The following is a 111,672-nucleotide window of genomic DNA, read 5'->3' as shown; positions in this document are numbered from 1 at the left end:
CTGCCGCTCGCCGACTTCTTCGCACATGGCGGACGGCGTCCCCATCCCGCACCGGAGCCTCCGCTCCCCGCCTGGCACACGGCGCTGCGGGAGCGGGCACCACGCTGAGGTTTCGCAGGTCACGGCGGAGGTACTCGCGTGACGCCCGGACCACGAAAGGAGTATGTCGTGACCGACCACCGCCTCGAAGGACCCGGCGAGAACGGTGAGCCCGTCCCGCGGGACATGCCGGACCAGCAGGCCGACACCGGCGAGGACCCGTGGGAGGTCGCCTCGCGCTTCACGGGCACCGGCGAGGACGAGAAGAACGGCAAGGACGGCGCCGACGAGCCCGCCGACGACGTCCCCGGCACGGACGAGGCGGGGACGGGCCGGCAGGGGGAGGCGCCGCAACGGGGGACGGTGCACCCCGAGCACCCGGTGCCGGACGAGCCCGCCGACTGAGCCGCCCCGGAGCGCCCTCGGACGCCGATGGCCGCAGCCGACCGTGGGGGCCGGCCGCGGCCATCGGCCATGTGCGGGGTGCGGGAGAAGGCGGGGCGTGGGAGACGGCGTGGCCCCAGGTCAGCCCACCTTGTGTCCCCGCATCGGTTCCGTCGGCGCGCCCGCACCCTGCTGGAGGCCCTGCAGAAACTGCTCCAGCACCTCCGGCGCCGTGTGCTCCGGCCGCCAGCCGAGCTCCCTGCGCGCCCGTGCGCAGTCCATCAGGGGCAGCCGCAGCACCGCGTCGAACAGATGCGGCGAGGCGGGCAGCAGACGCAGGCCCCAGGCGGCGGCGAGCGCCGAACGGGCCGCCGTGCGCGGCAGCCGCACCGGGCGGGCACCGAACATCCTGCCCAGGAGCTCCGCGTCGACCGTCGGCTCGGCCGCCAGGTTGAACGCGCCCCGGACCTCGGAGTGCACCGCCAGCCGGTACGCGAGCGCCGCGTCGTCCGTGTGCAGCGCCTGCACCCGCAGCCCCGCGATGTCGGGCAGGAACGGCAGCAGCTCCGGACGCGCGGACTGGCCCGGCAGGAAACGCCCGCCGAAGATCCGGCGCTGCTCACTCGCGGACTCCCGCTGGAAGAGGAAGGCGGGCCGCATCCGCACCACCCGCGTCCCGGGATGATCACGCTCGAACGTGTCCAGCGCCCGCTCCAGATAGGCCTTCTCCCGGCAGTACGCGGCGTCCGGCCAGCCGTGCGTCGGCCACGACTCGTCCACCGTCCGGTCCTTGGGACCCGGCGAGTACGCGCCGACCGACGAGGCGTGCACCAGCGCCGGCACCCCCGCGGCGGCCACCGCCTCGAACACCCGCATACTGCCGAGCACATTGGTGCGCCAGGTCTTCGCGGGATCGTGCGTCGGCTGGAACGCCCAGGCCAGATGGACGACCGCGTCGGCACCCGTGAACCGCTCCACCAGGTCGGACTCCGCGAAGGCCAGATCGACCGCGGACCAGTCCGTCTTCGGCGGCGACCACTCGGGGATCCGCCGGGCCAGGCCCAGCACGGAGGCGACGTCCGGATCCTCGGAGAGCAGGCGCACCACGCTGGTCCCCACATTGCCGGTGGCGCCCGTGACGACGATCCTCTTGCCCGTTCTGCTGCTCACCGTCCGCTCCTCTCGGCCGCGTGGTTCCGCCAGCGGTCACCGAGTACCCGGGGCACACGGATGTCACCGCCCCCGGTCGTCCGGGACGGTCTCGGCGGGAATCGTCTCGGCCCACAGGTTCTCCGCCTGGAGCAGCAGCGTGCCCAGGACCGCCGTGTGCGCGGCCCCCTCCCCGGCGTGCCGGCGCAGCTTCTCCTGCAGCTCCTGGTGCAGCTCCCGCATCGCCTCCTCGGTCTCCTCGTCCGGACGGGGCCGCACACTGCCGTCGAGCAGACTGTCCGCCTCGGTGTGGCAGGCCTCCCCGATCAGATCCAGCAGACGCGCGTACGCCTGGAGGGCCGGGCCCTCGGGCGGGGCGGGCGTCCGGCTGTCGTCCACCGACACCGCCAGGGCCCGGGTCAGCGCGGTGACGTGCCCGGTGACGCGGCCGAACCGCTCGTCCTCGTCCACCGGCGGCAGCGCGCCCCCGTGCGGCACGCGGTGCAGGCGCCGCAACGGGCCGTAGGTCAGGCGCAGACTCTCCTGGCTCCACCGGCGTGCCGAGCGCAGCGCCTCCAGGCGGTTGTCCAGCCGGGACGACGCGCTGAGCCAGCCGGCCGCGGTCCCCGCGTCCCACTCGCCCTCGCGCAGATCGGCGGCGACGGTGCGCAGGACGTCGCCCGCCTCCCGGGCGAGGCCCGCCAGGTTCTCCCGTACGTCCCGCAGATGGACCGGCGGCAGGACGAGCGCGTTGACCGCGAGGCCGATGACGGCGCCCAGCGCCGCCTGCCCCACCCGGTGCCCGACGCCGGACATGCTCACGGAGCCCGCGGTGAGGGTGAACAGGGCGGTGGTCGCCGCGTAGATGCCCTGGTCGCCGAAGCGGGACCAGTTCGCGAGCAGCATCAGCACCGGGACGGACAGGGCCAGCGCGCCCGTCGTGTCACCGGTGAGCGCCAGTGCGGCCGAGGCCAGCACGGTGCCGACGCAGATCGCCCCGAACTGCCGCGCGCCCTGCACCAGCGAGCTGTAGACGGTCGCCTGCACCAGCACCAGGGCCACCCAGGGCGCCATCAGCGCCAGCGGGTCTCCCATCCATACGCCGCCCACCAGCCACGCCAGCACCGCGGCCGCGGCGGCCTTCAGCGACTGGACGACCAGATCGCGTTCCCGCCCGGGCCCCTTCCAGGCCGCGCGCAGGGCGTCCCAGGCGGCCCGGCTCTCCCGCCCCACCGCGTCCAGGGGCCGCGCACCGCGGACCCCCTGCTCCAGCGCGCGGATCTCTCCCTGGCCCTCATCGGCCGGGGTGCCCGCGTCCTTCCCCCGGCGGAAGGGCAGAGACACCCCGGCCCGCCGCACCGCACTCCTCACGCGCGTCATGCGCTGCGGGTATCCGCGTGAGCGGCGGTCTCACGTCGCCTCATGCCGGCCTCATGCCAGGGGACTGTCGCGGAGGGCGGACAGCAGATGCGCCGGGTCGGCGTAGACCGCGGCGGCGCCGGACTCCTCCAGGTCGGCGCGCGGGATGCCGCCGCACAGCAGGCCCACACAGCGCACCCCGGCGCGGCTGCCCGCGAGCATGTCCCACACCGTGTCGCCGACGAAGACCGCCCGCTCGGCATGCACCCCGGCCAGCTCCAGCGCGTGCTCGACCGGCTCGGGGGACGGCTTGCCCTCGTCGACGTCGTCGGCGCTCGCCGTGGCGGTGATGGCGTCGTCCGCGTCGACGGCCCGGCGCAGCGCGCTCAGTTCGGCGCCGCCCGCCGAGGTGGCCAGCACCACCGCCCAGCCCTCCCGGTGCAGCCGGCGCAGCAGCGGCCCGGCCCCCGGCAGCGCGGGCAGCCGGTCGACGTACTGCCCGTAGAGCGCCTTGTGGGCCGCGCTGATGCCGGCGTCTTGGCCCTGGTCGCGGCTGTCGCCCAGCAGGTGGGCGACGAGGTCGGTGGAGGGCAGGCCCACGGCCCGGTGAACGGCGTGCATGGGCACCTGGTGGCCCGCCTGCCGCAACGCCTCCCACCACGCCACGACGTGCAGATGGTTGGTGTCGACCAGCGTGCCGTCGACATCGAACACGGCCGCCCGTTCGGCGCTGTCCATGGGTGCGGTCCCTTCCTCTCCGGCCGGCCCGGGTACCACCTCAGCCGCCCGCCACTCCGGACGGCACCCGCCGCTCACGGGTCCAGGCCAGCAACTCAGGAAGGGACCACGTCGTCACCACACGCTCCGGCGGCACCCCGCACTCCTCCGCCCGCGCGCACCCGTTGATCTGCCAGTCCAGCTGCCCCGGCGCGTGCGCGTCGGTGTCGACGGAGAACAGCACCCCCGCGTCCACGGCCCGGCGCAGCAGCCGCCGCGGCGGGTCGAGCCGCTCCGGCCTGCTGTTGATCTCCAGGGCCGTCCCGGTCTCCGCGCACGCCGTGAACACCTCGTCCGCGTCGAACTCCGACTCGGGCCGCCCCCGCCCGCTCACCAGCCGCCCCGTGCAGTGCCCGAGCACGTCGGAGTGCGGGTCACGGACGGCGGCCACCATCCGCCGGGTCATCGACCGGGCGTCCATCCGCAGCTTGGAGTGCACCGACACCACCACGACGTCGAGCCGGTCCAGCAGCTCCGGCTCCTGGTCGAGGGAGCCGTCCTCGAGGATGTCGCACTCGATGCCGGTCAGCAGCCGGAAGGGCGCCCAGGTCTCGTTCAGCTCCGCGACCACGTCCAGCTGCTCGCGCAGCCGCTCGGCCGTGAGACCACGCGCCACCGTCAGCCGCGGCGAATGATCGGTCAGCGCCGCCCACTCGTGGCCCAGCGCCGCCGCGGCCCGGCCCATCTCCTCGATCGGGCTGCCGCCGTCCGACCAGTCGGAATGCAGATGGCAGTCGCCGCGCAGCAGCTCCCGCAGCCGCTCGCCGCCCCGCACGGCGGGCCGCTCCGCGTCCTCGCCCTCCAGCGTGCGCAGATAGCCGGGCTCCTCACCGGCCAGCGCCTCCCGCACCACCTGCGCGGTCTTCGGGCCGACGCCCTTGAGCGACTCCAGCGAACCGTCCGCCGCCCGCCGGCGGACCTCCTCGTCGCCCAGCTCCTTCAGCACCCGGGCCGCCGTACGGAAGGCGCGCACGCGGTACGTCGGTGCCAGGGACCGCTCCAGCAGGAAGGCGATCCGGTCCAGTGCCTTGACGGGATCCATCGCCACCTCCACCTCAAGGGTTGCCCAGCGCCCGGCGGACCGCACGACGGACTGAACCCCGCGCCCTCGCCGGTTGCGCTCTACCCTCGATGCATGACCGAAAGCGCGAGCCCGTACATATCCCACCCGCGGATCCTGGTGCTCGGGGTGCAGCCGGGCACACCGCCGTTCCGGATCGTGGAGATCGACGGCCAGGTGGTCGGGGAGGCCAAGGCCGCCACCGACGTACTGGCGGCGGCGGCCGCGTTCGGCATCACGGTCCACGACATGGACGATCCGGACGTGGTCCGCTGGGTGGGCGGAGACAAGTACACCTGGACGCCGCGCTAGGCCTTCTCGGCCGACGGCTTCCGCTCCGCCCGGCCGCGCCGGGGCCTGCGCGCGTGGACCGCCCGGCTCAGGCGGCGGCCGAGGAGCAGATAGCCGATCAGCGCGCCCGACGTGTTGAGGATGACGTCGTCGATGTCGAAGGCGCGGCCGGTGACCAGGGCGCCCTGGGCGAACTCCACCAGCAGCATCACGATCGCGGTCATCAGCAGGACGCGCAGAATGCCGCGGGTGCGGGGCGCGACGACGGGCACGAGGATGCCGAAGGGGACGCCGAGCAGGATGTTGCCGCCGATCTGGCGGAAGGCGTCCCGCAGTTCCGGCTGGTCGAGATAGGCCTTCAGCGAGTCGCCGGGTCGCAGGTTGGTGTGGGTCAGTGCCTCCGAGGCGGGCGAGGGCTGCAGGGTCAGCCGCGCCAGCACCACGGCGAAGGCGACCATGAACGTGAAGGCGCACAGCATCGCCAGCAGCCGGACGGGCAGGGGGAGTGGGCGTCGCTCGCTCCCGGACCCGACGGTACGGGGACGTGAGGCTGCACTGGCCATACGGTCCTCCAGACTTCAACTTCCCTGTGTGACAGGGCGGTTACCCACGGGCGCGGTGACGATGCCGCCGGGGGGCGTTCCCAGCCACTGTTGCCCGCGTTCCGCCGGGGCACTCCGCCCTGTCCGAGGTGCTCGCCGGCCGGGTCAGTTCCCGTACGACACGCGCACCTCCTTGAAGCCCAGGGAGCGCAGCAGACCTTCGAGCATGCCGGTGGCGTTCTTCTCGGCGCGTGCGGTCAGCTCGCTCTCCTTCGCCGCGTCGCCGATGTGCCGTACCGCGAGTTTCTGCACGGCCTGCTCACCGTTGGGATTGTCCGAGAAGAGGTCGCCGAGGCGGTCGAAGAGGCCGCGCTGCTTGGAGACGGCGTAGGAGCGGTCGGGGTCGAGGGCCGGCTTGCCCAATCGCGCGTGCGGCAGCCGGAGCGTGGCGGACGTGCGGTCGCCGTTGACCTTCACGTCGTTCTCGCCGACCTTGCCCAGGTCGACGTAGGCGTCGACGGTGCCCGCGCCGACGTACAGGGTGCGGGTGCCGCGGATCGCGTCGGGCAGGAACCTGGCGTCCTTCTCCAGGTCCACGACGACCTGGAAGTTGCCGGAGGCGGCGTCGTAACGGCTGATGTCCTGGATGGACTTCAGCAGCGCGGGGCCGGACCGGTCGTGGGTGTCGGTGCCGAACAGGTCCTTCAGGCCCGGGATCACACTGAGCCGGATCCCGGCGAAGAACACGATGAGCACCAGGACGAGCGCGCCCACCACCTTGGCCCAGCCGGGCATGCGCCTGGGGAGGCGCTTGACGGGAGTCGTCATGCGACGGCCCTCCTTCCTACTGTCCGGATGCCCGCCACATCCCCTGCCAGACCGGCCGGTTGAAGAGGGAAGGACTTCCGCGGAAGCGCGAAGGGCGCATTCGGGGCGTGTCACACCGAGCCGGACGTGGCCTCCGGCTGTTCCAGTGCGGCGTCCAGCGTCGGCTGCGGCGGCAGCAGCCGGGACAGGCCGGTGAGGCGCAGCACCCGCAGGGTCAGCGGGTGGGCGCAGACGAGGAGCAGGTGCCCGTCCCGGTCGAGGACCCGGCTCCTGGCCCGGTACAGCAACCGGAGCCCTGAGCAGTCGAAGAACTCGATCCGGCTGAGGTCGATCACGACCCGGGCGGCGCGGCGGTTCGTCTCGCGGTCCAGGTGCGGGGCGATCTCCGTGGCCGCGGCGAGGTCGATCTCGCCGCGGAACTCCAGCACGGTGTGACCGCGTTCCTGGCGGACGCGCAGATGCCGGGTGAGCGGTGCAGGTTCCTGCCGCACGACGAGATCGCCTCCAGCTTGCTCCGTGCGTGGGAAGGGGGTGCGGCGCTCAACACCGTTCCCCGTCCCGCAAGTTACCCTCCAACGAGTGAATTTGAGCATGTTCGATTGACATATGTCTCTGAATTGCGGCCGAGTTGGCCGAGGTTCGCGCGGGGGAGTGCGCGGGCGTGCGCTCCGGGCCGCGACGGGGTGCACTCCCCGCTACGACAGGGCGTGCCAGGCCTTGGTGAGCGCCTGACGGAACTGCTCGGTCTGGTGTGCCGTGAGGTCGCGCACCATCCGCTCCTCCAGCTCCCGGACCGGCCCGGCGTGCCGGGCGAGCAGCTCCCGGGCGTCGTCGGTGAGCAGGATCAGCAGCTCCCGGCGGTTGCGGGGATTGCGCTCCCGGCGCACCAGCCCGCGGCCCTCCAGGGAGCGGACCAGATCGGCGATGGACTGCGCGGTGACGAAGGAGTCGCGCGCCAGCTGGGCCGCCGACAGTCCGTCGTGTCGCTCCAGGACGGTCAGCGCGGTGTACTGAAGAGCGGTGATTCCGGAAGGCCTGACCAGCTCGTCCAGGTGGGAGCGCACGACGAGCTCCACCTGCTTGACCATGTAGAGCAGGGAAGGGGGCGCCTTGGTCACCTGTGTGTCGAGCATGGAAGCAGGCTAGAGCATTGACAGGAAACCTGTCTGTAAAGAGACTGCGAACCAACAGGAATCCTGTTTGTTGAAATCTTGGCGACGACGCTGGGGAGCGGCGATGACCACCTTCGAGAAGGAACCCGGGAAGCTGTTCATCGGGGGCCGGTGGCGCGAGGCCGCCGACGGGGCGCGCACCGAGGTGGTCGACCCGTCCCGGGGCACGGTCGTCACCACCGTCGCGGAGGCGGGCCCCGCCGACGTCGACGCGGCCGTACGCGCCGCCCGCGAGGCCTACGACGACGGCGCCTGGTCCGGACTGAGCGGCCGCGAGCGGGGCCGGGTGCTGCACCGCGTCGCCCGGCTGATCCGCGAGAACGCCGACGAGCTGGCCGCCCTGGAGAGCCTCGACGTGGGCAAGCCCGTCTCGCTGTGCGGAGCGGTCGACGTGACGAACGCGGCCAACGACTACGAGTACTTCGCGAACCTCGCCCAGAGCCAGGACGGCGCCCTGCGCGACACCCCCATGAACGCCCTCGCCTACACCAGGCGCGAGCCGCTCGGCGTGGTCGCCGCGATCACCCCGTTCAACTTCCCGCTGATCCTCGCCGGCTCCAAGCTCGCCCCCGCGCTCGCGGCCGGCAACACGATCGTCCACAAGCCCGCCGACGAGACCCCGCTCAGCGCCCTGTACATGGCCCGGCTGCTCCAAGAGGCGGGCGTACCGGACGGTGTGGTCAACGTCGTGACCGGCAGCGGCCCGGTCGCCGGCGAGGCACTGCTGCGCCACCGCGGCGTGGACAAGGTCGCCTTCACCGGCTCCACCGCGATCGGCCGGCATGTGGCGAGCGTCGCCGGCGAGGCGCTCAAGCCCGTCACCATGGAGCTGGGCGGGAACGCGGCCCACATCGTCTTCGAGGACGCCGACCTGGAGAAGGCGGTCGGGGCGGTCATCAAGGGCTTCGTCTTCAACACCGGCCAGTTCTGCATGGGCGGCCCGCGCCTGCTGGTGGCCCGCTCGGTGTACCCGACGCTGCTCGGCATCCTCGCCGAGGCCGTGCCCGGTGTGCCCATCGGCGACCCGCGCGACCCGGCCACGGTCATCGGCCCGATGGCGGCCGAGAAGCACCTGAAGAAGGTCGAGGAGTACGTCGCCCTCGCCCGCAAGGAGGGCGCCCGCGTCGTCTGCGGCGGCGAACGGCTCGACCTCGACGGCGGCTACTACTACAAGCCCACCGTCATCGCCGACCTGTCGAACGACTCCCGCGTGATCCAGGAGGAGATCTTCGGCCCCGTCCTCACCGTGCAGCCCTTCGACGACGAGGACGAGGCCATCGCCCTCGCCAACTCCACGCCCTACGGCCTGGCCGCGGGCGTCCAGACCAGCCATCTCGCCCGCGCCCACCGGGTCGCCGACCGGCTCCAGGCCGGGATCGTCTGGATCAACGACTGGGCGATGCTCGACCCCGCCGTGCCCTTCGGCGGTGTGAAGGACTCCGGCTACGGCCGTGAGTACGGGCCCGAGGCCCTCGCCGGTTACACCAAGGTCAAGTCCGTCGTCGTCTCGCTCGACTGAGACACCGTCAAGGAGCCATTGCGATGCCCACCACCACCCGTGCCGCGGTCGTCGAGTCCGGCGGCGCGCCCTTCACCCTCTCCGATGTCGTCCTCGACGAACCCGGCCCGCACGAGGCGCTGGTCCGCATGGTCGCCACCGGTCTGTGCCACACCGACCTCGGGGTGGCGAGCGGGGGACTGCCCTTCCCGCTGCCCGGGGTCCTCGGCCATGAGGGCGCGGGCGTCGTCGAGGCCGTCGGCCCCGCCGTCACCGGCGTCGCGCCCGGCGACCACGTCCTGCTCTCCTTCACCTCCTGCGGCGACTGCCGCAACTGCCGCGGCGGGCACCCCGCGTACTGCGCGACCTGGCTGCCGCTGAACCTGCTCGGCGGCAGCCGGGCCGACGGTTCGCACACCATCAGCCGGGACGGCGCGGCCCTGGGCGGCCACTTCTTCGGCCAGTCCTCCTTCGCCGAGCGGGCCCTGGCCGACGAGCGCAGCCTGGTCAAGGTCGACCCGGACGTGCCGCTGGAGTCCATCGCCCCGCTGGGCTGCGGTGTACAGACCGGTGTGGGCGCCGTCTGGAACGTCCTGAAACCCGACACCGGCAGCACGGTCGTCGTCCTGGGCGCCGGAGCGGTGGGCCTGTCGGCCGTGATGGCGGCGGCCCTCACCCCGGCCACGAGGATCGTCGCCGTCGACCGGGTCGCCGAACGCCTGTCGCTGGCCACCGAGCTGGGCGCCACGGACACCGTCGACACCAGCCGGGAGGACCTGGCCGACGCCCTCGCCGCCCTCACGGGCGGACAGGGCGCGGACGGTGTCGTGGAGACCACCGGCAACGTCGGCGTCCTGCGCCAGGGCGTCGACGCGCTCGCCGCCCGCGGCACCCTGGTCGTCGTCGGCGCCCCGCCCTTCGGCACCGAGGTCGCCCTCGACGTCAACGGCCTGCTCGGCGGCAAGCGGATCGTCGGCCTCACCCTCGGCGACAGCGAGACCCAGACCATGATCCCCGCCCTGGTCCGCCTGGCGAAGGAGGGCCGCCTGCCGCTGCACCGCCTGATCAGCACGTATCCCTTCGGGGACATCGACCGGGCGGTCCAGGACATGAGGTCGGGCAAGACGATCAAGCCGGTGCTGACGTTCTGACACCGGCGACCGAGCCGGGCAGCCCGGCAGGACTCCACCTACCCTGGAACAGGCCCTAGAGACCGCCCCCGGCTCGGGGACGGTTCCGGCGGTGGACCGTCATCCGCAGGGTGTGCGGCCGTACGGTGAGCCGGGCGACCTGGTGGATGACCTGGCCCTCGGCGAGTTCCAGCCGTACCGAACGCAGCATCGTCGCGAGCGCCGTGACCATCTCGGTGAGGGCGAGACGGTCCCCCATGCACTTGTGCTTGCCGTCCCCGAAGGGCAGGAACGCGCCCGGCGGAGGCTCCTGCGCGGGGTCGGTCCACCGGTCCGGGGCGAAGGTGTTCGGGTCGGGGAAGCGCTCGGGGTCGCGGTGCAGGGCGTGCTGGCAGTAGGCCAGTTCGGTGCCGGCGGGCAGCGTCCACTCGCCGAGCCGAGTCTCCTCGGTGGTGCGGCGGGTGACCAGCCAGCCAGGGTGGTGCAGCCGCAGGGTCTCGGTGATGACCCGGTTCAGGTACGGCAGCCGGAGCACGTCGTCGAAGGCGACCGGCCGTTCGCCGAGGACCTCGTCCAGCTCGGCCAGGACCCGGGCCTCGATGTCGGGGTGGCGGGCGAGTTCGTACAGAGCCCAGGACAGCACCGACGCGGTGGTCTCGGTGCCCGCGACGGCCAGGGTGAGGATCTCGGAGCAGATCTGATGCCCGGTCAGCGGCTCGCCGGTCTCCTCGTCGATGGCGCGCAGCAGCATGGAGAGCATGTCCCCGGTGTCGTGCCCGGAGGCCTGCAGTTCGTCGACGGCGGTGTTGATGGTGGCGCGTACGCCGGCCCGGGCCCGGTCGAAGCGGCGGTTGAACGGCAGCGGCAGACGCTCGGCCCAGTCGGGCAGCATGATGCGCACACCGACGTCGTTCAACACCACCGACAGGTCGCTGCGCAGCCGGCGGAAGACCCGGTCGTCGAGGCTGCCGGCGAACACCGTCTTGGCCAGCATGTCCAGGCTGAGCCCGACCATCGCCTCGCGAACGTCGAGGGTTCGCCCGGGCTCCCAGCCGGCGACCGTGGCCGTCACCTCGGCGCGCATGATGTCGACGTACCGGCTGATCTCGGTGTGGGCGAACGCTGGTTGCAGCTGGCGGCGTTTGCGTACGTGGTTCCGGCCGGTGGCGGTGACGACACTGTCGCCCAGCAGCTGGCCCAGCTTGTCGTAGAGCCGGCCCTTGTCGAGGCTGGGCCCCAGGGCCTTGAGCATCTGGTGGATCAGGGCCGGGTCCTGGACCACGATGGTGCGTGTCCCGGGTTGCAGGACGATCTCGACCAGTGGTTCTCGTGTCTCGCGCAGCGAGTCGATGAAGCCGAGGTTGTCCCGCATTTTCAGAGTGTGGCCGATGAACGGAAACGATCCTGCGGCTCGAGGTATGGGGGGAGGCGCAGTGGACGTCACGGGTCATCACCTTCACGGCAATCATGGGGTCATGGGCGCCCTATGACTTCCCTGGACCTTCCCAAGTGCAATCCTGACGTGAGCGTGTCCTGCGCCACGTGGCGATCTGGTGGGGAGGGGAGGGGGAGCCCTCTCTCCTCTGTCCGTTTCGGCCCGGCCCCCGCCGAGAACAGCGGGGTGCCTGCCATCGACCTTGGCGAAGCCGGCCTCCTGGAGTCCGGCCGGCCCGTCCCGCCCGGCTAGTCGTTCACCAGCACCAGCTTCCCCGTGGTGCGCCCGGTGTCGCCCAGCGTGTGCGCCTCCGCGGCAGCGGCCAGCGGGAAGGTGCCCGCGATCGTGGCGCGGAGCTTGCCCGCCTCGGCGAGTTCCGCGATCGCCCGCATGTCGGCGCGGTCGGCGTCCACGAGCATGCGGAGCCCCCGTACACCGAGCCGCTCGGCCTCCTCGTAGAACTCGTCCGAGCCGCCCGGGAGGATCGAGACCACGACACCGCCGGGGCGCAGGACGCGCAGCGAGCGCAGGGCGTTGTCGCCGCCGATCGTGTCCAGGACGACGTCGACGTCCTTCACGGCCTCGGTGAAGTCCGTCTCCCGGTAGTCCAGCGTCTCGTCCACGCCGATCCCGCGCAGGAACTCGTGCTTGCCCGCGCTCGCGGTGCCGATCACATACGCGCCGCGCGCCTTGGCGATCTGCACCGCCACATGCCCGACCCCGCCGGCCGCGGCGTGGATCAGCACCCGCTGCCCGGGCCGCACGTCCGCGTGCTCCACCAGCGCCTGCCACGCGGTGAGCGAGACCAGCGGCAGCGCGCCCGCCTGGACGTGGTCGATGCCGGCCGGCTTGCGCGTGAGGGCGCGGACCGGGGCGATGACGTACTCCGCGTGCGAGCCGTGCCCGTAGGGATACGGCAGCATGCCGAAGACCTCGTCACCGGGCGCGAAGGCCACGACGCCGATGCCGACCGCCTCCACCACCCCGGAGACGTCCCAGCCGAGGACGAAGGGCGCCTCGCCCAGGAAGCCGCCGGTCGCGCGGTGCTTCCAGTCGGTCGGATTGACCCCGGCGGCCCGCACCCGGACCAGCACCTGGTTCGGCCCCGGGGCCGGGCGCTCGACTTCGATCTCCCTGAGGACCTCGGGACCGCCGAGGACGTCCTGGCTGATGGCTCGCATCGTGTTCTGTGTGCTCATGGTGATCAAGCGTGCCGGTTCGCGCCCCGCTCGCCAATGGCAAGATTGCCAACCTTCGATAGGATCGTGCCATGCGACGTGAACGAGTGGTGGTCCTGGCCCTGGACGGGGTGTACCCCTTCGAGCTGGGCATCCCCAGCCGGATCCTCGGCGCCGCCGACGGCCGCTACGAGGTGCTGACCTGCTCGGTCGACGGCGGTCCGGTGCGCACCAACGCGGACTTCGGCGTCACCGTGGAGCACGGCCCCGAGGTCCTGGCCACGGCCGGCACGGTGGTGATCGCGCCCGTCGCGCCGGACCGTCTGACCGACGAGGTGCCGGGCGAGGTCCTCGCCGCCCTCGCGCTGATCCGGCCCGGCACGCGCATCGTCTCCATCTGCACCGGCGCCTTCGTCCTCGCCGCCGCCGGGCTCCTCGACGGGCGCCGGGCGACCACCCACTGGCAGGTCGCCGACCGGTTCCGGAGCATGTTCCCGCTGGTCGACCTCGACCCGGACGTGCTGTTCGTCGACGACCACCCCTTCCTCACCTCCGCCGGGGCCGCCTCCGGCGTGGACATCTGCCTGCACCTGGTCCGCAAGGATCACGGCAGCCTGCTGGCCAACAGCGTCGCCCGCCGCTGCGTGGTCCCGCCGTTCCGGGACGGCGGCCAGGCCCAGTTCATCGAACAGCCCGTCCCCGAGCAGGGCGCCGCGAGCACCGCGGCCACCCGCGCCTGGATCCTGGAGCGACTCGGCGAACCCCTCACCCTGACCGACCTCGCCGGCCACGCCCGGATGAGCCGGCGCACCTTCGCCCGCCGTTTCCAGGGCGAGGTGGGGCTCAGCCCCGGCCGCTGGCTGATCCAGCAGCGCGTGGCCCGGGCCCAGCACCTGCTGGAGTCCAGCGACCTCACGGTGGACCAGATCGCGGGCCGGGTCGGCTTCGCGACGGGCGCCTCCCTGCGCCAGCATCTCCACGCGGCGATCGGGGTCTCCCCGCAGGCCTACCGCCGCACCTTCCAGACCGCCCGCTGACCCCACCCGCCGGTCGCGAGCGGCCGTCCCTGGTCAACTCCGCTGCTTGGCGTGGATATTTGTCGACCTTTCGCTTTCTGTCGGAGCGTGACGGAACCCTCACGTCCGCAGGGTGACGAGGTTGATCCTTTCGGGTCTAAACCCGATAAGGTTCCGATCGGCGCTGCGAGTTGACGCGATCGCGTCCGGTCGACTCGCGGTGCGTACTCATGAGTGCGATCCACACCCCCCCTGTTCGATCGTGTTTGTTCGAAGGATGCAGATGGAACTCGCCACTCCGCCACCGGCGGCGCGGGCCCCTGTCGCCTGGTACAGCTGGTGGTTGATGCCGCTGGGCTTGGGAGGCGGGACCGTTGCCGCCACGTTCATGAGCTCGGAGCGAATAACCGCGGCCGTCGCCGGACTCGCGGCGACGGCGGCCAGTGCCGTGTGCGTACGCCTGCTGCTGCGCACCCGGGCACACCTGCACAAGGCGGAGAACACCTTCCGCACCACGCAGGCCGAGCACAACCAGCAGTGGCAGCAGCACGTCGCGGGCCTGGAACGGAAGTTCTCCGCCGAACGCGCCACCCTGGAGTCCCAGCTCACCGAGCAGAACGCGACCTACGAGCGGCGCCTGGCCGACCAGAGCGCCTCGTACGAGACGCAGCTCTCCGACACCTCCCGGGCCTATGAGGAACGGCTGACCGAGCAGGCCACGTCCTACGAGGCCCAGCTCGCCGACCAGGCCGAGGTCTGGCAGGAACAGCTCTCCCACCAGCTCGCCGCCGTCGCCCGGCTCGCCGACGAGCAACTGCCCTCCGCGATGGAGGCGCTGCGCTCCGGCGACGCCATCGACGACGTCCTGCCCACGCTCAACCAGTGCGCCAAGGTCAGTTCCGACCTCCAGGCCGAGCTGCGCAAGGTGCTGCGCACCGCCCTGATCGGCCTGGAGTCGGAGTTCGACCGCTCCACCTCCGCCGAGCAGGCCGTCATCAGCATCGGCAACCGCATCCACGTGCTGACCAGCAAGCTCCGCGGCCGCCTGCACGAGATGCAGGGCGAGCACGGCAGGCTGCCGGCCGTCGCCCGGGGCCTGATGGAACTGGACCAGGAGATCGGCCCCGCCGACTGTCTCGCCGCCAGCATCGGTGTGCTCGGCGGCTCGGACCGGCCCGGCCGGCAGTGGCAGGAGCCGCAGCGGCTGCTCAGCGTGGCGCGCGGCGGCATCGGCCGGATCAAGGACTTCCACCGGATCCAGGTCCGTCACCTGCCCGAACTCGGCGTCGACGGCGGTCTGGTGGACCACCTCACGCTAATCTTCGCCCACCTCCTCGACAACGCGGCCCGCTACTCGCCGCCCACCGAGCCGGTGCTCATCTCCGGCAAGGAGGTGCCCAACGGCGTCGGCATCGAGATCCAGGACTCCGGCAAGGGCCTGAGCGAGGAGAAGAAGCGCGAGGCCGAGCACGCTCTCGCGGGCACCGCCCCCGGAGCGGGACTCGGCGGCATCACCGAGGACGCGAACATCGGTCTGCGCGTCGTCGGTGCCCTCGCCCGTCGCTACGGCATCCGCGTCACCTTCGCGGACTCCCCGTGGCTCGGCACCTCCGTGGTGGTCGTGGTTCCGCACAAGTACTTCAGCCCGCTGCCCGCCGCCGCGGCACCGGCCGCGCCCGCCGCCCCCGAGATCCGTACGGCCAAGGCGGCCCCGGCCCGCGAGACGGTCACCGCCCCGGCCCCGGACGCCCCGGCCGCCGCCGCGGAGACCACGCCCGGCGGACTGCCCCGGCGCCGCAGCAGGCGGAACGAAGAGGCCGAGCCCAAGGAGGCCGGGCGGACGGCCCGGAGCACCGTCTCCGCCATCCCGCCGGACGCCTCGTTCTCGGGTCTCGCCGCCTTCGCCACCGCCGGACGCGACGCCGAAGAGGCGTTCCGCGCGCCCGGCGACCGCGACACCGACGCCGGACGCGAGTCCACTGAGCACCGCACCGAAGAGAGCGACTAGTCCTCATGACGCAGCAAGGAACAGATGTGAGCTGGGCGCTCCGCGATCTCGTCGAGAGCATCCAGGAGATCCGCTTCGCCCTCGTGGCCTCCAGTGACGGCAAGGCCATCACCTCCTACGGCGCCGAAGACCCCGACGACGTCGACCGCTTCGCCGCCGTGGTGGCCGGCCTGCAGGCCCTCGCCCAGCCCGTCGCCGAGCAGTTCCCCAAGTACGCCGGGCAGTTGCGCCTGGCGATGATCGAAGTCGACGGCGGGCACCTCTTCGTGGTCCGCGCCGGTGTGGAGACCTACCTCGGTGTCCTTGCCAGGGAAGGCCTCGACCAGGGCCTGCTCGGGCACCAGATGAGAGACCTGGCCCGCAGGATGGGTGAGCTCCTCGGCACCACTCCGCGCCTGGAGGAGCACTCTGGATGAGTGCTCCCCGCAGGCCGTCGGACCCGTCCGGTCTCGAGCGCTACTACGTCCTCACGGGCGGACGCAGCGGACCGGGCGGTTCGGCGTCGAGCCTCGACGTGGCGACGCTCGTCGTCGCCCGCGCAGCCCCGTTACCGGGCATGCAGCACGAGCACGAGGAGATTCTCCGCCGGTGCCGCGACCCGCTGTCGGTCGCCGAACTCGGCGCTCACCTCGGGCTGCCCTTCAACATTCTCGCAGTGCTGCTGTCGGACCTGCTCGTCGCAGGTCGCGTCGAAGCGCGTAACCCCATCCCGGCGCACGACGCCGGCCGCGGGCCCGACCTCGCGCTCCTTGAGGAGGTACTCAGTGGACTTGAAAGGCTTTGACCAACCCGGAGGGCGGGCGGGCGGGGACGCCCGCTCGGTGAAGGTGATGATCGCCGGCGGGTTCGGCACCGGGAAGACCACCATGGTCCGGTCGGTCAGCGACATCAAGCCGCTCACCACCGAGGAGACCCTCACCCAGGCCAGTGCCGACGTCGACCGTCTCATCGGCGTCGCCGACAAGACGCAGACCACCGTCAGCCTGGACTTCGGCAAGATCGGCATCAACGAGAGCCTGGTGCTGTACCTGTTCGGCACGCCGGGGCAGGAGCGCTTCTGGTTCCTGTGGAACGGGCTGTTCAAGGGGGCGCTCGGCGCGATCGTCCTGGTGGACACCCGCCGCCTGGAGTCCAGTTTCCGGGCGATCGAGGAGATGGAGCGGCAGGAGGTCCCCTTCGTCGTCGCCCTGAACGTCTTCCCCGACTCGACCAACTACCCGGTCGAGGAGATCCGGGACGCCCTGGACATCCCCGAGCACACCCCGGTCGTGGCCTTCGACGCCCGCGACCGGGCCTCCAGCCGGGACGTCCTCGTCGCCCTGATCCACCACCTGAAGGAACGCTCGGCCGTGGCCCTGGAGCCCCGATGAACGACTCGACCGAAAACGACCTCCAGGTCCCGAGCGGCTGCCCCGTCGCCCATCACGGGGCCGATCTCGCCCGGCTGTACGGGCCGGAGGCGGCGACCGACCCGGTGGGCATCTACGAGCGGCTGCGCAAGGAACACGGCTCGGTCGCGCCCGTTCTCCTCGAAGGCGACGTGCCCGCCTGGCTGGTCCTCGGCTACCGCGACAGCCGGCGGGTGCTCGACAATCCCCGTCAGTTCAGCCGGGACGCGCGGATCTGGCGGGACTGGCGGGAGGGCCGGATCGAGGAGACCTCGCCGATCATGCCGATGGTCGGCTGGCGCCCCGACTGTGTGTCCCAGGACGGCGAACCGCACCGCAGGCTGCGCGGCGCCGTCACCGACGGGTTGCAGGCGGCGGCCGCCCGGGGCATCCGGCGGCACGTCACGTACTTCGCGAACAAGCAGATCGACGCGTTCGCCGACGCCGGGCACACCGACCTCGTGGCCGACTACGCCGAGCAGCTGCCGATGCTCGTGCTGACCAGGATGCTGGGCCTTCCCGCGGCGGACGGGCTGCGCATGATCGAGTCGTGCGCCCAGGTCTTCAAGGGTGGTGAGGGCGCCCTCGAGCACAACGAGCGGATCATGCAGATCCTCGCGGAACTCGCCGAGCGCAAGCGGGCCGAGCCGGGCTCCGACCTCGCCACGGCCCTGCTGGAGCACCCGGCCGGCCTCGACCACGACGAGGTCGTCAGCCATCTGCGCCTGGTGCTGATCGCCGCGCACACCACCACCAGCAATCTGCTGGCCCGGGTCCTGCAACGGCTCCTCACCGACACCGCCCGGCTGTCCGGTCTGGTCAGCGGGGAGCTGAACGTCTCCTCCGTGGTGGAAGAGGTCATGTGGGACGCCCCGCCGCTGTCCGTGCTGCCGGGCCGGTTCGCAACCGCCGACATGGAGCTCGGAGGCCACCACGTCCAGGAGGGAGAACTGCTCATCCTGGGCCTGGCCGCCGGCAACCTCGACCCGGAGGTACGGCCCGACACGGCCGTCGCCGTGCAGGGCAACCAGTCGCACCTGGCGTTCAGCGCCGGACCGCACGAGTGCCCGGGGCAGAACATCGGCCAGTCCATCATCGAGATCGGCGTGGACGTTCTGCTGCACCGGCTGCCGGACCTGCGGCTGGCCGTACCACCGGAAGAACTCAGCTCGACGGCCTCCACGTGGGAGTCCCGGCTGGACAGCCTGCCGGTCGAGTTCGCCGTCTAGGCCACGCCGGCGGACCGTTGCCCGGCCGGAATCCGGCCGGGCAACGTGCGTGGGTGCAAGCGGTCGCTCACACGCTCAGCAGGTCGTCATCGAGGCGTCAGCCGTCGAGCCAGTCGCCCGCGACGCCCGTGGGACGGTATCCCGTGGCGTTCCAGAGGAAATGCGGGTGGGCACAGCCGAACATGTAGGCGAGCAGCGCGGTGTCTTCCCTCCCGGTCCGAGGGTCGTGCAGGGTGTGGAACCTCTCGGATCCGACTACGCCGGAGTCCTGTTGGACCTGACGGGCGCGGTCCGGCGACGGTGCGGCGCTGGACGCCTCCACGGCGGCGATGTAGGTGCGGCGCAAGATCTCCCATGTGCTGTCCGTGTTGCCGTACCAGGGGCCGTGCAGTGCTTCGAAGGCATGGAGCTCGGCGTCGAAGAGGCGCCATGTCCGGGGGTATTGGGCTCGACAGCGTGCGGACAGTTCGGCGGCCCGGGTGCTCAGTGCCGGTGCGGTGGGCCGCGGGGCGATGGTGAGGGTGGTGCCGTCGGTGAGGATGCCGGTGCACGGGTTGGGCTGCAGGTCGCACAGCGGGCACTCCTCGGCCGGGGGGAGGCCCTGGGTGATGCCGTCGAACCACAGGGCGTGGCGGCCCGTGAGCCCCATCCAGACGACGGTGGTGGTCATCAGCCAGGTGTTCCACATCGGGCTGTGGGCCTCGGGCATGCAGCCGTACTTGACGACGGCTATCGCGCAGGCGGCGTAGAGCGCCTTGGTGTGGGTGGGCATGTCGGCGAGCCAGAAGTTGCTGATCTCGCCGGTGAGGGCGTCGGCCCGTACATCGGCCATGTCGTCGATGGCGCGGCACAGCAGCAGGGAGGCGAGGTTTTCCTCCTGCCAGAGTTCGGTGTCGGGGGCGACGTGCCAGAACAGGCAGTCCAGCATCTGCAGGGCTGAGTAGGTGCTCTGGTTCAGCGGGTTGGTCTGGGGGAGCGTGACGCTGCCCGCGTCGTGCTGTTGGAGCCAGTACTCGTCGACGGATCGCTTGTGGGCCGCGAAGAGTCCGGAGACCAGGGCCCGTGCGCTGTTGGTGCTGAAATTCTCGGCCAGACGGCCTTCGATGTGTTGGGTGAGACGCGTGGTGTCGATGGTGTCGACCACACGTTTGTATTCGTGGAAGACGAGGATGTCGTTCTCGAAGCGGTGGCGCTGGCCGAGGTCTCGTTCGAGGTCGTTCAGCTGCCGGGTCCAGGACCATCCACCGGTCAGCACGCTGTCGAGTTCCCGGCGGTGCGGCCAGGTCTTGACGGTGAGGGGACGACCGGCGCTCTGCCGCCAACGGTAGTCGTCCAGCGTGCGTGCGGGGGGCGTGGGCAGCCGACGGCACAGAGGGCAGGAGCAGACGGTTGTCTGCTCCTCCTCGCGCGGCGGGGTGAGTGCCCGGCTCCTCCAGGCCCCTTCCAGCATCGTGCAGGTCAGTCTGCAGACCTCGATGTCGGTGCTGACTTGGGGGAAGGCTGCTTCGATCAGGCGCAGGCTGGTGTCGAGGTGCCTCAACCTGGCGTGGCCCTCCTCGTCGGGAGGGAGGAACGCGGGCCGCGCCAGATGGAGGGCTCCCTCCACACGCAGCGTCGTGCCGGCGTGGGGGGAGCCGAATGCGTTCAGCCGCTGCTGAGCGGCGTTCTGGGACCTTCGGTACTGCTCCGTGCTCCCCTTGATCTGTTTCACCAAGAGGCGGGCCAAGGTGTTCCCCGCCTCCGTGGGCTGGAGCCGGGCGCTTGGCTGCGCCGGGAGCGAGCTGTCGGCGGATGCCTTCGGAACAACATCTGCGACTCGAGATTTCACACCGGTCTCCCCATGAGCTGTGGTCTGTACTTTTCGCGACGGCGTCGCCGGACAGCCGGCCTCATGCGACCGGCTTCGGCTCCTGCTGCGAACGACCGCGAGAGGCACGACCAGCGCGACCCCTGGAGCCGAGATGCGCTGCTTCGCCCGAGGCGTGTGGGTGGCTGACCGGGGTGTCGAAGGGGAGGTCGAACCGGACGTCCTGAAGCATGTGCTTCCTTTCGGGAGACGGACCGCAGAGCCCCCCGGCCCCTGCGAGCGGACGGTGTCTTGACCGGCCGCACACTCGAACTCGGCTTCGCGATCCGAACGTTGAACCGAGAAGCGGTACGAGACTGCCCATGGCGTGAATGAGCCATTCCGTGACACTGCCGTGATCTCGGTTACTGCGGAAAGCGCTTGAGCTGCGTACACTCCCTCGTCCCTCACCCGGCATGCCCCGCCCGCCGGGCCTCCCCGGCCTCCTGGCGTCACACCGGACACCGTCCGGTCGTGAACTCATGCGCGACGGAAGGTGGTTGACGGCCCGACTGAATCGGCCGTACCGGGATATCCGCAAGGTACGAGGCCGCCGGGCAGGACGCTCCGCGGCCGGAATCCTGCGGAGGAGACATGGCCCTGGTGAAAGCGGGTGTTCTGGTGCTCGACTGCGCCGAGCCCGAGAAGCTCGCCGTGTTCTACAAGGAGTTGCTGGAGGGGGAGGAGTCGGACGCGACGGCCAACCGGGTGGAGATCAGGAGCGCGGACGGCTTCCGGATCGCCCTGCGCCGGGACGTCAACGCCACCCCGCCGAGCTGGCCGCGCCCCGAGAACTCCCTCCAGGCCCATCTGGAGTTCGTGGTGGACGATCTCGACGCGGTCGAACGCCGGGTCATCAGCCTCGGCGGCCGCCCCCTGGAGGCCAAGGACGCCTCGGGCCCCCTGGAGGAACGCGGCTACGCCGACCCGGCGGGCCACTCCTTCACCCTGCGCCGCACCGCGCCGACGGCACCCAAGCAGGGCTGAACGCGGCCTTCTTCCGGGGCCGTTCAGCCGGTCGAAGGCAGCAGGGGCCGGACGGTGAGGATCTGCTGGGCGTGCCCGACAGGGCCGGTGAGGTCGTGCAGGACGGTGCTGGTGACGCCCTGGCCGGTGGGGCCGAAGGCGACGGTGGTGTCGAGCCCCGTCCAGCGGCCTTCCGGCCGGCGGTGCAGATGGAGGGTGAGGTCGACGTTGGGGAACATCCAGGCGCTGGGCGGCCGGCGTACGGCGATGCCGTTGGCGGTGTCGACGAGCGCGATGTAGGACGCGAGAGGACTCACGGCCTGTCCGGCGACGAGGCCGAGCCGGGTGGAGACCCAGGCCGTCGTGCGGCCCGGCCGCGGCGGCGCGAGCGGACGGACGTCCAGGGAGGCGATGTATCCGCCGGGCCACACGGAGGTCAGCGGCCAGAAGGCGAGTGCCTCGGGAGAGGGGAGCGCCTCCGCGCCGCCACCGGCGACCTCCGTGGTGTCGTGGTCGGCGAGCAGCCAGGCGCGGGCCCGCACCACGGGACGGCCGGCGATGAGCGCGACCGCCTCCAGCAGTTCGATGGTGCGGCCGGGCCGGAGGCTCTCCACCCGGATCTCGCACTCGTCCAAGGCGAGCCGGCCGAGGATGTCGAAGCTGATCCGGGAGAGCGCGAGGCCGGTGTCCGGTCGGGTGGCCAGATACCGGTCGACGGCGTGCGTGATGAGGCCGGCGAGCGGGCTGAAGTGCTGCTCGTCCGGGTCCCACGCCCCGCCCGCGTGGACGGTGGGCTTGAAGCGGTGCGTGTCGACCGGCTCGTAGTAGTGGTCGGTGTACAAGGGGCGTGTGCCTTTCGGGCGAGGGACGTCAGTGGGCGAAGAGCGCGCCGGCCAGGGCCACATGGACGGCCGTGCCGGTGAGGATGCTCAGCAGGGCGTTGCGGAGCCACAGATGCAGGCCGACGGTGACGGCCAGGGCGGCCAGCGGGGCCACGGCGCGCGAGTCGGTGACCGGCAGATCGCGCAGGCAGTAGACGACCAGGATCACCATGACCCCGGCGGGCATCCGGGTGCTGAGGTACCGCACGGTGTCGCTGGCCCGCAGCGGGGCCAGCGCGGCGAACGGCAGGGCGCGCAGGGACCAGGTGACGGCGGCGGTGACGAGGACCGCGACGACCGCGTAGGTGTCAGACATGAGCGGGCTCCCTCCGGGTGGCGAGCCGGCGTGCCAGGAGTCCGGCGGTGAACAGGGCGAAGGCGGCCGGCAGGAACTGCCCGGGGAAGAGCAGGCGGGCGGCCAGCGCGCAGAGCAGGGCGAGCACCGGGGTCGGCAGATCGCCCCGCAGGTCACGGATCGCGTCGAGAGCGAGGACGGCGAACAGGGCGGTCAGCGCGAAGTCCAGGCCGGTGACACCGTCCGGGACCAGGGAGCCCAGCAGGGCCCCGGCGGTCGCGCTGCCCGCCCAGTACAGATGCATGAAGAACTGCAGCCACAGGATGCGCGAACTGGACCAGCCGCGGGCCTGCCCGCCCGCGGTCAGCGCGTACGCCTCGTCGGTGAGCGCGAAGGTGCTGTACATCCGGGCGAGCCGGCCCCGTACGCGGTGCAGAGGGAAGGCCAGGGCGTAGAAGACGTGCCGTGCCTGCACCAGGAAGGCGGCCAGGGCGATGGACGCCAGGGGCGCGACGGCCACGACCAGGCCGATGAGCAGGAACTCGAACGACCCGCCGTAGATCAGCGCCGCGGACAGCCCGGCCCACCACCAGTCGAGCCCCGACTGGACCACGAGCGCCCCGAAGGCGAGACCGAGCGGCACCATCCCGAGGCCCACGGAGGCACAGTCCTGGAAAGCGGCCCGCGCCGCAGGGCTTATTCGCATGCCGACATTTTAGGAAAGTTCGCGCCTCATATGGTTGCCAATTGTGGCCCTATGATCTCCCTATGGGTAATGAAAGTGACCTTGACGCCGTCGATCGTGAAATTTTGTTTCATCTGCGCCAGGACGGCCGACTGCCGAACGTCGAACTCGCCAAGCGGGTGGGCCTGACTCCGCCTCCCTGTCTGCGCCGGGTCAAGCGCCTGGAGGAGAGCGGCGTCATCGCCGGCTACCGGGCCGTCATCGACCCCGGAGCCGTGGGACGCGCGCTCGAAGTGCTCGTCGACGTCGAGATCTACGCCCAGGACCGCGGGACCGTCGAGGAGTTCGAGACCACCGTGGCCTCCTACGAGGAGGTCGTCGAGTTCCGGCGGATGTACGGACGGCCCGACTACTTCCTCCGCGTCGCCGTCGCCGACCACGCCGCCTACGAGGCCTTCATGATGAGCAAACTCAGCGGACTGCCCGCCGTCCTACGCCTCGAGTCCCACCTCACCATGAAGACGATCAAGGTGGACGGCTGAGCGGACCCCCGGGCACAGCGCGGCCCCGCCCGCCGTACCGGACGGGCGGGGCCGCGCGGTTGTCATTCCCGGCCGCTCTTCTCGTCGGCCGGCCATGCGCCGGTCGAACGCTCGATGGCCTTGGCGCCCGCGCGGTCCACGGCACTGCGGACCACCGCGAAGATGGCGCCCTGGACCGCGGCGGCCAGCAGGATCTCGCCCCAGCCGCGGTCCCGGTCCAGCGCGTCGGGAGCGTCCTCCTCGTGCCGGAGCGCCATCCACGTCTTGCGGAAGGCGAGCCCCGACAGCCAGCCGCTCGACCAGCCCAGCACGAACCCGAGGGGCTGGTAGGCGAGGGGCAACTTCTTCTTCTTGGCCACGTCGATCTCCTTCGTCGCTCAGGGGGTGGGTGGGAGTGGTCAGGGGGTGTGCGCGGCCGGGACCCGCTCCTCGGCGCGGACCGGCCCCGGCGGCGTACCGTCCCCGAAGGGCCTGCCGCCCAGCTCCTCGCGGTGGTGCGAGGTCAGCCAGCCGGACAGGTCCGGGCCCAGCGGCACCACACGGGTCGGGTTGATGCCCGTGTGCACCTGGTAGTAGTGGCGCTTGATGTGGTCGAAGTCGACGGTGTCGCCGAACCCGGGCGTCTGGTAGAGGTCACGGACGTACCCCCACAGCACCTGGTTCTCCGTCAGCTTCCAGCGGTTGCACTTGAAGTGGCCGTGGTACACCGCGTCGAAGCGGACCAGCGTGGTGAACAGCCGGATGTCCGCCTCGGTGATCGTGTCGCCGACGAGATACCGCTGCCCCCTCAGCCGCCCCGCGAGCAGCTCAAGACGCCGGAACACGCCCGCGCAGGCGGCCTCGTACTCCTCCTGCCCGGTGGCGAAGCCCGCCCGGTACACGCCGTTGTTGACGTCCTCGTAGACGTCCGCCATCACCTCGTCGATCTCGTCGCGCAGCTTGTCCGGGTACAGATCGGGCGCGCCCTCACGGTGCAGGGCGCTCCATTCGGTCGCGAGGTCGAGCGTGAGCTGCTGGTAGTCGTTGGTGACCAGCTTCCCGCTGGGTACGTCCACGACCGCCGGCACGCTGACCCCGCCGGGGTAGCCGGTCTCCCGCCGGTCGTAGGCCTCGCCCAGGTAGCGGATGCCGAGGACCGGGTCGCGGCCGTCCTCGTCCAGCGTGAAGCGCCAGCTGCGGTCGTCCTGGATCGGGTCGGCGACGGCCAGGGACAGCGCCTCCTCCAGGCCGAGCAGCCGCCGGGACACCAGCGACCGGCTCGCCCACGGGCAGGCACGGCTGACGACCAGACGGTAGCGGCCCGCCTCCACCGGCCAGCCGTCCCGGCCGTCCCTTGTGATCCGGTCCGCGAAATGGGCCTTGGACCGTTTGAACGCCCTCCTGCCGTAGGCGCTGTTGCCGTCGCCGTCGTCGCGGCTCATGGGGGTGACCTCCTTGCCGTACGTGTGGCCCGCCGGTCGGGTGTGTGGCCTGCCGGTCGTGCGTGTTCCCTGGTGAACGCGTTCCCCTTTTTCCGCCGACGGCACGGTGTGAGCACCGCCGACCGGGGCAATCGGCGTGGGTGAGTGCTGAAGGAAGTGATCGCAAGACACGCGTCACCGTGCTGGTGGCGCTCGCGGCCAACCTGGTCATCGCCGCGGCCAAGGCCGTCGGCGGCCTGGCCGCGGGATCACCCGCCCTGCTGTCGGAGGCGGCCCACTCGGTGGCCGACAGCCTCAACGAGGTCTTCCTGCTGGCGGCGCTGCGCCGCAGCCGCCGTCCCGCCGACCGGCGTCACCCCTTCGGCTACGGCAAGGAGCGGTTCTTCTGGTCGCTCCTCGCGGCGGTCGGGATCTTCGTCATGGGCGGCTGCTTCTCCTTCTTCCAGGGCTTCGAGGCCCTCGCGAGCGGATCGGAGGAGAAACTCGGCGGCTATGTGGCCGGTCTGATCGTGCTCGGTGTCGCCCTCCTCGCGGAGGGCGGCTCCTTGTTGCGCGCCCTGTACCAGGTGCGCGGGCAGGGCGGCATACGCGCCGGGCTGCGTGACCCGGCCCTGCGGACGGTCGTCGCCGAGGACGGCACCGCCGTACTCGGCGTCACGCTGGCCATGGCCGGCATGGCCCTGCACATGGTCACCGGACAGGTGGTGTGGGAGGCGTCCGCCTCGCTCGCGATCGGCGCGCTGCTGGTCTTCGTCGCCTACCGGCTGGGCCGGGAGGCGCGCGACCAGCTCATCGGCGAGGCGGCCGACCCGGAGGCGAGCGGGCGGATCCACGCACTGCTGCGGGCACAGCCCGAGATCGACAGTGTGGAGGCGCTGTTCACGATGAAGACGGGCCTCGACTCGGCCCTCGTGGCCGCCCGCGTCGACCTGGTGCCCGGCCTGGACAGCGAGCACGTCGAGGACGTCGCCGTGCGCATCAAGCGCTCCATCGCCCGGACGGTGCCCGAGGCGGACCAGATCTTCCTCGACGTCACGGACCGCCGCGCGCGGGAGGCAGCAGAAAGCCCCGCCGCGACGGGGGAACGCGGCGGGGCCTGAACCACGCGTGCCCCGCCGCCCACGGTTCATGCAGCCCGAGCGGATTTTCTTTCCCGCCCGTCCTGGCCTCAGTCGCCGGCCACGGGCTCCAGCACGAACACCGGAATCTCCCGGTCGGTCTTCTTCTGGTAGTCCGCGTACGCCGGATACGCCGCCACGGCCCGCTCCCACCACGCGGCCTTCTCCTCGCCGGTGACCTCACGGGCGGTCATGTCCTGCTTGCGGGGCCCGTCCTGGAGTTCCACCTGCGGGTCGGACTTGAGGTTGAAGTACCAGACCGGGTGCTTGGGCGCACCGCCGAGCGAGGCGACGGCCGCGTAACGCCCCTCGTGCTCGACCCGCATCACCGGTGTCTTGCGGAGCTTGCCGCTCTTGGATCCCCGTGAGGTCAGGACGACGACCGGCATCTTGGTGCCCTGCAGCGTCGTCCCCTCCGTCCCGCCGGAGCTCTCGTACAGTTCCACCTGCTTGCGCACCCACTGCGTCGTGCTGGGTTCGTACTCGCCCTCGAGAGGCATGGCAATCCGTCCCATCGTCGTGTCAGAGGCCGACCGGTAACTGATACCTGCCCTCAACACCGGTCCACGCGCGAATCATCCTGGAGAAACCGCCATTCGCACGGCCAGAGCCGTCATCACCCCGCTCGCCACCAGCGCCGTCGCCAGCCGCCCCCGGTGACCAGCCAGCGCCCGGCCCAGCAGGGCACCGCTCCCGGCGAGCAGCACCTGCCAGCTGGCGGAGGCGGCGAAGGCGGCCAGGACGAACACGCCCTGCTCCACCGGACCGGCCGGACCCGTGGCCCGGGAGCCGAGCACGAGCGCCGCGAAGTAGATCACGGTGGTGGGGTTGAGCAGGGTGATGCCGAGCAGCCCCGCGTAGGCCCGGGCGGGACCCGGGGGAGCGGGGGCCGTCCGCGTGGCGAGCCGGTGGCCGCGGTACTCGCGCAGGGCGGTGACCGCGCCCCGCACCGCCAGCCCGAGCAGCACCAGGACACAGACCCAGCGCAGCGGCCCGAGCACCGGCCGCAGCGCGCCGGCCAGGGCCGTACCCCCGAGCGTGGCGGCGAGGGCGTACAGCCCGTCGGCGGTGGCGACGCCGAGCGCGGCGCAGACACCGGTACGCAGGGACGTGCGGGCGGTGAGGGAGACCAGGTACGTCCCGACCGCGCCCACGGGGACCGCGATGCCGTACCCGGCGAGCAGCCCCGCGAGGAGCGCGGCCGTCATGACCGCGGCGGCGTCGGCCCTTCACCACGGCCGGACCGCTGCTGTCGGCGCGCGGCGGAAGCGGCGACGGACAGCGGCAGTGACGGCGAAAGGGCATCGAGCGTAGACATGGCTGGATCCTGGGGCCTGCCCCGCCGCAGCGACAACCGGTTTTCGAACGTGAAGACGGCATTCCCCGGCCAAGTTGCCACCGCAACCGATCTGGCCGAACTTCGCGTCGCCCTATAGGTGCCCGGGGCATCTAATGATGATCGGCACGACGCACTACTCGTCTGCGAGGTCTTCATGACGGAAACGACCGCACCCGTCGCCTTCCCCCAGAGCCGGACCTGCCCCTACCACCCGCCCGCCGCCTACGACGCGTTGCGCACCGAGCGCCCCCTCACCCGCATCACCCTCTTCGACGGCCGCGAGGCCTGGCTGGTCAGCGGGCACGCGATCGCCCGCGCCCTCCTGGCCGACCCACGCCTGTCGTCCAACCGCGACCGGCCCGGCTTTCCCGCCCCGACCAAGCGGTTCGCCGGGATCCAGAACCGCAGAACGGCCCTGCTGGGCGTCGACGACCCCGAGCACCGCACCCAGCGCCGCATGGTCGTCGGGGACTTCACCCTCAAACGGGCCGTCGAACTCCGGCCACGGATCCAGCGGATCGTCGACGAGCGGCTCGACGCGATGATCGCCCAGGGCCCGCCCGCGGACCTGGTGACCGCCTTCGCGCTGCCCGTGCCGTCCATGGTGATCTGCGCCCTGCTCGGCGTCCCGTACGCCGACCACGACTTCTTCGAGACCCAGTCGCGCCGGCTGCTGCGCGGCCCGGAGACCGCCGACGTGCTGGACGCCCGCGACCGGCTGGAGGGGTACTTCGGCGAGCTGATCGACCGCAAGCGCAAAGACCGGGGGACCGGTCTGCTGGACGACCTCATCCACCGGCAGCCGGACGAGGGCGTACTCGACCGCGAGGGCCTCATCGCCATGGCCCTCATCCTGCTGGTCGCGGGCCACGAGACGACCGCCAACATGATCTCGCTCGGCACCTTCACCCTGCTCCGGCACCCCGAGCGGCTCGCCGAACTGCGCGCGGACCCGGGCCTGCTGCCGACCGCGGTCGAGGAGCTGATGCGGATGCTGTCGATCGCCGACGGCATGCTGCGCCTGGCCGTCGAGGACATCGAGGTGGCCGGGACGACGATTCGCGAGGGCGAGGGCGTGGTCTTCGCGACCTCCGTCATCAACCGCGACGAGACGGTCTACCCCGACCCGGACACGCTCGACTGGAACCGCTCCTCCCGGCACCACGTGGCGTTCGGCTTCGGCATCCACCAGTGCCTCGGCCAGAACCTCGCCCGCGCCGAACTGGAGATCGCCCTGCACACCCTCTTCGCCCGGCTGCCCGGCCTGCGCCTGGCCGCCCCGGCCGACGAGATCCCCTTCAAGCCGGGCGACACGATCCAGGGGATGCTGGAACTCCCCGTGACCTGGTAAGAGGCTTCCGCACATGCACATCGACATCGAGATCGACACGGACGTCTGCATCGGCGCGGGCCAGTGCGCCCTGACCGCCCCGGAGGTGTTCACCCAGGACGACGACGGCTACAGCACCCTGCTGCCCGGACAGGAGGACGGCGGCGGCAGCCCGCTGGTGCGGGAGGCGGCCCGGGCCTGCCCGGTGAGCGCCATCACCGTCTCGGAGAGAGTGGGCTGACGCCCGGCCTCACAGGGGACCCAGGAGCAGCCGGGCCGCCTCGCGCGCCTCGGCCGCGGGCTCGGCGCTCCTGGTGACTCCCGCCGTGACCATGGCACCCTCCGCCAGCAGGTACAGCTGCCCGGCCAGCGCGGCGGGCAGCCCCGCCGCGGCCACGAGAGAGGCGAGGTACTCCCGGAACGCCCTCTTGTGCGCGCGCACTTGGCCGGCCACCCGCGCGGACGTGGCGCCGAGCTCGCCGTAGGCGTTGATCCACGCGCAGCCGCGGAAGTCCGGCTCGCCGAACCAGCCGCCGAGCCAGTCGAACACGGCCAGGATCCGCTCCCGGGGCTCCCCGTGCCGCTCGACGTACTCGGCGAGCTGCCCGCGCCAGCGCGCGTCACGCCGCTCCAGATACGCCTCCACCAACTGCTCCTTCGCCGGGAAGAGCTGGTAGAGCCGCTTGAGCGAGACCCCGGACCTGCCGCGGACGTCGTCCATCCCGACGGACCGCACGCCCTGCCCGTAGAACAGCTCCTCGGCCGCGTCCAGCGCCCGCTCCCGGGCCACCGCGCTGTCCATGTACCACCACTCCTTGACGCGAGAACGAGCGTTCTCCTAGCGTAGCAGCCCTCCGGAGAACGCCCGTTCTCCGCTGTGACCGGGGAGCATTCATGACCGACCGCCCGCCCCTGCCGCCCTTCACCCGCGAGAGCGCCGCGAGGAAGGTCCAGGCCGCCGAGGACGCTTGGAACACCCGCGACCCGCACAAGGTCGCCCTCGCCTACTCGGAGGACTCCGTCTGGCGCAACCGCGACACCTTCGTCACCGGCCGCGCCGAGATCACCGAGTTCCTGACCCGCAAGTGGGAGCGCGAGCGGGAGTACGCCCTGCGCAAGGACCTCTGGGCCTTCGACGGCAACCGCATCGCCGTCCGCTTCCAGTACGAGTGCCGGGACACCGAGGGGCAGTGCTGGCGCTCCTACGGCAACGAACTGTGGGAGTTCGACGAGCACGGGCTGATGACCCGCCGCGAGGCGAGCATCAACGACGTACGGATCGAGGAGAAGGAGCGCCGCATCCTCGGCCCCCGGCCTGAGCGGGAACGCGGTCACACCTTCCCCGTCCGGTGATCCGGGGGAGTCGCTAGGGTTTCCGGGATGACCGAACAGGCCGCCCGCAAGCCCTTCCTCTACGTCGTCGTCTGCGCCGCCGGAATCGCCGCGGACGTCAGCGAACTGATCACCGCAGCGCAGGAGCGGAACTGGGAGGTCGGCGTCATCGCGACACCGGTCGCCATGAACGGCTTCTTCGACACGGCGGCCGTCGAAGCGCGGACGGGCCGCCCCATCCGCTCCGCCTGGCGCACCCCGGGCGAGCCGCGCCCCTTCCCGGCTCCCGACGCCCTGGTCCTCGCGCCCGCCACCTTCAACACCGTCAACAAGTGGGCGGCCGGCATCGCCGACACCCTCGCGCTGGGCACCCTGTGCGAGGTCGCGGGGCTCGGTGTGCCGATCGCCGTCCTGCCGTGCGTGGCCGACGCCCTGGCCGCCCACCCCGCCTACCGCGGCAGCCTCGAACGGCTGCGCGGGATGGGCGTGCGGTTCGGGGAGCCGTACACCGGAGAGCCGGGCGAGGACGGCGGGCGGCCGGAGTTCGGCTGGGAGCGGGCGCTGGACCTGATCGAGAAGGGCTGACGGTCAGCGGCAGCCGACCGTGGGACCCTCCACCATCCCGCCGGTGTACAGCGCCTGACCGCGCGGCATCCAGTACCCCAGCTTCGAGACCACCGACGAGCAGGAGGACCCCTGGGTGACCCGGACCCGCACGGTGGCCGGACGGCCCGGCTGGAGGTCGGTCAGCGCACAGTCCACGGAGTACGTCAGCCGGTCCTCGGCCGGGGCCCGTCCGATGAGGGGGTTGACGCACCGGGCGTCCGCCGTGCTGATCCGCACCCCCTTGCTCTCCTCGCCGATCAGCCCGAAGCGGGCGCTGCCGTCGCCCTGTTCGCTGTCGCGGTACACCCGGTACGTCAGCGTGGTGGTGGCCCCGCGGCGCAGGGCGGTCCGGTCGACCTCGACGCGGTGCGTGGGCCGCTGCTTCGGCGCGCTCAGGGTGAGCGTGGTCCGGACCGTGCCCCGCAGATCCACCCCGCTCGGCGTGGAGCGGACGTGCACGGTGGCCGTGACCTCGTAGGTCCCCGGCCCGGGATACGGCTGCGAACCGGGCAGCGTCCCGGAGGCGACCGTCCTGCCCTGGCGTTTCGCCGTCCAGGTGCCGGAGGTCAGACAGGCGTACCGGACGGACGTGCCGGGACGACCGCAGCTCGCGGGCGCCGAGACCGCCATCACCGGGGTGCCACTGCCCGCGCACAGACCGACGTCGGCCCGCTCGCCGTCCGCGCCGCGCAGGGTGCCCGCGGGCGCGCACAGCGTCGCCGGTCCCTCGGCCGCCGGAGCCTGGGCCCGGACCTCGTGCCCGGGCGGGGCCGGCCGGCTCCAGGCGGTCGAGACCAGGGCGAGGGACGCCGCGGCCGCCCCGGTCAGGATCCTGAGTGTCCTCCGTCGTGCCGCCACGCCTTCTCCCGTACGTCCCGGACCGGCCGGGCGCCGGTCACCTCCGCCGAGGATGCGGCAGCGCTCCGGCCGCCCCGCCGCTCCCACGCCGTGCGGTCACCTGGGGGCAGCAACGATGACGGCCCGTCAGCCGGTCCGGCGCACCCTGCCTTCGAGCGCACACGAGCACGTACGCTCCCCCTGGAACCCCCCTCCCGAAGGCAGGAGCAGCAACGATGCAGTACGTGAAGCTCGGTTCGACGGGCCTGGACGTCTCCCGGATCTGTCTGGGGTGCATGACCTACGGCCTGCCCGACCGCGGCCGTCACGAGTGGACCCTCGACGAGGAGGCCTCGCGCCCGCTGATCCGGCAGGCGGTCGAGGCGGGGATCACCTTCTTCGACACGGCGAACGTCTACTCCGACGGCACCAGCGAGGAGATCACCGGCCGTGCCCTGCGCGACTTCGCCCGCCGCGACGAGATCGTGCTCGCGACGAAGGTGCACGGCCGGATGCGGCCCGGGCCGAACGGCGGGGGACTGTCCCGCAAGGCGATCATCACCGAGCTCGACCAGAGCCTGACCCGCCTCGGCACCGACTACGTCGACCTCTACCAGATCCACCGCTACGACCCCCACACCCCGGTCGAGGAGACGATGGAGGCGCTGCACGACGTCGTCAAGGCCGGCAAGGTCCGCTACATCGGGGCCAGTTCGATGTACGCCTGGCAGTTCTCCAAGGCCCAGTACACCGCCCGGCTGAACGGCTGGACCCGCTTCGTCTCCATGCAGAACCACTACAACCTCGTCTACCGCGAGGAGGAGCGCGAGATGCTGCCCCTCTGCGCGGACCAGGGTGTCGGCGTACTGCCCTGGAGCCCCCTCGCCCGCGGCCGCCTCACCCGCGACTGGGACACCACGACCGACCGCAGCGCCACCGACACCTTCGGCAGCAACCTCTACCAGGAGGGCGACCGCACCATCGTCGAGGCCGTCACCCGCATCGCCACCGACCGCGGCGTCCCGCGCGCCCAGGTGGCCCTGGCCTGGCTGCTCCACCAGAACACGGTGACGGCGCCGATCGTGGGAGCGTCGAAGCCCGGGCACCTGGAGGACGCGGTGGCAGCAGTCGAGCTCCAGCTCAGTGACAAGGAACTCGAGGAGCTGGAGCGTCCCTACACGGCACATCCGATCGCCGGCCACTGAGCTTCTTCGCAACCGATCAGTGCGGCCCCTGCGGCGACGAGAACTCCGTCCCGCAGGGCCCCGCCCCCTCGCTCTCCTCCAGAACCACCCGCCCCCCGCTCATCGACAACGTCCGGTAGAACCGACCGATCCGCTCCGCCGACCGCCCCACGTAGTGCCCGATGAACGACCGCCGGAACCGCTCGTCCGACCGGTTCGGCTGCGACCCGTGCACCAGACTGCCGTTGAAGAAGAGAACGTCCCCCGGCGCCATGTCCACCGGCACCGGCGCCAGCCCCGGCGGCGGTGGAACATACTCCCGGGCGAAGGAAACCCCCTCGTCCGCCTCCTCCGGACAGAACACGTCCATGCGGTGCGTGCCCGGCACGACCTCCAGCCCGCCGTTCTCCCGGTCGATCACGTCACACGCCAGCCACGCCGCCACACACGTGCCCGGCTCCACCCGCAGATAGAAGTTGTCCTGGTGCAGCGCCTGGCCCCGGGCGCCCGGCGGCTTGAAGTAGAACATGCTCTGCGCGGCCAGGACCTCCTCCCCGAGGAGCGCCTCCAGGACCGTGCGCAGCCGGGCGTCCAGCAGGACGTCCCGGGCGCGGCCGTTGATCTCGTGCGGGTGCATCACCCGAGGCCAGACGCGCAGCGGATCCGCGTCCGCCCCGGACGCACGCGGCTCGAAGTGCCCGGGGACCGGGCCGGCCGCCCGCAGGGCCGCGAACTCCCCGCACAGCAGCTCGATCTCCTCGGTCCCGAAGAGCCCGCGCACGACGGTGAAACCGTCCTCCTCGAACCCCTCCCGGTACCGCCGGAGCCCGGCGGGGTCCAGGATGGAAGCGCCGGCGGCGCCGTTGCCCGTGACTGTCATGAGCGCACTCCTTAGTCAGGTGTCCACGGTCCGACACTAGGCAGCCCTGTCGTGGAGGAGGATGCCCGTGCGTGCTGACGAATTGCCCACCACTGCTGCGAACGGGAACGACGGGGACCCCGCCCCGCCGCCCGGACTGGTCGTGCTCGGCCACTTCGACCAGCCGCCCGGCTACGCCGTCAACCGTCCGCGCGGCTCCGCGAGCTGGCTGTTCACCTGGACCACGGGAGGCCGGGGCCGGCTGCGGCAGGGCGCCGTGGAGACCTCGGTCGGCGCGGGTGACCTCGTGGCGCTCGCCCCGGGTGTCCCGCACGGCTACGCGGTGGAGCCCGGCGCCCGGCACTGGCGGTTCTGGTGGGCGCACTGCCAGGCCCGCCCGTCGTGGGCCGGGTGGCTGCGGCCGTACGACACCGGCGACGGGGTGTACGTGGTGGCGTCCGCCCCGGCCGGGGTGCACGGCCGCGTCGAGTCGGCGTTCCTGCGGATGCACACCGACGCCCGCTGGACGGGGACCGGGGCCCCGCCCACCCCGCCCGCACCGGCGTCCCCGGACGGGCCCGTCGCCGTCGCACACGGCAGCGCGGCCCGCGAACTCGCCCTGTGCGCACTGGAGGAGATCGTCCTGCTGACGACTGGCGGCGCCCTGCCGACGGCGCCCCGCTCCGGCCTCGACGCCCGGATCCGCCGGGCCGAGGAGCTGATCGCCGCCGACCCGGGCGCCCCGCACACCGTCCGCTCGCTCGCCGAGGACGTGGCCCTGTCGCCGTCCCGCTTCGCCCATCTGTTCAGCCGACAGCTCGGCCAGTCGCCCATGCGCGCCCTGCGCGAGGCCCGGCTGCGGCACGCCGCGCGGCTGCTGGAGGGCACCGACCTGCCCGTGGAACGGGTGGCCGCGGCCTCGGGGTTCGCCAGCCCCTTCCACTTCAACCGCGTCTTCCGCGAGCGCTACGGGATACCGCCCGGCGCGTACCGGACGAAGTACGGCGACCCGTCCGGCCCAGCCGTTTCCGGACGGCGAGGGGAACCGGGCGAATACCTGCCATAAATGTCGGGCGGAGCAGACCGGAAATCCCTTTCGGGCGGCTGATTGACATTTTGTCAAAAAGCCCTGGGCGTCTACGCAATGCACGAAACCGTGAGATGCCTTGTTCCCTGTCGCTGAGCTGTGCAAAGGTGTGCCCTGTCGGCGTGCGGACAGCGCGCCGTTCTTTCGTATGCGCGAGGCCGCCGTGCCGGCATACCCCTTGGTATGGACTTTATTCCGCATGTCCTTGAGAGGAATGCAGCCGTGAACGACGCAAGTCCGTCGAATTCCCCGGCCCCGGCCCGCAGGTTCGGCCCGACGGACGAGCAACTGAGCGCCGAGCTCAGGAAGTGGACGGGTGCGACGCCCGCGCTCCATCCCGTCGGCGAGTTGCTGGACCGGCACTGGGAGGCGGCTTTCGCCTACGCCCGGCTGTGCACCGCCGGTCCGCATTTCGCCGGAATGCTCACCACGGCCGCCTTCACCCGGCTCTTCGGCGAGAGCCTGCGCCAGAACGGTCCGACATCCGCCTGGCGGCCCCAACTGCTCGTCACCGTGCGGCGGATCGCGGCCGAGTGGGCCGGAGACCACCGACGCGACATGCTCCACCCGGATCTGCTGTCCGAGGCCGGTGACGGGGAGCGCCCGGCCGCCCGGCTGCTGCCGCAGCGACACCGTCGCCTGCTGTCCGGGGCCTTCCAGCGGTTGCCCCAGTCGGCCCGCTGCCTGCTGTGGCACGTCGAGGTCGAGGCCGAACCGCTCACGGCTCCCGGCGGGCTGCTCGGCCTGGACGAGGAGGGCGCGCGGGTCGAACTGGCCCGGGCCCGCGACCGGATGCGCGAGGAGTGCCTCCAGGTCCACCGCGAAACCGCCCCCGACGAGGAATGCCGGCGCTATCTGCGTCTGCTCGACGTCACGTATCGAAGGGGCGCCCTCGACCTCGACCCCGATCTACGCGCGCATATCGAGGGATGCGGGCACTGCAGCGCCGCCGCGGACCAGCTCGACCGGTTCAACCACGGGCTCGGCGTCGCCCTGGCGGAGGCGGTGCTCGGCTGGGGCGGTCAGGAGTACGCCGAGAGTGCGGCGAGCGGTGCCGCCCAGGCCTCCCCGGAGAGCGCCGCACCCGAGGAGACGGCCGGCACGGAACCGGCCGGTGCCGCGCGTGCGGCCTTCCCGGACCCCGTCGCCCTCGCCGGCGCGATCGGGGAGTCCTTCACCGACCCCGCCGACCCGGTGACCGCGCCACCCGCCCCCGCAGCCGAAAGGGAAGCGCAGGCCCCACCGCGGGGCCCGGTCCAGACGCAGGACCAGTCACGGGACCCGGCGCAGGACCGGACGCGGGCTCTGGCGCAGGCCTTGGCCCACGCCCATGAGGTATTCCCCACCACCCCGCCCGACGCGCCGGCGCCGGCCGGTGGAACGGTCCCCGGCCCGGACGCCGTGGGCCCCCGCACCGCCTCCCGAAGATCCGCCCACAAGGCGGCCCGCCGTGCCGCCCGCCGCCGCAACCTCACCGTGGGCATCCTGACCGTCAGCGGCCTGGTCGTCCTCCCGCTGGTCCTGTGGTCCATCGGCGACTCCGGCGACACGGCCCCGCCGGCCGGCGCGGACCAGTCCTCCGAGGCGGCCGACCCGGGCACGGGCGAGCCGACCCGAGACCCGTCCTGGATCGGGGCGGGCGAGGCCCGCAAGGGCGCCCTGCGCGGCCGGCTGCACAACCTCGCCTCGGGCCTGTGCGTCGGCGTCGACGGCAAGAAGGCCGTCGAGGGCGCCGAAGCCGAACTCACCACCTGCTCCTCCGCCCCCGCCCAGCAGTGGACGTACGAGACCGACGGGCTGCTGCGCAACGGCGCCGACCCCGACCTGTGCCTGGACTCCCGGCTCGGCTACTCGGTGCGGCTGGCCCCCTGCACGGGCCCGTCCCGGCCCGACATCAAGGACATCAGTTACGACTTCGTCCTCCAGGGCGCCCTGGTGCCCCGCCGGGACCAGGAGCTCGCCCTCGCCCCGGCCGCGACCGACGGCTCGGGGTCCCTGGTCCTCAAGACCCGGGCGGACGACGAGGTCCAGCGCTGGGTGATCGACACCTCCAAGACCGACCTCCAGATGGAGGTCGTCAACTGGGAGGCCGCCGCGCCGGTGCCGACGGCCGCGCCCACACCGACCCCCACCCCGACACCGTCCAGGACACCCGAACCGGCCCCCACCCCGACCGCCGCTCCGTCGACGTCCCGGCCGGAGTCCCCGAGCCCCTCGCCCAGCACCACGTGCCACTACCACGGCTACCACTGCTCAGGAGACGGCGACGACGGCTACCCCGGCCACGGCTACGGATACGGCCACCCTGGCTACGGCTACGGCTACGGCTACGGCTACGGCTACGGCTACGGCTACGGCGGTCGCGGTCGCTGACCGGGCGCGACTCAGCCCCCGACGACCGCCAGCGACAGCCACAGCGCCACCACGGCCGGCACCAGCGCGGCGGGCACCGCGAGCAGCCCGAGCCGGGTGAACTCCCCGAGCTCGACGCGGTGCCCGTGCCGCTGCACGATCCGCCGCCACAGCAGGGTCGCCAGCGAACCGGCGTAGGTCAGATTGGGGCCGATGTTCACGCCGAGCAGCACCGCCAGCACGGCTCCGGGACCGGCCCCGGCGGTCAGCGGCAGCAGCACCAGCACCGCGGGCAGGTTGTTGATGAGGTTCGCCAGGACGGCGGCCAGCGCGGCCACGCCCAGCAGCGCGAGCAGGCCCGAGCCGTCGGGCAGCACACGGTGGAGGGCGTCGGCGAGGCCGTTGTCGACGACCGCGCGAACGACGACGCCGAGCGCGAGGACGAACGCCAGGAAGGCCGGGGCGGCGGAGCGCACCACCGTCAGCGGGGTGGCGCGCCGCCGCAGCAGCGCCCGCCCGGCCAGCACCAGCGCACCCGCCAGCGCGGCCCACGCCGGTGCGATCCCGAGGGCGGAGGCCACCACGAATCCGGCGAGGGTGCAGCCCACCGTGACCAGGGCGAACAGCGGCAGCTCAGGAGGCCGCTCGGGGTCGGCGGCGGGGAGCGGGGCGACCAGTTCCCGGGCGAAGAACCGCCGGAAGATCAGGTACTCGGCGGCGATCGCGACCAGCCAGGGCAGCGCCATCAGCGCCGTGAACCGGGTGAAGCTCAGCCCGCTCGCCGCGAAGGCGAGGAGGTTGGTCAGATTGGAGACCGGCAGCAGCAGGGACGCGGTGTTGGACAGGTGCGCGCACGCGTAGAGGTGCGGCCGGGCCTCGACGCCCATCCTGGTGGCGGTGGCGAGCACGACCGGGGTCAGCAGGACGACCGTGGCGTCCAGGCTGAGCACGGCCGTGATGACGGAGGCCAGTGCGAACACCGCGGTCAGCAGCCGCCCGGGACGCCCCGCCGCCCAGCGGGCCATCCATGCCCCGCACGCCCTGAAGAGTCCCTCCACGTCGCAGAAGTGGGCGAGCACCAGCACGGCCGCGAGGAAGCCGACCACGGGCCCCAGCCGCTGGATCTCCTCCCACGCGTGCGCGGGCGAGATCACGCCGACGGCGACCGCGAGCCCGGCGGCCGGAACCGCCAGTACGGCCTCGGGCAGCCCCTTGGGACGGACGACGGCCCAGACGAGCACCGCGGCCAGCAGCGCCACGGACAGGACTTCGGCGAGCGGGGTGTTCAGGGCGAGGTCCTCCGGAGCGCGTTACAGGCGGTGCCCGCCCATGAAACCAGGCTCCGGTAAGAACGCTCACATCGCGTCGAGCATCGTCAGCTCCGCCCAGATCGTCTTGCCGTCCGCGGTGTGCCTGCTGCCCCAGCGCTGGGTGAGCTGGGCGACCAGGAGCAGACCGCGGCCCCCCTCGTCCCAGGTCTTGGCCCGGCGCAGATGCGGGGCCGTGTGGTTGGTGTCGGACACCTCACAGATCAGCGTGTCCGCGTCGTGGATCAGCCGTAGCCGGATGGGCTTGGCTCCGTAGCGGATGGCGTTGGTGACCAGCTCGCTCACCACCAGCTCCGCGGTGAACGTGGCCTCGATCAGCCCCCAGCGGTCGAGCTGCTCGACGACCTGCTTGCGGATGGGGGCCACCAGCGCCGGGTCGGCCGGGATGTCCCAGGTCGCGACCTGGGAGGACGGCAGACCCCGGGTGCGGGCCAGCAGCAGGGCCACGTCGTCGGCGGAGCCGCCCGCGGGGAGCAGCGCCTGCAGCACGCGGTCGCAGACCTCGTCCAGCGAGCCGGCGGTCGCCGACAGGGCCTCGCGCAGCATCCGCTGGCTCGTGTCGACGTCCCGTTCGCGGCTCGCGAGGAGCCCGTCCGTGTGGAACGACAGGACACTGCCCTCCCGCAGCTCCACCTCGGCGCTCTCGAACGGCAGTCCCCCGACACCGAGCGGGGGACCGGAGGGCAGGTCGAGCTGCCGCGCCGGGCCGTCCGGTGGGACCAGGAAGGGCTGCGGGTGCCCGGCCCGGGCCAGGGTGCAGCGCCGCGACACCGGGTCGTACACCGCGTAGAGGCAGGTCGCCCCGACCTCGCCGGTACCGGCCGCGTCTTCGCCGCCGGACTCCTGGGACAGCCGGACGACCAGGTCGTCGAGGTGGGTGAGCAGTTCGTCGGGGGCCAGATCGATGTCGGCGAGGGTGCGGACGGCGGTGCGCAGCCGGCCCATGGTGGCCGAGGCCTGGATGCCGTGGCCGACGACGTCCCCGACGACCATGGCGACCCGCATCCCGGACAGCGGGATCACGTCGAACCAGTCGCCGCCCACACCGGTGCGGGTGGCGGGCAGATAGCGGGAGGCCGCCTCCACCGCGGCGGTGCGCGGCAGATGCCGGGGCAGCAGACTGCGCTGCAGCGTGAGGGTCGTCTCCCGCTCGCGGGAGTAGCGGCGCGCGTTGTCGATGCAGACGGCGGCCCGGGCCGTGACCTCCTCGGCCAGCAGCACATCGTCGTCCGTGAAGTCCTCGGTGCGCCGAAAACGGGTGAACACCGCGACCCCGAGGATGGTGCCCCTGGCCTGGAGCGGGACGGACATCGTGGAGTGGATGCCGTACTCGCGGACCCGGCGGAAGCGGACCGGATCCCAGGCGAGCCACCGTTCGAGGTCCTCCTCCGATCCCGAGGCCACCACCGCGTGGCCCGCGATCAGCGAGGCGGCCTGCGGGGAGGCATCCGGGTAGATCTCGACCTGCCCCGGCTTGGTGACGGCCTCGGGGCTGCCCGAGTTGATCGACTGGTGGGCGGCCCGGCGCAGACCCACCGGCGGGACGGGCGGCCCCGCGGACTCGCCGCCGTGCTCCCGGGTGTCGAGCAGGTCGACGCTGACGAAGTCGGCGAGCGCCGGCACGCACACGTCCGCCAGCTCCTGGGCCGTACGGGTGACGTCGAGGGTGGTGCCGATGCGCACGCTGGCCTCGTTCACCAGTTGCAGCCGCTCCCGCGCCCGGTACTGGTCGCTGAAGTCGTGGGCGGTCACGCACACGCCCCGCACCTGGCCGGACGGGTCGGTGAGCGGTGCGATCCGGGCCAGCCAGGCGTGCGCGCCCCGGGACTCGCCGCTGGCCTTCATGTACGTCTGCATGTCCTGCCGGTGGCCGGTGCTCAGCACCCGGCGCAGATTCTCCTCGAGCTCGGTGTTCTGCGGCCGGCTGCCGATGTCCGTGGGTCTCAGACCCCGCAGACGGTCGGCGGGCATGCCGAGCAGATCCGCCATGGCCTCGTTGACGCCGCGCAGCCGCAGCCCCTCGTCGAAGATCATCGTGGCGCAGGGCGACTGGGTGAGGGCCGCCCGCACCAGCGGGTCGTCCTCCGGCCCCAGGTCGTCGGCCTCCGGCGGGGACACCGCGAACCACTCGGACGCCTCGCCCTCCGGCGGTCTGCGGTGGGCGAGCACCCACACGGACACCGTGCGGCCGTCGCGGTGACGCAGCGCGAGCATGCCGCTCCAGCGGGCGTCGTGGGGCGCGGGTGGCGCGGTGGCGTCGTCGGCCAGCAGCTCGGCGGCCGGGCGGCCCACGACGTCGGCGGACGTGTGGCCCAGGAGGCGGCGGGCCCCCTCGTTCCACCCGGTGAGCGTGCCGTCGGCGGCGATGACGACACGGGCGGCCACGCCCTCGTCCAACGGCTCGTCCGGGGTCATCGTCGCCACTCCATACGGACACTCACAGTGATCAGAGCAGTCGCTTGAGTTCCAGCCTAGTCCGTAGGCGCCCGTCGTGAACCGGTAACCCCGGCAGCGCCCGGCCGTGCGGGGCCGGGGCGTGATTCCGGCCGATGTGACGCCTGGGGCAGAAGGACGTTGCCGCACCCTTGACGGCCCTGTGTGACACCTCGACAGAATCTGTTTGTTCACGATCAGTTGTGAGTAGTTCTGGGTATTGATGAGGGAGAGCCGTCATGTCGGTCACGCGCAGATCGGTCCTGCTCGCCTCCGCGGCCGCGCCCGCGGCCGGAGCGCTGCTCGGCTCCCCGCAGGCGTGGGCCGCCGAGGAGGCGCGCGGCGGGTCCGGTCGCAGCACCGTCGCCCTGCGCGACGGCTGGCGCTTCGCGCTGGTCGACCCGGGCGGCATCACCGACCCGACCGGCGCCTACGCCGACGCCGCGCTGCCCGGCCACGACGACTCCGGGTGGCGCGAGGTCGCCGTCCCGCACGACTGGAGCATCGAGCAGGCCCCCACCACCGAGCACGGCACCACCAGCGGCACCGGCTTCCTGCCCGGCGGCCTCGGCTGGTACCGCCTCGCCTTCACCCTGCCGCCCGCCCTGGCGGGGAAGCGGATCTCGGTGGAGTTCGACGGCGTCTACATGGACTCCCACGTCTACTGCAACGGCACGGAGGCCGGCCGCCACCCCTACGGGTACACCGGCTTCGCCTTCGACCTCACCGACCTGGTGCACACCGACGGCAGCACCGAGAACGTGCTCGCGGTCAAGGTCCAGAACCGGCTCCCCAGCAGCCGCTGGTACTCGGGCAGCGGCATCTACCGCGAGGCACGCCTGGTGATCACCGAGCCGGTGCACGTGGCCCGCTGGGGCACCCGCGTCCTCACCCCCGAGATCTCCGCCGAGCGGGCCGTCGTACGGATCGACACCACGGTCGTCGACGCGTCGGGCGCGGGCGCGGACGTCGAGGTCGTCTCCCGGATCGTCGACCGGAAGGGCCGCACGGTCGCCCGTACCTCCTCCACGGTCACCGTCACCGACGAGAAGACCGAGACCCACGAACTCACCGTCAGGCAGCCGGAGCTGTGGGACATCGAAGCCCCGCACCGCTACACCCTGCACACCGAACTGCGCGTCGGCGGCCGGACCACCGACACCTACCGCACGCCCTTCGGCTTCCGCACCTTCCGCTTCGACCCGGACGAGGGCTTCTTCCTCAACGCCACCCACCACAAGCTCAAGGGGGTCGACCTCCACCACGACCTGGGCGCCCTGGGCGCCGCCGTCAGCAAGGACGCCGTCCGCCGTCAGATGCTCATCATGAGGTCGATGGGCGTCAACGCCTTCCGCACCTCCCACAACCCGCCCTCCCCGGAGATGATCGAGGTCTGCGAGGAACTCGGCATCGTCATGCTGGTGGAGGCGTTCGACTGCTGGAAGAGCCCCAAGACGCGCTACGACTACGGCCGCTTCTTCGACGAGTGGGCCGACAAGGACATCGCGGAGATGGTCCTGGCCGCCCGCAACTCTCCCGCCGTCCTGATGTGGTCCATCGGCAACGAGGTCAGCGAGTTCACCTCCACCGCCGGTCTCGCCATGGCCGACCGGCTCATCGCCGCCATCAAGGCCCACGACGCCACCCGCCCGGTCGTGATCGGCTCCCACCGGCACCGCAGCGTGCCCGCCCCGGGCTCTCCCGGCGATCTGATCCTCGCCAAGATCGACGGCCTCGGCCTCAACTACAACACCGCCAAGTCGGTGGACGCCCTGCACGCCCGCTATCCCAAGCTGTTCCTGTTCGAGTCGGAGTCGTCCTCGGAGACCTCCACCCGCGGCGCCTATCAGGAGCCCGAGCACCTCAACACCGGCGAGAACCACACGCCGGGCAAGCGCGCGACCTCCTCCTACGACAACAACCTCGCCTCCTGGACCATGAGCGGCGAGTACGGCCACAAGAAGGACCGGGACCGCGAGTGGTTCACCGGGCAGTTCCTGTGGTCGGGCATCGACTACATCGGCGAGCCCACGCCGTACGACGTCTTCCCGGTCAAGGCCTCCTTCTTCGGCGCGGTCGACACCGCGGGCTTCCCGAAGGACATGTACTACCTCTTTCAGAGCCAGTGGACCGAGCGGCCGATGGTCCATCTGCTCCCGATGACCTGGAACCACGCCGAGGGCGACACGGTCGAAGTCTGGGCGTACGCCAACGTCGACACCGTCGAGCTGTTCCTCAACGGAAAGTCGCTGGGCGTACGGCGGTTCGACACGAAGAAGACTGTCGACGGCCGCGCGTACCTGGAGACCACCGAGGCGACCGGCGACGACAAGACCTTCACCGACGGCCCCTGGCCCGGCAGTTACACCAGCCCGAACGGCAGCGCCGGAAAGCTGCACCTGACCTGGAAGGTGCCCTACGAAGCGGGGGAGCTGAAGGCCGTCGCCCGCCAGGGCGGCAAGAAGGTCGCCACCGACGTGCTGCGCACCGCCGGCGCGCCGCACGCGATCCGCCTGACGTCCGACCGCGATTCCACCGCCGCGGACGGCCGTTCGCTGGTCTTCGTGACCGCCGAGGTGGTCGACCGGCGCGGCGTGGTGGTGCCCGGCGCCGAACACCTGCTCTCCTTCGAGGTGGCGAACGGCTCCCTGGCCGGGCTCGACAACGGCCGCCAGGAGAGCGCCGAGCGCTACCAGGCGAGCACCCGCACCGCCTACCACGGCAAGGCCCTCGCCATCGTCCGCTCCGGCACGCGGACGGGCACGGTGAAGGTGACCGCCCGCGCCGACGGCCTGCGCACCGGCACGGCGATGGTACGCGCCACCCCGGCCCGGGACCGGGCCGAGACGACCCCGCCCGCCTTCGAGCCGGAGCATCCGGCTCCCCTGGACCACCCGCACGCGGACGCCAGTTACTCGGGCCGCCCGGACACCCTGCCCGCCGCCATGCTCGACGGCGATCCGGCCACGGGCTGGTCCAACGGCTTCTCCAAGCAGGCCACGGCCCTGCTGCCCGCCTTCGACGGGGCCCGCGGCGAGGACTGGGTCTCGGTCGACCACGGGCGCACCCGCGGCTTCGACCGGGTGGACGTCTCCTTCACGGTGGACGCCACCCACAGCCTGCCCGCGGCCATCGCGGTGGCGGTGTGGGACGGCCGGGCCTGGCGGGCCGCCCGGGACACCGCGATCGACTGGGCCACCGCCTCCGACGCCCCCACGGTGATCACCTTCGAGTCCGTCCGCGGCACCCGGATCCGGCTCACCCTGACGAGCGGCCACCCCGACGAGACGCGGGGCGCGATACGCATCAGCAGGCTGGACACCGTCTAGTCCGCACTGGTCCGGACGGGTGACGGACAGCCAGTCCCGTCCGGACCGTTGACGGAGTGTCACATCAGCCACAACCATGGCGGGCATCCGTATCTGGGAGCGCTCCCATGGCGAGCGTCACCCGCCCCTCTCCAGAGGAGCCCGGACGTGAAACGACGCAGAACCGCCCTGCTGTCCCTGACGGCCCTCCTGGCGACCGCGCTCACCGCGCTGCCCTCCGCACCGGCCGGGGCCGAAGAGGTCGAACAGGTCAAGAACGGCGCCTTCGACACCACCACCGCCCCATGGTGGACGACCAGCAACGTCACCGGGGGCCTGTCCGACGGCCGGCTCTGCGCCGACGTACCCGGCGGCACCACCAACCGCTGGGACGCCGCCGTCGGGCAGAACGACATCACCCTCGTGAAGGGGGAGTCGTACCGCTTCTCCTTCAGCGCGACCGGCACGCCCGCCGGGCACGTGGTGCGGGCGATCGTGGGCCTGTCGGTGTCCCCGTACGACACCTACTACGAGGTGACACCGCAGCTCAGCGTCTCCGGCGACCGCTACTCCTACACCTTCACCTCGCCCGTCGACATGGCCCAGGCGCAGGTCGGCTTCCAGCTCGGCGGCAGCGCGGACGCCTGGCGCTTCTGCATGGACGACGTCTCGCTGCTGGGCGGCGTCGCGCCGGAGCCGTACGAGCCCGACACCGGCCCCCGGGTCCGCGTCAACCAGGTCGCCTATCTGCCCGCCGGGCCGAAGAACGCCACCCTGGTCACCGACGCCACGGCGAAGCTGCCCTGGGAGCTGAGGAACGCCCGCGGCACCGCGGTCGCCCGGGGCACGACCGTGCCGCGCGGGGTCGACGCCTCCTCCGGGCAGAACGTCCACTCGATCGACTTCGGCGCGTACCGCACGAAGGGCACCGGCTTCACCCTGGTCGCCGACGGCGAGACCAGCCGTCCCTTCGACGTCGACGCGAGCGTCTGGGAGCGGCTCCGCCTCGACTCGGCGAAGTACTACTACACCCAGCGCAGCGGCATCGAGATCCGCGAGGACCTGCGGCCCGGGTACGGCCGCCGGGCCGGTCACGTGGGCGTGGCACCCAACCAGGGCGACACCGCCGTGCCGTGCCAGCCGGGCGTGTGCGACTACAGCCTCGACGTCAGCGGCGGCTGGTACGACGCCGGCGACCACGGCAAGTACGTCGTCAACGGCGGCATCTCCACCTGGGAGTTGCTGAGCACCCACGAACGCGCGCTCCACGCCCGCACCGGCGACGCCGGCAAGCTCGGCGACGGCACGCTCGCCATCCCCGAGAGCGGCAACAAGGTCCCGGACATCCTCGACGAGGCCCGCTGGGAGCTGGAGTTCCTGCTGAAGATGCAGGTGCCCGCCGGTAAGCCGCTGGCCGGCATGGCCCACCACAAGATGCACGACGAGCAGTGGACCGGGCTGCCGCTGCTGCCGAGCGACGACCCGCAGAAGCGCGAACTGCACCCGCCGTCCACCGCGGCCACCCTGAACCTGGCGGCCACGGCCGCGCAGGCGGCCCGCCTGTACCGGTCCTACGACAAGGCGTTCGCAGACAAGGCCCTGGCGGCCGCCCGCACGGCCTGGTCGGCGGCGCTCGCCCACCCCGACCGCTACGCCTCCGAGAGCGACGGCGTCGGCGGCGGCGCCTACCCCGACAGCGACGTCACCGACGACTTCTACTGGGCGGCGGCCGAGCTGTATCTCAGCACGGGGGAGAAGCAGTTCGAGGAGTACGTCCTGAAGTCCCCGGTCCACACGGCCGACCTCTTCAAGCCCCTCGGCTTCGACTGGGCCCGCACCGGGGCGGCGGGCCGACTCGACCTCGCGACGGTGCCGAGCAGGCTGCCCGGCCGGGACAAGGTCCGTGAGTCCGTCGTCAAGGGCGCCGACCGCTACCTGGCCACCCTGAAGGACCACCCCTACGGCATGCCCTACGCGCCCGACGGCAACAAGTACGACTGGGGCTCCAGCCACCAGGTCCTCAACAACGCCGTCGTCCTCGCCACCGCGTACGACATCACCGGCGCCTCGAAGTACCGCGACGGAGCGCTGCAGAGCATGGACTACATCCTCGGCCGCAACGCGCTGAACCTCTCCTACGTCACCGGCTACGGCGAGGTCAGCGCCCAGAACCAGCACAGCCGCTGGTACGCCCGCCAGCTCGACCCCGGCCTGCCCAACCCACCGCGCGGCACCCTCGCCGGCGGGCCGAACTCGAGCATCCAGGACCCCTACGCACAGAGCAAACTCCAGGGCTGCGTCGGACAGTTCTGCTACATCGACGACATCCAGTCCTGGTCGACCAACGAGCACACGATCAACTGGAACGCCGCCCTGACCCGGATGGCCGCCTTCGTGGCGGACCAGGGGTAGGGAGCTGCCCGGTGCCGGGGGAGTCCGCCGACAGGACGCCCCCGGCACCCGCGCGTAGCCTGGTCACATGCACGCGGTGCGAGTAGACGGCGTCGAGGTCGCCTACGACCGGGTGGGCTCGGGCCCGCCCCTGGTACTGGTGCACGGCGCCACCGCGGACGCCCGCGTCTGGCGCGGCCAGATCGCCGACCTGGCCGACGCCTTCACCGTGGTCGCCTGGGACGAACCGGGAGCCGGCCGCTCCTCCGACGTACCGCCCTCCTTCACCCTGGCCGACTACGCCCGCTGTCTGGCGGCGGTCGTCAAGGACGTGGGGCTCGGACCGGCCCATGTCCTGGGCCTGGCCTGGGGCGGGACCATCGTCCTGGAGTTCTACCGGCACCACTCCGATCTCGTCAGGACGCTGCTCCTCGTCGACACCTACGCCGGTTGGAAGGGATCACTGCCCCCGGCGGAGGTGCGGGCGCGGGTCGAGGGGGCCGAGCGGGTGCTGGCGGTCCCGGCCGAGGACTTCGCGCCGACCATGCCGGGCCTGTTCGCGGGCGAGCCGCCCGCCCAGGCCGTACGCCTGATGTCGGTGATGTCGGCCGAGACACGCCCCCAGACCATGCGGACCGAGCTCACCGTCATGGCCGAGGCCGACCAGCGCGACCTGCTGCCCGGGATCACGGTGCCGACGCTCCTGCTCTGGGGCGAACTCGACTCGCGCTCCCCGGTGGAGCAGGTCGCCCACCCGTTCCTGGCGGCGATCCCGCACGCCACGCTGGTCGTGCTCCCGGGCGTCGGGCACCTCAGCAACATCGAGGCCCCGGAGGCCTTCAACCGGACCGTCCGGGAGTTCTGCCGCTCCCGGACCTGAGCGGGCCCCTCACGCCTTCCCCTCCATCAGGTGGGTGAGCTTGTCCGGATTGGCCACGACATAGATGCCGGACACCCGGTCGCCCTCCGGGGTGAGGTCCAGCACCAGGACGGCGAACGGGGCGTTCCCGTCGAACAGCACGGCGGCGTCGTCGCCGTTGACGCGGCGATAGCGCCAGACGGGATCGCGCGGGCCGCCGCGCCCGGACGTGAGCAGGCGGGCCACCTTGTCCCGGCCGTGCACCGGGCGCAGGCTCGCCGGCCTGCGCTTGCCGCCGGCGTCCGTCCACGCCGTGACGTCCGGCGCGAGAACCTCCATCAGCTCGGCGATGTCGCCGCCGAGCGCCGCCCGCACGAACCGCTCGGTCGCCTCCCGTCGCACCCGCGGACGCGCCTCGTACCGCGGCCGCCGCGCCCGCACATGCTCCCGGGCCCGGTGCGCCAACTGCCGTACGGCGGCGGGGGAGCGGTCGATGACCTCCGCGATCTCGGCGTGCGGGTAGCCGAACACCTCGCCCAGGACGAACACGGCCCTCTCCAGCGGGGTCAGCGACTCCAGGACGACCAGCATCGCCAGCGACACCGACTCGGCGCGCAGGGCGGGCCCGTCGGCGGTGCCGGCCTCGTCCTCGGCGACCAGCGGCTCGGGCAGCCACTGGCCGACATAGGTCTCCCGCCTGCGGCTGATCGCGGCACGGCGGCGCAGCGCGTGGTTGACCGCCGCCCGCACGAGATAGGCGCGGGGGTTGTCGACGCCCGCCAGGGGAGCGCCGCCGCCCCGGGCCGTGAAGGACAGCCAGGTCTCCTGCAGGACGTCCTCGGTGTCGGCGACACTGCCGAGCACGTTGTAGACGATGCCGAACAGCAGCTCGCGATGGTCGACGAACACCCCGGTCGCCTCGTCGGCCGGGGCGTCGGTGCCGGGTGCGGTGATCTCGGTCATGCGTGGACCTCCCAGTAAGGCGTTCACCACTGGGACCGGGGCAGGGGCCCGGAATGTGACATCGCCGGGGTCGCGCCGCCGCACGGTACCGTCTGATTCCTCTCTGACCTGGGGATATTTACGAGTCAGTACCCGAGCGGTACCTTGAGGGCATGCCAGCTCTCAACGTGGAGTTCAGCGACCGCGAGCTTGAGGACCTGCGGCAGATCGCCAAGGAGCGCGGTACGTCGATGAAGGCGCTCGTGCGGGAGGCGGCCGCGGCCGACATAGCGCGCCACCGGGCGCTCCAGGAGGGCGCGGAGGCCTTCCGCAGGTTCTTCGCGACCCACGCCGACGAGTTCGCCGCGGCCTTCCCGGACGACGAACCGCCCGCGAAGGACGAGGGGCGGGCCGCCTGACCGATGGCACCCGTCATCCATATCGACGTGCCCTGGCTGCTGCAGCGTCACGAGGAGGTCCTGCCGGACCAGCCCACCGTGAACGACTTCTCCGCGCTGGTCGCCGCCGTCGCCCGGCACCGGGTCGACCCGCCGCGCCTCGGGGTGGACTCCGACCCGGCCTGGCGGGCCGCCGCGCTGCTGCACACCATCGCCGTGCTCCGGCCGCTGCCCGCGGCCAACGCCCGCTTCGCCTGTGCGACGGCCGTGGCGTACATGTTCGTCAGCGGCGTCGGCATCGACCCGCCCTACGGCGCCCTCGTCGATCTCGCCCGCGATCTGATGTCGCACACGACCGATGTCTACGGTGCGGCGGACCGGCTGCGGTCCTGGCAGATCTGACCCGATTCACACAGCGCGCACGGAAATGTCGAAAACGGGTGCGAGCAGCGTACGCGCGTTCCCGTTTCTGACTTTCTGTCAATGGGCCGGATGTTGCACGGGCGCCTTGTTGGCCGTGTGGGGGTTGTGCAAGAGTGAAACACACGTGCGGGGGGAATGGCCGGGTGTCGCACGTGATTTGTGAACCGGGTCCGATTCACCGCCGGTGAATTCGCACCTCCCGCGCCGCGCCAGAAAAGGTTCGCACCCACCGGGCTCCTTTTTCGGCGGCAGGACTTCTGTGTGTCACCTGCGCGTGGGAAGGAACCATCTCAGTGCCCACCCCCCACCCCCCTCGTCCTCCGTATCCCCCGCCCGGCGGGGATCCCGGGGAATCCGATGAAGCACTCGCCGCCCCGCTGAGAGGCAGCCCGGAGGGCGAGGTCGCCGCCCATTCCGTCGCGCTGCTGATGGCACGGCACTGGCAGCCGGTGCACGACTACGCGGTCATCTGTCTCGCCTCGTCGGCGCAGGTCGCCGCCATGGTGACCGGGACCGCCTTCCACCGGACCCTCAACCGCGTCGCCTTCGGCGACTCGGCCGTCGCGCTGCGCCCGGTCCTTCTGGTGACCGTGCGCGACACGATCCGGGAGTGGTCGGGCGACGATCGAATATCCGCCGTTCTGCCGGCGCTGCAGAAACCGGCGGGAGGGCGGGGGCTGCGCGCGGCGACGTCCATGACGCCCGATAATCGGGCACTCGCGGAGCGGGCATTCCAGGCACTTCCCTCCGCCGCGCGCTGTTTGCTCTGGCATGTCGAGGTCGAGGCAGATCCTTTAAGCGTCCCCGCCGGCCTGCTGGGCATGGATGCCGACATCGCGTCGGCCGCTCTCGAACAGGCGCGTGACAAATTCCGCGAGGGTTGTGTACATGCCCATCGGGAACTCGCGCCCACCCATGATTGCCGGTTCTACAACCGCCTCCTGGACGTCCCGATCCGCCGGGGCGGCGCTCTGCTTCCGGACGTCCAGGAGCATCTGGCTCAGTGCCGCTACTGCCGGAACGCGGCCGAGCAACTGAGCCATTTCGAGGGCGCTCTCGGCCCGCTCATCGCCGAAGCGGTGCTCGGCTGGGGCGCGCGCCGCTACCTCGACTCGCGTCCGGGCCGGGCCTCGCACGGCACCCGGAGCGGTCGCGGCGGCCGACGCGGCGGCGGGCGGTCCGCGAACGCGCGCCACCGTCTGCTGTCCAGGATCCCCCTGCCCGCCCGCCGGATCCCGGGCGTGCGGATCCCGGACGCGCTGCGCTCCTCCCGGGCGCTGCTCTCGGGCGTCGGCGCGGTGTCGGCCGGGGTGCTGGCGACGGTACTCATCATCAGCGCGTCCTCCTACGACGGCGGCCAGGCCGACCCGGCCGGTTCCAACAGCGCCGCCGGCGGCAAGGGCGGCGGTTCCGTGACCCCGCCGGACACGGCCGGGCTGCCCACGGCACCGGGCGTGACGCGGCTGCGCAACGCGGGCGCCGACCTGTGCCTCGACATCCGGGACCTGCCGAAGGAGGGCTCGGGGGCGAAACTGGCCTCGTGCTCGACGGCGTGGACCCAGCAGTGGACCTACGAGAACGACGGGCTGCTGCGCAGCATCGCCGATCCCGGGCTGTGCCTGGACTCGCACAAGGACGCCGGCGTCGTCGTCCTCGGCACCTGCGCCGAGGAGTACGCCGAGCGCGGCGAGGACGTGCGCTACGACCTCACCGTGCAAGGGGAGTTGCTGCCCCGCTGGGACGAGCAGCTCGCCCTCACCTCCACCAACGACGACCCGGAGGCCGACATCGTCGTCAAGGTCCGCGACCGGTCCGAGGAACAGCGCTGGCAGCCGGAGCCCGTGCCCACGGCGGCGGGTTCCCTGTCGATCGCGGAGGAGGAGATCCCGACGGCGCGACAGGTGACAGCGCCGAAGGGCTGAACGGCCGCGCGGTGAACTCGGCCTCGCCCACGCCTCAGCCCGGCTGCGTCGTCACGTCGGCCGGGGAGACCGTCGCAGGCGTGGCGTGGCCCGACAGGGCCAGGGTGAGGTCGAGTTCGGCCAGCAGGCAGCGGATGACGTGTTCGACGCCGGGCTGCCCGTCGAGGCCGAGACCGTAGACGTACGGGCGTCCGACGAGCACCGCCCGCGCGCCCAGGGCGAGGGCCTTGAAGATGTCGTCGCCGGTGCGGACGCCGCTGTCGAAGAGGACGGTGATCCGGTCGCCGACCGCGTCCACGACCCGGGGCAGCGCGTCGGCGGCGGCCACGGACCCGGCCACCTGGCGGCCGCCGTGGTTGGAGACGACCACGCCGTCCATGCCCGCCTCCGCGGCCAGCCGGGCGTCGTCCGGGTGCAGGACGCCCTTGAGGACGATCGGTCCGTCCCAGTTCTCCCGCAGGAACGCCAGGTCCGGCCAGGACTTGGCCGGATCGGAGAACATTCCGACGAAGTGCATCACGGCCGCGTTCGGATCCTCGTGCACCGGCTTGGCCAGACCGGCCCGGAAGGCCGGGTCCGAGAAGTAGTTGGCCGTGCCGACGCCGTGGAGGAAGGGCAGATACGCCTGGTCCAGGTCGCGGGGCCGCCACGACAGCAGCGGGGTGTCCAGGGTGACGACGAGCACGCTGAACCCGGACGCCTTAGCGCGGCCGAGGAAACTGCGGGCCACCTCCGGGTCCTTGGGCCAGTAGAGCTGGAACCACCGCTCGGCGTCGCCCATCGCCTCGGCGACCTGCTCCATGGGGGTGCTCGACGCGGACGACAGGATGTACGGCACCCCCTGCGCGGCGGCGGCCCGGGCCGCGGCGGGTTCCGCCTCCGGGTGCATGATCGACAGCACGCCGACCGGGGCCAGCGCCAGCGGGGCGGGCAGGGCGCGGCCCAGCACCTCCACCGACAGATCCCGGCTCTGCACGTCCCGCAGCATGCGCGGCACGATCCGCCGACGCTCCAGGGCCGCCCGGTTGGCGCGGGCGGTGCTGCCGTTCCCCGCGCTGCCCGCCACATAGCCGACCGGGCCCGGCCCGAGCCGCTGTTCGGTCAGCTCCTCCAGCCGGGTCAGATCGGTGGGCAGGCGCGGCACGGCACCCGTCATCCCGTTGAGATAGATCTCGTACTGGAAGTCCGCCCAGTGCTTCGCCATGACGTCCGTCCCGCCTCTCGTCGCTGAGAACGCGCAGTACGCCGACCATACCGACCGGTAGGCAAGGCGGGAGCGGTCAGGGCCGGGCAGTCGACTCGTGCAGGACGCGTGCCAGTTCGCGCGGCCGGGTGAACATCGGCCAGTGGCCGGTGTCCATCTCGATCAGCTCCCAGCTCTCGCTCCTGAGCAGCTCGGCCACCACGGGCATCGGCTCCTCGCCGTCGAGCAGGCACTTGACGTACGTCGCCGGGAGCTCGCCCAGGGGGCGGGTGAGCTCGGCCGGGCCGGTGAGCGTGGCACCGGGGTGCGGGGTCGAGTTCACGATCCGGGCGATCTGCTCGTCCGTCAGCCCCTGTCCCGTGTATTCCTGCGCGCCGAGCGGCGGCCAGTACCCGTCGTGGTCGGCGATCGACTGTCGTACGTCTTCGCTCGGCCAGCCCGACAGGAACGACTCCCCGTCCACCGGTACGTTCGCGTCGACGAACACCACACGCCGCAGCCGGTCACTGATCCGCTCGGCCGCCTGCCCGACCGGGACACCCGCGTAGCTGTGCCCGACCAGCACGACGTCCCGCAGATCGAGCCGCTCGACCTCGTCGACGATGTCCCGGACGTGCGTCTGCTGCCCCGCCGGCAGCTCCCGCTTCTCGGCGAGGCCCGACAGGGTCACGGGATGCACCTCGTGCCCGGCCGCGCGCAGCTCGCCCGCCACCTCGTCCCACGCCCATGCCCCGAGCCATGTCCCCGCCACCAGCACGAAATCGGTCATGCGGGCAACGTAGCCGAGGGGTCTGACAACGCCCCCTCGGCGCCGGGCCCCGTGATCGGTGGTACCGGTACCTCGACGGTCCGGGCCAGCCGGGCGCCCTCGGGGCCGTATACCGCCCGGGGTTCGGGGAACAGCCGCAGCAGGGCCAGGAACAGCACCGCGGCCACGACCAGGGACAGCGGCAGGCTGATGTCGACACCGCCCGCCAGGTCGCCGAGCGGGCCGACGAACTGCCCGGGGATGTTGGTGAAGAGCACGCCGAGCACGGCCGCCACCCACCAGGCGGTCATGCCCCGCCAGTTCCAGCCGTGCGCGAACCAGTAACGGCCGCCGCGCTGACGACGGTTGAAGACCTGCAGCGCCTCCGGGTCGTACCAGCCGCGCCGCGTCCAGTAGCCCAGCATCATCACGACCATCCACGGCGTGGTGCAGGTGATGATCATCGTGGCGAAGGTCGAGATGGAGCGGACGAGGTCGAGGCCGAACCGGCCGGCGAAGATGAACGCGATCGACAACGCGCCGACCAGCAGCGTCGCCTGGACCCGGGACAGCCTCGGGAACACGGACGAGAAGTCGAGCCCGGTGCCGTACAGCGCCGTCGTGCCCGTCGCCATGCCGCCGATGAGCGCCAGCAGGCACACCGGCAGGAAGAACCAGCCCGGCGAGATCGCGAGCAGCCCGCCCACGAAGTCCGGGGCGGCCGGGTCGACGTACTCCGGCGCCTTGGCCGCGATGACGCTGGCGGTCGTCAGGCCGAACAGGAACGGCAGCAGCGTCGCGAGCTGCGACAGGAACGCGGCCCCGACCACCTTCCGGCGCGGGGTGCTCGCCGGGATGTAGCGCGACCAGTCGCCGAGGAACGCCCCGAACGACACCGGGTTCGACAGCACGATCAGCGCCGCCCCGATGAACGACGGCCAGAACAGGTCCCTCGTCGCCGCGTCCGCCGACTCGGTGAAGACGCCCGCGTACGACGGGTCGAAGTCACCCCCGAACGCCACCGCGCCGAGCAGGAACAGCACGCTCGCCGAGGTCACCGCGATCTTGTTGACGAACAGCATGAACCGGAAGCCGTACACGCACACGGCGAGGACCAGCACCGCGAACAGCGCGTAGGCGACGGCGTAGGACAGGTCGTCCCGGGCGAGGCCGAAGAGCCGGTGGGCGCCGCCGACCAGGGCGTCTCCGGAGCTCCACACCGAGATGGAGAAGAATGCGACGGCCGTCAGCAGGGACAGGAACGAGCCGACCACGCGGCCGTGCACACCGAGGTGCGCGGACGACGAGACGGCGTTGTTGGTGCCGTTGACCGGGCCGAACACCGCCATCGGGCACAGGATCAGCGCGCCCGCGACGACCCCGAGGAGGGTGGCGGCGAGGCCCTGCCAGAAGGAGAGGCCGAACAGGATCGGGAAGGCGCCGAGGACGCAGGTGGAGAAGGTGTTGGCACCGCCGAAGGCGAGCCGGAACAGGTCCAGCGGGGTCGCGGAGCGCTCGGCGTCGGGGATCCGGTCGACGCCGTGGGTCTCGACCTCCGTCACGGAGGGGGGAGACGCGGCGGGGGAGGGGTGGTCGGCGTCTGCGGGGCGTTCGGCCGGCGAGGGCAAGAGGGCTCCAGCGGGGACGGGGCGGCGGAGCGCGAGGTGACGCGGCTGCTGGGCGGACGGCCGCCCGCCGGCGCCGGGGTGTGCGGCGGCGCGCGGATGCCGTCCTCAGGGGGGTCTGCCGACCGTAAACGATCAAGGGCGGGCGACGCCAGAGGACGGTTCATCCATTCCCGGCGGTGCTGTGGGACGTTTCCTCCACTCCTCGGTCACTCCTCGTCGCCAGCGGGCGGGGTGCGGTCCGTCTCGGCGTCCGGACCCTGAGCCCGCACCCGCTGCACGTGTTCGAGGGAGTCGCGCAACTCCGCGAGCCAGTCGTCCGTATGACGCTGGACCAGACGCACGCACCAGGCCAGCGCGTCGCTGCGGCTGCGGGCGACGCCGCCGGCGATCAGGGTGTCGAGGACCTGGCGCTCCGGCTGGCGCAGCCGCGTCATCACCGGCGCGGCCACGTGCGTGAAGAGCGCGCGCCGTCCGCCGCACTCCACGCCCCAGGACACCTTCCGTCCGAAGCGGTGCTCGGCCTCCCGGGCCACGGCCATCCGCTCCTCACGGGTGCGCTCCCGGAACTCCCGCACCCGGCTCTCCAGGGCTGCCTCCCGTTCGGCGTCCGGAGCGTCCTGAGTCAGCCGGGGTTCGGGGATGCGGCCGATCACGGTGATCTCCTCGCGGTCGACCGTGAGCTCGGTCAGTTCCTCGAAGAGGTCGTCGGGGATGCGGCCGGCGAACCAGCCGCGCAGCTTCTCTCGCTGTTCGTTCGTAATCATGTAATGACGATTACTCGGCCGGAGCATGAACACAAGGGGCCGCGAAGTGGTCGGCTGAGAGCGGAATCGGAATGTTTCAGGCCTATTAACGAACAACCCGAAATCGGCCATCTGGCCGCTTCGTGCCGCCGGGGGCCGTGCGGTTACGGGCTTCACGCGCCCGGATTCCGTAACTTCACGCCACTGATTCAATACGCAATGTTACTGAAACCGGTGGGGTCGATGTGTGTTTCGGCGGTGGACTCGGCAGACTCGCGCTCGCCGATCCGGCACCGAACGAGCATGGATCGGCACACCCTGTAATCGAGCGGAAGGATGCACACAATGCGGAACACCGCGCGCTGGGCCATGACCCTCGGCCTGACGGCCACCGCCGTCTGCGGACCCCTCACCGGGTCCGCGCTCGCCAGTCCGGGTCAGGCCCCCACCGCGCTCTACGCCCCGTCGGCCCTCGTACTCACGGTGGGCCACGGTGAGAGCGCGATCGCCGTGACCCCGGAACGCGCGGTCACCCTGACCTGTGCCCCGAAGTCCGGCGGCACGCACCCGGCGGCCGGCTCGGCCTGTGCGGAACTGCAGGGCGTCGGCGGGAACATCGACGCCCTGACCGTCCGGGACGGAGTGATGTGTACGAAGCAGTACGACCCCGTGGTCGTCACGGTCGACGGTGTCTGGCAGGGCCAGCGCGTCTCCTATGAGCGCACGTTCTCCAACGACTGCGTGAAGAACGCCCACGGCTCGGGCCTCTTCGCGTTCTGAGACCGGGATCGCGCCGTTCCCGTGAAAGAGGCGGCCCGTTGCTGGGGAGCCGGGTTGCCGTAGCGGGGATCTGCGATCTCGTACAAGGGGGCCGGCGGGCGGAGTGGGGCCGCCCGCCGGCCCCCGGGCTTTGCCCCGGGGGCCCGCCCCCGGGTCACGCCCGGTCGCGGTGGCTCGTGTCGCACCACGGGTAGCGGCGGCTGCGGCGGCAGGTGCACAGGGCCACGCGGAAGCGGTCGGAGCGGACGACGGAGCCGTCCTCCAGCTCCACCTCCACCGGGCCCTCCACCAGGAGCGGACCCTTGCGCTGGACGGTTACGCGCCGCGGCGGCGCTGATCGGTCAGACGGGGAGTTCGGCACGGACGACCACCAGCTCTTCCTCGTTCTCGGCGGCGGACAGCAGTCCCCGCCCCCGAAGCCAGCGTTCCCGGCCGCGCAGCACCGGCCCGAACGCGATCCGGTGCCGGCGCGTCACCGCCGCCTTCAGGCCCGACACGCGCAGCCTCCCGACGGTCAGGTCCGGGTCGCTCAGCGCCGACTGCACCAGCAGAAGCACCCCGCCCGGACGCAGCAGGGCGGGCATCTCCCGGCAGATCCGGTCGACGACCAGCCGTCCGTCCCCGCCCGCGTCCCAGGCGCGGGCCGCGCCACGCGGCGTCCGGTCGCCCCTCGGCGCCGGCACGTACGGCGGATTGGCCAGGATCAGATCGAACGTCTCCCCGCGCACGGGATCGAAGAGATTCCCGTGCCGGATACGGAGGGGGAGTCCCGCCAGCCGGGCGTTCAGCCGCGCGGCCCACACGGCGCTCCGGGACACGTCCACGGCTGTCACCCGAAGACCGCGGCGCGCGGCCTCCAAGGCCAGGGCGCCCGTTCCGGTGCCCACGTCGAGAACCTCCGCGCCCGGAGGCAGCGGCTCGTCGGACAGGGCACCGGCCAGCAGCTCGGTGTCCTCCTGCGGGGCGTAGACGCCCGGGGGTGCCAGTGGGTTCACGCCCCTCGAGTACCCCGTATTCAGGAGATATGGGTTGCTTCCTGTGCAAGGGGTGCACACAGTGACGAACGTGACGCGCGCCAGTCGGTGAGCAGCCGGGTGCCGAAGCGGTCCTCGACGAACTCGGTGGCGTCGATCCCGAAGGTGACATCGGGGGCGAGGTGCGGCTCCCGCTCCAGCAGACCGCCGATGACGTCGTGGCGCACCACCTGCTCGTGCACCGCGTCGGCCTCGACGTGCTCGTCGTAGAAATGCTCGGCCGCGGGTCCGGCGCCCGTGCAGCGCATCGCCTCGGCGAGCCGCCGCGACCCCGGTGACGAGGTGATCTCGACCGCCGCGAAGTGTCCGACCAGGGCGCCCCTGAGGGCCCGGTGCAGACCGAAGAGGGACATGAGGTTCACCGTGACCAGGGCCTCGGCGGTCGCCGCGTCGAGGTAGCGGCCGTAGGCGCTGTCCAGGCCCAGGCCCGTCATCAGGTCCGCGTACAGCCGCGCGTGCACGCGGTCGGCCCGGCCGCCGCCCCACTCGTCGAACTCCACCGCAGCCATCGCCGCCTTCGCCCGGCCCCACAGCCGCGGCAGCACCCAGGCGTGCGGGTCGGCCTCCTTGAGGTGGTACAGGGAGCGCAGGGCCGCGTACTCGCGCACCTGCCACAGCTCGCCCTCGTCACACAGGAAGTGGGTGACACCCGTGCCGTGGACGGGCTCGACCAGCAGGCCTTCCAGTGCCTCGTCCAGGCTGTCGTTGACCCGGGCGTCGGTGCGCAGCGCGGACAGGAAGCGGTGCTCCAGGGCCGCCCGGGTGCGCAGCAGGTCAGGGTCCCACTCCAGCTCCGGGGCCACTCCCGCGAAGCCGCGGTAGTGCAGCTCGTAGCAGAGGTACAGGGCGAGCTGGAGATCGTCGCCGTACACCTCGGCCCGGTCGACCTCCTCGCGGCGGGGCAGCCGGCCCCCGCCCCGCAGGTACGCCTCGACGCCCCTGCTCAGCGGGCCGCGCGGGGTGGGCGGGCGCGGTTCGTCGCGGTCGTGCTCCATGCGCGCCGGGTACCCGGGCGGGGCCCGGTCACCCGCCCGCGTCACTCTCCCTCCGACTCCTCCTGCGCACGCTCGTTCGGTGTGACGGCGTCGCCGGCCTCACCCCGGTGACGCCGCTGCCGCGCGGATTCCTCGGCGCGGTTCTCGGCGTCCTCTATCTCGCGCAGGACCTCCTCCAGGGCCGTCTCGGGCTGCCCGCCGGAGGCGTCCTGGTTCTCGTCGTGCGACATGGGGTTTCCTCTCCGCGTTCTGTGATCAGTGGGCCGCGGCGGCGGCGATGCGCAGCGGCACCGGGTCAGGAGGGGCGGCCTCCTCGTTGCGGCGGGTCACCTCCGCCCACCAGGACGGACCGTCCTCGATGTGCCGCAGCAGCACGCCCTCGCGGATCGCCCAGGGGCAGACCGTGACGGATCTGATGCCCGTCAGCTTCATCGCGGTGTGCGCGACCACCGCGCCGGCCAGGCTCTGCGCGGCCCGAGGCGCGGAGATACCGGGCAGGCGCGCGCGTTCGGAGGCGGGCAGGGCGGACAGTGTCGTGATCGCCTCCCGCAGCCCCGCGCGGTGCAGCTCCCGGTCCACGAACGGGCCGTGGCGTCCGGGCGCGGCGCCGCACAGCCGGCCCAGCTGCTGAAAGGTACGGGAGGTGGCGACCGCGGTACGCGGCCCCTCCCAGCGGATCCGTGCCGCGACGTCCCGCAGCTGATGGCGGACCCTGCGGCGCAGCGCCCGCACCAGCTCCGGCGACGGCGGGTCCTCCTCCTCGAAGAACTCGTGGGTGAGCCGCCCCGCGCCCAGCGGCAGCGACGCCACGAAGTCGGGCAACCGGCCGCGTCCGAAGGCGACTTCCAGTGATCCGCCGCCGATGTCGAGCAGGGCCAGCGGCCCCGACCGCCAGCCCATCCAGCGCCGGGCCCCGAGAAACGTCAGCTCGGCCTCGACCTCACCCGGCAGGGTGCACAGCTCCATGCCGGTACGGGCGCGGACGATGTGCAGCACCTCGTCCCGGTTCGGCGCGTTGCGCACCACGGCCGTCGCGAAGGCGAGCGGACCGGCCGCACCCCACCGGGTGGCGGTCCGGCCCGCCTCGGCGACCGCGTCGACGAGTTGCCCGACCGCCTGCTCAGGGATGGGTTCCCCCGGTGCGACCTGTTCGGACAGCCTGAGTCGCCACTTGGAGGTGTGCACCGGCAGCGGCACACCGTCCTGAGCGTCCGCGACGACCAGTCTGACCGTCTTCGATCCCACATCCACCACGCTGATTCGCATGGAGCGGGGGTACCCAATTACGCGGCGGAGCAACGGAAGTTGTGCGCGCAGTGCGGCGAAGTCATGCCATCGGACACGGGCACCCTGGTCGTATTCCTTGACTGGAATATAACGGCAGAGGCATATTGGAGGCATGTCCGACGCCGCCCTCTGGACCGCCCTCGCCGACCCCCACCGGCGGGCCATCGTCGCGCTGCTCCTGGAGCGGCCCCGGGCCGTCGGTGAGATCGTCGAGGCGTGCGGACTGAGCCAGCCGAGCACCTCCAAGCACCTGAAAGTGCTGAGAGAGGCAGGACTCGTCCGGGTCCGGCAGGACGCGCAGCGCCGTGTCTACGCCCTCGACCCGGGCCCGATCGCCGCGCTCGACGCCTGGCTCGCCCCGTACCGCGCGCTCTGGAACGAGCGCCTCGACGTGCTGGGACGCCGCCTCGACGAGACGCCGGACACCACGGAACCACCCGCACCGAAGGACTGATCCGCCATGGCAGCCGAACTCACCGGCACCTATCTGACCCTGGACGACGGCCGCCCCGCCGTCCGCTTCACCCGCACCTACGACCACCCCGTCGACCGCGTCTGGCAGTTCGTGACCGACCCGGACGAACTGGAACGCTGGTTCCCCTCCCGCGCCGAGATCGAGCTGCGCCCCGGCGGCACGGTCAGGTTCAGCGGCGACCCGCACATGGCGGACTCCACGGGCCGGGTCGTCGCCGTCGACCCGCCCCGGCACCTGTCGTTCGAGTGGGGCGGGGACGAACTGCGCTTCGACTTGGAGGAGACCGAGGACAAGCGCACCCGACTCACGCTCACCAACGTCCTCCAGGCCCAGGATTCCGCAGCCCGCAACGGCGCCGGCTGGGAGGTGTGCCTGACCGCCCTGGACGCCAGGGCGCGCGGCGAGCGTCCCGCCGGTCCGCACGCCGGGGCCGACGCGCCCTGGCGGGAGCTGTACGCCGCCTATGTAGCGGCCGGGGTGCCCTCCGGCGCCCCGGTGCCCGGGGCGGAGTGACCTCTCACGCCATCTGGCGCCGCACCAGCTCGTGCAGCCGGCCGCTGGTGTCGGCGAGCAGCTGAGCGGGCGGGCCCTGCTGGATGACCTTGCCGTCCTCCATCACCACGACCCGGTCGGCGTCCATCACCGTGGACAGCCGGTGCGCGATGACGACCCGGCTCGCGTTGAGCGCCTTGGTGCTCTCGATGACCGTGCGCTGCGTCTCGTTGTCGAGGGCACTGGTCGCCTCGTCGAAGAAGAGGATCCGCGGCCGGCGGATCAGCGCCTGCGCGATCATCAGCCGCTGACGCTGACCGCCGGAGACCGCGCCGCTGCCCGAGACGATGGTGTGCAGCCCCATCGGCATCCGCTTGATGTCCTCGGCCAGGCCCGCCATCTCGGCCGCCGCCATCGCCTCCTCCGGCGTGTACGGCTCGGTCCCGCAGATGACGTCCAGGATCGAGCCGGTGAACGGCTGCGCGTGCTGGAGCACCACACCGCACTGGCGGCGCACCGCCGACTGGTCGAGAGCCCCCAGGTCCTGCCCGTCGTACAGCACGCTGCCCGACAGCGGCCGGTCGAAGCCGATCAGCAGGCGCAGCAGCGTCGACTTGCCGCAGCCGCTGGGGCCGACGACCGCGACGAACTCGCCCGGCTTCACCTCGAACGACACCTCGTCCAGGATCAGCGGACCGTCGTCCGAGTACCGGAAGGACACCCGCCGGGCCTCGATCGCGCCCGACAGCGGACCCGGCCGGGTGCTCGCGACGCGCACCTCCGGCGTCGCGTCCAGCACCGGCCTGATCTCCTCGAACAACGGCAGCGCCGCCACCGCGGAGACGAACGAGCCGGTCAGCTGGGTGACGGCGGTCAGCACCATCGTCACCGAGGTGTTGAAGGTGAGGAACGCGGCCGCCGACATCGAACCCCGGGCCGGGCCGGCCAGCAGCATGAACATCAGCAGCGTGCACAGCGGCAGATACACCGCGCCCAGCACCGTCGAGAGGTTCTTGATGCGCCCGACCTTCTGCTGGAGCTCACGGCTGCGCGCGAACTCCGACGCCCACGCGGCGTACGCGTAGTTCTCGGCGGCGGCCACCCGCAGCTTGGGCAGACCGCGCAGGGTCTGGAAGGCCTGGTTGTTCAGCTTGTTGGAGAGCACCACCAGCCGCCGCTGCCAGCGCACCTGCCACAGTCCGAGCCCCAGGAACACGGCCGCGATGACGACGAGCATGCCGATCGCGGCCATCGCCATCGGCACGCTGAACCACAGCAGCAGCCCCAGGTTCATCGCCCCGATGGTCACCGACTGGGCGACCGTCGGCCCGACTCCCGCCAGCAGCCGGCGGATCGAGCTGATGCCCATGGCCGCGCTGGCCAACTCGCCGGTGGAGCGCTCGGTGAAGAACCGCGTCGGCAGTCTCAGCAGCCGGTCCCACACGGCCGGCTGGAGCGTGGCCTCGATCCGGCCCTCGATGCGCAGGATGGTGAGGTTCTGCAACAGCATGAAGGCCGCCGCCACCACGCTGCTGAGCATCACCGCCAGGCACACCTGCACGATCAGGTTCGTCTGCGCCTTCGGCACGAACTCGCCGAGCACCTTGCCCGTCGCGATGGGCACCATCGCGCCGATCGCCACCGTCACCAGGCCGCTCAGCAGCAGACCGGTCAGGTCGCCGCGCATGCCCTGCATACAGAACCGCAGCAGCCCGAGCGGGCTGAGCCCCCGCTCGGGAAGCGGACGGTAGAACATCACCGCACGCGGCTCGAACTCGTCCGCGTTGGCCTTCTCGACGGGCGTCTCACGCCCGGTGGACGGATGGACGGCGACATATCCGCCGCGCCGCCACAGCAATGCCACCGGCGCACCCGACAGGGCCCGGTGACCGACCAGCGGCCCGACGTTGTCCCGCCACCAGCGGCCGTCCAGGCGCACGGCCCGGGTACGGACCCGGGAGGCCAGCGCGACCTGCTCGACCGGGTCGAGGCGGTCGCCGCCGGTGCCCTTCTGGGTGGGCTCGGTGAGTTTGATCCCGGCCGCCTGGCCGACCAGCCTGCACGCCGCGTACGAGGCGTCGGCGTCCGCCGAGGTGGTCCGCTTCGAGGACCGCTTGCCGATGGAGGCCAGCAGCGTCTGGTCGGCCTGGGCGCGGACCGCCTCACCGGCCTTGATGCCCTCGGCCGTGCGCGTCTCGTGGGTGCGCTCCAGCTGCTCGATCCAGCGGTCCAGCGTGGTCAGCAGCCGGTACTGCTGGTCGACCATGCTCTGCCACAGGCCCGGGTCCATCAGCAGATCGGCCGCGGCCTCCGCGCCGTACAGCGAGCCGTACTGCACGCTGCCCGGCGGCACCTGCATCCAGAACACGTCGTCGTCCGTGGGCGCCGCGGCCCGCTCGGTCGCCATCGGCGCCTGGAACAGGATGGACAGACTGCGGCCGACGCCCAGGGCTAGCGCGTACTCCAGCGGAGACGTCGTCGGCGGCACGTACTGCGGATTGCCGTACTCGTCGTACGACCAGGTCGCGGTGTCGGCGGGCTGGTACAGCTCGCGCAGGCCGATGCGGTGCACCACGCAGTCCCGCAGCGGGCGGGCCACCAGCGTGTGCTGCGGGCCCGGCACCGGTCCGAGTACCAGCGAGCCCGGCTCGAGACGTCCCAGGTGATGCCAGTGGCCCTGCTCGCCGGCGTCCACCGCGAACAGGTCCACGGCGCCGGAGACGACGAGCCACAGCACCTGCGGCCCCTCCAGGTCGAGACGGTTGAACCCGGCGCAGTCGATGCGCGAGCCCATCTGCCCGAAGGCGCCCAGGACGAGGTCGCCCTCATGTCCCTGAACGGTCGTCATCTCACCGCTCCCTGACCAGCGTGGCGTACGCGCCGCCGCGCGCCACCAGCTCCTCGTGCCGTCCCCGCTCCACGACCGTGCCGTGCTCCAGGACGACGATCTCGTCGCTGTCGCGCACGGTGCTGAGCCGGTGCGCGATCACCACGCAGGCACAGCCGCGCCGGCGCAGGTTGTCCATCACGACCAGTTCGGTCTCCGCGTCCAGCGCGCTCGTCACCTCGTCGAGCACCAGGATGCTCGGCCGGCGCACCAGCGCCCGCGCGATCTCCAGCCGCTGGCGCTGCCCGCCGGAGAAGTTGCGGCCGTCCTGCTCGACCTTGCTGTGGATGCCGCCGGGACGGCGGGTGATCACGTCGTACAGGGCGGCGTCCCGCAGCGCGTCCTCCACCGCGTCGTCCGGGATGGAGGGGTCCCACAGCGCCACGTTGTCGCGGACGGTGCCCTCGAAGAGGAACACGTCCTGGTCGACGAAGGAGACGGAGGCGGCCAGCGCCCCGCGCGGAATGTCGTCGATGCGCTGCCCGTCGATGCGGATCACGCCCTCCCACGGCGCGTACAGGCCGGAGATCAGCCTCGACACCGTGGACTTGCCGCTGCCGGAACCGCCGACCAGCGCGACCTGCCGCCCCGGCCCGACCGTCAGGTCGAAGCCCGTGAGCAGCGGCTTGTCGAGCGGGCTGTAGCCGAAGGTGATGTTCTCCAGCTCGACATGGCCCTGGAGCCGGCGCGTCGACTCGCCGGAATCGGGCCGCCCGTAGAGCGGGTCGGCCTTGAAGTTCTCCACGTCCTTCAGCCGGGCCACGTCGGCCGCGAAGTCCTGGATGCGGCCCGCGACGCCGTTGAGCCGGGTCAGCGGGGCCGTGAACCGGGCGACCAAGGCCTGGAAGGCGACCAGCAGGCCGACCGAGATATGGCCCTCGACCGCCCGCATACCGCCGATCCAGAGGATGAGCCCGCTGTTGAGGGTGGCCAGGGTCGGCGCGACCACGCCCAGCCAGGCACTCGGCACACCGAGCCGCTGCTGCTCCTCCAGCGTGGTGGCGTGCTGCCCGGCCCACTTGCGGAAGTAGCCGTCCTCGCCGCCGGTCGCCTTCATCGTCTCGATGAGCTGAAGACCGGTGTAGGCGGTGTTGGTGAGCCGGGCGGTGTCGGCGCGCAGCTTCGCCGTCCGGGTCGCGCGCAGCCGTACGACCACCCGCATCGCCACGATGTTCAGCAGTGCCACGCTGATGCCGACGAAGGTGAGCTGCGGGTCGTAGGTGTACAGCAGCACCGCGTACAGGACGACCACGATGGCGTCCACGCCCGCCGCCGCGAGGTCGCGGGACAGGGTCTCGGCGACCGCGTCGTTGGACTGCAGGCGCTGTACGAGGTCGGCCGGGCTGCGCTGGGAGAAGAACGTCACCGGCAGCCGCAGCAGATGCCGCAGGAAGCGGGCGCTGGACAGGGTGGAGGAGATGATGCGGCCGTGCAGCAGATTGGCCTGCTGGAGCCAGGTCAGCACGACGGTGAGCAGCACGCACGCGCCCATCGACGCGAACAGCACACCGAGCAGCGAGGTCTGGTTGCCGATCAGGAACTCGTCGATGTAGGTGCGGCTGAGCGCGGGCACCGCCGCGCCGACCGCCACCAGCAGCAGGCTGGAGAGCACCGCGGCGGGCATCGTGCCCGCGGTGCCGCGCAGCCGGGCGGGCATCGCGCCGAGGACGCCGGGCTTGCGGCCGCCCCGGGTGAAGTCCTCGCCGGGCTCCATGACCAGCACGACACCGGTGAAGCTGCCGTCGAAGTCCTCCATCGGGACGAAGCGGCGGCCCTTGCCGGGGTCGTTGATGTAGACGCCGCGGCGGCCGAAGCGGCGGCCCATGCCGTCGTAGACGACGTAGTGGTTGAACTCCCAGAACAGGACGGCCGGCGACTTCACCTCGGCGAGGGCGGCCAGGTCCATCTGCATGCCCTTGGCCGTCAGGCCGTAGGAGCGGGCCGCCTTGAGGAGGTTGCTGGCGCGCGAGCCGTCGCGGGAGACGCCGCAGGCGATGCGCAGCTCCTCCAGCGGGACGTGCTTGCCGTAGTGGCCGAGCACCATCGCCAGGGAGGCGGCGCCGCACTCGACGGCCTCCATCTGGAGCACGGTGGGCGTACGGACGGTCTTCGCGGCGGCCTTGGGCACCTTGCGCTTCGGCGGGGCCGCGCGGCGCCTGCTCCGGGGCTCCTGTGCGGTGGCGCTCATGGCAGCAGCCAGTCGACGGGACGCTGGTCGGTGAGCCGGATCGAGCCCGAGGCCATCGTCATCGAGGACAGCTTGTACGGCGGCCCGTCCGCGGACGACCACTTGTATCCGCTCTTCGTGGCGGACGACTTGTCCAGCCGGACCGTCACGGCCACGGGCCTGCCCTTCTTGGTGAACTGCTCGCCGAGCTGACTGTCCCCGAGGAACGCGGAGATCTGCTGCGGGGACTGGGCCGCGCGGTCCACCGACTTCACATGGCCGCGCAGCACGCCGTACTCCTGGGTCGGCACCGACTGCACGGTCAGGTCCACGGAGGCGTCGTCGGGGATCGAGGCGGCGTTCTCGGCGGGGACGTAGACGGTCGCGTACAACGCGTCCTTGGTGTGGGCGACCTTCTCGACGGCGGCCACGTTCGCGCCGGTCTGGATGATCTGCCCGACGGTCGCGGCGAGCCCGGAGACCCGGCCCGCGTCGAGCGCGCGGACGACGGTCTCGCCCTTGGGCGTACGGACCTTGAGCACGGGGGAGTTCGCGGTCACCTGCTCGCCCTGCTTCACGAGGACCGCGGTGACCTGGCCCGCGACGGGGCTCTGGAGGAGGTAGCTGCCCTGCCCGTGCGTGAGGATGGCGGGTGCGCTGACGGTGGAGGCCACCGAGCCGGTCACCGCCCACACGGAGGCGGCCGCCATCGCGACCACGGTCACCGAGAGCACGAGCCAGCCCTGCGGGCGGGCGAAACGCACCGGGAGGTCGAGTTCCTCCGGTGACTGGAGCTTGGCGAGGGCCTGTTGGCGGAACTGCAAGGAACTTCCCTCACCCGTAGAAGAGGTTCTTTTCGCCGTGACGGAAAGGGTCACGGAACCCGAAGATCCCGGAACCGCCGGCTGCGGTTCCGGGAGTCATCGGCACAAGGCTCGATCAGAGGCCGGAGACCAGGCCGGTGACCGGGGCCGTGTTCAGGCCGGTGACACCCTCGACGGTGCCGACGGCGGTGTCGACGACGCCGGAGACCGGGGCGATGCCGTCGACCGTGTCGGTGACGGTGTTGACGGCGTTCACGGACAGGCCACCGGAGATGGCGTCCAGCTGCGCGTCGGCGATCTCGACGGTCTCAACCTGGGGGGTGGAGTTCATGGTGGAACTTCCCTTCATATGGATATCTCATAAGGGGGGAGCGGCCCCCTCTGGGGACAGATGACGGCCGCGACCGCGAGCGCCGGGCACCCGTTTCCGGAGTGCCCTGAGCGGCTCCCGCGATGCGATGGATCAAAGCACGCTGCGGGTCCGTGCTTCCAATCAACCATGCGTCTCACCAGGGAACTTGCGCCTCAGCGGTACCCATCGGTGCAGGAGTGCGCACGTCTCGGTGGCGACTTCTTCACATGCGCCACAGCATCGGCTCATCCGACGCCTTGCATCCGGAGGCGGCGAATCCGGCACTCCCACCCCAAAGGCGTGACAGGCGCCTCCCGCTTGTGGATAACCCTCCGCTTGGTGACTGGGTTGAGCATTCGATGTGCAGATTCGCTGAAGTCGGGATTCGACTCGGTGTTCGCAACAGACCGTTTCCGCGCGGATACGGATCGTGTCGGTTCGGCGGGTCCGTCAGGAGGTCCGTCGCCGAAAGATCGTCATCAAGCCAGGCGCCGTCCTCGGCCGGCCGGACTCCTCCCCCCGGCCCCTCGCTGTGACCAGGGCAGTCGAAGACCGAGCGGTCGGTGCGCGGGCAGCGGGAGTTGGCTGATTCCGCGACGCGAAGGGATCACTTGCAAACGCGATTGAACGCCCCACGCGACCCCTGCGTACCTACAGCCATCCAGGCGCCCCCCAGAAGCTGCCGGACGGCGGCAAGGCTCCGTCCCCCCAGGAGGAGAGAAGTTTGAGTCACAAGCGAATTCCGAAGCGCAAGGCCGCGATAGCGGTGGGCGGCGTGGTGGCGCTCGGCGCGGCCGCGATCCTGCTCCCCAACGCCAACGCGTCCCAGGACGGTTCGTCCGACGACGCGGCCGCCGCGCCGAAGACACTGAAGGCGGGCGACGCCTCGGATCTCGCCTCGCAGCTCTCCGGGCTCCTCGGTGAGGCGTTCGGCGGCTCCTACTACGACGGCGACAACCAGCAGCTCATCGTCAACGTCGTACCGGGCGACAACAACAACGTCATCGTCCAGGCGAAGGCGGCCGGCGCGCAGGTCCGCGAGGTCGAGAACAGCTGGTCGGAGCTGCAGAGCGGGGCGCAGACCCTGAAGTCCGACGCGACCATCGCGGGCACCTCGTGGTCGATCGACCCGCGCACGAACAAGCTGCGGGTCACCGCCGACAGCACCGTGACCGGCGCCAAGTGGGACAGACTGGAATCGACGGTCAAGAGCCTCGGCGCCGACATGGCGACCCTGTCGAAGTCCGAGGGCACCTTCAAGCCGTTCGTCTCCGGCGGCGACGCCATCTTCGCGGGCGGCTCGCGCTGCTCCCTCGGCTTCAACGTCACCGCGGGCGACGGTTCGCCCGCCTTCCTGACGGCCGGTCACTGCACCCTCGGCGGCAACGAGTGGTCGGACGCGCAGGGCGGCCAGCCGATCGCCACCGTCGACCAGTCGACCTTCCCGGGCGACGGTGACTTCGCGCTCGTGAAGTACGACGACCCGGCGACCGAGGCGCCCAGCGAGGTCAACACCGGCGACCAGACCGTCCCGATCACCGAGGCCGCGGAGGCGACCGTCGGCCAGGAGGTCTTCCGGATGGGCAGCACCACCGGGCTCAACGACGGCCAGGTGCTCGGCCTCGACGCCACGGTGAACTACCCCGAGGGCACCGTCACCGGCCTCATCCAGACCGACGTCTGCGCCGAGCCCGGCGACAGCGGCGGCTCGCTGTTCACCCAGGACGGTCTCGCGATCGGCCTGACCTCGGGCGGCAGCGGTGACTGCACCGCCGGCGGCGAGACCTTCTTCCAGCCGGTGACCACCGCCCTGGAGGCGGTCGGCGCGACCCTCGGCGCGGGCGGCGCGGGCGCGGGTGCCGGTGCCGGTGAAGAGGCCGGTGCGGGCGAGGAAGCCGGCGCGGGCGCCGGTGAAGAGGCCGGTGCCGGTGAGGAGGCCGGAGCGGGCGAGGAGGCCGGAGCGGGCGCTGGTGCGGGCGCCGGTGAGGAGGCCGGCGCCGGTGAAGAGGCCGGTGCAGGTGCCGGCGAGCAGGCCGGAGGCGAGGAAGCGGGAGCCGGTGCCGGTGAGGAAGCCGGAGCCGGTCAGGACGCCGGGCAGGGCGTCGAGGACAACTCGGGTCTGACCGAGTCCCGCTGACCTGAGAACGTCGGAGCCGGTCCGACGATGCCGCCCCGGTCCCGCCCCCTTCCTGGCGGGACCGGGCCGGCCCACCGGCACTTCGAGCACCGTACGGCGGTGCACCGGGCCGGTCCCCGTGCGGGGGGACCGGCCCCCGCGCGTACCGTGCCCGGACAGCACACCTACCCGACGGCCCTGAGCAGCAACAGCGCGATGTCGTCGAGCCGTTCCTCCCCGTCCCGGTGGTGCCGCTCCTGATGAACGAGACTGTCGGCCAGCTGGTCCAGCGGCTGGTCCCCGGCGTCGGCCAGGCGCCGGCCCAGGTCCGCGAGGGCCTCCTCGAAGTCCGTGCCGGGGGACTCGACCAGCCCGTCGGTGTAGAGGACGAGCAGCGAGCCGGGGGCGAGGTCCACCTCCGTCGTCGGGTACACCGCCGAGGCGTCGATGCCCAGCAGCGGCCCCCCGGCCAGGTCCAGGACGCGCACCCGCCCGTCCGGCCGTCTCAGCAGCGGCGGCGGATGCCCCGCCCGGGACATCACGGCCCGGCCGTGCGCCGGGTCCAGCCGCAGGTACAGACAGCTGGCGAACAGGTCGGACCCCAGGTCGAGCAGCAGCCGGTTGGTGCTGCGCATGACCTCCTCGGGCGCCTGGCCCACGGCCGTGTACGCGCGCACCGCGGTGCGGACCTGCCCCATCAGCCCGGCCGCCGTGACGTTGTGCCCCTGCACGTCCCCGATTACCGCCGCCGCCGTCCCCTGCGTGCCCACCAGGTCGTAGAAGTCGCCGCCGATGTCCATGCCCTGAGTGGCCGGCACATAGCGGCCGGCCGCCTCGATCCCGGGCAGCGACGGCAGCGAGTGCGGCAGCAGCGCCTCCTGGAGGCCGTGCGCGAGCCGGTGCTTGGCGTCGTAGAGCAGCGCCCGCTCCAGCGCCTGGGCGATCAGTCCGGCCAGGCTCGTCAGCACCGCCCGCTCCTCCGTCGGGAAGGGGTGCGGCTCGGTGAAGGAGAGCACACACGTCCCCACCGGCCGCCCCTGGGCGATCAGCGGCAGATAGGCCCAGGCCGCGAACCCGTCGGGGGTGGCCAGCCGCGCCGGGTAGAGGCGCTCCAGCTGTTCCCGCGACTCGAAGAACGCGGGCACGCCCGTGCGCAGCACCTTCGTGCCGGGCATCGGCTCGGTGAGCGGCATCCCGTCGAACTGTTCCACCGTGTGCGCGTCCCGGTACCCGCGATGCCCGAGCACGCGCAGCCGGTTCGCCCGCGAGCCCAGCACGACCAGGGCCTGGCTGCCCACGGTCGGGGCGATCTCGTCCGCGACGAGCTGCACCACGTCCTGCACCCCGACCGCCTCGGTGAGCGCCCCGGCCAGATTCAGCACCTGGGAGATGGTGACCAGCCGGGACGGCGTCCCGTCGGGCGAGGGCGCGGCCCGGTTCATCTCCGACACGGCCCGCGATCTGGTGATCCGGACGCTGAGGCCCGTGGTGCTCGGATACAGCCGGAACGACAGCCACTCACCGGGCGGGCGCAGCGCCACGAACGAGGTGGTGTGCTGGCTCATCAGCGCCGCCCGGTAACGGTCCTCGTACACCGGGTCGTTGAGCCACGGCACCGACGCCCACAGCTGGGTGCCGAGCAGCCGGCTGACGGGCACGTTCAGCAGCTCGGCCGCCGCCGCGTTGACGAAGCCGACCCGCCCGTGCAGATCCAGCGAGACCAGCCCGTACGGCAGCCGGCTCACCATCCGGGCCGCCTCGACCGTGCCCAGCGTGCCGGCGATCCCGCCCACCAGGGGCGAGGCCAGCATGTCGGTCTCGGGGTGCGGCGGGATGCTGAGTTCGGCCGCCCGCTCCAGCCGCACCGCGAGCCGGTCGCAGGCCGCGGTCAGATGCTCGCGCTCGTGGTCGGACAGCTCCTCCGGATGGGCGCCGGGCCAGGTCACGAAGACCGCGCCGTAGACGGTGGTCTCGGTGGCCACCGGCACCGCGGCCAGCGCGAACGGATAGGGCAGCACCACGGCGATCCGCGGATACTGGCGGGCCATCGCCTCCTCGCCGCCGACCCAGACCAGTCGCCGCTCGCGCGCCGCGTCGGCGACCGGGATCGGCGCGCTCAGCCCCACCCGTTCCCAGGGAGCCGCGAACGCCCGGGGCAGCCCGGCCATCACCGCCATCTCCAGCACGGGCTGATCCGGCGCCATCAGGTACACCGCGCCGGAGTGGGCGTGCACCTCGTCCATCAACGAGGCCAGCGCCAGGGACAGCAGCGGACGGCCGACCGGCGTCCCGGCGGCTGCCGGCGCCTGTGCGGACGACTGCCCGTCGGACACGCCGACCACCTCCTCGCACGGCCGCGCGACCGGGCTCAGGAACAAATCTCCACCCTGGCGGCCCGTCGCGCACGACGAGCGGCACCCGGGCGACCCGCCGTTACCGTCGGTTACAGTCTTCGGGTTCCGTCGAGGGCGCTCGCGTACCCCGAGCACCGATTCCCATGCCGCCGAAGTCGAAGCGCGGCCGGGCGTACGGGCGCCGCGCGTGCGCCCCCACGCACCTTGATGGCTGGATCTTCGCGCCCACGCAGGGTCACCATCGCGAACAATGGAGCAGACGCTCAACACGACGAGGGGGGCGTACGGCGAATCTAGGGGGTGGCAGTGATCCGGGTGCTGTTGGTGCACGACGAGTGTCTGGTGAGATCGGTACTGGCCGAGTGGCTGCGGGGAGAGCCCGATCTGGCGGTGTACGACACGCCGTGGCGCGGCGCCCCGGGCCTGATGCGGACCGTGCGCCCGGACGTCTGCGCGGCGGACCTGGAGTGCGCGGACTCCTACGGCATCCCACCGCTCGGCGAGCTGACCCGGCCGGGCCCGGACCGGGTGCGTCCGCGATTACTCGTGCTCGCGACCGCGAACAGGCCCGGACTGCTGAAGCGGGCGGTCGAGGCCGGGGCGCTCGGCTACGTCGACAAGGAGAGCTCGCCGCAGAACCTGCTGCGCGGAATCCGCAGCGTCGCTGAGGGGGAACGTTTCATCAATGACTCGCTGGGCTTCGGTTTCCTCAAGGCGGCCGAGATGCCGCTGACCCGCAGGGAGCTGAGCGTCTTAACCCTCGCGGCCGAGGGAGCCTCCATCGCGGAGATAGCCGGAAGCCTGCACCTGTCCCACGGGACCGTGCGCAACTACATGGCCGCCATCACCCGCAAGACCGGGGCCCGCAACCGCATCGACGCGATCCGCATCTCGCAGGGGCAGGGCTGGCTCTGACCGCCGCCGGGACGGGCCGGGCGCCCAGCTGCCGACGAGGTCCCGGTAGAGCTCCGAGGTCCGCAGCAGTTCCTCGTGATCGCCGTACGCCGTGCTCCTGCCGTCCATGACCAGCACCCGGCCGGCGCGCCGGGCCGAGCTGATGCGGTGGGCGACGACCACCAGGGTCCCGCCCGGCCGTGCGGCGAAGGCCCGCTCCGCGCGCTCCTCCGTCTCCGGATCCAGATGACAGGTCGCCTCGTCGAGCAGGGCGAGCGGGGCGTACGACAGATAGGCCCTGGTCAGAGCCACCAGTTGCCGTTCGCCTGCCGACAGGGCCGCCGGGTCCACCCGGGCGTCGAGACCGCCGAGCCGGCCGGCCAGCGGGGCGAGCCCGACCGCCTCCGCCGCGGCGAGCAGCTCCTCCTCGGGCACCGGGTCCGGCCGCAGATACGCGAGGTTCTCGGCCAGGGTGGCGTCGAAGACGTACGCCTCCTGCGGGATGAGCACCCGCGCGGCGGCCGCCTCCGGCCCGGGCACGGGGTGTCCGCCCACCGTGATCGTCCCCCGGTCCGGCGTCAGGAGCCCGGCGACGAGGGCGGTGAGGGTCGACTTGCCGGCGCCGCTCGGGCCGACGACGGCCAGGTGCGAACCGGCCGGGAGGGCGAGGTCGAGGTCCTGGACCACGGGCGCGCTGGCGGGGCCGTAGGCGAAGGTGGCGGAGGTGAGGGAGAAGGCCGGAGGCGTGCCCTCGGTGGCATCCGGAGCGATGGGTTCCGACTTCTCCGTGGCCTCGCCGGGGTCCGTCCGGGCCAGCCTGCGCAGCACCACCGTCAGACGGGAGCCGCTGGTGCCCAGACCGTGGACCAGGTTGCGCAGGGCGGGCAGCAGGGACTGGGTGACATAGGCGAGGGCCCCGACCAGGGCGCCGGTGGTGACCCCGTGGGCCAGGAGCCAGGGGGCGGCGGCGAGCAGCAGCACGATCGGCAGCTGCCCGCCGACCGCCAGGGACGCCACGCGCAGCACGCTCCAGTGGGCCAGGGCCCGCGCCGCCCGCAGCTCCGCCTCGACCCGTTCGCCGGTGCCGGCGGCGATGTGCGCCTCCGCGCCGGTCGCGGTGATGTCCCGCAGGCCCGGACAGACCGCGCCCAGCTCGCCGGCCAGCGCCTCGTCGGCGACGAGGAACCTCTCCTGCCGCCGGGCGAGCGGCCGCAGGGTCGCCGCGAACAGAGCCACTCCGGCGACGAGGGGCGGCCCGACGACGAGCAGCAGCGGCGGGGCGAGGGCGAACAGACCGGCCAGGGCACCGGCGGCGGTGAACACGAAGGAGCGGGAGACCATCACCAGTCCGGCGAAGGTGTCCCGGGCGATCTCCACCTGCTGCGTGAGCCCGGACAGCGATCCCGGGTCACCGGTCCGCACCCCGCGGGAGACGACCCGCTCCACGAGCCGGTCCCGCAGCGGTTCGACCAGCGCGGCGACGGCGGCGTACACCCGAGCGGTCCCGTACGCGCCGACGAGCACACCGAGCCCGGTCACCGCCAGCCAGATCAGCCCGACGTCCGCCCGGCCGCGCAGAAACCCCTCGTCCAGGGCGCGGGCGGGGCCGTACCCGATGAGGAAGGTCTGCCCGGTCTCGAGCACGGACCAGGCGACCAGGCGGAGCAGCACCGGGCGGCGGGCCAGCAGGAAGCGCAGACCGCGGGAGGGAAGGCCGGTTCCGCCCGGCGATCCTTCGTCCTGGGAAGCCGCGCGCGTACGGATCCGGCCCGTCATGCCGGCACACCCCCCTCCGCGCTCGCACCCGTACCGGCCGGTTCCGTCTCCTCCCCGAACGCCGCCCGGTACTCCGCGAGCCGCCACAGCTCCTCGTGCCGCCCCACCGCCCGCACTCGCCCGCCGTCCAGCCAGGCCACCGCGTCGGCGCACGCGGCCGTCGCGCTGCGGTGGGCGACCAGCAGCCGGGTACCGCCCGGGCCGTCGCCGAGGAGGGCGTCGGTGATGCGGCGTTCCGTCACCGTGTCCAGGCTGGAGAGGGCGTCGTCGAGGATCAGCAGCCGGCCGCCGTGGGCGAACGCCCTGGCGAGGCCGAGCCGTTGGGACTCGCCGCCCGAGCGCGGGGCGTCGGCGACGGCCGTGTCGTATCCGTCGGGGAGACGGCGGACGAAGTCGTCGGCGAGGGCCGTACGGGCCGCCTCACGGACACGGGCGGGGGAGGGGTCCGGCAGGCCGAGGCCGATCGCCTGCCCGACCGTGCCACCCAGGAGCGCCGGGCGGGCGAAGGCGTAGCCCACGGCACCGCGCAGGTCGGCGTGCGGCAGGTCGCGCAGCGGAACCCCGTCGAGGAGCACCTCGCCCTCGTCCGGGTCGGCCAGCCGTCCGGCGAGGGCGGCCAGCAGCGACTTGCCCGCGCCGGAGGGGCCGACCACGGCCAGGGTCGTGCCGCCCGGCACGACGAGGTCCACGCCGTCGAGGACGACCCGTCCGCCGCGCCGGGCCGTCACACCGCGCAGCTCCAGACGCCCGGGCCCGTCGGGCAGCGGGTGCGCGCCGAACCCGGTCGCGGGCTCGGCCCGGACCTCCCCGAGACGCCGGGCCGCCGCCCGCGCCCGGGCCAGGCCCGCGAGCCGGCCGACCAGGACGCCGACGCCCGTCGCGAGCACCGCGTACCGCGAGGCCGCGAGGACGTCCCCCACCGACAACCGGTCCCGGGTGAGCAGCACACCGGCCACGGCGACGACCCCGAGATGCAGCAGCGGTGCCACGGCGACCGCCTGCGCGGCGGCCCGCCCCTGCACCCGCCACATACGGTGTCCGGCCCCGGACAGCTCGGGCAGCGGCCGCAGCACGCGGGCGGTCTCCTTGTCCTCGGTACCCGCCGCCCGGACGGTACGGACGCCCTCGACGGCCTCCGCCAGCGCGGCCGCGATCCGGCCCTGGGCCCGCTGATACCGGGCCGCGCTCTCGGAGGTGTCACGGGAGACGGCGCGCAGCAGAAGGGTGAGAACGGGGGCTCCGGCGAGGAAGACGGCCGCGAGCCACCAGTGGATCAGGCCGAGCGCGACCACACCTCCGACCGGCCCGGCGAGCGCAGCCAGGAGCGCCGCCCGGGCCGAGGGGGTGGTCCCCGCCTCGGCCGCGTTGCCGACCAGACGGGCGACGAGATCACCGGAGCCGAAGCGGTCGGCCGCCCGGGGACCGACACCCAGGACGTGCCCGGTCAGCGTGCGGCGCAGCCAGGCGGTGCTGCGGGCGTCGACGGTGCCGGTGAGGACGGTCTGCGCCGCGTCGAACAGCGCGAGCAGCAGCACGAGGCCGGCGCAGTAGAGCACCCAGCGGGTCGCCGGAGCCTGCGCCAGCAGAAGATCGAGGGCCCGGCCGAGCGCGGCGGGCAGCAGCAGTCCGGCACCGGTCGCGGCGATGCTCACCAGGCACAGGGCCGCACAGCGGGCCCCGCTGTACCGGGTGGCCGCCCGCAGCAGCGCTCGGGCCGCTCCGGCCGCCGGGTCGTCGTCACCACGCGGGGTCATAGGGGCCTTTCGCGGAACGGGTGGGGCCCCGGGCGGCCCTGTCCCCGAAGGGAGAAGGCCACCCGGAGCCGTACCGCAGACGCGGTCAGAGACAGAGCAGAACGCTCGCGGCGCTGATGCAGGAGAGCAGGCTCACCGTGCTGGCGCCGGCGCCGTCCGTCCGCTCTTCCGACTCGATCGTCTGCAGGTCGAGAAGTGCCATGGTGTGTCCTTTCATCGGGTGTCCGTCCGTGTCATCCGTGGGGACGGGGTTGTGTCACGACTCCGCGGGATCGCGGAACCGCGTCATAGAGGCCGCCGGTTCGGCGGCGGGAGGAACGGCAGGTGGGCGTCGGTGGCCGGGTCGAGGGCCGCGCCGAGCGCCAGCAGGCACCCCGCCGTTCCGGTGGCGAGATCCATGGACAGCCGCATCATCTGGTGGCCGGGGAAGGCCAGTTGGCCCTGGTACGCCATCGCGAACCAGCCGAGCCCGGCGATCTGCCCGGCCAGCCGGTCCGCGGTCGCGTCCGGCACGGTCGTGCGGCTGAGGTGCAGGATCATTCCGGCGCGGCCCTGGAAGAGCCCGGGCTGCGCGTAGAAGCGTGAGGTGGCGGCGGTCAGCACACCGGAGCGTGCCGCCGCGAACTCCCCGGCGAGATCGGGGGCGTGCGCCACGAGGTCGTCGAGGACCATGCCGAGTCCCGCGCTGCCGTCGCCGAGGTAGGGCAGGGTCCGCCAGCCCTCGTCGACCTCCAGCGATCCGCCCTCGCGGGTCACACAGGACTCCAGGTCCCGGCGCAGGGCGATGGCCGCGGCGTCCAGCCAGCCCGCCTTGCCGGTCCACTCGTACTGCCGCAGCATGAGCAGCGCGGGACCGCTCGCGCCCCGCAGCAGCCCGGCGCGCCGCTTGGGCGTGGCAGGCGGCGGCTCGGTGAGCCGCTGCACGAGGATCCGCGCGGCCTCGTCGGCCCGCTCGCGCAGCTCCGACTCGCCGGTCGTCTCGGCCAGCCGGCCGAGCACCAGACCCAGTCCGGCCAGTCCGCCGTGCAGGTCGGAGGAGAGGTTCTGCCACCGCTCCGCGAGGATGCCCTCGACCAGGTCCAGCGCCCGCTGCCGGTGCCCGAGCCGGTCCAGGACCAGGGCGACGCCCGCGAGCCCGTCGTACAGGCCGAGGGGTGTGCCGACCGGTGCCGGTGCCGTCCGGGTGAGCAGCCAGCGCTCGCCCTCCTCGTACCGCTCGGCGCCGACCGCGTCCAGCGCGTACAGCACCCCGGCGGCGCCGTGGGCGAGCCCGAGCCCGCCGCCGTCGGAGAACTGGGCGACATCGCCCGGGAAGAGCCGGTCGTCGCGCTCCGGGGTGGCCGAGGCGAGGATCGCCTTGACCATGGAGTCGCGGCTGTAGGGCCAGTCGCCGGGGTCCACCGGCGCGGAGGGAGCGGCCACCGCAGCGCCGGACACCTCCCGTGTGATCTCCGCGACCGCCTCGTCGAGGAACCCCCGCGGTACATCGGGGAACTCCTTGGAGATCACCTCGGCCAGATGCGCCGCCTTGCCGCGGTCCACCACGAACAGCGTGGTCACGGGCAGGAACAGGGCCAGTCGCAGACAGGCCAGGGCGTATCGGTCGACATCGGCGCCCCGGCGGTCCGGCGGCGCGAAGAAGCCCGGGTGGGCGACGACCTGGCGGCCGTTCTCCTCGGCCGGGGCCGCCGCCTCGAAGTCGAGGAGGAAGACCGACTCCTCGTCCGGCGCGACCATGATGTTGAAGACGTGCAGGTCGTTGAAGACGATGCCGCGGGCGTGCACCGCCGCCACGGCCTCCTCCACCTCGCGGTGGATGCGCAGCGCCCACGCCGTGTAGGCGGCGACGGCCCCCGCGTCGGGATCCTGGGCCAGCAGCGGATGCCGCTCGGCGAAGAACGAGTTGAGGGGACGGCCCTCCAGGAAGTCCATCACCAGGAACCGGTGGCCGCCGAGCTCGAACCAGTCCCGCACCTCCGGGACCACGCCCGTGCCCGCCACCTGCTCCAGTGCCTGCTTCTCCCGCTCCAGCCGGGCGACCGCGTCGGCCCCGTCCGAGGCGAGCCCCGCGTGCGGCCGGCCCTCCTTGAGGACGACCTTGCGGCCGTCTCGGGTGTCGGTGCCCACGTACACACCGCCGCCGTTGGAGAAGTGCAGCGCCTTCTCGATGCGGTACGGCAGTTCGCCCGTCGTCGTGTTGTTCCGCGCGTCGAGATGCGGCTGGAGGAACGCCGGCAGCGTCACCCACTCCGGCACCTGGAAGGACGGCGACCGCCGGTCCGGCACCAGCGTCCCCGCGCCGTCGCGCACCGCCGGCACCAGCGAGCCCCGCTCGTCCACCACGAACGAGCGCGCGAAGGCGCCGTAGCGGACGTACAGCGGACCCTCGCCCCAGCGCAGATCGGTGAGGATGTACGGCCCCTCGAAGCCCTCCAGCAGCGCGCCCAGCTCGCGCAGCACCTCGTGCAGCTGCTCCTCGTCGGCGGGATAGACGGTGACGAACTTGCCGCTGCCGTCACGGGGCGCGTACTTGGTGTTGCGCAGGTGCAGCAGGTGCGGGCCGGGCACGAACTTGAAGGGGACGCGCCGCTCGACGCAGTAGTCCCAGACGATCCCGGCGATCTTCTCCGCGTTCGCCCGGGTCGCGGAGGCGTGGATCTTCCAGCCCTGCGCGGGACCCTGGAGCGGTTCGCCGTCCGGACCGGGCGGCGTCATCGTCAGCCAGTCGCCGATCCGCGCCGTCTCCCACCCCTCGGGCACGGGCCGGCGGGCCGTCTCGTAGAGGTGCGCGGCCGCCTCCTGCGAGGCCTCCTGCCCGCCTCGCGCCAGCCGGTCCGGTGTCTCGTAGAAGTGCCGGTCGGCCAGCGCGTACACCTCGTACCGCTTGTCCATGCGTCCCCCTCCGTGATCAGCACCGAGCTTTCCAGCCACGCGCCGGGCCCGGACAGTCACGGCTGTCACGAGAACGGCGTGCGGAACGCATAGGTAAAGACCTGTTCGGTTCCGTTCGAGCGGACGCGTCGCTGCTGGTCCACGGAACGCCCATAGGGGCTGCGCGGGTGTCGCATAAGCGCTGTAATGGCCAACGTGGTCAGTGAGGGCGCACCGGAACCCCGAGAACGCAGAACGCGAACGCTGCGTGCCGAAAGTGCCCTCAAGGCGATCGCGGCCGATCAGGAATCGCCGGAACGCGTGCACCGGGTGCTGGAACAGGCCCTCGTCTTCGCCGGCGCCGCGTTCGCCGCCCTGTACACCCCCGGCCAGGACGGCGAGCTGCTGCGCCTGGTGGAGTCGGCCGGGGTGCCCAGGACCCTGTACGGGCTGCGCGACAGCTATCCGCGCGCCGGGCGGTCCCCGGTCGCCGAGGCCCACCGCGGCGGACGCCCCGTCTCGCTGGGCCCCGCGGAACTCGCCGAGCACGTCCAGGCCCGGCGCGTGCCCTCCCGGGACTTCTTCCTGACCGTCCTGCCCGTCCACGGGGACGGCGGCGGCTGTCTGCTCGCCGTGTGCGATCGCCCCGGCGGATTCGACACCGACGACCGCGCATGCCTCCAGCTCATCTCCGAGGCGGTCGCCTTCCCCGCACCCGCCGCGCCCGCCGAGGGCGGTGAACTGCCGCCCGGCGCGTTCAGTCTCGCCATGGACACCGGCCGCGTCCGGGCGGGCGACGACCTGCTGGACCTGTTCGGCCTGGACCCCGACGACTTCGACGGCCGGGTCGAGACCCTGCTCGGCCTGACCGTGCCGGAGGACCTGCCCTCGCTGATGTCCGTGGTGGAGGCCGACCACATGTCCATCGGCGACCGGGAGCTGGAGTTCCGGGTGCTCCAGCCCACCGGACCGCCGAAGTGGCTCAGGCTGCGCGGGCGCCTCCTGCCCGGCGGCGTGGGCCATTCCGCGCGGCTCGTGGGCACCGTCGACGACGCCTCCACGCTGCGGTCCGACGTCACCGACGTGGCCCGCGTCCAGCGCCTGGCCACCGCGCTCGCCACCGCCGTCACCGTCCGCGACGTCGGCGAGGCCGTCGTCGCCGCCCTCCGCCGGCCGCTCAGGGCCGACCGCCTCGCGCTCGCCGAGCTGGAGAGCGAGCGGCTCGTCGTCACCGTCCTCGACCCGCCCGAACCCGAGGCCTGGCCCGAGCTGTGGCGCCGGGAGTGGCGCACCGAGTGGCCCGACGCGCCCGTGCGCGCCATGCCCACCCTCGCCGCCGCCCTGCGCGAGGGCCGCGCCCGGATCTGGCCCGCCGGCAGCGCCCTGGAACGCGGCCTGGCCGAGGTCGGACCCGGGGGCCTCGCCGTCCTGCCGCTGCCCGCCGGCAACCGCATGGCCGGGGCCTGCCTGATCGGCTGGGACACACCGCACGACTTCGGCTCCGACGAACGCGCCCTGCTCACCGCCTGCGCAGGCCTCGCCGGACAGGCCCTGACAAGGGCCCGCGCCTTCGACGCCGAACACGAACTCGTCGGCATGCTCCAGCGTCAGCTGCTGCCCCGCCGCCTGCCCCGGCTGCCGGGCGCCGAGGCCGTCACCCGCTATCTGCCCAGCACGGCGGGGCTGGAGCTCGGCGGCGACTGGTACGACGTCATCCCGCTGCCCGACCACCACGTCGCCCTCGTCATCGGCGACGTCCAGGGCCACAGCGCCGGCGCCGCCACCCTCATGGGCCAGATGCGCACCGCCCTGCGCGCCTACGCCGTCGAGGGCCACACGCCGGACGTGGTGGTCTCCCACGCCAACCGGCTCCTCATGGACATGGAGAGCGACCTCTTCGCCACCTGCGCCTACGTCGACATCGACCTGGAGGAGGGCTCCGCCTGGTGCGTGCGCGCAGGGCACCTGCCGCCGGTGCTGCGCTACCCGGACGGCACGACCGAGATCGCCGAGGCCGAGGGCGGCCCGCCCCTCGGGGTGATCACCCAGGCCGACTTCCCCATGAGCCCGCTCCGGCTCCCGCCCGGCACCCTGATCGCCCTGGTCACGGACGGACTCGTCGAGACGCCCGACTCCGACATCGACGAGGGCATGGAACGCCTCGCCGACCAGCTTGCCGCATCCGCCCCCGTCGACCTGGGGCTCGTCGCCGACGCCCTCCTCGGCAACGCCCAGCGCAGCGACGACGTCGCCGTGCTCCTGCTGCGCTACGACGGCATGGACCTGCGCCCGCTGCGGGAGAGCTGGACGGTGTGGCGCGTGCCGCAGGCGGTCGGGCACGCCCGCCGCTTCGCCCGGCGCACCCTGCGCTCCTGGGGCGTCACCGAGGACGTCGACGCCGCCCTCCTGATCGTCTCCGAACTCGTCACCAACGCCCTCGTCCACACCGACGGCCAGGTCCGCATGGACCTCACCCTGATCAACAACCGCCTGCGCGTCGCCGTCGCCGACGCCTCCCCCCGCTCCCCGGTCAGACCGACCAGCATCGGCTGGGAGGCCACCGGCGGCCGGGGCGTCCTCCTCGTCGAGGCACTCTCGGCGACCTGGGGAACACTGCCGGTCAGCGGCGGAAAGCAGGTGTGGGCGGAGCTGGCACTGGGTCGCTGAACACTCTGCGTGCGTTTGTTCGGTTTCTCTCGGGTTACCCGAACAGGAACAGACCCAGAAGGAAGATGATGAGTTGTGACGTCCATGATCCTGAGCGAGAAGCCCGCCGTCCGTCGACCGGAGACCGGCTGGTCGAAGGCGCGCCGTCTGCGCGGCAAGGCCGCGCTGCGGACCTGCCTCCCCGCCGTCGAGGACCGGGCCACTCCCGGAATCACGAACTCCGGGTCGGAGTGGAACATCGTCAGAGGTGAGGACTGACCGCTCCCCGGAAGGCCGTGCGGTGACGATCCGAGTAACTCCCCGCATCGGCAACCAAAAGAAGTGATGTTCACATCCGCCGGATCACGACTAAGGTGAACCGAATGAAGGCTCTCGTGCTGTCCGGCGGCGCAGGAACAAGACTGAGGCCGATCACACACACGTCGGCCAAGCAACTGGTGCCAGTGGCCAACAAGGCTGTGCTCTTCTACGGGTTGGAGTCGATCGCCGAGGCCGGCATCACCGACGTGGGAATGATCGTCGGGGACACGGCCGCCGAGATCGAGGAAGCGGTGGGAGACGGGTCGAAGTTCGGCCTGAAGGTCACCTACATCCCCCAGGAGCGGCCCCTCGGGCTGGCCCACGCGGTGCTGATCGCCCAGGACTTCCTCGGCGACGACGACTTCGTGATGTACCTCGGCGACAACTTCATCGTCGGCGGCATCACCGACCTCGTCGAGGAGTTCCGCGACAGCCGGCCCGACGCCCAGATCCTGCTCACGCGCGTGGCCGACCCACGCGCCTTCGGTGTCGCCGAACTCGACCCGTCCGGCCAGGTGATCGGCCTGGAGGAGAAGCCCGACCAGCCCAAGAGCGATCTCGCCTTGGTCGGCGTCTATCTCTTCACACCCGCGATCCACCGGGCCGTGCGCGCCATCGAACCCTCGTGGCGCGGCGAACTGGAGATCACCCACGCCATCCAGCACCTGATCGACTCCCGCGCCGACGTGCGCAGCACGGTCATCAAGGGCTACTGGAAGGACACCGGCAACGTCGGCGACATGCTCGAGGTGAACCGCACGGTCCTCGAGGCCATGGAGCGCCGCATCGACGGCACCGTGGACGACGCCTCGCAGACCATCGGGCGGGTGGTCGTGGAAGAGGGCGCCCGGATCGTCAACTCCCGCATCGTCGGGCCCGTCGTCATCGGCGCGGGCACCCTCGTCAGCGACTCCTACGTCGGCCCCTTCACCTCGATCGCGGAGAACTGCCGGATCACCGACAGCGAACTGGAATTCTCGATCGTGCTGCGGGACTCCTCGATCCGGGGCGTCGGCCGGATCGAGTCCTCGCTGATCGGCCGGCATGTCGAGGTGACCCCGGCCCCCAGCGTCCCCAGCGCCCACCGATTCGTCCTCGGAGACCACAGCAAGGTGCAGATCACTTCATGAACCTCCTCGTCACCGGTGCCGCCGGGTTCATCGGCTCCCGCTACGTCCGGGCGCTGCTCGCCCCGGACGCGCCCGACGCGCCGCGCATCACCGTGCTGGACAAGCTCACCTACGCCGGCACCCTCGACAACCTCGAACTGACCCACCCCCGGCTGGAGTTCGTCCAGGGCGACATCTGCGACGCCGAACTCGTCGACAAGCTGATGGCCGGCGCCGACCAGGTCGTGCACTTCGCCGCCGAGTCGCATGTGGACCGCTCCATCACCGGCGCCGCCGACTTCGTCCGCACCAATGTGCTCGGCACCCAGACTCTGCTCGACGCCGCCCTGCGCTACGAGGTGGGCCCGTTCGTGCACGTCTCCACCGACGAGGTCTACGGCTCCATCGAGTCCGGCTCCTGGCCGGAGGACCACCCGCTGCAGCCGAACTCGCCGTACTCGGCCTCCAAGGCCTCCTCCGACCTGCTCGCCCTCGCCTACCACCGCACCCACGGCCTGGACGTGCGCGTCACCCGCTGCTCCAACAACTACGGCCCGCACCAGTTCCCCGAGAAGGTCATCCCGCTGTTCGTCACCAACCTCCTCGACGGCGGGACGGTGCCGCTCTACGGCGAGGGCCGCAACATCCGTGACTGGCTGCACGTCGACGACCACTGCCAGGGCGTCGACCTCGTCCGCACCCAGGGCCGCCCCGGCGAGGTCTACAACATCGGCGGCGGCACCGAACTCACCAACAAGGAACTCACCGGCCTCCTCCTCGACGCCTGCGGCGCGGACTGGGACCGAGTGGAGTACGTCGAGGACCGCAAGGGCCACGACCTGCGCTACTCCGTCGACTGGTCCAAGGCCCGCGACGAACTCGGCTACCGTCCCGCCCACGACTTCACCACCGGCCTCGCCGAGACCGTCGCCTGGTATCGCGACAACCGTGCCTGGTGGGAGCCCCTGAAGCGGCGCGTCGCCCAGGAGCGCGCATGAGGTGGCTGATCACCGGAGCGGGCGGCATGCTCGGCCGCGACGTCGTCGAGGAACTCACCCGGCGCGGCGAGGACGTGGTGGGCCTGGACCGCTCCGCTCTGGACATCACGCGCCCCGAGGCCGTCGCCGCGGCGGTGCGCGAGCACCGCCCCGACCTCGTCGTGAACTGCGCCGCGTACACGGCCGTCGACGACGCCGAGACCGACGAGGCCCGCGCCCTGGAGATCAACGGCGCCGGACCGCGAGCGCTGGCCCGGGCCTGCGCGGCACACGACGCCCGGCTGATCCATCTCTCCACCGACTACGTCTTCGACGGCGAGGCCCGTACCGCCCCCTACCCGGAGGACCATCCCCCCGCCCCGCGCACCGCCTACGGCCGCACCAAGCTGGCCGGCGAGCGGGCCGTCCTGGAGGAACTCCCCGGCGCGAGCGCGGTCCTGCGCACGGCCTGGCTCTACGGGGTCCACGGCACCAACTTCGTGCGGACCATGATCGGTCTCGAAGCCCGCCGCGACACCCTCGACGTCGTCGACGACCAGCGCGGACAGCCCACCTGGAGCGCCGACGTCGCCGAGCGCATCGCCGACCTCGGCCCCCGGCTGGGCCCCGACGCGCACGGCGTCTTCCACGCCACCGACGCCGGCGAGGCCACCTGGTACGAACTGGCCCGAGAGGTGTTCTCCCTCCTCGGCGCCGACCCGGACCGGGTGCGCCCCACCAGCAGCGCGGCCTTCCCCCGGCCCGCGCCCCGCCCGGCGTACAGCGCCCTCGCACACGACCGGTGGCAGGAGATAGGCCTGCCCCCGGCGCGCGAGTGGCGCTCCGCCCTGCACGAAGCACTGCCCCGCATCCGCAAGGAAGGTCCCACTTCGTGAAACGCCATGAGTTCCTCCGGGGACTGCACAAGGTCAGCGCCAATCGCAACTACCTGGAGATCGGCGTCAACGACGGTCGCAGCCTGCGTCTGTCCCGCGTCCCCAGCATCGCGATCGACCCCGCCTTCAAGGTGGTCTCGGAGTTGAAGTGCGACGTCCACCTGGTGAAGGCCACCAGTGACGACTTCTTCGCCCGTGACAACCCCCTCCAGCACCTCAAGGGCGGCCGTCACCCGCTGCGCAATCTGCGCCGCGGCCGCAGCCCCATCGGCTACTGGCGCCGCACCACGCTGGATCTGTCGTTCATCGACGGCATGCACATCTTCGAGTACGCCCTGCGCGACTTCATGAACGTCGAGAAGCACTCCGACTGGTCCAGTGTGATCGTCTTCGACGACATGCTGCCGCGCAGCGTGGACGAGGCGGCCCGGGACCGGCACACCAACGCCTGGACCGGCGACGTCTACAAGATCACCGAGGTGCTAGCGCGCTACCGCCCCGACCTCGTCACGATCCAGGTGGACACCGCGCCCACCGGCCAGCTCGTCGTCTTCGGCGCCGACCCGAACAACCGGGTCCTGCACGACAAGTACGACGAGATCATGGCCGAGTACAAGGTGCCCGACCCGCAGAAGGTCCCCGAGGCGATCCTCGAACGGGCCGGCGCGGTCCGCCCCGAGACCCTCCTGGAGGCGGGCTTCTGGGGGCCCCTGACCCAGGCCCGCAACCGCGGCCTGCCCCGCCGCATCGGCTGGGAGCCCCTGCGCAAGTCCCTGGAACAGGTGGGCGTCAGCCGCTGACCCGTTGCTGTGGGAACAGGCCCCGGGCGCTGTGCGCCCGGGGCCTGTTGCGTGCGGCGGCCTTTCGGCGTGCCGCAGGCGTCAGCCGTCTCCCCGGCCGGCCCGCAGCTCCTCGTAGTACGCACGGCAGCTCTCGTACGACGGGAGCAGCCCCTGGCGTTCCGCCTCGGCCAGGGTCGGGGCCTGTTCGTCCTTGGGGGAGAGGAGCGGGGTGATGCCCTCGGGCCAGGCGATGCCGAGGGCCGGGTCGAGGGGGTGGATGCCGTGCTCACGCTCCGGGGCGTAGCCCGTGGAGCACAGGTAGACCACCGTCGCGTCGTCGGTGAGTGCCATGAACGCGTGGCCCAGCCCCTCGGCGAGGAACACCGCGTGGCGGGTGTCGTCGTCGAGTCGTTCGGCCTCCCACTGGCCGAAGGTGGGGGAACCCACCCGGATGTCGATCACCACGTCCAGGACGGCACCGCGCACACACGTCACGTACTTGGCCTGGCTGGGCGGCACATCGGCGAAGTGCACACCGCGCAGCACACCCCGCCGGGAGACCGAGCAGTTGGCCTGGGCCAGGGCCAGATCGTGACCTGTGGCCTCGCGGAACTCCTCGCCGCGGTACCACTCGTGGAAGCTGCCCCGGTCGTCCGGGAAGATCTTGGGCTCCAGAATCCAGGCGCCCTCTATCCCCAGTGGTCGCATGCTGTCACTGCCCTCCGGTCCTGATACGGGAAACCACCTTCCGCCGCGCGGCACCGAGTACCCGCCGCGCGCGCCGTGCCACCCGCAGGGCGGTGCCGGGCCCCGGCGCCGGCACGACCAGCACCTGACCGTCGGCGGAGCGCAGCGCGAACGGCAGCCCGGTGAAGCGGGGCCGGTCGGCGCCCGGGGTCAGACACACGGCCACCCGCCAGGTGTCGCGCGAGAGGTCCTTGGCGGGCATCGCCGCCTCCAGCACCGTCCCGCGCCCGTCCGGGGCGGGGGAGAGCGTGCCGGACGCGTCGAGGATCCGGCTGGAGGAGACGAACCGCAGCGGCACCTCCCGGTCGCCCTCGACGTGCAGCGGCAGCGGGGCACGGAAGCGGTCCCCGGAGACGGTGACGTCCATCGGCTGCATGCTGCCCAGGCCGAGCCGCTTGCCCCGGGCCCCGAGGTGAAGGGAGAGGTTGCCGTGCGGCTCCGTCCAGTACGGCAGGGCGGTCCGGTCGCCGACGATTCCCACGTCCGGCGTGGGCCGGGTGGCCCGCGGGGCCGGGCCCAGCCTGCATTCCTTGGTCCAGCCGCCCAGCTTGACCCGTACGAGCGCGTCCCAGGCGCCGTCATCCGGCAGGCCGGCCGGGTCGACGGTGGCGGTCGCCCGCAGCACCAGCCGGACCTCCTCGCCGTCCCCGACGGGCACGGTCTCGCGCGTGAACTCCACCGGCTGGAAGTACTGCGCGGCGCTGGAGCGCTCCCGCAGCAGCAGATCGGCCGTGGCCTGCCCGAAGCGCGCGGCGGTCTGTGAGGCCACCCATTCCACGGCCTCGGTCACGTCCTTGGGCGTGTCGTTCAGCGGGGCCGCCTCGGCGTCGGCGGGGAAGGTCATCGGCTCGCCGCCGGAGGTGTACTCGGCCGTGAAGCCGACGCTGAGGGAGCCGTCCCGCCACTCCACGTGCGCGGGGGCCGCCTTGGGCGCGATGCCGGCCTCCCATTCCGCGAAGGACACGACATCGTCGTACCGGTCGGCCGCGGTCAGTGCGGCGACGACCTGCTGCGTCGGCTGCAGCCCTTCCGCGACCCCGGGACCGAACCGCTCGACGACGACCTCGTGGATCTCCCCGAACAGCTCCCTGCGGTAGTCGTCCGGCAGGTTCAGGAAGCGCCGGGCCCGCAGCCGCTCCACCATCTCCACGCGCAGCCAGCGGCGGAAGAGCCGGTCGCGCACCGGGCCGGGCTCGGTGTACTTCTCGACGACGTCGAGGGCCTCGCGGAGGTTCTTGAAGTACCCGGCGGGATCGAAGCGTTCGAAGCCGGCGTTGGAGCTGTCGTCCCGCCGGATGTGGTAGTAGCAGACGTAGTCGCTGACCACGGAGACGTTCTCCGCGCGCAGATACGCCTCGGCGATGAAGACGTGGTCCTCCAGACGCCGTCTGCCCTCGGGGAAGCGCAGGCCGGTGCGGTCGAGGAAGGCACGGCGGATCATCTTGTGCGGGGTGAGGCTGTCGATGAGCGGGGCGTTCTCGACGGTGGCGCGCGGGTGGTTGCGGCGGAACAGCTCCACCGGCACGCCGCGGCCCTTGCCCGCCATCTTGCCCACGACGACATCGGCGCCGTTGGCCACGCCGTAGTCGTACATCCGCTCCAGGGCCTCGTCGCCCAGGTAGTCGTCGTTGTCGACGAACATGACGAACTCGCCCCGGGAGGCGGCGATGCCGACGTTGCGGGGCTTGCCCGACCAGCCTGAGTTCTCCTGGTGGATGACCTTCATCCGGGGGTCCTCGGCGGCGAGCGCGTCGAGCCTGGCCGGGGTGGCGTCGGTGGAACCGTCGTCGACGAAGATCACCTCGAACTCTTCGGGAGGCAGGGACTGCCTCTGCAGCGAGGTGATGCAGTCCTCGATGTAGATCCCCGGGTTGTAGACGGGGATGATGACGCTGACCTTGACCGGCATCGGGTTTCCGGGCCCCTTCGGGTCGCTTGCCGTAGACGTCCTGTCTTACTGCGTGTTGCCCGATGCTAACCCGCCAGACAAAGCTGCCTCATCTTTCGAGACCTGGCCGTGATCATCTCCGGCGATCAGGCAACTGAGCTGCGCCGTCTGTCTGTTCGCGGTCAAGTCGGTTCCCGGGGGAAACGGGCCGGTGCCCCTAGGCTGGGGGCGTGCGTCTGCTCTTCATGTCCGACACCCATCTGCCGAAGCGGGCCAGGGAACTGCCCGCGCCGCTGCTGGCCGAACTCCCGCACGCCGATGTCGTGTTCCACGCCGGGGACTGGGTGGACACGGCCACCCTCGACCTGCTGGAGAGCCGATCCCGCAGGCTCGTCGCCGTGTACGGCAACAACGACGGGCCGGACCTGCGGGCCCGGCTGCCCGAGGTGGCGTACGTGGAACTGGGCGGGCTGCGCTTCGGGGCGATCCACGAGACGGGACCCGCCCAGGGCCGGGAGAAGCGCTGCGCCGCCCGCTTCCCCGACCTCGACGTGCTGGTCTTCGGCCACAGCCACATCCCCTGGGACACCACGGCCCCCACCGGCCTGCGCCTGCTCAACCCGGGCTCGCCGACGGACCGCCGCCGCCAGCCCCACTGCACCTACATGACCGCCACGGCCGCGGACGGCCGGCTCACCGAGGTGGAACTGCACCGGCTGCCGCCACGGGCCTGACCGGGGTGGGAGCCACCGTGACATGATCGGCGCATGGGGCAGGACAAGGGATATCTCCTGGACAACCGGCAGGCCGAGGCCGGTACCCGCTTCGACGCGCTGGCCGCCCTCTTCGACGCCTCGACGTTCCGGCACTTCGAGACGGTCGGGATCGACGAGGGATGGCGGTGCTGGGAGGTCGGGGCCGGCGGGCCGAGCGTCGCCGCGTGGCTGAGTGAACGCGTCGGGCCGCGCGGGCGCGTGCTCGCCACCGACATCGACGTCTCCTGGGCGCGGGCCGCCGCCACCGGGGGAGTGGAAGTGCTCCGCCACGACGTGGGCCGCGACGCACCCCCGGCCGGGCCCTTCGACCTGGTACACGCCCGACTGGTCCTGGTCCATGTCGCCGAGCGCGACGCCGCACTGCGCGGCATGGTCCAGGCGCTGCGCCCCGGCGGGTGGCTCGTCGTCGAGGACGCCGACCCCGCCCTGCAACCGCTGATCTGCCCCGACGAGCACGGCCCCGAACAGGAGCTGGCCAACCGGCTCCGCACCGGCTTCCGCCGTCTGCTGCGGCAGCGCGGCGCCGACCTCTCCTACGGACGCAGGCTGCCGCGCCTGCTGCGCGAGGCCGGCCTCACCGACGTCGAGGCCGACGCCTACTTCCCGATCACCTCGCCCGCGTGCGACGTCCTGGAGACGGCCACCGTCCAGCAGGTGCGCGACCAGCTCGTCGCCGAGGGCCTCGCCACGGACGAGGAGATCGAGCGGCACCTCGCCAACATCGCGGCCGGGCGCCTCGACCTCGCCACGTCACCGATGATCTCGGCGTGGGGCCGCCGGCCGGTGGGCGACGGCCCGCAGCTCTGATCCAGGGCCGAACCCACGACAACGGCCCCGGGCTCACCCGGTGTCAGGCGGCCGGGTCGAGAAGGATCTTGCGGACGCCGTCGGAGCGGCCCGCGAACAGCTCGTACGCCGCGGGGCCTTCGGAGAGGGCGAAGCGGTGGGAGACGACGACCTCGGGCCGGAGCCGGCGGGCGCGGGTGAGGGCGATCAGGGGCGGAAGTTCGTAGTGCACCGAGCACAGCCCGATGGCGAACTCCAGTTCCTTGATCTGCGCCAGCCCCATGTGAAAGGGGAAGGCCTTGTTCTGGCTGACCCCGATGACGCTGACCCGGCCCGCCTGCCGGACGGCCTTGAGGGCGAGCTGAATGGTGGCGTCGGAGCCCACGGCCTCCACCACGGCGTCCGGACCGCGGCCGGCGGTCAGGTCCCGGACGGCCGCCCGCGCGTCCTCGCCCTCGACCGGTTCGACCCCCAGGCCGGCGGCGAAGGCACGGCGCTCCGCGACCAGGTCCGCGCCCAGCACCCGCGCCGCGCCCATCGCGAAGGCGGACTGGGCGGCCATGAGGCCGACCGGGCCGAGGCCGATGACCAGGACGGTCTCGCCCGGCTGGATGCGGGCCCGGCGGCAGCCGTACCAGGCGGTGGGCGCGTTGTCCGTGAGGACGACGGCGGCCTCGTCGGAGATGTCCTCGGGCAGGCGCACCAGATTGACGTCGGCGTAGGGCACGGCCAGGACCTGGGCCTGGCTGCCCTGGAGCTGCGGGCTCACTCCGTAGCAGAGTTCCGTGCTCGACTTGGCGCGCTCGCAGCGGGCGGTGAACCCGGCCGCGCACGACCGGCAGTCCGCGCAGCCGGCGGAGGCGGGCACCAGCACCCGGTCGCCGGGCTTGAACCGGGTGACCTGGCCGCCGGTGTCGACCACGACGCCGACGCACTCGTGCCCCGGTGTGTAGCCCAGTTCCGGGCTGAACCCGTTGCCGCCGTAGATGTGCAGGTCGCTGCCGCAGATGCCGGCCGCCGTCACGCGCACCACCGCGTCGGTGGGGCTGGTGACGGCCGGGTCGGGGACCTCCCCGTAGCGGATGTCGTGACGGCCGTGGTAGGTCAGTGCCTTCATCGGATCTCTCCCTGCCCTTCCCCTCCTCCCTCCGGCCCGGTCAGTCCGCGATCTTCAGCACCAGCTTGCCGCGGTTGTCCCCACGGAACAGCCGCATGAGCGTCTCGGGGAAGTCCGCGACCGAGCCGGACACCACGTCCTCCAGGGACTTCAGCCGGCCCTCCGCCCGCCAGGCGGCCATCCGGGCGATGCCCTCGGCGTACCGGTCGGCGTAGTCGAACACCACGATGCCCGTCATGGAGGCGCGGTTCACCAGCAGCGACAGGTAGTTGGCGGGGCCCTGCGGCTTGGTGCTGTTGTACTGGGAGATCGCGCCGCACACGACGACACGGGCACCGCGCGCCAGCCGCAGCAGCACGGCGTCCAGAACGTCTCCGCCGACGTTGTCGAAGTACACGTCGACACCGTCGGGGGCGTGCTCGCGCAGCGCCTTGCGGACGTCCTCGCTCTGGTAGTCGATCGCGGCGTCGAACCCGAACTCCTCGACCACCATCCGGCACTTGGCCTCGCCGCCCGCGATGCCGATGACCCGGCAGCCCAGGATCTTGGCGATCTGCCCGACGACGCTGCCGACGGCCCCGGCCGCTCCGGAGACCACGACGGTCTGCCCGGGCTCGGGACGCCCGACCTCGATCAGGCCGAAGTAGGCCGTCAGGCCCGACATGCCGAGCGTGCCGAGAAACGTCGGCAGGGGAGCGGCCGCCGGGTCGACCTTGGTCACGTCGCGCCCGTCCGACACGCAGTACTCCTGCACGCCGAACGAGCCCGACACATGGTCACCGACCGCGAAACCGGGGTGCCGGGAGGCGATCACCCGTCCCACCGCGCCGGCGCGCATCACCTCGCCGATCTCCACCGGACGGATGTAGGACCGGCCCGCGTTCATCCAGCCGCGCATCGCGGGATCGATCGACAGACAGAGCACCCGCACCAGGAACTCACCGTCGCCCGGCTGCCCGGCCGGCTCCTCGACGTGCTCCCAGTCGGTGGGGCGCGGTTCCCCCACAGGGCGTGCGGCCAGGCGTATCTGACGGTTGATTCCGCTCATCTCCGGTGGCTCCTTATCGAGGGCATACCGTCCAGTCGGTACGGCTGGGAGCGTAAGGGTGCCGTGCCGCCCGAGGCAAGAGCGGGTCCGTTACGGCATTCGGCTCATGCGGTGGTCGACCGTCGAGGCCCGACCGCGGGCTACTCCTGGCCCGGGACCGCCATCTCCCCGAGGAGCGACCAGTCGTCCTGCGGAATCGTCGCGTTCACGATGCGCGGAGTCGCGGCCAGATGCGGAGGCAGGGTCTGCTGCGCGGCCTTGAAGTGCGCGGACTGCACATGCGCGGCCCCGGCCTCGTCGTCGCGGAAGGCCTCGACCAGGACGTACTCCGTGGGCTCGTCCACGCTGCGCGACCAGTCGAACCACAGGCAGCCGGGCTCGGCGCGCGTCGCCCGGGTGAAGTCGGCGGCGATCTCGGGCCAGCGGTCGGCGTGCTCGGGGCGGACTCGGAACTTGGCGGTGATGAAGATCATGGGATTCCCTTCGCTGGTGTGCTGAAGTGCCGATGTGTTGCCGGCGACACGATCGTACGAACCCGGCCCGTCGGCGAATCGACCGGGAGCGGCGCGGGCCATCAGGAGGAGCGGGACGGATGCACCGCTCCCTCCGTCACGGTCAGCGGGGCCCCGCTGCCGCCCCAGCGCAGGGCGACGATCTCGGCGGCGACGGACACCGCCACCTCCTCGGGGGTACGGGCCCCGAGGTCGAGGCCGACCGGTGAGCGCAGCCGGGACAGCTCGTGTTGCGTGAGCCCGGCCTCGGCCAGGCGCTCGGCCCGGTCGGCGTGGGTGCGGCGGCTGCCCATCGCCCCGATGTACGCGGCCGGCCGGCGCAGTGCCTCCCGGAGCAGCGGCACATCGAACTTGGGGTCGTGGGTGAGGACGCAGATCACCGTGCGTGCGTCGGTGTCCGTGTCGCGCAGATAGCGGTGCGGCCATTCGGCGACCACCTCGACACCCTCGGGGAAGCGCCGGGGCGTGGCGAAGACGGGGCGGGCGTCGCAGACGGTGACTCGGTAGCCGAGGAAGTCCCCGATGCGGGCCACGGCCGCGGCGTAGTCGATCGCTCCGAAGACCAGCATCCGCGGCGGTGGCGCGAAGGACTCCAGGAACACGCTGACGGAGTCCTCCCGGCGCTGCCCGCGCGGCCCGTAGTGCCGCAGACCGGTGGCGCCCAGGGCCAGCTCGCCGCGGGCGTCGGCGGTGACGGCCGCGTCCAGGCCGCTCGCGCCGAGCGTGCCCGAGACCCGGTCCGGCCGGACGGCGAGCGTGGCTCCGCGCGGCGCCGGGCCGTCGGTCACCGTGGCCAGGCCGACCGGCTCACCCGCGGCGACCGACTCGACCACGACGCCGAGGGCGGGATCCCGCTCGGGCGTCACGCGGCGCACCAGCAGCGTGATCTCGCCGCCGCAGGTCAGGCCGACGGCGAAGGCGTCGTCGTCGCTGTAGCCGAAGGTCTCCAGACGCGCTTCGCCGCTCGCCACGACGTCCCGCGCCAGCTCGAACACCGCACCTTCGACACAGCCCCCGGACACACTTCCCACGACCTCATCGTCCGGCCCCACCGCCATGGCCGCGCCCGGGTCGCGCGGCGCGCTGCGGCTGACCTCGACGACCGTCGCGAGGCCGAACGGAAGCCCGGCCGCGTACCAGCGGCCCAGCGCCGGGAGGATGTCACGCACGATCCGCTCCTTCCACGCACCCCCACCGGGTACCCCGGCCGGGGTTAATTCCGTTGTGGCCCCTCGGCCCGGTCTGCTGCACTGCACGGGACAGCGACGTCACCGAGTCCCGAGGAGCAGCAGATGCGAACTGCGTTCATGTCCCCCCAGCCAGGAACGGACCTCTCTCCGAAGGACATGACGCTTCGTGCACGTGCTCAATCTTGGAATCCTCGCCCATGTCGACGCCGGTAAGACCAGCCTGACCGAGCGGCTGCTCCATTCGGCCGGGGTCATCGACGAGATCGGCAGCGTCGACGACGGGAACACCCGTACGGACACCCTCGCGCTGGAGCGGCAACGCGGTATCACCATCAAGTCCGCCGTCGTCTCGTTCCCGCTCGACGGTGTGGCGGTCAACCTGATCGACACCCCCGGTCACCCGGACTTCATCGCCGAGGTGGAGCGCGTGCTCGGCGTGCTGGACGGCGTCGTGCTCGTCGTCTCCGCCGTCGAAGGGGTGCAGGCGCAGACACGGGTGCTGATGCGCACGCTCCAGCGGCTGCGCATCCCCACCCTGCTCTTCGTCAACAAGATCGACCGGCGTGGCGCTCGGCAGGAGGAGGTGCTACGGGCGATCTCGGCCCGGCTGACACCCGCGATCGTGCCGATGGGAACGGCCTCCGGCCTCGGCACGCGCCGGGCTCGCTTCACGCCCGGTCTCGGTCCCGCAGCGCTCGACGTCCTCGCCGGCCACGATGACACGCTGCTGTCCGCGTACGTCGAGAACACCGTCACGGACGGCCTTCTGCGCAGCTCCCTCGTCGCCCTGACCCGGGAGGCCCTGGTCCACCCCGTCTTCTTCGGCTCCGCCGCCACGGGCGCCGGTGTGGACGCCCTCCTGGCGGGCATCGAGGAACTGCTGCCCCCGGCCGACGGGGATGCGGACGGGCCGCTCTCGGGGACCGTGTTCAAGGTCGAGCGGGGCCCGGCGGGGGAGAAGGCCGCCTACGCCCGGCTGTTCTCCGGCACCCTGCACACCCGCGACCGGATCCCGTTCGGAACGGACGGCGCCGAAGGCCGGATCACCGCGATCAGCGTCTTCGGACACGGGACGGACAGCCGCGGCGACGCCGTCGTGGCCGGACAGATCGCCCGGCTCTGGGGGCTCGGCGACATCAGGATCGGCGACGCGATCGGCGCACCCCGCAAGGCGTACGAGCACTTCTTCGCCCCGCCCACCCTGGAGACGGTCGTCGTCCCGGGCCCGGACGTCGACAGCGGCGCACTGCACCTCGCGCTCACCCAACTCGCCGAACAGGACCCGCTCATCGGCCTGCGCCACGACGAACGGCGGCAGGAGACCTCCGTGTCGCTCTACGGCGAGGTGCAGAAGGAGGTCATCCAGGCGACCCTCGCCGAGGAGTACGGTCTCGGCGTCACCTTCCGGGAGACCACGCCGCTGTGCGTGGAACGGCTCGTCGGCACCGGGCAGGCCGTGGAGTTCAACAAGAAGGACGCCAACCCCTTCCTCGCGACGGTCGGCCTGCGCGTCGACCCCGCACCGGTCGGGTCCGGCGTCGGCTTCCGGCTGGAGGTGGAGCTGGGCTCCATGCCGTACGCCTTTTTCAAGGCCGTCGAGGACACCGTGCGCGAGACCCTCGACCAGGGCCCGCACGGCTGGCGGATCCCCGACTGCGCGGTCACCATGACGCACTGCGGCTACTCGCCCCGCCAGAGCCACGCCCACCAGGGCTTCGACAAGAGCATGTCGAGCACCGGCGCCGACTTCCGGGGCCTGACCCCGCTGGTGCTCCTCGAAGCGCTGCGGCGGGCCGGGACCCGGGTCCACGAGCCGGTGCAGCGCTTCCGTGTCGAGGCCCCGGCGGACACCCTCGGCGCGCTGCTGCCGGTGCTGGCCGCGCTCGGCGCCGTGCCGCAGACGACCGAGACCCGGGGCGCCGGATGCGTCCTGGCGGGCACGGTGCCCGCGGCCCGGGTGCACGAACTGGAGCAGCGGCTGCCCGGGCTCACCCGCGGCGAGGGCGAGCTGGAGAGCGTCTTCGACCACTACGCGCCCGTCACGCACGGCACGGTCCCGCGACGCCCGCGCACCGATCACAACCCGCTGAACAGGAAGGAGTATTTGTTGAATGTGGCACGAAGGATGGGTGGATGACGTGTGTGAACCCGCCGAGCGGGAACTTACTCCAGAGTCAGGGGTGTTGACGGTGTCCTGATATCGCCGGACTGTAGTGGACATGCCAACTATTCGGGTACGTCTGCTGGTTGTCCTGGCTGTCCTCTTCGGCTCCGTGACGGTGGCGGGAGTCCCGCCCGCCACCGCCGCGCCCCCTCCCGACTCGCTCTGGTTCGACGACCCGACCGTCACCGTGCGGGACGGCCGCTTCACCGACGCCTCCGGCCGCGAGATCGTGCTCCGCGGCTACAACGTCTCCGGCGAGACCAAACTGGCGGAGAACGGCGGCCTGCCCTTCGCCTCCGTCGCCGACGCCAAGAAGTCCGCGACCGCCCTGCGCGCCCTCGGCGGCGGCAACACCGTCCGCTTCCTTCTCTCCTGGGCGTACGCCGAGCCCGAGCGCGGCCAGGTCGACACGGCCTACCTCGCCGCCGCCACCGACCAGATGCGGGCCTTCCTCGACGCCGGCATCCGCGTCTACCCCGACTTCCACCAGGACCTCTACTCCCGGCACCTGTTCGACGCCGACAGCTGGTACACCGGCGACGGCGCGCCCAAGTGGGCGGTGGACGCCGGGAACTACCCCGACGAGTCCTGCGGCATCTGCCTCTTCTGGGGGCAGAACATCACCCAGAACGAGGCTGTGAAGCGGGCCTCGTACGACTTCTGGCACAACGCGCACGGCGTACAGGACGCCTTCCTCGCCACCGCCGAGAAGACCATGACGTACCTCCGGCAGCACCTGGACGCCGACCGGTTCAAGGGCGTCGTCGGCTTCGACCCCTACAACGAGCCGCACGCGGGCGTCTACGACTCCGGGCAGACCAGTCGGGCCTGGGAGAAGGACGTGCTGTGGCCGTTCTACGAGAAGTTCCGGGCCCGTATGGACGCGGCCGGGTGGCGGGACAAGCCCGCCCTCGTGGAGCCGAACCTCTTCTGGAACGCCAACCTCGACTTCCAGAAGCAGGAGGGCGGCCTGCTGGACGCCGGCACCCTCGGACCGCGCTATGTGTTCAACACCCACTTCTACGACCAGAAGGCCATCTCCGGCGTCTTCATGTGGGGCAAGGCGGCCGACGGCCAGTACGTCAACGACTTCCGCACCGTCCGCGACCGGGCCGCCGCCGCGCGGACCGCCGCCGTGGTCAGTGAGTTCGGGCACCCGCTGGCCGGCAATGTCTCCGACAAGGCGCCGACCGTCCTCAAGGGGATGTACCAGGCCCTCGACTCCCGCCTGAAGGGCGCCGACTGGTGGTCCGACCCGGCCGCCTCGGGGCCCGTCCTCTCCGGCTCGCAGTGGCAGTGGGACATCTACAACGGCCGGCACCGCGAGCTGATGAACGGCAACCCCGACAAGGTCCTCACCACCGGTGACGCCTGGAACGACGAGGATCTGTCCGCCGTACGCCTCGACGACTCGGGCAAGCCCGTGCTGCGCCAGGACGCCCGGCTCCTGGACCGCCTCTACCCGAGCGCCACGGCCGGCAGAACCGTCGGCTTCACCTACGAGGACCGCTCCCGGGACGGCTCGACGACGCTGACCTGGAACCCGGTGCCCAGCGCGCTGCCCCACGTGCAGCGGCTCGTGGGATCGGGGCAGTACGGGCTGCTGCTGTGGCGCTCGGACGGCGGCTCGGCGCCCACCGAACTGCATCTGCCGGCGAGCTTCCCGACGGCGTCCACCACCGTCGTCTCCGACCTGGGCACGGCCCACGCCCCACCGGCGTACACCGCGACCACCCCGGTCGGCGTGGCCCAGGAGCCGGGCGGCACCGGAAGCCGCCGTCTCCTGCTCACCGCGCCCGACTCGGGCGTCCTGCACTACGCGCTGGTGACCAACGGGGCGACGTCCCCCTCGGCGGACCTGCTGACAGCGGCCCGCGCCGAGCTGACGGCATGGGCGGCGAGGGAGGCCGGCTAGCCACACGGAAGGGAAGGGCGGCCTTCTCTCCGACACCGGGAACACGACACAATCGGCGTTCGGACAAGGACCGATGTTCGAACGCCGAAGGGAGAGCCGGTGCCGGGGAGACTCAGACCGCCCACCGGCCGCTACGGCGGCAAGACGGCCGAGGAGCGGCAGGCCGAGCGGCGCCGGCGCTTCCTCGACGCCGCGCTCCAGTTGTTCGGCGAAACCCCCGGATTCCGCGCCACCACGGTCGCGGCGCTCAGCGACGCGGCCGGACTGTCCACCCGCCAGTTCTACGAGGAGTTCCGCACCCTGGAGGACGTGCTCGCCGCGCTCCACCTCCAGGTCAACGGCTGGGCCGAGACGGCGGTCCTGGAGGCCGCGTCCGACTCCGCCGATCTGCCGCTCGCCGAGCGCGCCACCGCGATCTTCCGCGCCTACGCCGGGAACCTCGCGGCCGATCCGCGCCGGATCCGCATCACCTTCGTCGAGATCATCGGCGTCAGCCCGCGCCTGGAGGAACAGCGGCTCGCCCGCCGGGCCGGGTGGGTCGGCCTCATCTGCGCCGAGGCCGACGCGGCCGCCGCACGCGGTGAGGCCGCACCCCGCGACTACCGCCTCGCGGCGACGGGCTTCATCGGCAGCGTCAACGGCCTGCTCCACGACTGGAGCGCCGGGTGGGTGGACGCGACCCTGGACGAGGTGGTCGAGGAACTGGTCAGCCAGTTGCTGGGGATCCTGCGCCCGGCGGGCTGGACTCCCGGGACGTGAGTCAGACCCGTGTCCGGCCGCCTCCGCCCGGGGGCGCCCCGGGGAAGGCCCGCCGGTAGTCGCCCGGCGACACCCCGACGTGCTTGAGGAAGTGGTGACGGAGGTTGTTGGCCGTGCCGAGGCCACTGAACTCCCCGACCTTCTCGATCGGCAGGTCCGTGGACTCCAGCAGTGACCGGGCGCGCCCGAGCCGCTGGTCGAGGAGCCACTGAAGCGGAGTCGTCCCGGTGGCCGCCTGGAGGCGCCGGTAGAACGTACGCGGGCTCATCGAGGCGCGCCGCGCCAGATCGGCGACCGTCAGCGGCCGGTCGAGGTTCGCCCGCGCCCACTGAAGGACGGGAGCCAGCCCCTCGTCGTCGCTGGGCGGCACCGACAGCTCGATGAACTGCGCCTGCCCGCCCGGCCGGTGGGCGGGCACCACCATGCGGCGCGCCAGCTGGTTGGCGACGTGCGCGCCGAGATCGCGCCGCACCAGATGCAGACACAGGTCGAGTCCGGCGGTGAGCCCGGCGCTGGTGAGGACGTCGCCGTCGTCCACGTACAGCACCGACTCGTCGACCTGCACCTTCGGATACCGCTCGGCCAGCCGGTCGGTGTGCATCCAGTGGGCGGTGGCGCGGCGGCCGTCGAGCAGCCCCGCCTCGGCGAGTGCGAAGGCCCCGGTACAGAGGGAGACCATGCGGGCGCCCGCGTCATGGGCGCGCCGCAGGGCGTCGACCAACCCCGCCGGCAGCGGCCTGCCCTCGTCGACACAGGGGTCGGGCACCGAGGGCACGATGACCGTGTCCGCGTCAGCCAGGTCGTCGAGTCCGTAGCGGGTCCGCAGGGTCAGCCCGTGGCCCTCCCCGCCCTCCCGCGTCCCCGCTCCCGTCCCGCAGAGCCGCAGGTCGTACCAGGGATCGGCCAGATCCGGCTGCGGCTTGCCGAACACCGTGCAGGGGATGCTCAGTTCGTACAGATCCCACGACGGGACCCCGATCTCCTCGGTCACGACCACGGCGACGGAACCAGCACCCATGCCCCGAAGCGTATGGCAGGAATTTGGTGGACGCCGTCACTCCTGTCACTGTTCCCGATCTTCACGCCCTGCGAGCGTTGCCGTACGTGATCACGCATCACCTACGCACGTTTCACGAGGAGTTGGGCATGAACGCAGAACCGCAGGCCGTCACCGTTCTCGGACTGGGCTCGATGGGCTCGGCCCTGGCCGCCGCGCTGCTGGACCGGGGCCACCCGACCACGGTCTGGAACCGGACCCCGGACAGGGCCCGGCCCCTGGTCGAGCGAGGCGCCCGCCAGGCCGCCACGCCCCAGGAGGCGGTCGCCGCCTCCCCGCTGACCATCGCCTGCGTGCTGGACTACGAGGTGCTGTTCGCGATCGTCGACCCGTCCGCCGTCGGCGACCTCGACGGCAGAACCCTGGTCAACCTCACCTCCGGCTCTCCCGAGCAGGCCCACGAGGCCGTCAAGTGGGCCCGGTCCTATGGGGTCGACTATCTCGACGGCGCCATCATGACCACCCCGCCCGGCGTCGGCGACCCCGCCATGATGTTCCTCTACAGCGGCTCCCGGCAGGTCTTCGAAACCCACCGCCCGACGCTGGCGGCCCTCGGCGACCCCCTCTACCTCGGCACCGACCCCGGACTCGCCTCCCTCTACGACGCCGCGCTGCTCGGCCTGATGTGGTCCACCATGACCGGCTGGCTGCACGGCACGGCGCTGGTCGGCGCCGAGGGGACGCCCGCCACCGCCTTCACCCCTGTCGCGATCCGCTGGCTGACCGCCGTGGCGGGTTTCCTCACCACCTACGCGCCCCAGGTGGACGCGGGCCGCTACCCGGGCGACGACGCCACCGTCGACGTACAGATCGCGGCCATCGACCACCTCATCCACGCGGCGGCGGCCCGGGGCATCGACAACGCGCTGCCCGAGCTGCTGAAGGCGGCGATGGAGAAGGCCGGCGCGGCGGGTCACGGACAGGACAGCTACGCCAGCCTGATCGAGGTCCTGCGCCCCGCGACGAGGGACTGAGCGGTCTAGCCCGACCCCAGTACCACGAGGTTCACGGCCACCACCAGCGTGACTCCGAGCAGCACAGCGGCGAGCAGCCGTGCGCGGAGCCCGCGGTACACCGCCTCGTACTCGCCCCGCAGTTCCTCCCCGCGGTGGGCCGTCCGCTGCCACGAGGCCCGGGTGAGGGCGAGGTGCTCCGCCGCGAACAGCCGCTCCACCTCCCGCCGTTGGGCCTCCGGCAGCCAGTCGAGCCCGGCGGCGAAGCGCTCGGCGGCCGTACGGGCCTCCTCCTGCGCCGCGGCGGCCAGCAGATGGCCCTCGACCTGGTGATGGAACGCCCGTATGTCCACGGGGAACCCCTCCATCGCGGTCATCGGAGCGTCAGCTCCCGCTCCGCCGCGGCGACGTCCGCGTGGTGCAGGTCGAACGCCGGGGACTCGCTGCGGATCCGGGGGAGGGCGACGAAGTTGTGGCGGGGCGGCGGGCAGGAGGTGGCCCACTCCAGGGAACGGCCGTAGCCCCACGGGTCGTCGGCCGTGACCTTCTCGCCGTACTTCGCCGTCTTCCAGACGTTGTAGAAGAACGGCAGCATCGACATGCCGAGCAGGAACGAGGAGATGCTCGACACCGTGTTGAGCGTCGTCAGGCCCTCCACCGCCAGATAGTCGGGGATGCGCCGCTGCATGCCCTCGGCACCCAGCCAGTGCTGGACCAGGAACGTGCCGTGGAAGCCGATGAACAGCGTCCAGAAGGTGATCTTGCCGAGGCGCTCGTCCAGCATCTTGCCGGTGAACTTCGGCCACCAGAAGTGGAAGCCGGAGAACATCGCGAAGACCACGGTGCCGAAGATGACGTAGTGGAAGTGGGCCACCACGAAGTACGAGTCGGAGACATGGAAGTCGATCGGCGGCGAGGCCAGCAGCACACCCGTGAGCCCGCCGAACACGAACGTGATCAGGAAGCCCATGGCCCACAGCATCGGCGTCTCGAACGACAGGCTGCCGCGCCACATGGTGCCGATCCAGTTGAAGAACTTCACACCGGTCGGGACCGCGATCAGGAAGGTCATGAAGGAGAAGAACGGCAACAGCACACCGCCGGTGACGTACATGTGGTGCGCCCACACCGTCACGGACAGACCCGCGATCGCGATGGTCGCCCCGATCAGACCCGTGTAACCGAACATCGGCTTACGGGAGAAGACCGGAATGACCTCGGAGATGATGCCGAAGAACGGCAACGCGATGATGTACACCTCTGGGTGGCCGAAGAACCAGAAGAGGTGCTGCCAGAGCAACGCCCCGCCGTTGGCGGAGTCGAAGATGTGGGCGCCGAACTTGCGGTCCGCCTCCAGGGCGAACAGGGCCGCGGCCAGGACCGGGAAGGCGAGGAGCACCAGGACACCGGTCAGCAGCACGTTCCAGGTGAAGATCGGCATGCGGAACATCGTCATGCCCGGGGCGCGCATGCAGATGATCGTGGTGATGAAGTTGACCGAGCCGAGGATGGTGCCGAAGCCGGAGAAGGCCAGACCCATGATCCACATGTCGGCGCCGATGCCCGGGCTGCGGACGGCGTCCGAGAGCGGGCTGTAGGCGAACCAGCCGAAGTCGGCCGCGCCCTGCGGGGTGAGGAAGCCACCGACCGCGATGAGCGAGCCGAAGAGGTACAGCCAGTAGGCGAACATGTTCAGCCGCGGGAACGCCACGTCGGGCGCGCCGATCTGCAGCGGCATGATCCAGTTCGCGAAGCCGGCGAACAGCGGCGTCGCGAACATCAGCAACATGATCGTGCCGTGCATCGTGAACGCCTGGTTGAACTGCTCGTTCGACATGATCTGCAGACCCGGCCGGGCCAGCTCGGCGCGCATGAACAGCGCCATCACGCCACCGATGACGAAGAACGCGAACGACGTCGCCAGATACAGCGTGCCGATCGTCTTGTGATCCGTGGTCGTCAGCCACTTGAGGTGCCTCATACCCCGCCTGTGTCCGAGCCCCGCCCGGACGTCACACTGCGATGACGCGACGAGAATCACGAAAACGGGTGTGACGATCGAGAAGGTGCCGGACACGAACGGGACATGAGCAACGACGAGATCTTCGCCGCTGCCTACCGCGAGCACTACTGGGCGGTCAGCCGCTATGTCGCACGGCGACTTCAGGGGCGGGCCGGTGAGGTGGAGGAAGTGGTGGCGGAGGTGTTCACGGTCGCCTGGCGGCGCCGGGCCGACCTGCCGCCCTCCCCGCTGCCCTGGCTGTACGGCGTGGCACGCAACTGTCTGGCCAACGCGGTACGCGGCCACGGACGCCGCCGCCGGCTCGTCGACCGGCTCGGCAACGACGACACCGCGCACGGGCGGCACATCGCGATGGGCCCCGAGGCCGACACCCCCGGCGCCTGGGTCCACGAGGCACTGTCCCGCCTCTCCCCGGCCGACCAGGAGGTGCTGCGGCTGACGGCCTGGGAGGAACTCGGCGTCGACGAGGTCGCGGTCGCCCTCGGCTGCGGCAGCCGGGCCGCCGCGATGCGACTGCACCGGGCCCGCCGCCGGCTGAGAACGGAGATCGACCGCATGGCCCCTGAGCGCGCCAAGGCCGACGCGCACTCCGCGGGAGGGCGGGACGATGACTGACGCGTCTCGTGTGACGACCGAAGGCCTGGGCAGGGGACGCCGCACCTACGCGGCCCGCGGCTGCTCGAGGAGCGGGGACGTGACGGTCGGTGAAAGCCGGCCGGGTGCCCCGTATCCGCCGTCGCCGACGGGCCGTCGGCGTATCCGGCGTCCCGCCCGCGCCACCCGCGCCACCCGCGCCGCCCACGCCTCCGCCGCGAGCGAGGCTCCCTGCCTCCCGCCCGCATGACCGCCCCGAAGGAACACGGCCATGGCTGACGAACTCGAACTGCTGCGCAGCGCCAACCCGGTGCCGCACGACGGCCCGCACCTCGGCGACGGCCCACTGGACCTGGACGCGGAGCGCCGGCTCGCGCGTCTGCTGAGTGAGCGGCCCTCCGGCCGTCTGCGGGACCGGCTGCTGCCGGGTCCGGGCCGGCCCCGGCTGGCCTGGGGGCTCGTGGCCACCGCCGTCGTCGCCGCCCTGACGCTCACCCTCGTGCTGAGCGGCCCGGACACCGCACCCGCGGTCGCCGCACCCCGCCCGCTGGTGGTGCACACCGGCTCCACCCCCGTCCCCCTGGACCGGCTGGCCGACCGTGCCGAGCAGGCCGCGGCCGACGGCTCACCCCGTCTGCGCAAGGGCACGCACGTGCAGTCCTGGAGCCTCGGCATGTCGGACGACAAGCCCCCGATCACCCTGCCCGAGGAACGCATCGTGCGCTGGCGGGCCGATGCCAGCCACACCGAGCTGGTTGTGGCCACCGACCCGAGGCACCCCGGCCGCCCGGTCCTCTCCGACGCGGGCGGCGAGCCCCATCTCGTCGACGACGGGCATGTCATCAGCGACCGGACCTACCCGCCGAGCTGGAGCGACGCACCGCCCCAGTCCCCGCCGCCGAGCGACCCCGCACGGCTGCGCGCCTATCTGACGGAGGCCCAGTACATCGACGGGCCGCTGACCACGCCCCAACTGCTGGACGCCGTCGAGGTACTGCTCGACCACTGGACCCTCGGCGCCCGGGAGACCGCGGCGCTCGCCCGCCTCCTGGCCGACACCGAGGGCCTGCGACCGGTCGGCCGGGTGACCGACCGGCTGGGCCGGCAGGGCCAGGCATACGTGTACGACGGCTCCGGCGTCCGCCACATGCTGATCACGAACCCGGCCACCGGCACCGTCCTCGGCCTGGAGAGCACCTTCACCGCCGACGAACCGGAGTACGGCGTCAAAAAGGGCGACGTCATGTCGTACAGCGCCTGGATGGGCTGATCACGACAGCCCGGGGCGGGCGCGGGTGGCAGTGGGGAGCGTCCCGGGGCCTACTCGTCCCAGGCCTGGATCAGGGTCTGTTCGGTGATCTTTCCGCCGCGCAGCGAGATCATGGACTCGGACAGGACGCGCACGCCGTCCGCGTACTCGCAGCTCTCGCTGTAGGCGGCCTCGTCGCCCTGGACGACGCACCGTTCCAGCTTGTGCGTCATGTCGCGGCTGTAGACGTCCTCCAGCATCCGGCCGATCTCGTCGCGGCCGTGCAGGACCTTGGGGTGGCTGGGCTGGGTCGTGCGGTCCACGATGCGGAGTTCCGCGTCGTCGGCGTAGAGGGAGAGCAGCATCTCCGGGGTCTGGCCTTCCAAGCCCCGGCGCAGGATCTCTCGGTCGAAGGCGGAGTCTGCCGCGGTTCCCATGATGACCTCCTTCGAAGGGCCGCGACCCGACGGGGAGCGGGCCGCGAGAAGCCTCACCCCTGAGCCTCCTCCCGCCCGGCGGGCTGGGCAAGCGCAGCCGGTCCACCGGCCCCGATCCGTCGGCTCAGTCGGCCGCGGTCAGGAACTGGGTCGCCGCCAGCTCCGCGTAGAGCGGGTCGGAGGTCACGAGTTCGCGGTGCGTGCCGACGGCCCGGACCCGGCCCGCGTCCATGACCACGATCCGGTCGGCCATCGTCACCGTCGACAGCCGGTGCGCCACGACGAGGACCGTGGTCGTCCGGGCCACGTCCGCGACGGTGTCCCGCAGCGCCGCCTCGTTCACCGCGTCCAGCTGCGAGGTGGCCTCGTCGAGCAGCAGCAGCCGGGGGCGGCGCAGCAGCGCGCGGGCGATGGCGACGCGCTGCCGCTCACCGCCCGACAGCTTGGTGCCGCGGTGCCCGACGAGCGTGTCCAGCCCCGCGGGCAGCCGCGACACCAGACCGTCGAGACGGGTCGTCTTCAGCACCCGCGCGAGGGCGTCCTCGTCCGCGTCCGGATGTCCCAGCAGCAGGTTGTCCCGCAGGGAGCCCGACAGGACCGGCGCGTCCTGCTCCACATAGCCGATCGAGGCGCGCAGTCGGGGCAGTTCCCAGTCGGCGAGGTCCCGGCCGTCCAGCGTGATCGCGCCGGAGTCGGGGTCGTAGAACCGCTCGATCAGGGAGAAGACGGTGGTCTTGCCGGCGCCGGACGGGCCCACGAACGCCGTCATGCCCTGCGCGGGCACGGCGAACGTCACGCCGTGGTGGACGTACGGCAGGTCGTCGGCGTAGCGGAAGCGGACGTCCTCGAAGGCGAGGGCGGCGGGCCGGTCGCCGGGGGAGGGCAGCGGCGCGAACCGGGCGGACGGCTCGGCGGGCAGTCGCAGTGCCTCCTGCATGCGGGTGAGGGCCGCGGCGCCCGTCTGGTACTGCGTGACGGCGCCGACGACCTGCTGTATCGGCGACATCAGATAGAAGACGTAGAGCAGGAACGCGACCAGCGTGCCCACGTCGACGGCGCCGGTCGCGACGCGGGCGCCGCCCACCGCGAGCACCGTGATGAAGGCGATCTGCATGGAGAGCCCCGCCGTGTTGCCCGCGGCCGCCGACCACCTGGCGGCCCGCACGCTCTGCCGCCAGGACTCCTGCGCCGCCTCGTGCAGCGTGGCCTCCTCCCGGTGCTCGGCACCGGACGCCTTCACGGTGCGCAGGGCGCCGAGGACCCGCTCCAGCGAGGCGCCCATGACACCCACCGCGTCCTGCGCCCGCCGGCTCGCCTTGTTGATGCGCGGCACGATCACGCCCAGGATCACCCCGGCGCCCGCGATCACGGCCAGCGTGACGCCCAGCAGCACGACATCCACCAGGCCCATCATCACGATCGTCGCGACGAGGGTGAGACCGCCCGTGCCGAGGCCGACCAGCGAGTTGGTGGTGACCTGGCGCAGCAGCGTGGTGTCGGAGGTGATGCGGGCCATCAGGTCCCCGGGTTCGCTGCGGTCCACGGCGGTGATCCGCAGCCGCAGCAGATACGACGACAGCGCGCGCCGCGCCCCGAGCACCACCGACTCGGCGGTGCGCTGCAGCACGTACGAACCCAGTGCGCCCACCACCGCGTTGGCCAGCACCAGCGCCGACATCGCCAGCAGCGCCCCGGTGATGGCCCTCTCGTGCGACAGATCGTCGATCAGGCCCTTGGCCACCAGCGGCAGCAGCAGCCCGGTCGCCCCGGTGACCAGCGAGAGCACGGCACCGGCGGCCAGGGACCAGCGGTGCGGCCGGACGTATCCGAGGAGCAGCCGCCAGGGTGGCACGGCGGTATCGGTCTCTGCGAGGCTCACGTCGCTCCTTCGGCGTCGGGCGGAGCGTTCAGGCTAGGGCGCCGGCCTCGTACGGCACCCTGCTTTCTGCGCTGGGCAGAACTCGTGATCATGCGTCTGAGGTGGCCGATCCCCGCCCCTTACCGATCAGTCGCGCGTAGGGTCGGAAGGGACCGACCCCGGCCGACGAAGGAGTCAGCGCCATGGCGCAGGAAGTACGCGGTGTGATCGCACCCGGCAAGGACGAGCCGGTGCGCATCGAGACGATCGTGGTGCCCGACCCCGGCCCCGGAGAGGCGGTCGTGCGCGTCCAGGCCTGCGGGGTCTGCCACACCGACCTGCACTACAAGCAGGGCGGCATCAGCGACGACTTCCCGTTCCTGCTCGGCCATGAGGCCGCGGGCGTGGTCGAGGCGGTCGGAGACGGCGTCACCGACGTCGAGCAAGGCGACTTCGTGATCCTCAACTGGCGTGCGGTGTGCGGGAAGTGCCGGGCCTGTCTGCGCGGACGCCCCTGGTACTGCTTCGACACCCACAACGCCGAGCAGAAGATGACCCTCGCCTCGACCGGGCAGGAACTCTCCCCGGCCCTCGGCATCGGCGCCTTCGCCGAGAAGACCCTGGTCGCGGCCGGGCAGTGCACCAAGGTCGCCCCGGAGGTCGCCCCGCAGGTGGCCGGGCTGCTCGGCTGCGGTGTCATGGCCGGCATCGGCGCCGCGATCAACACCGGCAACGTCGGCCGGGGCGACACGGTCGCCGTCATCGGCTGCGGCGGCGTCGGTGACGCGGCCGTCGCCGGGTCGCAGCTCGCCGGAGCCGCGCGGATCATCGCCGTCGACATCGACGACCGCAAGCTCGAGACCGCCCGGACGATGGGCGCCACCCACACGGTCAACTCGCGCGAGACGGACCCCATCGAGGCCATCCGCGAGCTGACCGGCGGATTCGGCGCCGACGTCGTCATCGAGGCGGTCGGCCGCCCGGAGACGTACAAGCAGTCCTTCTACGCCCGCGACCTCGCCGGCACGGTCGTCCTCGTCGGTGTGCCCACCCCGGACATGAAGCTCGAACTGCCGCTGCTCGACGTCTTCGGCCGCGGCGGATCGCTCAAGTCGAGCTGGTACGGCGACTGTCTGCCCTCCCGCGACTTCCCCATGCTGATCGACCTGCATCTGCAAGGGCGCCTGGACCTCGGGGCGTTCGTCACCGAGACCATCCAGCTCGACGAGGTGGAGAAGGCGTTCGAGCGGATGCACCACGGCGACGTGCTGCGCTCGGTGGTGGTGCTCTGATGACCACCCGAGTCGAACGCCTCGTCACCTCCGGCCAGTTCAGCCTCGACGGCGGCACCTGGGACGTCGACAACAACGTGTGGATCGTCGGCGACGACCACGAGGCGATCGTCATCGACGCCGCCCACGACGCCGACGCCATCGCCGAGGCCGTCGGAGACCGCAGGCTCACCGCGATCGTGTGCACCCACGCCCACAACGACCACATCGACGCCGCCCCCGCCCTCGCCGAGCGCACCGGCGCCACGATCTGGCTGCACCACGACGACCTGCCGCTGTGGAAGCAGACCCACCCGGACCGCGAGCCCGACGCCTGGCTGGTCGACGGCCAGACGATCGAGGCCGGCGGCGCCGACCTGCGGATCCTGCACACCCCGGGGCACGCGCCCGGCGCGGTGTGCCTGTACGACCCCGGTCTCGCCACCGTCTTCACCGGCGACACCCTCTTCCAGGGCGGCCCCGGCGCCACCGGCCGGTCCTTCTCCCACTTCCCGACGATCATCGACTCGATCCGCGACCGGCTGCTCACACTGCCGCCGGAGACGAAGGTCCTCACCGGGCACGGAGACTCCACGACCATCGGCGCGGAGGCCCCGCAGCTCCAGGAGTGGATCGCCCGCGGCCACTGACCGCGAGCGGCCGGGACACACCGACAGCAAAAGACGACAGAAGATGTCCGGCTTACCCGTCACTCTCGAAGCACCACGCATTCACGGCAACGGGAGGTCGGACATGTCAGCTCCGCTGAAGGACAAGGTCGCACTGGTCGCCGGTGCGACCCGGGGCGCCGGACGGGGCATGGCGGTGGAACTCGGCGCGGCGGGCGCCACCGTCTACGTCACCGGACGCAGCACCCGCACCCGCCGTTCGGAGTACGACCGGCCCGAGACCATCGAGGACACCGCCGACCTGGTCACCGAGGCCGGCGGGCAGGGCATCGCCGTCCCCGCCGACCACCTCGACCCGGCGCAGGTCCGCACGCTCGTGGAGCGGATCGACGGCGAACAGGGCCGCCTCGACGTCCTCGTCAACGACATCTGGGGCGGCGAGAAGCTCTTCGAGTGGGACAGCCCGCTCTGGGAGCACGACCTGGACAACGGCCTGCGCCTGCTCCGGCTCGCCGTCGAGACCCACGCGATCACCAGCCACCACGCCCTGCCCCTGCTGCTGCGCAACCCCGGCGGCCTGGTCGTCGAGGTCACCGACGGCACCGCCGACTACAACGGCGACAACTACCGCGTGAACTTCTTCTACGACCTCGCCAAGGCGTCCGTCCTGCGCATGGCCTTCGCCCTCGGCCACGAACTCGGCCCGCGCGGCGCCACCGCCGTCGCCCTCACCCCCGGCTGGCTGCGCTCGGAACTCATGCTCGAGACCTTCGGGGTCGCGGAGGAGAACTGGCACGACGCCCTGGAGCGCGTCCCCCACTTCGCCATCTCGGAGACCCCCCGCTACGTCGGCCGGGCCGTGGCCGCCCTCGCCGCCGACCCGGACGTGTCCCGCTTCAACGGCCAGTCCCTCTCCAGCGGCGGCCTCGCCCAGGTGTACGGCTTCACCGACCTCGACGGCAGCCGCCCGGACGCCTGGCGCTATCTCGTCGAGGTCCAGGACGCGGGCGGGCCGGCGGACACGAGCGGCTACCGCTGAGCCGGCCCCGGGGCAGTACGGTCGGCCCATGACGGACACCAGGCGCTTCGAGGGGTACGGGGTTCTCATCACCGGCGGGGCACGCGGCATCGGCGCCGCCACCGCCCGCCGCTTCGCGTGGGAGGGCGCACGGGTCCTGGTGGCCGACCAGGACCCGCCCGCGGCCACGGGGACCGCGCGGGCCCTGCGGGAGGAGGGACTCACCGCCGAGGGGATCGGGTGCGACGTGGCCGACCGGGCGGCGACCGAGGCCGCCGTCGCCCACGCCGTCGACACCTTCGGCTCGCTCGACGTGCTGGTCAACAGCGCCGCCCACTGCTCGCCCGACGCGCCCCTCTTCGAGGACGAACCGGACGAGTCGTGGGCGCGCGACCTCGATGTCACGCTGTCCGGCGCGTACCGCTGCTGCCGTGCCGCGCTGCCGCACCTGGCCGCCTCCGGGCGCGGCGCCGTCGTCTCGATCGGCTCGGTCAACGGCCTGCAGGACTTCGGCAACCACGCCTACAGCGCCGCCAAGGCAGGCCTGGGCTCCCTGACCCGCACCCTCGCCGGTCACGCCGCCGCGCGCGGTGTCCGCGTCAACCTGGTGGTGCCGGGCACCGTCCGCACCACCGCCTGGGAGGGCCGCGACGAGGACCTGGAAGCGCTGCGCCGGCTCTACCCCCTGGGCCGGGTCGGCGAACCGGAGGACATCGCGGCGGCCGTCACCTTCCTCGCCTCGTCCGACGCCTCCTGGATCACCGGCACCACCCTGGTCGTCGACGGCGGCCTCACCGCCGTCAACACCGGTTTTCACGACGCCTTGCGGCCCTAGACCGTCTCCGCGAAGGCGCCCTGGCGCGGCAGCGTCTCCCGGAGCCGGTCCAGCAGGGCCCTGGCCGCTGGGCCGGTCGGGCCCTCCGTGCGCCAGGCCAGAGCGATGCGGCCGCGCGCCCGGGGGTGGTCGATGAGCAGGGTGCGCAGCTCGCCGGGGGGCTCCGCCTCCGGGACGACGGCCGCGCCGAGTCCGCGTGCGGCGAGCCGGGTGAGCGCCTCCGGGGCCGCCGCCTCGAAGGCGACCCGCGGCCGGAACCCCGCCTCCGCGCACACCCCCTCCAGGGCGCCGCGCACCCCGGTCCCACTCGGCAGGCTGACCAGGGCGTGCTCCCGCAGCGCCGCCGGCGGCACCGCCGTACGGCCCGCGTACTCCGCGAGCAGCGGATGGCCGTCCGCGACGGCCACCACCAGCGGCACGTCGACCAGCACCCGCACGGCCACACCGGGCGGCGGTTCCCGGTCCGCCAGTCCGACCACGGCGATGTCCAGCTCGCCGCGGCGCAGTGCCGTGAGCATCAGGTCCGAGGTGGCCTCGGTGAGGGTGATCTCCACCTGAGGATGGTCGTCGTGGAAGCCGGCCAGCACCCCCGGCACATCGATGGCGTGCCCGAGCGTGCCCGGCACCAGGCCGATCCCGACCCGGCCCCGCAGCAGCCCGCCGAACTCCGCGACCGCCTGCCGCACCCCGTCGACGGCCGCGAGCGCCGCCCGCGCATGCGGCAGGACCGCCTCGCCGACCTCCGTCGGCGTCACCGAGCGGCCGGTCCGGTCCAGCAGCGGCCGGCCCAGCTCCCGCTCCAGCTGCCGGATCTGCGCGCTCACCCCGGGCTGCGCCACATGCAGCCGCTCGGCGGCCCGGGTGAAGCTCGCTTCCTCCACGACGGCGACGAGGTACCGCAGCTGCCTCAGCTCCATAAGCGACCATGCTAGGGGCCAGCACAACCAGCTCTTGGACTTATGGATCACGCGCATCGACCCTGGACGTATGGGAACCGCAGCGCACGACATCACCGCAGCCATAGCCGCCGAACGCCGGGAGCTCGCCGCCTTGTTCGGCGATCTGGACCCCGAGCGGTGGGAGGCGCCGAGTCTGTGCGCGGGCTGGCGGGTGCGCGAGGTCGTGGCCCACATGTCGATGGGCTTCCGGCACTCCACGCCCGCCGTGCTGTGGGAGCTGGCCAAGGCGGGCGGCAGCATCAACCGGATGGCCGACCGCCTCGCCCGCCGGGACGCCGCCGCCCACCCCGACGAGCGGCTCGCCGCGTTCCTGAGCGAGCACGCCCACCACCCGTGGAAGCCCCCCGTCGGCGGCTTCGAGACGGCCCTGGCCCACGACGTCGTCCACGGCCTGGACGTCACCGTCGCACTCGGCCTCGACCGCCGTGTCCCCGAGGACCGGCTGAGCGTCGTCCTCGGCACCGTCGGCCCCCGGACGTCCCGGTTCTTCGGCGCCGACCTCGACGGCGTACGGCTGCACGCCGACGACCTCGACTGGACCTACGGCACCGGCGCACCCCTGCACGGCACGGCGCAGGACCTCCTGCTGGTCGCCTACGGCCGGTGCC

Annotated in this window: 104 protein-coding genes and 1 pseudogene (2 of these 105 running past the window's edge); 51 read left to right on the top strand and 54 right to left on the bottom strand. The window is 72.1% G+C overall.

Going from position 1 to position 111,672, the window contains the following annotated elements; translation table 11 throughout:
- Together NNW99_RS02045 and NNW99_RS02040 are read left to right on the top strand one after the other, a co-directional pair.
- A protein-coding gene (locus NNW99_RS02045) for an ROK family protein (RefSeq protein WP_215116856.1) crosses the window boundary here: on the top strand, positions 1–108 show its final stretch. The gene continues 1,182 nt to the left of window position 1, outside the view; 108 of the gene's 1,290 nt are visible here — the last part of the coding sequence; its start codon lies beyond the left edge, outside the window; it ends in the stop codon at positions 106–108.
- A 60-nt stretch (positions 109–168) separates the two neighbouring features.
- Complete coding sequence (locus NNW99_RS02040) at positions 169–444, top strand: hypothetical protein (RefSeq protein ID WP_215116855.1); 276 nt, start codon at positions 169–171, stop codon at positions 442–444.
- A 120-nt stretch (positions 445–564) separates the two neighbouring features.
- On the opposite strand, the gene NNW99_RS02035 is transcribed toward NNW99_RS02040, so the two are convergent.
- From NNW99_RS02035 to NNW99_RS02020, 4 genes are all read right to left on the bottom strand, one after another.
- The gene (locus NNW99_RS02035) at positions 565–1,593 is read right to left on the bottom strand and encodes an SDR family oxidoreductase (RefSeq protein ID WP_215116854.1); all 1,029 of its coding nucleotides are present in this window, start codon (positions 1,591–1,593) and stop codon (positions 565–567) included.
- A gap of 63 nt (positions 1,594–1,656) precedes the next feature.
- Positions 1,657–2,952 (bottom strand): aromatic acid exporter family protein, encoded by a 1,296-nt coding sequence (locus tag NNW99_RS02030; RefSeq protein WP_215116853.1) that lies wholly within the window; start codon positions 2,950–2,952, stop codon positions 1,657–1,659.
- Positions 2,953–3,003: 51 nt separating this feature from the next.
- On the bottom strand, positions 3,004–3,669 hold the full coding sequence (locus NNW99_RS02025; protein ID WP_215116852.1) for an HAD family hydrolase: 666 nt from the start codon (positions 3,667–3,669) through the stop codon (positions 3,004–3,006).
- Between the two features lie 40 nt (positions 3,670–3,709).
- Positions 3,710–4,750 carry a PHP domain-containing protein gene (locus tag NNW99_RS02020; protein WP_215116851.1) on the bottom strand — a complete coding sequence of 347 codons (1,041 nt, stop codon included), beginning with the start codon at positions 4,748–4,750 and terminating at the stop codon, positions 3,710–3,712.
- Between the two features lie 93 nt (positions 4,751–4,843).
- Between NNW99_RS02020 and NNW99_RS02015 the strand changes: the two genes are divergently transcribed.
- Positions 4,844–5,080 carry a hypothetical protein gene (locus tag NNW99_RS02015; RefSeq protein ID WP_215116850.1) on the top strand — a complete coding sequence of 79 codons (237 nt, stop codon included), beginning with the start codon at positions 4,844–4,846 and terminating at the stop codon, positions 5,078–5,080.
- Here the strand turns inward: NNW99_RS02015 and NNW99_RS02010 are convergent.
- The 4 genes from NNW99_RS02010 to NNW99_RS01995 form a co-directional block, all read right to left on the bottom strand.
- Positions 5,077–5,622: a VanZ family protein gene (locus NNW99_RS02010; protein WP_215116849.1), complete on the bottom strand. Its 546-nt coding sequence runs from the start codon at positions 5,620–5,622 to the stop codon at positions 5,077–5,079. The genes NNW99_RS02015 and NNW99_RS02010 overlap by 4 nt on opposite strands.
- 144 nt (positions 5,623–5,766) lie before the next feature.
- Positions 5,767–6,429, bottom strand: a complete 663-nt coding sequence (locus NNW99_RS02005; RefSeq protein WP_215116848.1) for a DUF4230 domain-containing protein — start codon at positions 6,427–6,429, stop codon at positions 5,767–5,769.
- Between the two features lie 110 nt (positions 6,430–6,539).
- The gene (locus NNW99_RS02000) at positions 6,540–6,920 is read right to left on the bottom strand and encodes an anti-sigma factor antagonist (protein WP_215116847.1); all 381 of its coding nucleotides are present in this window, start codon (positions 6,918–6,920) and stop codon (positions 6,540–6,542) included.
- 204 nt (positions 6,921–7,124) lie between these two features.
- Positions 7,125–7,562, bottom strand: coding sequence for a MarR family winged helix-turn-helix transcriptional regulator (locus tag NNW99_RS01995; RefSeq protein WP_215116846.1), 438 nt, complete (start codon positions 7,560–7,562; stop codon positions 7,125–7,127).
- A gap of 103 nt (positions 7,563–7,665) precedes the next feature.
- Here NNW99_RS01995 and NNW99_RS01990 point away from each other — a divergent pair, with 103 nt between their 5' ends.
- Together NNW99_RS01990 and NNW99_RS01985 are read left to right on the top strand one after the other, a co-directional pair.
- Positions 7,666–9,120: an aldehyde dehydrogenase gene (locus NNW99_RS01990; RefSeq protein WP_215116845.1), complete on the top strand. Its 1,455-nt coding sequence runs from the start codon at positions 7,666–7,668 to the stop codon at positions 9,118–9,120.
- Between the two features lie 23 nt (positions 9,121–9,143).
- A complete protein-coding gene (locus NNW99_RS01985) occupies positions 9,144–10,250 on the top strand; it encodes an NAD(P)-dependent alcohol dehydrogenase (RefSeq protein ID WP_215116844.1) in 1,107 nt (368 codons plus the stop codon).
- Between the two features lie 55 nt (positions 10,251–10,305).
- Here the strand turns inward: NNW99_RS01985 and NNW99_RS01980 are convergent, their stop codons facing one another.
- Both NNW99_RS01980 and NNW99_RS01975 read right to left on the bottom strand, forming a co-directional pair.
- On the bottom strand, positions 10,306–11,673 hold the full coding sequence (locus NNW99_RS01980) for a cytochrome P450 (RefSeq protein WP_215116843.1): 1,368 nt from the start codon (positions 11,671–11,673) through the stop codon (positions 10,306–10,308).
- Between the two features lie 239 nt (positions 11,674–11,912).
- Positions 11,913–12,863: an NADP-dependent oxidoreductase gene (locus NNW99_RS01975; protein WP_215116842.1), complete on the bottom strand. Its 951-nt coding sequence runs from the start codon at positions 12,861–12,863 to the stop codon at positions 11,913–11,915.
- Positions 12,864–12,934: 71 nt separating this feature from the next.
- Here NNW99_RS01975 and NNW99_RS01970 point away from each other — a divergent pair, with 71 nt between their 5' ends.
- The 6 genes from NNW99_RS01970 to NNW99_RS01945 all read left to right on the top strand — a co-directional run bounded on the left by NNW99_RS01970 (position 12,935) and on the right by NNW99_RS01945 (position 18,483).
- The gene (locus NNW99_RS01970) at positions 12,935–13,879 is read left to right on the top strand and encodes a GlxA family transcriptional regulator (protein ID WP_215116841.1); all 945 of its coding nucleotides are present in this window, start codon (positions 12,935–12,937) and stop codon (positions 13,877–13,879) included.
- Positions 13,880–14,141: 262 nt separating this feature from the next.
- Positions 14,142–15,866, top strand: coding sequence for a sensor histidine kinase KdpD (locus NNW99_RS01965; RefSeq protein ID WP_215116840.1), 1,725 nt, complete (start codon positions 14,142–14,144; stop codon positions 15,864–15,866).
- Between the two features lie 5 nt (positions 15,867–15,871).
- The gene (locus NNW99_RS01960; protein WP_003994857.1) at positions 15,872–16,282 is read left to right on the top strand and encodes a roadblock/LC7 domain-containing protein; all 411 of its coding nucleotides are present in this window, start codon (positions 15,872–15,874) and stop codon (positions 16,280–16,282) included.
- Positions 16,279–16,650, top strand: coding sequence for a DUF742 domain-containing protein (locus NNW99_RS01955; protein ID WP_215116839.1), 372 nt, complete (start codon positions 16,279–16,281; stop codon positions 16,648–16,650). Before NNW99_RS01960 ends, NNW99_RS01955 begins: the two co-directional genes overlap by 4 nt.
- On the top strand, positions 16,631–17,236 hold the full coding sequence (locus NNW99_RS01950; protein WP_215116838.1) for an ATP/GTP-binding protein: 606 nt from the start codon (positions 16,631–16,633) through the stop codon (positions 17,234–17,236). The genes NNW99_RS01955 and NNW99_RS01950 overlap by 20 nt, the downstream gene beginning before the upstream one ends.
- The gene (locus NNW99_RS01945) at positions 17,233–18,483 is read left to right on the top strand and encodes a cytochrome P450 (RefSeq protein ID WP_215116837.1); all 1,251 of its coding nucleotides are present in this window, start codon (positions 17,233–17,235) and stop codon (positions 18,481–18,483) included. The genes NNW99_RS01950 and NNW99_RS01945 overlap by 4 nt, the downstream gene beginning before the upstream one ends.
- A gap of 97 nt (positions 18,484–18,580) precedes the next feature.
- On the opposite strand, the gene NNW99_RS01940 is transcribed toward NNW99_RS01945, so the two are convergent.
- The gene (locus tag NNW99_RS01940; RefSeq protein ID WP_255961267.1) at positions 18,581–20,194 is read right to left on the bottom strand and encodes a hypothetical protein; all 1,614 of its coding nucleotides are present in this window, start codon (positions 20,192–20,194) and stop codon (positions 18,581–18,583) included.
- A 729-nt stretch (positions 20,195–20,923) separates the two neighbouring features.
- Between NNW99_RS01940 and NNW99_RS01935 the strand changes: the two genes are divergently transcribed.
- Positions 20,924–21,316, top strand: a complete 393-nt coding sequence (locus tag NNW99_RS01935) for a VOC family protein (protein WP_215116835.1) — start codon at positions 20,924–20,926, stop codon at positions 21,314–21,316.
- A 23-nt stretch (positions 21,317–21,339) separates the two neighbouring features.
- On the opposite strand, the gene NNW99_RS01930 is transcribed toward NNW99_RS01935, so the two are convergent.
- From NNW99_RS01930 to NNW99_RS01920, 3 genes are read right to left on the bottom strand one after another with little or no spacing between them, the layout of a single operon-like run.
- Positions 21,340–22,137 carry a thioesterase family protein gene (locus NNW99_RS01930; RefSeq protein WP_251057676.1) on the bottom strand — a complete coding sequence of 266 codons (798 nt, stop codon included), beginning with the start codon at positions 22,135–22,137 and terminating at the stop codon, positions 21,340–21,342.
- Between the two features lie 28 nt (positions 22,138–22,165).
- The gene (locus NNW99_RS01925) at positions 22,166–22,492 is read right to left on the bottom strand and encodes a branched-chain amino acid transporter permease (RefSeq protein ID WP_215116833.1); all 327 of its coding nucleotides are present in this window, start codon (positions 22,490–22,492) and stop codon (positions 22,166–22,168) included.
- On the bottom strand, positions 22,485–23,177 hold the full coding sequence (locus tag NNW99_RS01920; RefSeq protein ID WP_215116832.1) for an AzlC family ABC transporter permease: 693 nt from the start codon (positions 23,175–23,177) through the stop codon (positions 22,485–22,487). Before NNW99_RS01920 ends, NNW99_RS01925 begins: the two co-directional genes overlap by 8 nt.
- Before the next feature lie 62 nt (positions 23,178–23,239).
- Here NNW99_RS01920 and NNW99_RS01915 point away from each other — a divergent pair, with 62 nt between their 5' ends.
- Positions 23,240–23,698, top strand: a complete 459-nt coding sequence (locus tag NNW99_RS01915) for an Lrp/AsnC family transcriptional regulator (RefSeq protein ID WP_215116831.1) — start codon at positions 23,240–23,242, stop codon at positions 23,696–23,698.
- Between the two features lie 62 nt (positions 23,699–23,760).
- Here NNW99_RS01915 and NNW99_RS01910 read toward each other — a convergent pair whose 3' ends face one another.
- Positions 23,761–24,057 (bottom strand): DUF4235 domain-containing protein, encoded by a 297-nt coding sequence (locus NNW99_RS01910; RefSeq protein ID WP_215116830.1) that lies wholly within the window; start codon positions 24,055–24,057, stop codon positions 23,761–23,763.
- Positions 24,058–24,096: 39 nt separating this feature from the next.
- Complete coding sequence (locus NNW99_RS01905) at positions 24,097–25,119, bottom strand: glutathione S-transferase family protein (protein ID WP_215116829.1); 1,023 nt, start codon at positions 25,117–25,119, stop codon at positions 24,097–24,099.
- 179 nt (positions 25,120–25,298) lie between these two features.
- On the opposite strand from NNW99_RS01905, the gene NNW99_RS01900 reads away from it, so the two are divergent.
- A complete protein-coding gene (locus NNW99_RS01900) occupies positions 25,299–26,219 on the top strand; it encodes a cation diffusion facilitator family transporter (protein ID WP_215124110.1) in 921 nt (306 codons plus the stop codon).
- A gap of 68 nt (positions 26,220–26,287) precedes the next feature.
- Here NNW99_RS01900 and NNW99_RS01895 read toward each other — a convergent pair whose 3' ends face one another.
- On the bottom strand, positions 26,288–26,737 hold the full coding sequence (locus NNW99_RS01895; protein WP_215116828.1) for a nitroreductase family deazaflavin-dependent oxidoreductase: 450 nt from the start codon (positions 26,735–26,737) through the stop codon (positions 26,288–26,290).
- A 75-nt stretch (positions 26,738–26,812) separates the two neighbouring features.
- Entirely contained in the window at positions 26,813–27,445 is a 633-nt protein-coding gene (locus NNW99_RS01890; protein WP_215116827.1) for a LysE family transporter, read from the bottom strand.
- 285 nt (positions 27,446–27,730) lie between these two features.
- Between NNW99_RS01890 and NNW99_RS01885 the strand changes: the two genes are divergently transcribed.
- Complete coding sequence (locus tag NNW99_RS01885; protein ID WP_215116826.1) at positions 27,731–28,927, top strand: cytochrome P450; 1,197 nt, start codon at positions 27,731–27,733, stop codon at positions 28,925–28,927.
- A gap of 13 nt (positions 28,928–28,940) precedes the next feature.
- Positions 28,941–29,147, top strand: coding sequence for a ferredoxin (locus tag NNW99_RS01880; RefSeq protein ID WP_215116825.1), 207 nt, complete (start codon positions 28,941–28,943; stop codon positions 29,145–29,147).
- Positions 29,148–29,156: 9 nt separating this feature from the next.
- Here NNW99_RS01880 and NNW99_RS01875 read toward each other — a convergent pair whose 3' ends face one another.
- On the bottom strand, positions 29,157–29,708 hold the full coding sequence (locus NNW99_RS01875; protein ID WP_215116824.1) for a TetR/AcrR family transcriptional regulator: 552 nt from the start codon (positions 29,706–29,708) through the stop codon (positions 29,157–29,159).
- A 92-nt stretch (positions 29,709–29,800) separates the two neighbouring features.
- Between NNW99_RS01875 and NNW99_RS01870 the strand changes: the two genes are divergently transcribed.
- A complete protein-coding gene (locus NNW99_RS01870; RefSeq protein ID WP_215116823.1) occupies positions 29,801–30,259 on the top strand; it encodes a nuclear transport factor 2 family protein in 459 nt (152 codons plus the stop codon).
- A gap of 27 nt (positions 30,260–30,286) precedes the next feature.
- Positions 30,287–30,823, top strand: a complete 537-nt coding sequence (locus tag NNW99_RS01865) for a flavoprotein (protein ID WP_215116822.1) — start codon at positions 30,287–30,289, stop codon at positions 30,821–30,823.
- A gap of 3 nt (positions 30,824–30,826) precedes the next feature.
- Here NNW99_RS01865 and NNW99_RS01860 read toward each other — a convergent pair whose 3' ends face one another.
- Positions 30,827–31,702 (bottom strand): hypothetical protein, encoded by an 876-nt coding sequence (locus NNW99_RS01860; protein WP_215116821.1) that lies wholly within the window; start codon positions 31,700–31,702, stop codon positions 30,827–30,829.
- Between the two features lie 215 nt (positions 31,703–31,917).
- On the opposite strand from NNW99_RS01860, the gene NNW99_RS01855 reads away from it, so the two are divergent.
- A complete protein-coding gene (locus NNW99_RS01855) occupies positions 31,918–32,886 on the top strand; it encodes an aldo/keto reductase (protein WP_215116820.1) in 969 nt (322 codons plus the stop codon).
- Between the two features lie 16 nt (positions 32,887–32,902).
- Here NNW99_RS01855 and NNW99_RS01850 read toward each other — a convergent pair whose 3' ends face one another.
- The gene (locus NNW99_RS01850) at positions 32,903–33,745 is read right to left on the bottom strand and encodes a phytanoyl-CoA dioxygenase family protein (RefSeq protein ID WP_215116819.1); all 843 of its coding nucleotides are present in this window, start codon (positions 33,743–33,745) and stop codon (positions 32,903–32,905) included.
- Positions 33,746–33,806: 61 nt separating this feature from the next.
- On the opposite strand from NNW99_RS01850, the gene NNW99_RS01845 reads away from it, so the two are divergent.
- Positions 33,807–34,790 (top strand): helix-turn-helix domain-containing protein, encoded by a 984-nt coding sequence (locus NNW99_RS01845; protein WP_215116818.1) that lies wholly within the window; start codon positions 33,807–33,809, stop codon positions 34,788–34,790.
- A gap of 243 nt (positions 34,791–35,033) precedes the next feature.
- On the top strand, positions 35,034–37,184 hold the full coding sequence (locus tag NNW99_RS01840; protein ID WP_251057673.1) for a ricin-type beta-trefoil lectin domain protein: 2,151 nt from the start codon (positions 35,034–35,036) through the stop codon (positions 37,182–37,184).
- Between the two features lie 11 nt (positions 37,185–37,195).
- On the opposite strand, the gene NNW99_RS01835 is transcribed toward NNW99_RS01840, so the two are convergent.
- Positions 37,196–38,452, bottom strand: a complete 1,257-nt coding sequence (locus NNW99_RS01835) for an arsenic transporter (RefSeq protein WP_215124109.1) — start codon at positions 38,450–38,452, stop codon at positions 37,196–37,198.
- A 66-nt stretch (positions 38,453–38,518) separates the two neighbouring features.
- Positions 38,519–40,906, bottom strand: a complete 2,388-nt coding sequence (locus tag NNW99_RS01830) for a SpoIIE family protein phosphatase (protein ID WP_215116816.1) — start codon at positions 40,904–40,906, stop codon at positions 38,519–38,521.
- Between the two features lie 257 nt (positions 40,907–41,163).
- On the opposite strand from NNW99_RS01830, the gene NNW99_RS01825 reads away from it, so the two are divergent.
- From NNW99_RS01825 to NNW99_RS01815, 3 genes are all read left to right on the top strand, one after another.
- On the top strand, positions 41,164–44,253 hold the full coding sequence (locus tag NNW99_RS01825; RefSeq protein WP_215116815.1) for a glycoside hydrolase family 2 TIM barrel-domain containing protein: 3,090 nt from the start codon (positions 41,164–41,166) through the stop codon (positions 44,251–44,253).
- A gap of 147 nt (positions 44,254–44,400) precedes the next feature.
- Positions 44,401–46,644 carry a glycoside hydrolase family 9 protein gene (locus NNW99_RS01820; RefSeq protein ID WP_215116814.1) on the top strand — a complete coding sequence of 748 codons (2,244 nt, stop codon included), beginning with the start codon at positions 44,401–44,403 and terminating at the stop codon, positions 46,642–46,644.
- Positions 46,645–46,711: 67 nt separating this feature from the next.
- Complete coding sequence (locus NNW99_RS01815) at positions 46,712–47,503, top strand: alpha/beta fold hydrolase (protein ID WP_215116813.1); 792 nt, start codon at positions 46,712–46,714, stop codon at positions 47,501–47,503.
- A gap of 9 nt (positions 47,504–47,512) precedes the next feature.
- Here NNW99_RS01815 and NNW99_RS01810 read toward each other — a convergent pair whose 3' ends face one another.
- On the bottom strand, positions 47,513–48,445 hold the full coding sequence (locus tag NNW99_RS01810; protein WP_215116812.1) for a sigma-70 family RNA polymerase sigma factor: 933 nt from the start codon (positions 48,443–48,445) through the stop codon (positions 47,513–47,515).
- Between the two features lie 152 nt (positions 48,446–48,597).
- Here NNW99_RS01810 and NNW99_RS01805 point away from each other — a divergent pair, with 152 nt between their 5' ends.
- From NNW99_RS01805 to NNW99_RS01795, 3 genes are all read left to right on the top strand, one after another.
- Entirely contained in the window at positions 48,598–48,843 is a 246-nt protein-coding gene (locus tag NNW99_RS01805; RefSeq protein WP_184587072.1) for a hypothetical protein, read from the top strand.
- A 3-nt stretch (positions 48,844–48,846) separates the two neighbouring features.
- A complete protein-coding gene (locus NNW99_RS01800; protein WP_215116811.1) occupies positions 48,847–49,224 on the top strand; it encodes a toxin Doc in 378 nt (125 codons plus the stop codon).
- 314 nt (positions 49,225–49,538) lie between these two features.
- Positions 49,539–51,167 (top strand): RICIN domain-containing protein, encoded by a 1,629-nt coding sequence (locus NNW99_RS01795; protein ID WP_215116810.1) that lies wholly within the window; start codon positions 49,539–49,541, stop codon positions 51,165–51,167.
- Positions 51,168–51,201: 34 nt separating this feature from the next.
- On the opposite strand, the gene NNW99_RS01790 is transcribed toward NNW99_RS01795, so the two are convergent.
- The 4 genes from NNW99_RS01790 to NNW99_RS01775 form a co-directional block, all read right to left on the bottom strand.
- Positions 51,202–52,371 carry a lactate 2-monooxygenase gene (locus NNW99_RS01790; RefSeq protein WP_215116809.1) on the bottom strand — a complete coding sequence of 390 codons (1,170 nt, stop codon included), beginning with the start codon at positions 52,369–52,371 and terminating at the stop codon, positions 51,202–51,204.
- A gap of 76 nt (positions 52,372–52,447) precedes the next feature.
- Complete coding sequence (locus NNW99_RS01785; protein ID WP_215116808.1) at positions 52,448–53,140, bottom strand: alpha/beta fold hydrolase; 693 nt, start codon at positions 53,138–53,140, stop codon at positions 52,448–52,450.
- A complete protein-coding gene (locus NNW99_RS01780; protein WP_251057671.1) occupies positions 53,137–54,681 on the bottom strand; it encodes a cytosine permease in 1,545 nt (514 codons plus the stop codon). Before NNW99_RS01780 ends, NNW99_RS01785 begins: the two co-directional genes overlap by 4 nt.
- A 272-nt stretch (positions 54,682–54,953) precedes the next feature.
- A complete protein-coding gene (locus NNW99_RS01775; protein ID WP_215116806.1) occupies positions 54,954–55,511 on the bottom strand; it encodes a hypothetical protein in 558 nt (185 codons plus the stop codon).
- Between the two features lie 324 nt (positions 55,512–55,835).
- Between NNW99_RS01775 and NNW99_RS01770 the strand changes: the two genes are divergently transcribed.
- A complete protein-coding gene (locus NNW99_RS01770) occupies positions 55,836–56,270 on the top strand; it encodes a protease inhibitor (RefSeq protein WP_215116805.1) in 435 nt (144 codons plus the stop codon).
- A 154-nt stretch (positions 56,271–56,424) separates the two neighbouring features.
- Here the strand turns inward: NNW99_RS01770 and NNW99_RS01765 are convergent, their stop codons facing one another.
- From NNW99_RS01765 to NNW99_RS01745, 5 genes are read right to left on the bottom strand one after another with little or no spacing between them, the layout of a single operon-like run.
- Positions 56,425–56,631, bottom strand: coding sequence for a CDGSH iron-sulfur domain-containing protein (locus NNW99_RS01765; protein WP_184587059.1), 207 nt, complete (start codon positions 56,629–56,631; stop codon positions 56,425–56,427).
- A complete protein-coding gene (locus tag NNW99_RS01760) occupies positions 56,612–57,265 on the bottom strand; it encodes a HemK2/MTQ2 family protein methyltransferase (protein WP_215116804.1) in 654 nt (217 codons plus the stop codon). Before NNW99_RS01760 ends, NNW99_RS01765 begins: the two co-directional genes overlap by 20 nt.
- A 20-nt stretch (positions 57,266–57,285) precedes the next feature.
- A complete protein-coding gene (locus NNW99_RS01755) occupies positions 57,286–58,299 on the bottom strand; it encodes an iron-containing redox enzyme family protein (protein WP_215116803.1) in 1,014 nt (337 codons plus the stop codon).
- A gap of 41 nt (positions 58,300–58,340) precedes the next feature.
- Complete coding sequence (locus NNW99_RS01750; protein WP_215116802.1) at positions 58,341–58,529, bottom strand: hypothetical protein; 189 nt, start codon at positions 58,527–58,529, stop codon at positions 58,341–58,343.
- 25 nt (positions 58,530–58,554) lie between these two features.
- Positions 58,555–59,565 carry a Ppx/GppA family phosphatase gene (locus NNW99_RS01745; protein WP_215116801.1) on the bottom strand — a complete coding sequence of 337 codons (1,011 nt, stop codon included), beginning with the start codon at positions 59,563–59,565 and terminating at the stop codon, positions 58,555–58,557.
- Positions 59,566–59,698: 133 nt separating this feature from the next.
- Between NNW99_RS01745 and NNW99_RS01740 the strand changes: the two genes are divergently transcribed.
- The gene (locus NNW99_RS01740; RefSeq protein WP_215116800.1) at positions 59,699–60,040 is read left to right on the top strand and encodes a helix-turn-helix transcriptional regulator; all 342 of its coding nucleotides are present in this window, start codon (positions 59,699–59,701) and stop codon (positions 60,038–60,040) included.
- A gap of 6 nt (positions 60,041–60,046) precedes the next feature.
- Positions 60,047–60,574 (top strand): SRPBCC family protein, encoded by a 528-nt coding sequence (locus tag NNW99_RS01735; protein ID WP_215116799.1) that lies wholly within the window; start codon positions 60,047–60,049, stop codon positions 60,572–60,574.
- Positions 60,575–60,578: 4 nt separating this feature from the next.
- On the opposite strand, the gene NNW99_RS01730 is transcribed toward NNW99_RS01735, so the two are convergent.
- The 4 genes from NNW99_RS01730 to NNW99_RS01715 form a co-directional block, all read right to left on the bottom strand.
- Positions 60,579–63,401, bottom strand: a complete 2,823-nt coding sequence (locus tag NNW99_RS01730) for an NHLP bacteriocin export ABC transporter permease/ATPase subunit (RefSeq protein WP_215116798.1) — start codon at positions 63,399–63,401, stop codon at positions 60,579–60,581.
- A gap of 1 nt (position 63,402) precedes the next feature.
- Positions 63,403–65,628 carry an NHLP family bacteriocin export ABC transporter peptidase/permease/ATPase subunit gene (locus NNW99_RS01725; RefSeq protein WP_215116797.1) on the bottom strand — a complete coding sequence of 742 codons (2,226 nt, stop codon included), beginning with the start codon at positions 65,626–65,628 and terminating at the stop codon, positions 63,403–63,405.
- Positions 65,625–66,431 (bottom strand): HlyD family efflux transporter periplasmic adaptor subunit, encoded by an 807-nt coding sequence (locus tag NNW99_RS01720; RefSeq protein WP_215116796.1) that lies wholly within the window; start codon positions 66,429–66,431, stop codon positions 65,625–65,627. Before NNW99_RS01720 ends, NNW99_RS01725 begins: the two co-directional genes overlap by 4 nt.
- A gap of 115 nt (positions 66,432–66,546) precedes the next feature.
- Positions 66,547–66,762 carry a type A2 lantipeptide gene (locus tag NNW99_RS01715; protein ID WP_184587045.1) on the bottom strand — a complete coding sequence of 72 codons (216 nt, stop codon included), beginning with the start codon at positions 66,760–66,762 and terminating at the stop codon, positions 66,547–66,549.
- A gap of 745 nt (positions 66,763–67,507) precedes the next feature.
- Here NNW99_RS01715 and NNW99_RS01710 point away from each other — a divergent pair.
- The gene (locus tag NNW99_RS01710; protein WP_215116795.1) at positions 67,508–68,920 is read left to right on the top strand and encodes a S1 family peptidase; all 1,413 of its coding nucleotides are present in this window, start codon (positions 67,508–67,510) and stop codon (positions 68,918–68,920) included.
- A gap of 164 nt (positions 68,921–69,084) precedes the next feature.
- Here the strand turns inward: NNW99_RS01710 and NNW99_RS01705 are convergent, their stop codons facing one another.
- Positions 69,085–71,241, bottom strand: a complete 2,157-nt coding sequence (locus NNW99_RS01705; RefSeq protein ID WP_215124108.1) for a SpoIIE family protein phosphatase — start codon at positions 71,239–71,241, stop codon at positions 69,085–69,087.
- A 438-nt stretch (positions 71,242–71,679) separates the two neighbouring features.
- Here NNW99_RS01705 and NNW99_RS01700 point away from each other — a divergent pair.
- Positions 71,680–72,084: pseudogene (locus NNW99_RS01700) on the top strand (DNA-binding response regulator); the annotation flags it as partial.
- Here the strand turns inward: NNW99_RS01700 and NNW99_RS39045 are convergent.
- The 4 genes from NNW99_RS39045 to lanKC all read right to left on the bottom strand — a co-directional run bounded on the left by NNW99_RS39045 (position 72,007) and on the right by lanKC (position 78,569).
- A complete protein-coding gene (locus NNW99_RS39045) occupies positions 72,007–73,923 on the bottom strand; it encodes an ABC transporter ATP-binding protein (protein ID WP_321170378.1) in 1,917 nt (638 codons plus the stop codon). The pseudogene NNW99_RS01700 and the gene NNW99_RS39045 overlap by 78 nt on opposite strands.
- Positions 73,920–75,677, bottom strand: a complete 1,758-nt coding sequence (locus tag NNW99_RS01690) for an ABC transporter ATP-binding protein (RefSeq protein WP_215116794.1) — start codon at positions 75,675–75,677, stop codon at positions 73,920–73,922. Before NNW99_RS01690 ends, NNW99_RS39045 begins: the two co-directional genes overlap by 4 nt.
- Positions 75,678–75,762: 85 nt before the next feature.
- Positions 75,763–75,879: a SapB/AmfS family lanthipeptide gene (locus NNW99_RS01685; RefSeq protein WP_190053208.1), complete on the bottom strand. Its 117-nt coding sequence runs from the start codon at positions 75,877–75,879 to the stop codon at positions 75,763–75,765.
- An 83-nt stretch (positions 75,880–75,962) separates the two neighbouring features.
- Entirely contained in the window at positions 75,963–78,569 is a 2,607-nt protein-coding gene (lanKC, locus tag NNW99_RS01680; RefSeq protein WP_215116793.1) for a class III lanthionine synthetase LanKC, read from the bottom strand.
- Between the two features lie 186 nt (positions 78,570–78,755).
- Between lanKC and NNW99_RS01675 the strand changes: the two genes are divergently transcribed.
- The 6 genes from NNW99_RS01675 (at position 78,756) to NNW99_RS01650 (ending at position 85,297) form a co-directional block, all read left to right on the top strand.
- Positions 78,756–81,215, top strand: coding sequence for a SpoIIE family protein phosphatase (locus NNW99_RS01675; protein WP_215116792.1), 2,460 nt, complete (start codon positions 78,756–78,758; stop codon positions 81,213–81,215).
- A gap of 75 nt (positions 81,216–81,290) precedes the next feature.
- The gene (locus tag NNW99_RS01670) at positions 81,291–81,473 is read left to right on the top strand and encodes a hypothetical protein (protein ID WP_215124619.1); all 183 of its coding nucleotides are present in this window, start codon (positions 81,291–81,293) and stop codon (positions 81,471–81,473) included.
- 104 nt (positions 81,474–81,577) lie between these two features.
- Positions 81,578–82,645, top strand: a complete 1,068-nt coding sequence (locus NNW99_RS01665) for a glucose-1-phosphate thymidylyltransferase (RefSeq protein ID WP_215116791.1) — start codon at positions 81,578–81,580, stop codon at positions 82,643–82,645.
- Complete coding sequence (rfbB, locus tag NNW99_RS01660; RefSeq protein WP_215116790.1) at positions 82,642–83,622, top strand: dTDP-glucose 4,6-dehydratase; 981 nt, start codon at positions 82,642–82,644, stop codon at positions 83,620–83,622. The genes NNW99_RS01665 and rfbB overlap by 4 nt, the downstream gene beginning before the upstream one ends.
- Positions 83,619–84,497 carry a dTDP-4-dehydrorhamnose reductase gene (rfbD, locus tag NNW99_RS01655; protein WP_215116789.1) on the top strand — a complete coding sequence of 293 codons (879 nt, stop codon included), beginning with the start codon at positions 83,619–83,621 and terminating at the stop codon, positions 84,495–84,497. The genes rfbB and rfbD overlap by 4 nt, the downstream gene beginning before the upstream one ends.
- Positions 84,494–85,297, top strand: a complete 804-nt coding sequence (locus NNW99_RS01650; RefSeq protein WP_215116788.1) for a class I SAM-dependent methyltransferase — start codon at positions 84,494–84,496, stop codon at positions 85,295–85,297. Before rfbD ends, NNW99_RS01650 begins: the two co-directional genes overlap by 4 nt.
- Positions 85,298–85,378: 81 nt before the next feature.
- Here the strand turns inward: NNW99_RS01650 and rfbC are convergent, their stop codons facing one another.
- Both rfbC and NNW99_RS01640 read right to left on the bottom strand, forming a co-directional pair.
- Positions 85,379–85,987, bottom strand: coding sequence for a dTDP-4-dehydrorhamnose 3,5-epimerase (gene rfbC, locus NNW99_RS01645; RefSeq protein ID WP_215116787.1), 609 nt, complete (start codon positions 85,985–85,987; stop codon positions 85,379–85,381).
- A gap of 4 nt (positions 85,988–85,991) precedes the next feature.
- Positions 85,992–87,935 carry a glycosyltransferase family A protein gene (locus NNW99_RS01640; protein ID WP_215116786.1) on the bottom strand — a complete coding sequence of 648 codons (1,944 nt, stop codon included), beginning with the start codon at positions 87,933–87,935 and terminating at the stop codon, positions 85,992–85,994.
- A 209-nt stretch (positions 87,936–88,144) separates the two neighbouring features.
- Here NNW99_RS01640 and NNW99_RS01635 point away from each other — a divergent pair, with 209 nt between their 5' ends.
- Positions 88,145–88,648: a metallophosphoesterase gene (locus NNW99_RS01635; RefSeq protein WP_215116785.1), complete on the top strand. Its 504-nt coding sequence runs from the start codon at positions 88,145–88,147 to the stop codon at positions 88,646–88,648.
- Positions 88,649–88,681: 33 nt separating this feature from the next.
- Positions 88,682–89,497 carry a methyltransferase gene (locus NNW99_RS01630; RefSeq protein WP_215116784.1) on the top strand — a complete coding sequence of 272 codons (816 nt, stop codon included), beginning with the start codon at positions 88,682–88,684 and terminating at the stop codon, positions 89,495–89,497.
- A 43-nt stretch (positions 89,498–89,540) separates the two neighbouring features.
- Here the strand turns inward: NNW99_RS01630 and NNW99_RS01625 are convergent, their stop codons facing one another.
- The 4 genes from NNW99_RS01625 to NNW99_RS01610 all read right to left on the bottom strand — a co-directional run bounded on the left by NNW99_RS01625 (position 89,541) and on the right by NNW99_RS01610 (position 93,322).
- Positions 89,541–90,593, bottom strand: coding sequence for an alcohol dehydrogenase catalytic domain-containing protein (locus NNW99_RS01625; protein ID WP_215116783.1), 1,053 nt, complete (start codon positions 90,591–90,593; stop codon positions 89,541–89,543).
- Positions 90,594–90,633: 40 nt separating this feature from the next.
- A complete protein-coding gene (locus NNW99_RS01620) occupies positions 90,634–91,641 on the bottom strand; it encodes an NADP-dependent oxidoreductase (RefSeq protein ID WP_215116782.1) in 1,008 nt (335 codons plus the stop codon).
- Between the two features lie 140 nt (positions 91,642–91,781).
- Positions 91,782–92,114, bottom strand: a complete 333-nt coding sequence (locus NNW99_RS01615) for a putative quinol monooxygenase (protein WP_215116781.1) — start codon at positions 92,112–92,114, stop codon at positions 91,782–91,784.
- 101 nt (positions 92,115–92,215) lie between these two features.
- On the bottom strand, positions 92,216–93,322 hold the full coding sequence (locus NNW99_RS01610) for an XdhC family protein (RefSeq protein WP_215116780.1): 1,107 nt from the start codon (positions 93,320–93,322) through the stop codon (positions 92,216–92,218).
- A 187-nt stretch (positions 93,323–93,509) separates the two neighbouring features.
- Here NNW99_RS01610 and NNW99_RS01605 point away from each other — a divergent pair, with 187 nt between their 5' ends.
- From NNW99_RS01605 to NNW99_RS01595, 3 genes are all read left to right on the top strand, one after another.
- The gene (locus tag NNW99_RS01605; protein WP_215116779.1) at positions 93,510–95,480 is read left to right on the top strand and encodes a translation factor GTPase family protein; all 1,971 of its coding nucleotides are present in this window, start codon (positions 93,510–93,512) and stop codon (positions 95,478–95,480) included.
- 82 nt (positions 95,481–95,562) lie between these two features.
- Complete coding sequence (locus NNW99_RS01600) at positions 95,563–97,422, top strand: cellulase family glycosylhydrolase (protein WP_215116778.1); 1,860 nt, start codon at positions 95,563–95,565, stop codon at positions 97,420–97,422.
- Positions 97,423–97,521: 99 nt separating this feature from the next.
- Positions 97,522–98,181: a TetR/AcrR family transcriptional regulator gene (locus tag NNW99_RS01595; RefSeq protein ID WP_215116777.1), complete on the top strand. Its 660-nt coding sequence runs from the start codon at positions 97,522–97,524 to the stop codon at positions 98,179–98,181.
- 1 nt (position 98,182) lies between these two features.
- Here NNW99_RS01595 and NNW99_RS01590 read toward each other — a convergent pair whose 3' ends face one another.
- Positions 98,183–99,199, bottom strand: coding sequence for a GlxA family transcriptional regulator (locus tag NNW99_RS01590; RefSeq protein WP_215116776.1), 1,017 nt, complete (start codon positions 99,197–99,199; stop codon positions 98,183–98,185).
- A gap of 128 nt (positions 99,200–99,327) precedes the next feature.
- Between NNW99_RS01590 and NNW99_RS01585 the strand changes: the two genes are divergently transcribed.
- A complete protein-coding gene (locus NNW99_RS01585) occupies positions 99,328–100,212 on the top strand; it encodes an NAD(P)-dependent oxidoreductase (RefSeq protein WP_215116775.1) in 885 nt (294 codons plus the stop codon).
- Positions 100,213–100,217: 5 nt separating this feature from the next.
- On the opposite strand, the gene NNW99_RS01580 is transcribed toward NNW99_RS01585, so the two are convergent.
- Positions 100,218–100,568, bottom strand: coding sequence for a hypothetical protein (locus NNW99_RS01580; protein WP_215116774.1), 351 nt, complete (start codon positions 100,566–100,568; stop codon positions 100,218–100,220).
- Positions 100,565–102,172, bottom strand: coding sequence for a cytochrome c oxidase subunit I (gene ctaD, locus NNW99_RS01575; RefSeq protein ID WP_215116773.1), 1,608 nt, complete (start codon positions 102,170–102,172; stop codon positions 100,565–100,567). The genes NNW99_RS01580 and ctaD overlap by 4 nt, the downstream gene beginning before the upstream one ends.
- A 105-nt stretch (positions 102,173–102,277) precedes the next feature.
- Between ctaD and NNW99_RS01570 the strand changes: the two genes are divergently transcribed.
- Positions 102,278–102,829: an RNA polymerase sigma factor gene (locus tag NNW99_RS01570; RefSeq protein WP_215116772.1), complete on the top strand. Its 552-nt coding sequence runs from the start codon at positions 102,278–102,280 to the stop codon at positions 102,827–102,829.
- 250 nt (positions 102,830–103,079) lie between these two features.
- Positions 103,080–104,078, top strand: a complete 999-nt coding sequence (locus NNW99_RS01565; RefSeq protein ID WP_215116771.1) for a CU044_5270 family protein — start codon at positions 103,080–103,082, stop codon at positions 104,076–104,078.
- A gap of 50 nt (positions 104,079–104,128) precedes the next feature.
- Here the strand turns inward: NNW99_RS01565 and NNW99_RS01560 are convergent, their stop codons facing one another.
- Positions 104,129–104,494 carry a nuclear transport factor 2 family protein gene (locus tag NNW99_RS01560; protein ID WP_215116770.1) on the bottom strand — a complete coding sequence of 122 codons (366 nt, stop codon included), beginning with the start codon at positions 104,492–104,494 and terminating at the stop codon, positions 104,129–104,131.
- A gap of 124 nt (positions 104,495–104,618) precedes the next feature.
- Positions 104,619–106,373, bottom strand: coding sequence for an ABC transporter ATP-binding protein (locus NNW99_RS01555; protein ID WP_215116769.1), 1,755 nt, complete (start codon positions 106,371–106,373; stop codon positions 104,619–104,621).
- Positions 106,374–106,555: 182 nt separating this feature from the next.
- On the opposite strand from NNW99_RS01555, the gene NNW99_RS01550 reads away from it, so the two are divergent.
- From NNW99_RS01550 to NNW99_RS01535, 4 genes are all read left to right on the top strand, one after another.
- The gene (locus NNW99_RS01550) at positions 106,556–107,644 is read left to right on the top strand and encodes an S-(hydroxymethyl)mycothiol dehydrogenase (RefSeq protein WP_215116768.1); all 1,089 of its coding nucleotides are present in this window, start codon (positions 106,556–106,558) and stop codon (positions 107,642–107,644) included.
- Positions 107,644–108,273 carry an MBL fold metallo-hydrolase gene (locus NNW99_RS01545; RefSeq protein WP_215116767.1) on the top strand — a complete coding sequence of 210 codons (630 nt, stop codon included), beginning with the start codon at positions 107,644–107,646 and terminating at the stop codon, positions 108,271–108,273. Before NNW99_RS01550 ends, NNW99_RS01545 begins: the two co-directional genes overlap by 1 nt.
- A gap of 103 nt (positions 108,274–108,376) precedes the next feature.
- Positions 108,377–109,291, top strand: coding sequence for an SDR family oxidoreductase (locus NNW99_RS01540; protein WP_215116766.1), 915 nt, complete (start codon positions 108,377–108,379; stop codon positions 109,289–109,291).
- 28 nt (positions 109,292–109,319) lie between these two features.
- A complete protein-coding gene (locus NNW99_RS01535) occupies positions 109,320–110,105 on the top strand; it encodes an SDR family NAD(P)-dependent oxidoreductase (RefSeq protein ID WP_215116765.1) in 786 nt (261 codons plus the stop codon).
- Here NNW99_RS01535 and NNW99_RS01530 read toward each other — a convergent pair.
- Positions 110,102–111,022, bottom strand: a complete 921-nt coding sequence (locus tag NNW99_RS01530; protein WP_215116764.1) for a LysR family transcriptional regulator — start codon at positions 111,020–111,022, stop codon at positions 110,102–110,104. The two genes, NNW99_RS01535 and NNW99_RS01530, sit on opposite strands and share 4 nt — an antisense overlap.
- 70 nt (positions 111,023–111,092) lie before the next feature.
- Between NNW99_RS01530 and NNW99_RS01525 the strand changes: the two genes are divergently transcribed.
- Positions 111,093–111,672: the 5' portion of a maleylpyruvate isomerase family mycothiol-dependent enzyme gene (locus NNW99_RS01525; protein WP_215116763.1), read on the top strand. It continues 53 nt past the right edge of the window; the window shows 580 of its 633 coding nt (coding positions 1–580); it begins with the start codon at positions 111,093–111,095; its stop codon lies off the right edge, out of view.

Source organism: Streptomyces sp. CRCS-T-1, assembly GCF_024442335.1.
In the GTDB taxonomy this organism is placed as follows: domain Bacteria; phylum Actinomycetota; class Actinomycetes; order Streptomycetales; family Streptomycetaceae; genus Streptomyces; species Streptomyces koelreuteriae.
This window is presented reverse-complemented; position numbering and strand designations above follow the sequence as displayed.

Excerpts from the sequence above, each read along its gene's own strand:
- NNW99_RS01640 (WP_215116786.1), bottom strand. The coding sequence starts at position 87,935 with ATGCCGGTCAAGGTCAGCGTCATCATCCCCGTCTACAACCCGGGGATC.
- NNW99_RS01770 (WP_215116805.1), top strand. The coding sequence starts at position 55,836 with ATGCGGAACACCGCGCGCTGGGCCATGACCCTCGGCCTGACGGCCACC.
- NNW99_RS01990 (WP_215116845.1), top strand. The coding sequence starts at position 7,666 with ATGACCACCTTCGAGAAGGAACCCGGGAAGCTGTTCATCGGGGGCCGG.
- NNW99_RS01625 (WP_215116783.1), bottom strand. The coding sequence starts at position 90,593 with ATGAAGGCACTGACCTACCACGGCCGTCACGACATCCGCTACGGGGAG.
- NNW99_RS01815 (WP_215116813.1), top strand. The coding sequence starts at position 46,712 with ATGCACGCGGTGCGAGTAGACGGCGTCGAGGTCGCCTACGACCGGGTG.
- NNW99_RS01885 (WP_215116826.1), top strand. The coding sequence starts at position 27,731 with ATGACGGAAACGACCGCACCCGTCGCCTTCCCCCAGAGCCGGACCTGC.
- NNW99_RS01810 (WP_215116812.1), bottom strand. The coding sequence starts at position 48,445 with ATGACCGAGATCACCGCACCCGGCACCGACGCCCCGGCCGACGAGGCG.
- NNW99_RS01685 (WP_190053208.1), bottom strand. The coding sequence starts at position 75,879 with ATGGCACTTCTCGACCTGCAGACGATCGAGTCGGAAGAGCGGACGGAC.
- NNW99_RS01675 (WP_215116792.1), top strand. The coding sequence starts at position 78,756 with ATGGCCAACGTGGTCAGTGAGGGCGCACCGGAACCCCGAGAACGCAGA.
- ctaD (WP_215116773.1), bottom strand. The coding sequence starts at position 102,172 with ATGAGGCACCTCAAGTGGCTGACGACCACGGATCACAAGACGATCGGC.
- NNW99_RS02030 (WP_215116853.1), bottom strand. The coding sequence starts at position 2,952 with ATGACGCGCGTGAGGAGTGCGGTGCGGCGGGCCGGGGTGTCTCTGCCC.
- NNW99_RS01775 (WP_215116806.1), bottom strand. The coding sequence starts at position 55,511 with ATGATTACGAACGAACAGCGAGAGAAGCTGCGCGGCTGGTTCGCCGGC.
- NNW99_RS01690 (WP_215116794.1), bottom strand. The coding sequence starts at position 75,677 with ATGACCCCGCGTGGTGACGACGACCCGGCGGCCGGAGCGGCCCGAGCG.
- NNW99_RS01665 (WP_215116791.1), top strand. The coding sequence starts at position 81,578 with ATGAAGGCTCTCGTGCTGTCCGGCGGCGCAGGAACAAGACTGAGGCCG.
- NNW99_RS01905 (WP_215116829.1), bottom strand. The coding sequence starts at position 25,119 with ATGAGCCGCGACGACGGCGACGGCAACAGCGCCTACGGCAGGAGGGCG.
- rfbD (WP_215116789.1), top strand. The coding sequence starts at position 83,619 with ATGAGGTGGCTGATCACCGGAGCGGGCGGCATGCTCGGCCGCGACGTC.
- NNW99_RS01750 (WP_215116802.1), bottom strand. The coding sequence starts at position 58,529 with ATGTCGCACGACGAGAACCAGGACGCCTCCGGCGGGCAGCCCGAGACG.
- NNW99_RS01850 (WP_215116819.1), bottom strand. The coding sequence starts at position 33,745 with ATGACAGTCACGGGCAACGGCGCCGCCGGCGCTTCCATCCTGGACCCC.
- NNW99_RS01985 (WP_215116844.1), top strand. The coding sequence starts at position 9,144 with ATGCCCACCACCACCCGTGCCGCGGTCGTCGAGTCCGGCGGCGCGCCC.
- NNW99_RS01975 (WP_215116842.1), bottom strand. The coding sequence starts at position 12,863 with ATGAGCACACAGAACACGATGCGAGCCATCAGCCAGGACGTCCTCGGC.
- NNW99_RS01995 (WP_215116846.1), bottom strand. The coding sequence starts at position 7,562 with ATGCTCGACACACAGGTGACCAAGGCGCCCCCTTCCCTGCTCTACATG.
- NNW99_RS01845 (WP_215116818.1), top strand. The coding sequence starts at position 33,807 with ATGCCCGTGCGTGCTGACGAATTGCCCACCACTGCTGCGAACGGGAAC.
- NNW99_RS01560 (WP_215116770.1), bottom strand. The coding sequence starts at position 104,494 with ATGGGAACCGCGGCAGACTCCGCCTTCGACCGAGAGATCCTGCGCCGG.
- NNW99_RS01745 (WP_215116801.1), bottom strand. The coding sequence starts at position 59,565 with ATGCGAATCAGCGTGGTGGATGTGGGATCGAAGACGGTCAGACTGGTC.
- NNW99_RS01800 (WP_215116811.1), top strand. The coding sequence starts at position 48,847 with ATGGCACCCGTCATCCATATCGACGTGCCCTGGCTGCTGCAGCGTCAC.
- NNW99_RS01630 (WP_215116784.1), top strand. The coding sequence starts at position 88,682 with ATGGGGCAGGACAAGGGATATCTCCTGGACAACCGGCAGGCCGAGGCC.
- NNW99_RS01945 (WP_215116837.1), top strand. The coding sequence starts at position 17,233 with ATGAACGACTCGACCGAAAACGACCTCCAGGTCCCGAGCGGCTGCCCC.
- lanKC (WP_215116793.1), bottom strand. The coding sequence starts at position 78,569 with ATGGACAAGCGGTACGAGGTGTACGCGCTGGCCGACCGGCACTTCTAC.
- rfbC (WP_215116787.1), bottom strand. The coding sequence starts at position 85,987 with ATGCGACCACTGGGGATAGAGGGCGCCTGGATTCTGGAGCCCAAGATC.
- NNW99_RS01590 (WP_215116776.1), bottom strand. The coding sequence starts at position 99,199 with ATGGGTGCTGGTTCCGTCGCCGTGGTCGTGACCGAGGAGATCGGGGTC.
- NNW99_RS01540 (WP_215116766.1), top strand. The coding sequence starts at position 108,377 with ATGTCAGCTCCGCTGAAGGACAAGGTCGCACTGGTCGCCGGTGCGACC.
- NNW99_RS01785 (WP_215116808.1), bottom strand. The coding sequence starts at position 53,140 with ATGACCGATTTCGTGCTGGTGGCGGGGACATGGCTCGGGGCATGGGCG.
- NNW99_RS01970 (WP_215116841.1), top strand. The coding sequence starts at position 12,935 with ATGCGACGTGAACGAGTGGTGGTCCTGGCCCTGGACGGGGTGTACCCC.
- NNW99_RS01530 (WP_215116764.1), bottom strand. The coding sequence starts at position 111,022 with ATGGAGCTGAGGCAGCTGCGGTACCTCGTCGCCGTCGTGGAGGAAGCG.
- NNW99_RS01545 (WP_215116767.1), top strand. The coding sequence starts at position 107,644 with ATGACCACCCGAGTCGAACGCCTCGTCACCTCCGGCCAGTTCAGCCTC.
- NNW99_RS01915 (WP_215116831.1), top strand. The coding sequence starts at position 23,240 with ATGGGTAATGAAAGTGACCTTGACGCCGTCGATCGTGAAATTTTGTTT.
- NNW99_RS01725 (WP_215116797.1), bottom strand. The coding sequence starts at position 65,628 with ATGAGCGCCACCGCACAGGAGCCCCGGAGCAGGCGCCGCGCGGCCCCG.
- NNW99_RS01830 (WP_215116816.1), bottom strand. The coding sequence starts at position 40,906 with ATGACCCCGGACGAGCCGTTGGACGAGGGCGTGGCCGCCCGTGTCGTC.
- NNW99_RS01960 (WP_003994857.1), top strand. The coding sequence starts at position 15,872 with ATGACGCAGCAAGGAACAGATGTGAGCTGGGCGCTCCGCGATCTCGTC.
- NNW99_RS01865 (WP_215116822.1), top strand. The coding sequence starts at position 30,287 with ATGACCGAACAGGCCGCCCGCAAGCCCTTCCTCTACGTCGTCGTCTGC.
- NNW99_RS01890 (WP_215116827.1), bottom strand. The coding sequence starts at position 27,445 with ATGACGGCCGCGCTCCTCGCGGGGCTGCTCGCCGGGTACGGCATCGCG.
- NNW99_RS02010 (WP_215116849.1), bottom strand. The coding sequence starts at position 5,622 with ATGGCCAGTGCAGCCTCACGTCCCCGTACCGTCGGGTCCGGGAGCGAG.
- NNW99_RS01570 (WP_215116772.1), top strand. The coding sequence starts at position 102,278 with ATGAGCAACGACGAGATCTTCGCCGCTGCCTACCGCGAGCACTACTGG.
- NNW99_RS01855 (WP_215116820.1), top strand. The coding sequence starts at position 31,918 with ATGCAGTACGTGAAGCTCGGTTCGACGGGCCTGGACGTCTCCCGGATC.
- NNW99_RS01615 (WP_215116781.1), bottom strand. The coding sequence starts at position 92,114 with ATGATCTTCATCACCGCCAAGTTCCGAGTCCGCCCCGAGCACGCCGAC.
- NNW99_RS01580 (WP_215116774.1), bottom strand. The coding sequence starts at position 100,568 with ATGACCGCGATGGAGGGGTTCCCCGTGGACATACGGGCGTTCCATCAC.
- NNW99_RS01715 (WP_184587045.1), bottom strand. The coding sequence starts at position 66,762 with ATGAACTCCACCCCCCAGGTTGAGACCGTCGAGATCGCCGACGCGCAG.
- NNW99_RS01870 (WP_215116823.1), top strand. The coding sequence starts at position 29,801 with ATGACCGACCGCCCGCCCCTGCCGCCCTTCACCCGCGAGAGCGCCGCG.
- NNW99_RS01740 (WP_215116800.1), top strand. The coding sequence starts at position 59,699 with ATGTCCGACGCCGCCCTCTGGACCGCCCTCGCCGACCCCCACCGGCGG.
- NNW99_RS01935 (WP_215116835.1), top strand. The coding sequence starts at position 20,924 with ATGGCCCTGGTGAAAGCGGGTGTTCTGGTGCTCGACTGCGCCGAGCCC.
- NNW99_RS01735 (WP_215116799.1), top strand. The coding sequence starts at position 60,047 with ATGGCAGCCGAACTCACCGGCACCTATCTGACCCTGGACGACGGCCGC.
- NNW99_RS01895 (WP_215116828.1), bottom strand. The coding sequence starts at position 26,737 with ATGCCTCTCGAGGGCGAGTACGAACCCAGCACGACGCAGTGGGTGCGC.
- NNW99_RS02005 (WP_215116848.1), bottom strand. The coding sequence starts at position 6,429 with ATGACGACTCCCGTCAAGCGCCTCCCCAGGCGCATGCCCGGCTGGGCC.
- NNW99_RS01565 (WP_215116771.1), top strand. The coding sequence starts at position 103,080 with ATGGCTGACGAACTCGAACTGCTGCGCAGCGCCAACCCGGTGCCGCAC.
- NNW99_RS01620 (WP_215116782.1), bottom strand. The coding sequence starts at position 91,641 with ATGAGCGGAATCAACCGTCAGATACGCCTGGCCGCACGCCCTGTGGGG.
- NNW99_RS01755 (WP_215116803.1), bottom strand. The coding sequence starts at position 58,299 with ATGGAGCACGACCGCGACGAACCGCGCCCGCCCACCCCGCGCGGCCCG.
- NNW99_RS02025 (WP_215116852.1), bottom strand. The coding sequence starts at position 3,669 with ATGGACAGCGCCGAACGGGCGGCCGTGTTCGATGTCGACGGCACGCTG.
- NNW99_RS01535 (WP_215116765.1), top strand. The coding sequence starts at position 109,320 with ATGACGGACACCAGGCGCTTCGAGGGGTACGGGGTTCTCATCACCGGC.
- NNW99_RS01550 (WP_215116768.1), top strand. The coding sequence starts at position 106,556 with ATGGCGCAGGAAGTACGCGGTGTGATCGCACCCGGCAAGGACGAGCCG.
- NNW99_RS39045 (WP_321170378.1), bottom strand. The coding sequence starts at position 73,923 with ATGACGGGCCGGATCCGTACGCGCGCGGCTTCCCAGGACGAAGGATCG.
- NNW99_RS01730 (WP_215116798.1), bottom strand. The coding sequence starts at position 63,401 with ATGACGACCGTTCAGGGACATGAGGGCGACCTCGTCCTGGGCGCCTTC.
- NNW99_RS01600 (WP_215116778.1), top strand. The coding sequence starts at position 95,563 with ATGCCAACTATTCGGGTACGTCTGCTGGTTGTCCTGGCTGTCCTCTTC.
- rfbB (WP_215116790.1), top strand. The coding sequence starts at position 82,642 with ATGAACCTCCTCGTCACCGGTGCCGCCGGGTTCATCGGCTCCCGCTAC.
- NNW99_RS01790 (WP_215116809.1), bottom strand. The coding sequence starts at position 52,371 with ATGGCGAAGCACTGGGCGGACTTCCAGTACGAGATCTATCTCAACGGG.
- NNW99_RS01920 (WP_215116832.1), bottom strand. The coding sequence starts at position 23,177 with ATGCGAATAAGCCCTGCGGCGCGGGCCGCTTTCCAGGACTGTGCCTCC.
- NNW99_RS01955 (WP_215116839.1), top strand. The coding sequence starts at position 16,279 with ATGAGTGCTCCCCGCAGGCCGTCGGACCCGTCCGGTCTCGAGCGCTAC.
- NNW99_RS01965 (WP_215116840.1), top strand. The coding sequence starts at position 14,142 with ATGGAACTCGCCACTCCGCCACCGGCGGCGCGGGCCCCTGTCGCCTGG.
- NNW99_RS02020 (WP_215116851.1), bottom strand. The coding sequence starts at position 4,750 with ATGGATCCCGTCAAGGCACTGGACCGGATCGCCTTCCTGCTGGAGCGG.
- NNW99_RS01925 (WP_215116833.1), bottom strand. The coding sequence starts at position 22,492 with ATGTCTGACACCTACGCGGTCGTCGCGGTCCTCGTCACCGCCGCCGTC.
- NNW99_RS01880 (WP_215116825.1), top strand. The coding sequence starts at position 28,941 with ATGCACATCGACATCGAGATCGACACGGACGTCTGCATCGGCGCGGGC.
- NNW99_RS01585 (WP_215116775.1), top strand. The coding sequence starts at position 99,328 with ATGAACGCAGAACCGCAGGCCGTCACCGTTCTCGGACTGGGCTCGATG.
- NNW99_RS01875 (WP_215116824.1), bottom strand. The coding sequence starts at position 29,708 with ATGGACAGCGCGGTGGCCCGGGAGCGGGCGCTGGACGCGGCCGAGGAG.
- NNW99_RS01825 (WP_215116815.1), top strand. The coding sequence starts at position 41,164 with ATGTCGGTCACGCGCAGATCGGTCCTGCTCGCCTCCGCGGCCGCGCCC.
- NNW99_RS01805 (WP_184587072.1), top strand. The coding sequence starts at position 48,598 with ATGCCAGCTCTCAACGTGGAGTTCAGCGACCGCGAGCTTGAGGACCTG.
- NNW99_RS02015 (WP_215116850.1), top strand. The coding sequence starts at position 4,844 with ATGACCGAAAGCGCGAGCCCGTACATATCCCACCCGCGGATCCTGGTG.